The organism is Aeromonas sp. ANP5 (assembly GCF_963870295.1).
Lineage (GTDB): Bacteria > Pseudomonadota > Gammaproteobacteria > Enterobacterales > Aeromonadaceae > Aeromonas > Aeromonas veronii.
In genome coordinates, this window is record NZ_CAWMRY010000016.1 from 1 (window position 1) to 94,655 (window position 94,655).

81 protein-coding genes, 1 tRNA gene and 2 pseudogenes are annotated in these 94,655 nt (G+C 54.8%); 57 read left to right on the forward strand and 27 right to left on the reverse strand.

The window, feature by feature from the left end:
- Nucleotides 1-277: 277 nt before the first annotated feature.
- The 12 genes from tyrA to hinT form a co-directional block, all read right to left on the reverse strand.
- Nucleotides 278-1,405 carry a bifunctional chorismate mutase/prephenate dehydrogenase gene (gene tyrA / locus AACT07_RS10795; RefSeq protein WP_069527771.1) on the reverse strand — a complete coding sequence of 376 codons (1,128 nt, stop codon included), beginning with the start codon at nt 1,403-1,405 and terminating at the stop codon, nt 278-280.
- A gap of 135 nt (nt 1,406-1,540) precedes the next feature.
- On the reverse strand, nt 1,541-2,614 hold the full coding sequence (locus AACT07_RS10800; protein WP_021231016.1) for a 3-deoxy-7-phosphoheptulonate synthase: 1,074 nt from the start codon (nt 2,612-2,614) through the stop codon (nt 1,541-1,543).
- 408 nt (nt 2,615-3,022) lie between these two features.
- Nucleotides 3,023-4,324 (reverse strand): glucose-1-phosphate adenylyltransferase, encoded by a 1,302-nt coding sequence (gene glgC, locus AACT07_RS10805; RefSeq protein WP_005334047.1) that lies wholly within the window; start codon nt 4,322-4,324, stop codon nt 3,023-3,025.
- Nucleotides 4,325-4,614: 290 nt separating this feature from the next.
- Nucleotides 4,615-5,532, reverse strand: coding sequence for a protein translocase subunit SecF (gene secF, locus AACT07_RS10810; protein WP_005334046.1), 918 nt, complete (start codon nt 5,530-5,532; stop codon nt 4,615-4,617).
- A 151-nt stretch (nt 5,533-5,683) separates the two neighbouring features.
- Nucleotides 5,684-7,486, reverse strand: a complete 1,803-nt coding sequence (secD, locus tag AACT07_RS10815; protein ID WP_069527676.1) for a protein translocase subunit SecD — start codon at nt 7,484-7,486, stop codon at nt 5,684-5,686.
- Nucleotides 7,487-7,644: 158 nt separating this feature from the next.
- Nucleotides 7,645-8,079, reverse strand: coding sequence for a hypothetical protein (locus AACT07_RS10820; RefSeq protein WP_005334044.1), 435 nt, complete (start codon nt 8,077-8,079; stop codon nt 7,645-7,647).
- A gap of 96 nt (nt 8,080-8,175) precedes the next feature.
- The gene (locus tag AACT07_RS10825) at nt 8,176-9,033 is read right to left on the reverse strand and encodes a DUF6279 family lipoprotein (protein WP_069527677.1); all 858 of its coding nucleotides are present in this window, start codon (nt 9,031-9,033) and stop codon (nt 8,176-8,178) included.
- 3 nt (nt 9,034-9,036) lie between these two features.
- Nucleotides 9,037-9,861 carry a phosphotransferase gene (locus AACT07_RS10830; protein WP_253182253.1) on the reverse strand — a complete coding sequence of 275 codons (825 nt, stop codon included), beginning with the start codon at nt 9,859-9,861 and terminating at the stop codon, nt 9,037-9,039.
- A 10-nt stretch (nt 9,862-9,871) separates the two neighbouring features.
- Nucleotides 9,872-10,468: a penicillin-binding protein activator LpoB gene (lpoB, locus tag AACT07_RS10835; protein ID WP_005344633.1), complete on the reverse strand. Its 597-nt coding sequence runs from the start codon at nt 10,466-10,468 to the stop codon at nt 9,872-9,874.
- The gene (locus tag AACT07_RS10840; RefSeq protein ID WP_005334038.1) at nt 10,468-10,866 is read right to left on the reverse strand and encodes a YcfL family protein; all 399 of its coding nucleotides are present in this window, start codon (nt 10,864-10,866) and stop codon (nt 10,468-10,470) included. Before AACT07_RS10840 ends, lpoB begins: the two co-directional genes overlap by 1 nt.
- A gap of 82 nt (nt 10,867-10,948) precedes the next feature.
- On the reverse strand, nt 10,949-12,385 hold the full coding sequence (locus AACT07_RS10845; protein WP_069527681.1) for a COG3014 family protein: 1,437 nt from the start codon (nt 12,383-12,385) through the stop codon (nt 10,949-10,951).
- A complete protein-coding gene (gene hinT, locus AACT07_RS10850) occupies nt 12,385-12,735 on the reverse strand; it encodes a purine nucleoside phosphoramidase (RefSeq protein WP_069527683.1) in 351 nt (116 codons plus the stop codon). The genes AACT07_RS10845 and hinT overlap by 1 nt, the downstream gene beginning before the upstream one ends.
- Before the next feature lie 252 nt (nt 12,736-12,987).
- On the opposite strand from hinT, the gene AACT07_RS10855 reads away from it, so the two are divergent.
- Entirely contained in the window at nt 12,988-15,000 is a 2,013-nt protein-coding gene (locus AACT07_RS10855) for a methyl-accepting chemotaxis protein (protein ID WP_069527685.1), read from the forward strand.
- A gap of 71 nt (nt 15,001-15,071) precedes the next feature.
- On the opposite strand, the gene AACT07_RS10860 is transcribed toward AACT07_RS10855, so the two are convergent.
- On the reverse strand, nt 15,072-15,947 hold the full coding sequence (locus AACT07_RS10860) for a 6-pyruvoyl trahydropterin synthase family protein (protein WP_069527687.1): 876 nt from the start codon (nt 15,945-15,947) through the stop codon (nt 15,072-15,074).
- An 80-nt stretch (nt 15,948-16,027) separates the two neighbouring features.
- On the opposite strand from AACT07_RS10860, the gene AACT07_RS10865 reads away from it, so the two are divergent.
- The 5 genes from AACT07_RS10865 (at nt 16,028) to AACT07_RS10885 (ending at nt 21,396) form a co-directional block, all read left to right on the forward strand.
- Entirely contained in the window at nt 16,028-17,371 is a 1,344-nt protein-coding gene (locus AACT07_RS10865) for a dihydroorotase (protein ID WP_069527689.1), read from the forward strand.
- A gap of 112 nt (nt 17,372-17,483) precedes the next feature.
- Nucleotides 17,484-17,560, forward strand: a tRNA-Pro gene (locus tag AACT07_RS10870).
- Nucleotides 17,561-17,776: 216 nt separating this feature from the next.
- On the forward strand, nt 17,777-18,208 hold the full coding sequence (locus tag AACT07_RS10875; RefSeq protein ID WP_041235087.1) for a CC0125/CC1285 family lipoprotein: 432 nt from the start codon (nt 17,777-17,779) through the stop codon (nt 18,206-18,208).
- A gap of 204 nt (nt 18,209-18,412) precedes the next feature.
- A complete protein-coding gene (locus AACT07_RS10880) occupies nt 18,413-19,672 on the forward strand; it encodes a dicarboxylate/amino acid:cation symporter (RefSeq protein WP_005334018.1) in 1,260 nt (419 codons plus the stop codon).
- 104 nt (nt 19,673-19,776) lie between these two features.
- Nucleotides 19,777-21,396 carry a methyl-accepting chemotaxis protein gene (locus AACT07_RS10885; protein ID WP_042083837.1) on the forward strand — a complete coding sequence of 540 codons (1,620 nt, stop codon included), beginning with the start codon at nt 19,777-19,779 and terminating at the stop codon, nt 21,394-21,396.
- A gap of 68 nt (nt 21,397-21,464) precedes the next feature.
- Here AACT07_RS10885 and AACT07_RS10890 read toward each other — a convergent pair whose 3' ends face one another.
- Nucleotides 21,465-22,067 (reverse strand): DUF924 family protein, encoded by a 603-nt coding sequence (locus tag AACT07_RS10890; protein WP_069527690.1) that lies wholly within the window; start codon nt 22,065-22,067, stop codon nt 21,465-21,467.
- A gap of 251 nt (nt 22,068-22,318) precedes the next feature.
- Between AACT07_RS10890 and AACT07_RS10895 the strand changes: the two genes are divergently transcribed.
- Nucleotides 22,319-23,239, forward strand: coding sequence for a DUF808 domain-containing protein (locus AACT07_RS10895; protein WP_069527692.1), 921 nt, complete (start codon nt 22,319-22,321; stop codon nt 23,237-23,239).
- Nucleotides 23,240-23,361: 122 nt separating this feature from the next.
- Nucleotides 23,362-25,158 (forward strand): M3 family oligoendopeptidase, encoded by a 1,797-nt coding sequence (locus AACT07_RS10900; RefSeq protein WP_069527694.1) that lies wholly within the window; start codon nt 23,362-23,364, stop codon nt 25,156-25,158.
- A gap of 63 nt (nt 25,159-25,221) precedes the next feature.
- Here the strand turns inward: AACT07_RS10900 and AACT07_RS10905 are convergent, their stop codons facing one another.
- The gene (locus tag AACT07_RS10905; protein WP_069527695.1) at nt 25,222-26,628 is read right to left on the reverse strand and encodes a nucleobase:cation symporter-2 family protein; all 1,407 of its coding nucleotides are present in this window, start codon (nt 26,626-26,628) and stop codon (nt 25,222-25,224) included.
- 505 nt (nt 26,629-27,133) lie between these two features.
- On the opposite strand from AACT07_RS10905, the gene ycfP reads away from it, so the two are divergent.
- Both ycfP and AACT07_RS10915 read left to right on the forward strand, forming a co-directional pair.
- Nucleotides 27,134-27,673 (forward strand): alpha/beta hydrolase YcfP, encoded by a 540-nt coding sequence (gene ycfP, locus AACT07_RS10910; RefSeq protein ID WP_005334000.1) that lies wholly within the window; start codon nt 27,134-27,136, stop codon nt 27,671-27,673.
- A gap of 74 nt (nt 27,674-27,747) precedes the next feature.
- Complete coding sequence (locus AACT07_RS10915; protein WP_069527697.1) at nt 27,748-29,040, forward strand: NAD(P)/FAD-dependent oxidoreductase; 1,293 nt, start codon at nt 27,748-27,750, stop codon at nt 29,038-29,040.
- 84 nt (nt 29,041-29,124) lie between these two features.
- Here the strand turns inward: AACT07_RS10915 and AACT07_RS10920 are convergent, their stop codons facing one another.
- From AACT07_RS10920 to AACT07_RS10930, 3 genes are all read right to left on the reverse strand, one after another.
- Entirely contained in the window at nt 29,125-29,766 is a 642-nt protein-coding gene (locus AACT07_RS10920; protein WP_069527773.1) for an energy-coupling factor ABC transporter permease, read from the reverse strand.
- An 88-nt stretch (nt 29,767-29,854) separates the two neighbouring features.
- Nucleotides 29,855-30,652, reverse strand: a complete 798-nt coding sequence (gene pflA / locus AACT07_RS10925) for a pyruvate formate lyase 1-activating protein (protein WP_083249958.1) — start codon at nt 30,650-30,652, stop codon at nt 29,855-29,857.
- A 65-nt stretch (nt 30,653-30,717) separates the two neighbouring features.
- A complete protein-coding gene (locus tag AACT07_RS10930; RefSeq protein WP_069527699.1) occupies nt 30,718-33,654 on the reverse strand; it encodes a sensor domain-containing phosphodiesterase in 2,937 nt (978 codons plus the stop codon).
- 135 nt (nt 33,655-33,789) lie between these two features.
- Here AACT07_RS10930 and AACT07_RS10935 point away from each other — a divergent pair, with 135 nt between their 5' ends.
- The 4 genes from AACT07_RS10935 to pbpC all read left to right on the forward strand — a co-directional run bounded on the left by AACT07_RS10935 (nt 33,790) and on the right by pbpC (nt 43,799).
- Entirely contained in the window at nt 33,790-35,478 is a 1,689-nt protein-coding gene (locus tag AACT07_RS10935) for an FAD-dependent oxidoreductase (RefSeq protein WP_069527700.1), read from the forward strand.
- A 214-nt stretch (nt 35,479-35,692) separates the two neighbouring features.
- Entirely contained in the window at nt 35,693-36,352 is a 660-nt protein-coding gene (locus AACT07_RS10940) for a DedA family protein (RefSeq protein WP_069527702.1), read from the forward strand.
- A gap of 165 nt (nt 36,353-36,517) precedes the next feature.
- A complete protein-coding gene (locus tag AACT07_RS10945) occupies nt 36,518-41,401 on the forward strand; it encodes an alpha-2-macroglobulin family protein (RefSeq protein ID WP_069527703.1) in 4,884 nt (1,627 codons plus the stop codon).
- 52 nt (nt 41,402-41,453) lie between these two features.
- Nucleotides 41,454-43,799 carry a penicillin-binding protein 1C gene (gene pbpC, locus AACT07_RS10950; protein WP_253182255.1) on the forward strand — a complete coding sequence of 782 codons (2,346 nt, stop codon included), beginning with the start codon at nt 41,454-41,456 and terminating at the stop codon, nt 43,797-43,799.
- Between the two features lie 426 nt (nt 43,800-44,225).
- On the opposite strand, the gene AACT07_RS10955 is transcribed toward pbpC, so the two are convergent.
- A complete protein-coding gene (locus tag AACT07_RS10955; protein WP_069527707.1) occupies nt 44,226-45,191 on the reverse strand; it encodes a hypothetical protein in 966 nt (321 codons plus the stop codon).
- Nucleotides 45,192-45,368: 177 nt separating this feature from the next.
- Between AACT07_RS10955 and thiI the strand changes: the two genes are divergently transcribed.
- Nucleotides 45,369-46,817 carry a tRNA uracil 4-sulfurtransferase ThiI gene (thiI, locus tag AACT07_RS10960; RefSeq protein WP_069527708.1) on the forward strand — a complete coding sequence of 483 codons (1,449 nt, stop codon included), beginning with the start codon at nt 45,369-45,371 and terminating at the stop codon, nt 46,815-46,817.
- Nucleotides 46,818-46,893: 76 nt separating this feature from the next.
- Here thiI and AACT07_RS10965 read toward each other — a convergent pair whose 3' ends face one another.
- Both AACT07_RS10965 and AACT07_RS10970 read right to left on the reverse strand, forming a co-directional pair.
- A complete protein-coding gene (locus tag AACT07_RS10965; protein ID WP_005333978.1) occupies nt 46,894-47,286 on the reverse strand; it encodes a hypothetical protein in 393 nt (130 codons plus the stop codon).
- Nucleotides 47,287-47,386: 100 nt separating this feature from the next.
- Complete coding sequence (locus tag AACT07_RS10970) at nt 47,387-48,019, reverse strand: trimeric intracellular cation channel family protein (protein WP_005333975.1); 633 nt, start codon at nt 48,017-48,019, stop codon at nt 47,387-47,389.
- A 373-nt stretch (nt 48,020-48,392) separates the two neighbouring features.
- Here AACT07_RS10970 and flaA point away from each other — a divergent pair, with 373 nt between their 5' ends.
- The 12 genes from flaA (at nt 48,393) to AACT07_RS11030 (ending at nt 59,982) form a co-directional block, all read left to right on the forward strand.
- Complete coding sequence (gene flaA / locus AACT07_RS10975) at nt 48,393-49,304, forward strand: flagellin A (RefSeq protein ID WP_069527710.1); 912 nt, start codon at nt 48,393-48,395, stop codon at nt 49,302-49,304.
- A gap of 584 nt (nt 49,305-49,888) precedes the next feature.
- Nucleotides 49,889-50,794: a flagellin B gene (flaB, locus tag AACT07_RS10980; RefSeq protein WP_069527712.1), complete on the forward strand. Its 906-nt coding sequence runs from the start codon at nt 49,889-49,891 to the stop codon at nt 50,792-50,794.
- Between the two features lie 33 nt (nt 50,795-50,827).
- Nucleotides 50,828-51,268: a flagellar protein FlaG gene (locus AACT07_RS10985; protein ID WP_069527714.1), complete on the forward strand. Its 441-nt coding sequence runs from the start codon at nt 50,828-50,830 to the stop codon at nt 51,266-51,268.
- Nucleotides 51,269-51,295: 27 nt separating this feature from the next.
- Entirely contained in the window at nt 51,296-52,705 is a 1,410-nt protein-coding gene (gene fliD, locus AACT07_RS10990) for a flagellar filament capping protein FliD (RefSeq protein WP_069527716.1), read from the forward strand.
- A gap of 25 nt (nt 52,706-52,730) precedes the next feature.
- Nucleotides 52,731-53,153, forward strand: coding sequence for a flagellar export chaperone FliS (gene fliS, locus AACT07_RS10995; protein ID WP_069527717.1), 423 nt, complete (start codon nt 52,731-52,733; stop codon nt 53,151-53,153).
- Complete coding sequence (locus AACT07_RS11000) at nt 53,150-53,449, forward strand: hypothetical protein (protein WP_139123810.1); 300 nt, start codon at nt 53,150-53,152, stop codon at nt 53,447-53,449. Before fliS ends, AACT07_RS11000 begins: the two co-directional genes overlap by 4 nt.
- A 6-nt stretch (nt 53,450-53,455) precedes the next feature.
- A complete protein-coding gene (locus tag AACT07_RS11005; protein WP_069527719.1) occupies nt 53,456-55,540 on the forward strand; it encodes a motility associated factor glycosyltransferase family protein in 2,085 nt (694 codons plus the stop codon).
- A gap of 85 nt (nt 55,541-55,625) precedes the next feature.
- On the forward strand, nt 55,626-57,245 hold the full coding sequence (locus tag AACT07_RS11010) for an HAD-IIIC family phosphatase (protein WP_069527720.1): 1,620 nt from the start codon (nt 55,626-55,628) through the stop codon (nt 57,243-57,245).
- Nucleotides 57,238-57,471 (forward strand): acyl carrier protein, encoded by a 234-nt coding sequence (locus tag AACT07_RS11015; protein ID WP_005346684.1) that lies wholly within the window; start codon nt 57,238-57,240, stop codon nt 57,469-57,471. Before AACT07_RS11010 ends, AACT07_RS11015 begins: the two co-directional genes overlap by 8 nt.
- Nucleotides 57,468-58,223: an AAC(3) family N-acetyltransferase gene (locus AACT07_RS11020; protein ID WP_069527722.1), complete on the forward strand. Its 756-nt coding sequence runs from the start codon at nt 57,468-57,470 to the stop codon at nt 58,221-58,223. The genes AACT07_RS11015 and AACT07_RS11020 overlap by 4 nt, the downstream gene beginning before the upstream one ends.
- Nucleotides 58,220-58,624: a VOC family protein gene (locus AACT07_RS11025; protein ID WP_069527724.1), complete on the forward strand. Its 405-nt coding sequence runs from the start codon at nt 58,220-58,222 to the stop codon at nt 58,622-58,624. The genes AACT07_RS11020 and AACT07_RS11025 overlap by 4 nt, the downstream gene beginning before the upstream one ends.
- A complete protein-coding gene (locus AACT07_RS11030) occupies nt 58,621-59,982 on the forward strand; it encodes a DUF4910 domain-containing protein (RefSeq protein ID WP_069527726.1) in 1,362 nt (453 codons plus the stop codon). The genes AACT07_RS11025 and AACT07_RS11030 overlap by 4 nt, the downstream gene beginning before the upstream one ends.
- Here the strand turns inward: AACT07_RS11030 and AACT07_RS11035 are convergent.
- From AACT07_RS11035 to pseF, 6 genes are read right to left on the reverse strand one after another with little or no spacing between them, the layout of a single operon-like run.
- Entirely contained in the window at nt 59,964-60,710 is a 747-nt protein-coding gene (locus tag AACT07_RS11035; RefSeq protein ID WP_069527727.1) for a class I SAM-dependent methyltransferase, read from the reverse strand. The genes AACT07_RS11030 and AACT07_RS11035 overlap by 19 nt on opposite strands.
- Entirely contained in the window at nt 60,710-60,970 is a 261-nt protein-coding gene (locus tag AACT07_RS11040; RefSeq protein WP_069527728.1) for a hypothetical protein, read from the reverse strand. Before AACT07_RS11040 ends, AACT07_RS11035 begins: the two co-directional genes overlap by 1 nt.
- The gene (locus AACT07_RS11045) at nt 60,967-62,262 is read right to left on the reverse strand and encodes a motility associated factor glycosyltransferase family protein (RefSeq protein ID WP_069527730.1); all 1,296 of its coding nucleotides are present in this window, start codon (nt 62,260-62,262) and stop codon (nt 60,967-60,969) included. Before AACT07_RS11045 ends, AACT07_RS11040 begins: the two co-directional genes overlap by 4 nt.
- Nucleotides 62,255-63,301 (reverse strand): pseudaminic acid synthase, encoded by a 1,047-nt coding sequence (gene pseI / locus AACT07_RS11050; protein WP_069527731.1) that lies wholly within the window; start codon nt 63,299-63,301, stop codon nt 62,255-62,257. The genes AACT07_RS11045 and pseI overlap by 8 nt, the downstream gene beginning before the upstream one ends.
- A 6-nt stretch (nt 63,302-63,307) precedes the next feature.
- The gene (gene pseG / locus AACT07_RS11055; RefSeq protein ID WP_069527733.1) at nt 63,308-64,564 is read right to left on the reverse strand and encodes a UDP-2,4-diacetamido-2,4,6-trideoxy-beta-L-altropyranose hydrolase; all 1,257 of its coding nucleotides are present in this window, start codon (nt 64,562-64,564) and stop codon (nt 63,308-63,310) included.
- Entirely contained in the window at nt 64,554-65,249 is a 696-nt protein-coding gene (gene pseF, locus AACT07_RS11060) for a pseudaminic acid cytidylyltransferase (protein ID WP_069527734.1), read from the reverse strand. Before pseF ends, pseG begins: the two co-directional genes overlap by 11 nt.
- 173 nt (nt 65,250-65,422) lie before the next feature.
- Between pseF and AACT07_RS11065 the strand changes: the two genes are divergently transcribed.
- The 30 genes and pseudogenes from AACT07_RS11065 to AACT07_RS11210 form a co-directional block, all read left to right on the forward strand.
- Nucleotides 65,423-65,959, forward strand: coding sequence for a GNAT family N-acetyltransferase (locus AACT07_RS11065; RefSeq protein WP_069527736.1), 537 nt, complete (start codon nt 65,423-65,425; stop codon nt 65,957-65,959).
- Nucleotides 65,956-66,189, forward strand: a complete 234-nt coding sequence (locus AACT07_RS11070) for an acyl carrier protein (RefSeq protein ID WP_042012685.1) — start codon at nt 65,956-65,958, stop codon at nt 66,187-66,189. Before AACT07_RS11065 ends, AACT07_RS11070 begins: the two co-directional genes overlap by 4 nt.
- Entirely contained in the window at nt 66,189-66,938 is a 750-nt protein-coding gene (locus tag AACT07_RS11075) for an SDR family NAD(P)-dependent oxidoreductase (protein WP_069527737.1), read from the forward strand. The genes AACT07_RS11070 and AACT07_RS11075 overlap by 1 nt, the downstream gene beginning before the upstream one ends.
- Nucleotides 66,935-68,293 carry an AMP-binding protein gene (locus tag AACT07_RS11080; protein WP_083249960.1) on the forward strand — a complete coding sequence of 453 codons (1,359 nt, stop codon included), beginning with the start codon at nt 66,935-66,937 and terminating at the stop codon, nt 68,291-68,293. Before AACT07_RS11075 ends, AACT07_RS11080 begins: the two co-directional genes overlap by 4 nt.
- Nucleotides 68,290-69,345, forward strand: coding sequence for a LuxE/PaaK family acyltransferase (locus AACT07_RS11085; RefSeq protein WP_069527738.1), 1,056 nt, complete (start codon nt 68,290-68,292; stop codon nt 69,343-69,345). Before AACT07_RS11080 ends, AACT07_RS11085 begins: the two co-directional genes overlap by 4 nt.
- Nucleotides 69,324-70,529, forward strand: a complete 1,206-nt coding sequence (locus AACT07_RS11090) for an acyl-CoA reductase (protein ID WP_069527740.1) — start codon at nt 69,324-69,326, stop codon at nt 70,527-70,529. The genes AACT07_RS11085 and AACT07_RS11090 overlap by 22 nt, the downstream gene beginning before the upstream one ends.
- Before the next feature lie 168 nt (nt 70,530-70,697).
- The gene (locus AACT07_RS11095; RefSeq protein ID WP_069527741.1) at nt 70,698-71,642 is read left to right on the forward strand and encodes a glycosyltransferase family 2 protein; all 945 of its coding nucleotides are present in this window, start codon (nt 70,698-70,700) and stop codon (nt 71,640-71,642) included.
- Nucleotides 71,643-71,680: 38 nt separating this feature from the next.
- Entirely contained in the window at nt 71,681-72,790 is a 1,110-nt protein-coding gene (locus AACT07_RS11100) for a glycosyltransferase family 8 protein (protein WP_069527743.1), read from the forward strand.
- Nucleotides 72,791-72,804: 14 nt separating this feature from the next.
- Nucleotides 72,805-73,473 (forward strand): methyltransferase domain-containing protein, encoded by a 669-nt coding sequence (locus AACT07_RS11105; RefSeq protein WP_083249961.1) that lies wholly within the window; start codon nt 72,805-72,807, stop codon nt 73,471-73,473.
- A gap of 28 nt (nt 73,474-73,501) precedes the next feature.
- Complete coding sequence (locus AACT07_RS11110; RefSeq protein ID WP_083249962.1) at nt 73,502-74,809, forward strand: glycosyltransferase family 2 protein; 1,308 nt, start codon at nt 73,502-73,504, stop codon at nt 74,807-74,809.
- 16 nt (nt 74,810-74,825) lie between these two features.
- Entirely contained in the window at nt 74,826-75,818 is a 993-nt protein-coding gene (locus AACT07_RS11115; protein ID WP_069527746.1) for a glycosyltransferase family 2 protein, read from the forward strand.
- Nucleotides 75,819-75,889: 71 nt separating this feature from the next.
- Nucleotides 75,890-76,750, forward strand: a complete 861-nt coding sequence (locus AACT07_RS11120; protein ID WP_069527748.1) for a glycosyltransferase family 2 protein — start codon at nt 75,890-75,892, stop codon at nt 76,748-76,750.
- Nucleotides 76,747-77,520: a glucose-1-phosphate cytidylyltransferase gene (rfbF, locus tag AACT07_RS11125; protein ID WP_069527749.1), complete on the forward strand. Its 774-nt coding sequence runs from the start codon at nt 76,747-76,749 to the stop codon at nt 77,518-77,520. Before AACT07_RS11120 ends, rfbF begins: the two co-directional genes overlap by 4 nt.
- Nucleotides 77,481-78,584 carry a CDP-glucose 4,6-dehydratase gene (gene rfbG, locus AACT07_RS11130; RefSeq protein ID WP_083249963.1) on the forward strand — a complete coding sequence of 368 codons (1,104 nt, stop codon included), beginning with the start codon at nt 77,481-77,483 and terminating at the stop codon, nt 78,582-78,584. Before rfbF ends, rfbG begins: the two co-directional genes overlap by 40 nt.
- The gene (locus AACT07_RS11135) at nt 78,581-79,144 is read left to right on the forward strand and encodes a dTDP-4-dehydrorhamnose 3,5-epimerase family protein (protein WP_069527752.1); all 564 of its coding nucleotides are present in this window, start codon (nt 78,581-78,583) and stop codon (nt 79,142-79,144) included. Before rfbG ends, AACT07_RS11135 begins: the two co-directional genes overlap by 4 nt.
- Nucleotides 79,141-80,364, forward strand: a complete 1,224-nt coding sequence (locus tag AACT07_RS11140) for a methyltransferase C-terminal domain-containing protein (RefSeq protein ID WP_069527754.1) — start codon at nt 79,141-79,143, stop codon at nt 80,362-80,364. The genes AACT07_RS11135 and AACT07_RS11140 overlap by 4 nt, the downstream gene beginning before the upstream one ends.
- A complete protein-coding gene (locus AACT07_RS11145) occupies nt 80,361-81,467 on the forward strand; it encodes a DegT/DnrJ/EryC1/StrS family aminotransferase (RefSeq protein WP_069527755.1) in 1,107 nt (368 codons plus the stop codon). Before AACT07_RS11140 ends, AACT07_RS11145 begins: the two co-directional genes overlap by 4 nt.
- Nucleotides 81,468-81,486: 19 nt before the next feature.
- Complete coding sequence (locus AACT07_RS11150) at nt 81,487-82,266, forward strand: cephalosporin hydroxylase family protein (protein WP_069527757.1); 780 nt, start codon at nt 81,487-81,489, stop codon at nt 82,264-82,266.
- A 110-nt stretch (nt 82,267-82,376) separates the two neighbouring features.
- Nucleotides 82,377-83,456 (forward strand): class I SAM-dependent methyltransferase, encoded by a 1,080-nt coding sequence (locus AACT07_RS11155; protein ID WP_083249964.1) that lies wholly within the window; start codon nt 82,377-82,379, stop codon nt 83,454-83,456.
- A 111-nt stretch (nt 83,457-83,567) separates the two neighbouring features.
- Nucleotides 83,568-85,472: a hypothetical protein gene (locus AACT07_RS11160; RefSeq protein ID WP_069527759.1), complete on the forward strand. Its 1,905-nt coding sequence runs from the start codon at nt 83,568-83,570 to the stop codon at nt 85,470-85,472.
- 92 nt (nt 85,473-85,564) lie between these two features.
- Nucleotides 85,565-86,521, forward strand: coding sequence for a hypothetical protein (locus AACT07_RS11165; RefSeq protein WP_069527760.1), 957 nt, complete (start codon nt 85,565-85,567; stop codon nt 86,519-86,521).
- A 39-nt stretch (nt 86,522-86,560) separates the two neighbouring features.
- Complete coding sequence (locus AACT07_RS11170; protein ID WP_083249965.1) at nt 86,561-87,082, forward strand: adenylyl-sulfate kinase; 522 nt, start codon at nt 86,561-86,563, stop codon at nt 87,080-87,082.
- The gene (locus tag AACT07_RS11175) at nt 87,082-87,657 is read left to right on the forward strand and encodes a hypothetical protein (RefSeq protein ID WP_083249966.1); all 576 of its coding nucleotides are present in this window, start codon (nt 87,082-87,084) and stop codon (nt 87,655-87,657) included. Before AACT07_RS11170 ends, AACT07_RS11175 begins: the two co-directional genes overlap by 1 nt.
- A complete protein-coding gene (locus AACT07_RS11180; RefSeq protein ID WP_069527762.1) occupies nt 87,654-88,376 on the forward strand; it encodes a formyltransferase family protein in 723 nt (240 codons plus the stop codon). Before AACT07_RS11175 ends, AACT07_RS11180 begins: the two co-directional genes overlap by 4 nt.
- Nucleotides 88,373-90,769 carry a PEP-utilizing enzyme gene (locus AACT07_RS11185; RefSeq protein WP_069527764.1) on the forward strand — a complete coding sequence of 799 codons (2,397 nt, stop codon included), beginning with the start codon at nt 88,373-88,375 and terminating at the stop codon, nt 90,767-90,769. Before AACT07_RS11180 ends, AACT07_RS11185 begins: the two co-directional genes overlap by 4 nt.
- Before the next feature lie 5 nt (nt 90,770-90,774).
- Entirely contained in the window at nt 90,775-91,398 is a 624-nt protein-coding gene (locus AACT07_RS11190; protein ID WP_069527766.1) for a gamma-glutamyl-gamma-aminobutyrate hydrolase family protein, read from the forward strand.
- 6 nt (nt 91,399-91,404) lie between these two features.
- Nucleotides 91,405-92,154 carry a phosphocholine cytidylyltransferase family protein gene (locus tag AACT07_RS11195; RefSeq protein WP_069527768.1) on the forward strand — a complete coding sequence of 250 codons (750 nt, stop codon included), beginning with the start codon at nt 91,405-91,407 and terminating at the stop codon, nt 92,152-92,154.
- A 177-nt stretch (nt 92,155-92,331) separates the two neighbouring features.
- Nucleotides 92,332-93,121: pseudogene (locus AACT07_RS11200) on the forward strand (winged helix-turn-helix domain-containing protein).
- A 67-nt stretch (nt 93,122-93,188) separates the two neighbouring features.
- Nucleotides 93,189-94,355 (forward strand): nucleotide sugar dehydrogenase, encoded by a 1,167-nt coding sequence (locus AACT07_RS11205; protein ID WP_069527769.1) that lies wholly within the window; start codon nt 93,189-93,191, stop codon nt 94,353-94,355.
- Between the two features lie 102 nt (nt 94,356-94,457).
- Nucleotides 94,458-94,631: pseudogene (locus tag AACT07_RS11210) on the forward strand (transposase); the annotation flags it as partial.
- Nucleotides 94,632-94,655: the final 24 nt, after the last annotated feature.

Consider the following 94,655-nt stretch of genomic DNA (forward strand, 5'->3'; position numbering starts at 1 on the left):
CAATACAGTCATTGCTCGCAGCAGCTTGGTTTGACAGTGAGAATCTGGCAGCCCTTGCAAGGGGCGGTGCTATTTGCGCGGATTGCGTGGATATTGAGGAGGCATACTTGCTGGATGTGAGGCAGCGCCAGAGGAGGGCATTGAGGCCAGTCAGCGGTAGGGCTCGACGTAGGGCCGAGCGTGACTGACGTCAGTGTTTAAATCGGTAACAAATAAAATGGGAAGATGCCCAGGCATCTTCCCTTTCTGGTGATTTGAGGTAGCGGCTTTTGCAGGATCAGCCGTGTTGGCGGCGGTCGTTGGCCTGGGCGAGCAGCATGCGGCTTTCACGCAGGAACTGGTCGGCATGCTCACCGAAGAAACCGGAAACTTGCGAGAAGGCCTCGATGAAACCGTCCCTGTCCCCCCGCTCCAGCAGCCCCAGCGCTTCGCCGAAGTTTTGGTAGTAGCGACGGATCATCGCCAGATTCTGCGGTGACGACAAAATGATGTCGGCATAGAGGTGGGGATCCTGAGCGAACAGCCGCCCCACCATGGCGAGCTCCAGCCGGTAGATGGGGGAGCTCAAACTCAGCAGGCGATCCAGATTGGCCTGCTCCCGGGAGAGGTGCCAGCCATAGGCAAAGGTGGCGAAGTGACGCAGTGCCTGAATGAGGGTCATCGCCTCATCGTGGGCCTTGGCTTCCACCTGTTGCAAGCGGGCGCCCCAGATGGTCATCTGATCCAGCAGCCATTGGCTGGCGGCGGGGTCACGACCCTGGCAGCAGACGATCACCTGCTTGGCGAGACTCGCCACATCCGGCCCGAACATGGGGTGCAGTCCCAGTACCGGCCCTTGGTGCACCGCCAGCATATGTTCGAGCGGCGCTGCTTTCACGCTGGTGACATCCACCAACAGGCAGTGGGGGGGCAGGTTACCGAGGCGGTCGATGATCTGGCAGGTGATATCGATGGGCACCGCCACCATCACCAGACCGGCGTCGGCGAGGATCTCGTCAGCGCGCGGCCAGTCGGCTTGCTCCAGCGTCTCGACCCGGTAGCCTGAGAGGCTGAACATATGACCGAACAGCCGACCAAGCTGGCCCTGACCGCCGATGATGACCACTTTGCCAAGATCCGGCTTTATGCATTTGAAGCCTGTATCTTTCTCGCTGGCATAAGATTCACGCATCACCCGGCGCAGCACGTCTTCGATAAGATCGCCGGGCACCCCCAACTGCTCGGCCTCGGCGCGACGGCGGGCCAGCATGCTCGCTTCCCGATCCGGTGCATAGATGGGCAGACCGTGGCGGCTCTTTACCTCACCCACTTCTCCCACCAGGGCCAGACGGGCGGCCAGCAGATCGATCAGCTGCTTGTCCACCGCATCTATCTTATCCCTGAGTACATTCAACTCTTCAGCCATATCCAGCCCCTGCTGGCGCCGCAAGCGGCGGCGCCCTGAAAATCAAGATGCAACAAGGTATCACGGCATGAGCTGCCAGATGCCACCTGCGGTGATACCCAGATTGTTCAATAGGTTACGACAAGATACCACGGCTTACCGTGCAGTTCTGCCCTTGAGGGGGTCAGCCAGCTGGTTGTGGCAGCGGGCCAGCAGGGTAGCGGTGGTGTCCCAGTCGATGCAGGCATCGGTGATGGAGACCCCGTAGCGCATCTGCTCCTTGGGCTGCTCGCTGGACTGGTTACCCTCAAACAGGTTGGATTCGAGCATCACCCCGATGATGGAGCGGTTGCCCTCCTGGATCTGGTGGATGACGTTGTCGGCCACCTTGGGCTGCAAACGGTGATCCTTGCTGGAGTTGCCGTGGCTGCAATCCACCACCAGGCTCGGCAGCAGGCCCGCTTTCTCCAGCGCCTCTTCCGCCAGCGACACGTTGACCGAGTCGTAGTTGGGATGTTTGCCGCCGCGCAGGATCACGTGGCCATCCGGGTTGCCCTGGGTCTGCAGCAGCGCAACCTGGCCCTGCTGGTTGATCCCCATAAAGGCGTGAGGGGAGGAGGCCGCTTGCAACGCATTAATGGCAGTCCCCAGGTTGCCGTCGGTGCCGTTCTTGAAGCCGACCGGCATGGAGAGACCGGACGCCATCTCCCTGTGGGTCTGGGATTCGGTGGTGCGGGCGCCGATGGCTGACCAGGAGAAGAGCTCGGCCAGGTATTGCGGGCTGATGGGGTCGAGCGCTTCGGTGGCCAGCGGCAACTCCAGCTCCGCCAGCCAGCAGAGCAGCTCGCGGGCACGGTGCAGCCCCAGCTCCACATCGAAGGTGCCATCCAGATTGGGGTCGTTGATAAAGCCTTTCCAGCCGACCGTGGTGCGCGGCTTCTCAAAGTAGACCCGCATGACAATGTAGAGAGAGTCCTGATAGGCATCATGCAGCGCTTTGAGTCTGGTTGCGTACTCTTTGGCGGCGTCCATATCGTGGATGGAGCAGGGACCACAGATCACCAGCAGGCGGTGATCGCGACGGTGAATGATGTCGGCGATGGTATTGCGGGCCCCTTGCACGAATGCCAGCGCCTTGTCGGAGATAGGTAACTTCTCCTTGAGCTGGGCAGGCGTGATCATCACTTGTTCGGACTGGATATGGATGTTGTTCAGGGGGTCTCTTTGCATGATTTCATTCTCTCTACTGTATTAAGCCAAAAGCGTTTGTACCGATATATTTACGTTGGTACCTGCTTTGTTACGCAACCGCCCTCACCTTACCAAGGAAAAACAAACAATCAAGTGAAACTAGCGGATTTACCGCTAATAAGTTAGATAAAGGCGCTGCTATATAGCGCAAACAGGAATAATACAGAGGGTTTTTCGGAGGGGTAATGGTTGTTTTGTAATTTAATGTTTACGCTTTGAGGCGTAAAGGCTGCATTGTCCAGCTGTTCGACCACATTGAATGTCATCTCTGCAGCACAGCTACGCGATGGCAATGATGGTGTGAGGTGGCTATCTGGTCAGCCATAGAAAGAGGGAGCCATGATGGCTCCCTTTGCGGTAGGAAGGGGGATCCCGTCTGGCTGCGGATCAGCGCTTTTGTTTTCCCTGCAGCTCTTTGTTCAGGCGAGTGAGCATCCCCTGGGTGACCAGCACTATGCCCTGCTCGGAGCGGTGGAAGCGACGTGCATCTTCATCGGCGTTTTCACCTATCACCGTGCCTTCTGGCAGTTTGCACCCCTTGTCGATTACCACCCGGCGCAGTCGGCAACCGGCACCAATCTCCACACCCGGGAAGATAACGGCCTGATCCAGAGTGCAGAAGGAGTCGACCCGCACATTGGTAAAGAGCACCGAACTCAGGATGAAAGAGCCACTGACGATGGTGCCCCCGGCAAACATGGAGTTGATGGTCATGCCGTGCTGGCCGTTTCGGTCCTGCACGAACTTGGCGGGAGGAGTCATGTTCTGACTGGTCCAGATGGGCCAGTCCTGATCGTAGATATCCAGCTCAGGCGTGACGGAAGCGAGATCCATGTTGGCTTCCCAGAAGGAGTCCACGGTGCCCACATCGCGCCAGTAGGGGCGGCGATCCGGACAGCAGCCGACACAGGACATGCCAAACGGGTGAGCGAATGCGGTGCCCTCTTTCACCACGCGGGGGATCACGTCCATGCCGAAATCGTGATGAGACTGCTCGTTGGCAATGTCCTCTTCCAGCAGCTGATAGAGATACTCGGCATCGAAGATATAGACGCCCATGGAGGCCAGCGCGGTGTCGGCCTTGCCCGGCATGGCGGGCGGGTTGGCGGGCTTTTCGACGAAGGCGTTGATCTTGCGATCATCATCCACCGCCATTACCCCGAAGGCGCTTGCTTCACTGCGTGGCACCTCGATGCAGGCAACGGTCACCTTGGCGCCCATATTGACGTGGTCGAGCAGCATGGCGGCGTAATCCATCTTGTAGATGTGATCGCCCGCCAGCACCACTACATATTTGGGGGCGTGATCGCGGATGATATCCAGATTCTGGTAGACCGCATCGGCGGTACCCCGATACCAGTTCACCTCATCCACCCGCTGCTGGGCAGGGAGCAGATCGATAAACTCGTTCATCTGGTAGCGCAGGAAAGACCAGCCGGACTGGAGATGGCGCAACAGGCTGTGGGATTTGTACTGGGTCACGACACCGACCCGACGAATGCCGGAGTTGATGCAGTTGGAGAGCACGAAATCGATGATGCGGAATTTGCCGCCGAAATGAACGGCAGGTTTTGCACGGTTGTCGGTTAACTGTTTGAGGCGACTACCCCGCCCTCCTGCGAGTACCAAAGCCATGGTCTCGTTCAGCAACTGTCTGGATTTTGCTGTATTGGCAGGTTGTAACAACATCTCATATCCCTTTGTAGATAAATCACTACAATGTTGCCTCCTTTGAGCCCTCAAGAAAGTGCTTTCAGTCACACTTTATGGTTTCTGACGTAATAAAATGACCTTTTTGTTATTAAAAATGACGGGTTGATCCGTCATTGCTTTCAATATGGTCAGTTGTCAATTGAGACGAACCGAGCACCAAAAGGGGCGGCGAGAGACCGACAGGAGGAATGGGAAAAAGCCCCTGCCAATGGTTGGCAGGGGCCCGGTTCGCTGAGAACCGGTGAGCCGGGCCTGATTAACAAGATTCAGGCTGCGTTGGCCAGTGGCTCCTCGCTCTTCTTCTGGTAGGCCTGCGGGGTGAGCCCAAGCAGCTCCTGCACGGTCGAGGCGACGGTGATGGAGGAGACGGTGCCCACCAGGATCCCGGCAAACAGGGTGAAGGAGAAGCCGTAGAGGGCGTCACCGCCAAACAGCAACAACGCGCCCACGGTAAACAGGGTGGTGCCCGAAGTGATCATGGTGCGACTGAAGGTCGCCTTGATGGCCACATCGGAGCATTCGTGGATGCCCATCTGGGTACGCGAGCTCAGCAGATCCCGCAGCCTGTCCGAGATGACGATGCTGTCGTTGAGGGAGTAGCCGATCACCGCCATTAAACCGGCGATGATGTTCAGATCGAATTCGATCTGAAAGAGTGACAGCAGCCCCAGCGCCACGATGGCGTCATGGACCACCGAGAGCAGAATGCCGATGGCCTGACGCCACTCGAAGCGAAACGCCAGATAGGCCGACATCGCCAGCGAAGCGACCAGCACCGCCAGCATACCCTGCTGGAACAGTTCGGCACCCACCTGAGGGCCAACGATGGTGGTGCGCAGCAACTCGACCGGCATCCCCAACTGCTGGGTCAGCATGGTGGCGAGATCCGCCGCGGGCCAGGGCAGTTCGTGGGGGGGCAGCTTGATCAGCCACTCGCCGGGAATTCCGGCCGAGCTCAGCTCAACGGCTCCCGCCAGCGGGGAAACCAGCATGGCATTGAGCTCATGGGCCTCTTTTAGGGTCTGGATATGAAACTCCAGCAGGATCCCGCCGGTAAAATCGAGCCCCAATGTCAGGCCGTTCACCAGCAAGATAGCGACGCTGGCCACGGTCAGCAGGATGGAAGCCCACAGGCCGATATAGCGCCAACGGGTCAGCCCCATGGCAACGATCATTCTCAACATAATTCTCTCCTTGGCCAGCCAGCATCAGGCTGTTGGCCCATCACGACGTGTCGCGACACGCCGGGAAAATAGTGTTCTGCTTTGGCCGCTCCGGCCATATCCATAGCCGATGGCGCAGTCAAAGCCGCTCATCAGAGGGACTGCTGTCCCGTTACACCTTCAGCGTGCGCTCGCTGCTGCGTCCCCACAGGGGGTTGATGATGGCGCGCGTCCCCCAGATCCCGGTGATCATGCTGGAGAGCAGACCCAGAATGAGGGTGATGGAGAAGCCCTGCAGCGGCCCGGAGCCGATGGAGTAGAGCACCACGGCGCAGATGAGCGTAGTGATGTTGGCATCGAAAATGGTGTGGAAGGCCGAGCGATAGCCAAAGTCGATGGCGTTGGCCAGTGAGCCCCCTTCTCGCAGACGGTCCCTGATCCGCTCGAAGATCAGCACATGGGTATCCACAGCCATGCCCACCGTCAGCACCAGACCGGCGATCCCCGGCAGGGTCAGCACGGCGCCCGGCAGCACCGCCAGCATGCCGACCTGCATCAACAAGTTGGCGACCAGCGCCGTGATGGCAACCCAGCCGAATTTGCGGTACCAGGCCATCATGAACAGCATCATGCCCGCCATGCCGAAGGCCAGTGCGGTGAAGCCCGCCTCGATATTCTGCATCCCCAGCGTCGGGCCAATACTGCGTTCTTCCAGGATCTTGAGAGGGGCGGTGAGGGCGCCGGCACGCAGCAGCATGGCCAGCTCTTGCGCTTCCGGCAGACTGCCAATGCCGGTGATGCGGAACTGGTTGCCAAGGGCGGTCTGGATGGTGGCGACGTTGATCACCTCGCTCTGGGCGCGCAGTTTGCCTTGGGCGTTGGTTTTGTACTCGGTGAAGACGGTCGCCATCGGCTTGCCCACATGCTGTCGGCTGAACTGGTTCATCTTGCTGCCACCCAGGGTGTCGAGCACGATATTGACCTGGGGTTGCCCCATCTCGCCCATGTTGGCGCGAGCATCGACGATGTGCTCGCCGGTCAGTACCGGCTTGCGCGCCATGCCAACAGCCTGACCGTTGCGATCGGCGATATAGAAGTGGCTGTCGGCTTTGGCCTCGTAGAAGGCCAGCGAGGCGGTGGCGCCGATCACCTCTTTCGCCTGCTTGGGGTTATGTACCCCGGGCAGTTCGATACGGATGCCATCCTGCCCCTGACGCACCACCGAGGCTTCGACGATGCCTAGCTCGTTGATCCGTTTTTTCAGGATCGACAGGTTCTGGGTCACGGCGTTGTTGACCAGCAGGGTACGCTCCGCCTCGCTCAGCACCAGTTTCAGATCATTGCCGGAGCGGGTCAGCTTCCACTGATCCTGACGGGTACCGGCACTCTCTTTGATGATAGAGAGCCAGCTATCCTGTTCGGCCACCTCCGGCAGAGTGACGGCTACGGCGCCCTGTGCCGTGCGCGTGACACTGGCGCCGCGCAGATTGGCTTCACGGAAGCGGGTACGCAGGGTATCCACCAGATTCTTGGTCTGATTGTCGATGACAAAGTCCACGTCCACCCCGATCAGCAGTTGGGAGCCGCCACGCAGGTCGAGCCCCAGCTTGATGGGGTCGGCGCCGAGGCGGGTGATCCAGGCCGGCGCGTTGGAGTGAAACTCCAGGGTCAGGGCGGCACTATCGACCCCTTGCAGCTCCAGCAACTGCTTGGCGCGCTGCTGCTCGCCCTGGCTGGCAAAGACCAGCTCGACTCGCTCAGGTTGCTCAATGACCTTGAGCGGGGTCAGGTGTTTGTCGCTCAGCAACATCTGTTGCTGGGTGGTCAGGCGCTGCTGTCCGTGCAGGCCAAGGGAGGGCTGCTCACCGAAAAAGGTGGGCAGGGAGTAAAAGGTAAAGGTCAACAGCATCAATAGCAGCAGTGCGTACTGCCACTTGCTCATGCGGTTGAGAACGGTGCGATTGCTCTTTCTCATGGCAAACAAGCCTCTGTCAGGAGAATGGTGCCCAGGCCGATAACAACAAGGCTCGGCAAGGCGCAAAAAATGGGATGCATCAGATGCGGATCAGGCAGTTGCCGGATCCGTCAGGAAGAGGAGATGAGCAAACAGTGGATGTGCCAGCCCCTCCGGGGTCAGGCGCTCAGATAGCTCTGGGTGAAGCGATATTGCAGATGTTGGCGCTGTAGATGGCGCCGGTGGATCGCGCCGAAGCGATCGCGAAAACTCTGTTTGTGATAGAGCTCGGGTGCCAGCATCAGCCAGCCGAGCAGCAACAGCAGGATTGCTTGGGCAGACCAGCTCTGGATCAGCTCATAGACCACACTCTTGGGCTGGTTGTCACTGCGCAGGGATTGTTCGAGACGCAGCAGGTGATTCTGATGGCTGCCGACAAACTTGATGATGCCATCATCGCTGTCGCTAAGCTGATTGAACACCTGAGTCTGCTGCTGTTCACTCTGGGGAGATGCGGGTAGCAGCGGGCCTTCCATTCGGGCGATGGAACAAAGCAGGGTGAGGGCGATAACCAGAGTTACCAGCACCAGTTTTACTTTGTCGATAAGGCGCAAAAAGTTAATTCCCGATAAATAGAAAGGGCAAACTACCATAAGCGCCCGGTTTGAACAAGGTAGCCCCGGGCGCATGGCACCATTCGGTGCCGCTCGTCAGCTGCCGCTCATCTGCTTGAAGTCGCGTGCATAACCTTTGAGCAGGGAGTAGAGATGGGCCCGCTGAGAGATATCCAGCGACTGGCTCATGGCGCTCAGCCAGTTGACGGTACGCTGGCGCGACTGTTCGGTATAGCCGGTAAAGCGGCCATCCATCAGCCCATCCCCCTCGGCCAGCAGGTCAGTCAGCTCGCGGGTAAAGTCGGGACTCTGGCGCTGCTTCATCAGCCTGTCCAGCTCCTGGGTCCAGGACTCCTGAAACTCGAGCCAGGGGGGCATCAGCTCGTATTGCCATTCGGCCCACTGGGCCACCAGTGGCGCCTGTGCCGGTTTCACCTCGCCAATCCAGAACTCGAGTCGCTTGTTCATCTTGTCGCGAAACTCCGCCAGCATCTGCTCTTTGGGCTCAGTGGCAAAGTCCTTTTGCCGCTCCTGTTGCCGCTTGACCCGATCGGTCATAAAGCGGGCCACCTGCTCATCGGTCAGGGTGCGCGCCAGCCTGACCGCGCGGGGGATAGTGTTTTCAAGGGTACGGGTCAGACTCTGCTGCACCGCATCGAGATTGGTCGAGATCTGCTCCGGCGTCATGGGGCTGGCCACCGCCTTGGCCAGTGCATCGAGATCCTTGGCGTAGCGAGGCAGCTCGTGCTGGCGGTGCCAGACCATCAGCCCCTTCACTTCGCGGCTGAGCAGATCCTTCTGCGAATAGGAGAGGGCAAAGTAGTCATCCAACTGCCAGATGATGGCGGTATCGAGCCAGTAGTAGATCACCCGGGTGGAGCAGCCGGTCAGCAGCAGGCCGATCAGCAGCAGACCCCAGGTTTTCGGCTTGTGCCAGCGCACCTTGTTTATCATCTGTTACTCCAGTCGTTGCCGGTTGATGGCGATCAGGGTGTCATAGTCGAGTGAGGGCTGTTGCTCTGCCATCAGTAGGGCCCAGAGCAGGCCGATATAGTCGACCCAGGGTAAAAATGCCTCGCTCTGAAAATCGGGCCACTGGTGGCGCGGCACGGCCTGCAGATAGTGCGCTTCCAGCTCGTCGCGCCGCTCGGCGGGCCACTCATGGGTGCGCTGGATGCTGGCGAGCTCAAAGCCGGGGTGACCTGCCGCGCCATACTCCCAGTCGATGACCCAGGGTTTGCTTCCCAACAAGTTAGCCGGATTGAGATCATGGTGGCAAGGGCGCCAGCAATCATTTGGCTCACTGCTGGCGAGCAAGCCCCGCTCCAGGGCGGGCAGCCAGGAGGGAATGTGGGCCAGTCGGGCGCGATAGCCTGCGGCGTGGGCTCGCACCGCCATCACCACCGCAGGCAGCGGCAGGCGATGGAGCTTGCGCAGCACCTCCGCCAGCAGACGGGGCTGATCGGCTGCCGGTGGCGCCGCGTGTACCCAGTTTGGCTCATCGCACCATTCGAGCAGCATCAGACCGCTGGCGGGATCGCCATAGTGGCAAGGCAGCGCTAGTCCTTCGGCTATCGCCCCCTGATAAAGCTGCCACTCGGTGGGACGGTCGATGCCAAGGCGCACCGGGTCGGAGTGGCCCTGACGCAAAAAGTAACTGCGCCCCGAGGGGAGGCGCAGTCGATAGTTGCAGTTGGTCAGGCCTAACCCGAGTGGTTCCAGCTGCCCCTCCCGCCAGGGGGCGGGCAGGCTGGCCAGTAGCGGATCACAGTTGCCTGTCACCAGGAGTCTGTTACCAGCCAAAGGTGGATTTCTTCGCCTGTTTGCGGATCTCTTTCTGATCGGCCCACAGCAGTTCGCCGTTTTGCAGATCCATCAGGTTCATGGTCATCTGGTAGTAGACATCCTTCACCTTGCCATTGTCCTTGACGATGCTGCTGAGGTTGCCATAGACCATGTAGCGGGCACCGGTCTGCTTGCCCAGACGTACCATGGAGGCCGGGTCTACCATGCCGCTGCTCTGCTGGTATTCGAGCTGCTGCTTGACGGCGGCCACCTTGCTCATGTCAACGAAGCGGAATTTGCCGGCCCGCAGCAACTTGGTGCGGATGGTGTCGGTGATGGCTTCGGTATCGATGTGCTCGGAGGTCTTGTTGCGGATAGAGTCCATAAACATCACCGGACGACCGCCAGCGGTGATCTCGCTGGTGGCGGGGGAGGCGAGCATGGAGTCCGCCATCTTGTCGGCGATGGCCTGCAGATCGCTTGAGCCGTAATCGACGGTAACGGTTTCGGTTTCAGTGGGATCGCCATAGCTGACGGTGGTGCTGGAGCAGCCGCCCAAGAGCAATGCAGAGGTCAATATCAGCAGGGCATGATTCATTTTCATCAGTAGGATTCCTCAATCACTTCGCGTACGTAAATCCGGTAACCCTGCGCCGCCGGGCTGGGCGCCAGGGCCGAGAGGGTGCGGGTCTGATAGCCATGCAGCTTGATGGGGGTCCAGCCGCGGCCATCGCTGGCGACCTCCTGACCGGCCTCATCATACCAATAGAAGATATATTGCAGCTTGTTATCGCCGCGCTGGGTGCTGGCGGCGGCCACATTGACCTGCAGCAGGCCATTTTGCTGGCGGCGGCTCAGCTCGGTCAGGGTAACGTTGACGTTTTGATGCTGCTCCAGCGTGGGTGCACCGCCCGCCGGGCCATAGAGCGCCACGCCGGAGGTGTTGGTGGCGCAGCCGGTCAGCAGCAGCGCGAGCCCGAGGGCCAACCCGTATGCTTTCATCTTGCTCTCCTTAATCGGGTGAGTGGGGCCGCGTGTGAGCCTGCCCGGTTAATTGTCTTGCTCATCTATCTTCGCCATCTGCTCAGAGCGGCATCACCCGGGTGGTCAGACCGGCGCCGAGGCGCTGTACCCAGACCAGGGTGGTGCGTCCCTTGTGGATGGTGAGCGGTAATTGCCGCTGGGCTGCCCCCGCGCCCAGGATGAGATTGATGTCACCTGCCGGCACCATTCCCTGCCAGCTCGATGCCTGAGCGGGCAGCGTCAGCCAACTGCGGGTATCGGCCCGCTCCGAGAGGGTGTTGAAGATCCCCACCAGAATATTGCCCACATCCCCTCCCTCTTTGGCGGCGGTGCGGCGCATCTGCTCCTTGGCCACCAGTCGCAGCGCCTGGCGGGTCAGCATGCCGGGCAGCCGCTCCTGCAGATCTTTGGCGGCCAGCGCTTCCAGCCTGACCAGCTCGCTGGTCTGCTCGACCCGCTTGCCGACTTCCACCGTCAGCGGGCCGGTGTCGCTGGCCCGATTATCGTAATAGGGGATGGCGACGGTAAAGGTGCGAAAATCGCCGCGGGAGGTGGAGATGGGCAGCGGCAGGAACAGTTCTCGCCGTGCCGGGATCAAACCATCTTCAAACAGCACCACCAGTTGGCCTTGATCTTTTGCAAGCGGCGGCGCTTTGCGGCCTATCTTTTTCTCGGTCTCGCGGATCTCGTCCGGTGCGCCGCGCAGCCGCGCCAGACGCAGCAAGGCATCTTGCAGGCTGCGGTTGTCCGGCGCTATCTGGTAGCCGCGCTGATAGTCGACCCAGGCATCGTTGAGATCCCCGGCCGCCTCATAGAGCACGGCGGAAAAATAGAAGGTATAGGCGTTCTGAAAACCGTTTTTGACCTTGCCGATCAACCGGTCGAGATCCGGTGCGCCGCGCGACATCAGCTGGCGCATTTCGCCTTCTGCTTCGGCCTCTTCGCTCTCATCCTTCGCCTTGCGCACCTCATCGGCTCGCCGTTTAAGCGCCTGCTCCTGCACCTGATTGGCCCGGCGCACCTCTACCAGGGCGCCATCGGCATCACCCCGTTGCAGATAGTTGAGGGCCAGATAGTGATGCAGCATGGTGCGTTCGTAATCGGGAGTACGATAGGCCATCGACTGATCGTTGGTGAGCAGACTGCCCACCTGATCCAGACCGTGGCTCAGCCGGTATTCGGCCTGATTGTCTTCCCACTGAAGGCGGCTGTCGGCGGCGGTGAACGCCTGCTTGCTGCCCGCATCCTGACCGGCGAGCCAGGCAATGCGCCCCTGTTCGAGCCGATCCAGCACAAAGGTGTCATCCCCAAGGGTGGAGTCGCGCACTTCGGGCAGAGCCTCGGCGGCATGGCCCAGCAGCAGCTGGTTGCGCAGGGGCACCATCTGATCGGAGTAGGAGACGAACATATCCTGCCAGCGGGAGGCACAGCCTCCCAGCAACAGCAGAGCGCCGCAGAGCAACAGGGCGCTGCGGCAGGTTGAGGCGTGGCGATTCATTACTGGCTGAGCAGCGGTCCCAGCGGCTGGCCACCGACCAGATGCATGTGGATGTGGTAGACCTCCTGCCCGCCGTGGCGGTTGCAGTTCATGATGAGGCGGTAACCATCTTCGGCGATGCCCGCCTCGCTTGCCAGCTTGCGGGCCACGGTGAACATCCGGCCAAGGGCCAGTTCATGTTCGGCTTCCACGTCATTGACGGTGGGGATCAGTACATTGGGGATGATCAGAATATGGGTCTTGGCTTTGGGCTGGATATCCCGGAATGCGGTGACCAGATCGTCTTGATAAAGGATGTCGGCGGGGATCTCTTTACGGATGATTTTGCTGAAAATGGTTTCTTGCGCCATGGCTAACTCCCTTATATGAAACAGAAAATTGAACTAGAACCCCAAGCGGCTCCCGAAAGGGGGGCGAGCAGCACGCCAAGTGTGACATAAGCCGACATTTGACACAGCTGATGTCCCATTCCCTTCAGTTATTGTTAAAAATACCGATAGCCAGAGGGACGTCATCTGCAGCGCCTGTTCAGGGTGGTCTGCAGGGTATCAAAAGGACGGGGTACTCAGGCAAGGGACTTTTGCATATACAGCGGGACAATAATGAAACAAACAATGTCGGATCTCTCCATCTTGCAGCGAGTCTACCTTGGCTTCGCGATCCTGGTGGCCGTGATGGTGGCCAGTTCACTGCTCACATTTCGTAGTCAGGAGACCCTGGGGAATGCACTGGAGCAGGTTACCCAGCAGTCTATGCCGCTGGTGATTTCCAGTAGTCAGACCCAGATCACCCTGCTCAGCGCCAACAAGTGGCTGGGGGATGTGCTCACCGAGCAGGATCCCAAACAGCTGCCGGCCGAAGTGGCAGAACTGAAACAGGCCAAGGCTGCGGTGGGCAAGAGCCTTGATGTCTTGCGCCAGCAGGTGGCCCACCATCCCGAACTGCAAGGGGAGATGAGCAGCCTCAGCCTGCAGGTCGACAGCTACCTGCAACTGACCGATACCCTGCCCGGCGAACACGAGGCGCTGCTCACCCGACTGCACAAGGTCAATCTGGCCAAGGGGCAGTTTCAGGTCAGTCTGCCCCAGTTCAAGAAGAGTCTGGGTGACATGATGGTCACCATCGACGACAGCTTTATCAAGATGCTCTCCGAGACCCTGACCACCAAGCTCTCCGCCATCGAACTCTCCACCATGGACGCCCTCAACCAGACCATTCCAGCTCCCATCGAAGGGGCGCTCAAGCGCAACAAGATGCAGATCGAGGGGTTCAACAGCACCATCAAGGATCTGCAGGGGGAGCTGAAAAACTTCGAGAACGACATGGGCCACTATGTTCACGGCTTTGTGCGCGATACCACCGCAAGCGAAGGCGTGCTCTCCCAGTATCTGGCGCTGATGAAGCAGCAGGAACAGATGCGGGAGAAGAGCAAGCAGGCGAGCGCGCTCATCGTCGAGATCCAGAACCGGCTTGAGCGGATCACCGGCCAGAGTCAGCAGCTGATGAGTCAAAGCATTCAGCACGCCAAAGCCACACAGAGCCAGAGCACCCTGACACAGGGAACCAGCATCGTAGTCGCCATCCTGATCGCCATGCTGGTGGCTTATACCCTGGGCAAGGCCATTCGCCGTCCGCTCAGGGAGTTGCTGCGGGTGCTGACCGAAGTAACCCAGGGCGATATGACCCAGCGCATCGGTTTTCAGAGCAAGAACGAATTCGGTCAGCTGGGCAGCCAGATCAACCTGCTGATTGCCCAGATGGGGGAGGTGCTGGCGCAGCTTTCACAAGCGTCGGCCCAGCTTAACGATGCCGCCCACGGCAACCGCCACACCACCGAATCGGTGCGGGCGGATCTGGAGAAACAGCGGCAGGAGACCGCCTCGGTCGCCGCCGCCATGACCCAGATGGAGGCCTCGGTGCGCGAGGTGGCGCAGGCTGCCAACCAGACTCTGGAGCGGGTGCAGGATGTGGAGAAGGCCTCCGAGATGGGGCGCAAGGTGATGGCAGGCAATATCACCACCACTCATCAACTGGCGGGCAAGCTGCAACAGACCGGCAAGGTGATTGGTGATGTGAGCGCCATGAGCAGCCAGATCGGCAATATCCTCGATGTCATTCGCGGCATTGCCGAGCAGACCAACCTGCTGGCCCTCAACGCCGCCATCGAAGCGGCGCGGGCCGGCGAGCAGGGGCGCGGATTTGCGGTTGTGGCGGATGAGGTGCGCAGTCTGGCGGGCCGCACCGCCCAGTCCACCAGCGAAATCCAGACCATGATCGAAAACCTGCAGCAGGGAGTTGCCAAGGCGGTGACCGTGATGCAGGAGTGCTCCCGCGAGATGGACAGCTGCGTGGATCAGAGCTCTCACGCCAACAACGCCATGGAGGAGGTGCAGGGGATTGTGGTGCTGATCAGCGACATGTCGAGCCAGATCGCCTCTGCCGCCGAGCAGCAGCAGGCCACCAGCGCCGATATCGCCACCAACCTCAACCGCATCTCCGATATCTCGGATCTCAACTATCAGGGGATTGAGCGGGTAGCCGAGACCAGCCAGCAGCTGGACTCCCTTGCCGAGCAGCAAGAGAGCCTGGTCAAGCGTTTCCGCCTCAGTGCCTGATGGTCGAGAGTTGAAACAACAAGGCCCCGCAGATGCGGGGCCTTCTCTTTATTGCGGCTGCGTCAAGGGGATCAGGCGTAGGCAATCGCGCCCTTGCCGACCCCTTCATAGGCGACAATCTTGACGAACTTGTCGCCCACCATCTTCTTCACTTCGCGGGCGATGTAGCAGGCCAGCAGCTCAACCGTGGTGTCAGTGTCGATCATCTCCACCTCGGCGCTGGGGATGGCCAGCTGGAACAGCCCTTGCGGCGCCACATATTTGAAGCCGCAGTGATGCGCACCAAGCTGGGCATTGGCACGGGGGCTCAAAGCGAGCTCGGTCAGCGCCACCTTGTCCTCCTCGGTGCCGAGATAGATATCGCCCCAGCGTTCGGCCCAGTTGAGCTCAAGCTCCTGGTCGCGCTCGCCATCGACGTGGATCTCGATGGGAGAGCGGTGGCCGTGGGCGATGCGCTGGCAGTTGCCATCGTGCTTTTTCAGGCCGTGGCTGTAGTGGTAGAAGGCGCCGGTGATCGCCTCCTGACGCAGGGTCAGGGAGAGATCCTTGATATTGCCCGGCAGCCGTTTGGCCAGTACCGCCAGCAGGTAGCGGGTCACCGACTCTTTATCAACTTGCGGGGCCGGGATAAAGGCAAAGCCCTGGGATGGGCAGCGCAGATGGATGGAGCGACCCGGGCGCAGCAGATCCACTGTGCTTTCGTCACCATCCAGTGTCTCGATGTGGATCAGTGGGCACTCGGTCGGCACCAGCAGCTTGTGGTCCACCTCTTCATCGATGATCGACTTGATCAGCTTCTTTACCCGGCCAAAGTCCAGCAGCATGCTCATTTCGTTGAGCTCACCGCTCATTTCGATATCTACCAGCCAGCTCTCGCCCACCATGCCGCGGCGTTCGCACAGGTAGCTGGAGTCGATCACGGTCAAATCTCTTACAAATAACTTCATCAGTCAGGCCTTGCTACAGAGAAAGGGCAGTTTTGCGCTATTATGACCCGCGATTATCGGCAAAGGAACTGGAACCCCCCATGAACAAACTGCTTATCAAGAATGCCACCCTGGTCAACGAAGGCCGCATCTATGCCTCCGATGTGTTGATCGAGGGGGAACGGATTGCCCGCATCGCCCCGGATATCGAGGCGCCCGATGCGCTGGTGATCGATGCCGCAGGTCGCCATCTCATCCCCGGAATGATCGATGATCAGGTCCACTTCCGGGAGCCGGGATTGACCCACAAGGGGACTATCGCCAGCGAATCCCGCGCCGCCGTCGCCGGTGGCACCACCAGTTTCATGGAAATGCCCAACGTCAATCCCCAGACCACCACCCTCGACGCCCTCGAAGCCAAATACCAGATCGCCGCCAACTCCTCCGTCGCCAACTACAGCTTCTATCTCGGCGCCACCAACGACAACCTTGCAGAGATCAAGCGTCTCGACCCCAAGCAGTCCTGCGGGGTCAAGGTGTTTATGGGCTCCTCGACCGGCAACATGCTGGTGGACAATCAGGAGACCCTGGCGGCCATCTTCCGCGAAAGTCCGGTGATGATCGTGACCCACTGCGAAGACACCCCGACCATCGCCAAGGCGGAAGAGGCGGCGCGGGCCAAGTGGGGCGAGAATGTGCCGATGGGCGAGCACGGCCGCATTCGCAGTGACGAGGCGTGCTACAAATCCTCCAGCATGGCGGTGGCGCTGGCGAAAAAATACGGTGCCAAGCTGCATGTGCTGCATCTGACCTCGGCCAAGGAGCTGTCGCTCTTTACCGCCAGCCACGACCTGAGCGAGCTGAAGGACAAGAACATCACCGCCGAGGTGTGCGTTCACCACCTCTTCTTCAATGAAGCCGATTACGAGACCCAAGGCAGCCTGATCAAGTGCAACCCTGCGGTGAAGAGTGCCGCCGACCAGCAGGCACTGCTGGATGCGGTACGCAACGATGTGCTCGACATCATCGCCACCGACCACGCGCCCCACACCTGGGAAGAGAAGCAGAACAGCTACTTCAAGGCGCCGTCTGGCGTGCCGCTGGTGCAGCACTCTCTGCAGGCGCTGCTGGAGCTCTACCATAACGGCGTATTCACCCTGGAGACTATCGTCAAGAAGACCTCCCACGCGGTAGCCGAGCGCTTCCAGGTGCAGGATCGCGGTTATATCCGCGAGGGCTACTTCGCCGATCTGGTGTTACTGGATCTGGGCAAGCCCTATGTGGTCAACGATGACAACATCCTCTATCACTGTGGCTGGTCGCCCTTCAACGGCTACCGCTTCCACAGCACGGTGGAGATGACGCTGGTGAATGGCCAGATCGCCTGGCAAAACGGGCAGGTGACAGACCAGAACCTGGGCAAGCGGCTGACCTTTAACCGCTGATTGTTCGCAAAGCAGGCGAACGCACCGTGGCCGAGGAATTGGCGGCGTTTCCCTGTTGACAGGGCAGGGTCATCTCCATAAACTCTGCCCCCGTCAGCCGAGCTGACTCCGTCGGTGTGTAGCGCAGCCAGGTAGCGCATCTGCATGGGGTGTAGAGGGTCGGAGGTTCGAATCCTCTCACACCGACCAAATTCCCCGGTAAAGGCCTTGTCAAACGACAAGGCCTTTTCTTTTGCCTGCGATTTGCCGCACAGGCGCGAAGCCAGTGGTGATGCATGCTGGTCGCTGCTGGCGTGAGCAGATTGTGCAGCCACCGCGCTATATGGTGTAGTAACAACTCTGTTGCTCATTTGCCTGGCGAGGTTTCTCGTGTCTGCATCCGTATCTAAACCCTGTTGTCTGCTGATGCTCACCCTGCTGCTGGTGGGCTGCGCCACCCCTTACGAGAGTGAAAAGTCATTCTGGAACGGCCAGACCGGTTTTTCCCAGACCCGGCTTGGCCCGGACAAGTGGCAACTGGAGTTTGTCGGCAACGATTTGGTGGACAGGGAGACCGCCCGCAAATATGTGCTCAAGCGGGCAGGGGAGCTGGCACTGGCAGAGGGTTACTCCTGGCTCAAGGTCGATGAGCTGACCATTAACCGCGATGCCGTCAGGGTGACCCCATCACGGCCGATCTTCGGCTTTGACGAAGATGAACCGGATCTCTTTATGGCCCAGATGCAGGTGCAGCATACCATCTCGGCGCTGCTCACTTTTCGCCTGTTGCCACGGGCACTCGATGAGCGAACTCTGAATGCGAAATATCTCGCCGAAATCAAAATAAACAGTGATTAATATTGGTGGTTTGCAAGATCTATATCACATACACCTAATGGCAGGATAAAATTCTGGATAAAGCCTCTAGATTTACCCCCTGCTTTTAGGCATTCTCCCAGCATACCAGCCGCCAGGAATCAACGGCTCGGATCACAAAAACGGACTGTAGTGGCTCCCACGCCACTGTTTACGGCTTGCACCAATCAAAACCGGGACTCCCCCATGAAAATGAATAAACTGACGGTCGCCATCCTCATCTCCATGATGTTTGGCATCCTCACCGGCCAGGGCTATCGGATGTTTGCCGCAGATCAGGCTGCGGATTTCGCCAATAACATCACGATCCTGACCGATATCTTCCTGCGCCTGATCAAGATGATCATCGCTCCCCTGGTCTTCACTACCCTGGTGGTCGGTATCGCCAAGATGGGTGACACCCGCACCGTGGGGCGTATCGGTGCCAAGACCCTCGGCTGGTTCATGCTTGCCTCCCTGATGTCCCTGAGCCTGGGTCTGGTGATGGTGACCCTGATGCAGCCGGGTGTGGGTCTCTCGCTCTCCCTGCCCAATGACACCGCCAGCTCGGGCATTGCTGCCGGTGCTATTACCCTGAAAGATTTTGTGACCCACGCCATCCCCAAGAGCGTGGTCGAGGCGATGGCCACCAACGAGATCCTGCAGATCGTGGTCTTCTCCCTCTTCTTCGGTCTGGCTGCCGCCGCGCTCGGCGATCTGGCCAAGCCGGTAGTGGTGCTGATGGCCAGCGCCGCCGAGATCATGCTGAAAGTGACCGGTTATGTGATGAACTTTGCGCCATTCGCGGTGTTTGGCGCCATCGCCGCCATGGTGGCCAAAGAGGGGCTGGGTATTCTGGTTACCTACGGCAGCTTTATGGCCCAGTTCTACATCGCGCTGGCCTGCCTCTGGCTGCTGCTGATCGCCATGGGCAGCGTCTTCCTGCGTGGCCGTGTCATCAAGCTGCTGGCGATGATCCGCGAACCCATCCTGCTCGCCTTCTCGACCGCCAGCTCCGAAGCGGCCTATCCGAAGACCCTGGATCGTCTGGAGAAGTTCGGTTGTGACAAGCGCATTGCCAGCTTCGTGCTGCCGATGGGGTACTCCTTCAACCTCGACGGCTCCATGATGTACTGTACCTTCGCGGTGATGTTCATTGCCCAGGCGTATGGCATCGAGCTCTCCATGGCCCAGCAGATCACCATGCTGCTGCTGCTGATGGTCACCTCCAAGGGGATGGCCGGGGTACCGCGCGCCTCTCTGGTGGTGATTGCCGCCACCCTGAACCAGTTCCATATTCCGGAAGCGGGCATCCTGCTGCTGCTGGGGATCGATCACTTCCTCGACATGGGCCGCTCTGCCACCAACGTGCTGGGCAACGCCATCGCCGCCAGCGTGGTTGCCAAGACCGAAGACAGTCTGGGTGAAACCGTCGCGCTGGGCGAGAGTGAGCCAGCCAAAGCCTGATCACAACGCCATGAAAAATAAACAACAACGGCCCGCCAATGCGGGCCGTTGTTGTTTATGGCTCGTCTACACTGCTAGATAGTTTTCATCTGGAGTGTACGGTTATGAACATTGCTCGTCGGCTTCAACTGATAGCGCTGCTGGTTATGCTGGCGCTTGTTTTCCTCAGCTGGTTCAGTATCAACCGCCTTGGGGCTGGCAATCGAGACTTGAGCTATGTGACGGACAATACGGTGCCCAGTATTGCGCTGATCAAGGAGGTGCAGGCTGCGTTTTATGAGCTGCACTCCCGGGTTCAAAGCCATATCCTCAACACCGACAATGACAAGATGCAGCAGATAGAAGCGGATATTGCCGAGCATCGCAAACAGATCAATTCGCAACTGGAGAAATATAAAGCAGAGATGCTCTCCAATGACGAAGACCGACGCCTGACCGACGATGATCAGCGCATTATCGCGCAATATTATCAGGAGATAGACAAGGTTCTGCAGCTCTCCAGACAAAACAAGAACGATGAAGCGCGAGACATGTTGGCAGGAGAAGCCACCAGAGTGTTCCAGCAGTTTGCCAAGGCAATCGAGCTTCATGTCAACTTCAATATGGATTTGGGACTGGCGCTCAAGAAGCAGGGCCAGGAGAATTATGACAACAGCCTGCAAACCCTGTTGTTTATCGCCGGTGGTGCCACTGTACTGACGATGGGGCTGTTTGTCTGGTTGTTCAATCAGGTGGCCAATCCCCTTCGCACCGCCATGGATACCCTGACCCGGATCCAGCGCGACCTCAACTTTACCCTGAGAGCAGATGTGAAACAGCAGGATGAGATTGGTCTGACCCTCAATGCGGTCAACCGGCTGCTCGATACGCTGCAACAGACATTTACCGAATTTTCCGTCGGCAGCTTGCAGATCAAGAGCACTGCCGAATCCCTCTCTCAGGCAGCGCAGCACCTGGCCAGCTCGGCTAATCAGGCCAATGATGCCACCAGTCTGATAGCCGCCGGTGTGGAAGAGATGACGGTCAGCATCACAGATATCTCCCAGCGTACTCAGGAGACGAGCCGCATCACCAACGAGTCGGGGCAGCTGGCGACCGAGGGAGGCCGGACCATCGAGCGCACCGTCCATGCCATCAACGAGATCGCCGACTCGATCCGGCAGGCCTCGGCCGAGGTCATTGCGCTGGGTGAGGGCATTTCGCGCATTGGCGGTGTGGTCAACGTGATCCGTGATGTGGCGGGGCAGACCAACTTGCTGGCCTTGAACGCGGCCATTGAAGCGGCGAGGGCCGGGGAGTCAGGCCGTGGTTTTGCGGTAGTAGCGGATGAGGTGCGCAAACTGGCGGAGCGGACGGCGCAATCAACCCAGGAGATCTCCGCCACCGTAGAGGCGATCCAGCAGGAGTCGAACAATACGGTCTCCCGCATGCATCTTGTGGAGGAGAAGGTGAGCCAGGGGGTCACCATGGCGACCGAGAGTGGCGCCATTATTGCCGAAATCCGCAGTGCGTCGCACCGGGTGATGGAGCAGGTGGGCGAGATCACCAATGCCATCCGCGAGCAGAGTTCGGCCGCCGAGTCGATCGCCCATCAGGTAGAGCAGATAGCTCAGGTCGTGCAGCAGACCAGCAGCACAGCGGAGGAGACCTCGGCTGCGGCCGAGGAGCTCAATGTCACCACCGAGAGCATCCACCAGCAGATATCCCGCTATCGCATTCAGTAACGCCGACGGTTGTTATCCATCCGCTATCCCCGCCAGCCAGCTGGCGGGGATTTTTTTATATGGCTTGCTTAGAAGCCTGAGCCCGGTTGCTGCAAAAATGCCGCCTCTTCCGGTGTGCTGTTGCGACCCAGAATGTCGTTGCGGTGGGGGAAGCGGCCAAAGCGTTCGATGATCACCTGATGACGACGGGCAAAGTCGGCAAAGCCCGCGAAGGTTGCCTGCGCCGGTGTGCCAGCCTGCTCGGCAGCGAGTGCCTCGAACAGCGCCACACTTCTGGCCTGTTGTTCGCGGGATTCGGCATGCTCCAGTGGCAGATAGAAGAAGACCAGCTCCAGTGGTGAGAGGGATTTGTCCGCCCCGATGGATAGCCCTTTCAGGCAGAGATCCCTGGCCAGCGGATCCTGGGCAAAGGCCGCAGGCGTGCCGCGATGGATATTGCGCGGCAGCTGGTCGAGCAGCAGGATCAGCGCCAGCCGACCGCTGGGAGCATCGGCCCAGTGGGCGAGGCTGCCCTCGGCTGCGGCCTGTGCCAGCTCGCCAAATTGCTTGGCCAGCAGGGCATCCGTTTCGCTGCTTTTTCCCCACCAGAGGGGGGCTTGCCGTGTGGCCCGCAGGACATCATCGGCTTCGTAGCCAAACCAGAAATCGAGCAGAGGTTGCCAGGGTTGCATGGGAACTCCTTGAGGTGATTCAGAGGGAACCAGGAACAAATGGCTCAGGGGTGCTGCCGAAACGGCGGCTTCTCGTTACACTGTGCCATCTTTTGCCCGCAAGACGTAACCCCCCGATGGCGAGCGCCGGATTTTTGGCTCGGCCGATGATGGCCTGCGATCGCCATGAGGTGGTCCTGTTGACCCTGGTGGTTATCGGGACGTACACCTCTCTCGCGGTGTTGTTCTCACTGATATAAGGAATCTCTGATATGGCCGGAACCAGTTTGTTGGCCCTGCTCGATGATATCGCCAGCGTGCTCGATGACGTGGCGCTGATGACCAAGATGGCGGCGAAGAAGACCGCCGGGGTGTTGGGGGACGATCTGGCCCTCAACGCGGAGCAGGTTTCCGGAGTGCGTGCCGAGCGGGAACTGCCGGTGGTTTGGGCGGTGGCCAAGGGCTCATTTCGCAACAAGCTGATTCTGGTGCCCGCAGCCATCGCCATCAGTGCCCTGGTGCCCTGGCTTATCACGCCACTCTTGATGCTGGGAGGTGCTTACCTCTGCTTTGAGGGGGCCGAGAAGCTGGCCCACAAGTTCCTGCCTCATGAAGTGAGCGAGGGTGAGGCACATACAGCCCCCATTCCTGATGATCTGGTGGCCTTCGAGCAGCAGAAGGTAAAGGGAGCGATCCGCACCGATTTTATTCTCTCTGCCGAGATCATCGTCATCGCCCTTGGCACGGTACAGGGTGCAAGCCTCGCGCTGCAGCTCTCGGTAGTGGCAGGCATCGCCCTGCTGATGACCATCGGGGTCTACGGGTTGGTGGGGCTGATCGTCAAGCTCGATGACATCGGTCTGCATCTGCTGCAAAAGCCCGATGGCAGCGCCCTGCGCCGCGCGGTGGGGAAGGGACTGTTGGTGACGGCTCCTCGTCTGATGCACCTGCTGGCACTGGTCGGCACCATCGCCATGTTTATGGTGGGCGGTGGTATTCTGGTGCATGGCTGGCCTTTTGCCCATCACCTGATTGAAGGCGCAGCCGCTGTTGTCGCCACCCTGCCCACAGTAGGGGCCGTACTGGCGGCGGTGACGCCGACCCTGCTCAACGCCGTGGCCGGTGTGGTGGCGGGTCTGCTGCTGGTTGCCGTGATGACGCTGGTGAGCCGTCTTGCCCCGGCCAAGGGATAAGCGAGCTTGCGGGCCATGTTCTCTTTTTCCTCTCTTCATTTTTTGGCCTTCGGGACGCTCGGTCTCTGACTTGCTGCCCGCAGGTCTGTTGCGCCTCCCGATAAAGGCCTTTGCGAGAAGTTATGTATCAACAACAGTGGAATAACGACCATATCTACCCGGGCCTCGACAGCACCGAGCTTGAAGCGGACATGCGTGCAGCCCGCCACGCGCTGGAAGAGCTGGCCAGCTATATGGCAGGTCTGGACGGGGTGCGCGGCGATGACGCTGCGCTGCAGGATTTTTTGCGGGAAGTGCGGCTGCGCGCCCGTGATATTCGCCATATCGGCTGGAACGTCGCCATTCTGGCCGCGTGCCGCGGCAGTCAGGATGCGCGGGATCCGCAGGCCAAACAGCTGGCGTCCCGTGCCCGCGCCCTCAACGCCGATCTGTTCAAGACCCTGGCGCCGGTGGAAGATCTGATGCTGGCGCTGCCGGAAGATGAATTTGCCGCGCTGATGAGTGATCCGCTGCTCGGCGAGGAGGCGTACCGCTTGGGCCATGAGCGTCGTTTGCAGGATCAGCGCTTGCCGGTGGCGGCGGAGCAGCTGGTGATTGGTCTGGGCACCGATGGTCTGCACGCCTGGGGCAACCTCTATAACGATCTGGTGGGCAAGATCCGGTTAACCATTGATGGCCGCGAGATGGGGCTGGCCGAGGCGAGCAATCTGCTCTCCAGCCCGATACGTGCGCTGCGTTTAGAAGCCTTTGATGCCATCAGCGCCGGTTGGGAAGGGGAGCAGGAGACGGTCGCCGCTATCCTCAATGCCATCAACGGCTGGCGGCTGGAGCTGGCCCGTCAGCGTGGCAACACCCGGTTGCTCGATGCGCTGGATCTCTCCTGCCACCAGAGCCATATCGAGCGCGCCACCCTCGATGCCCTGATGAGCGAAACCTGGCGAGCCCGTGGGTTGGGTCAGCGGGCGCTGGAGCTTATGGCCGAGCGCCTTGGTCTCGACGATCTGGGGCCGGAGGATCTCTTTGCGCCGCCGCCTGCTTCCAGCAGCCGCGACATTCCTTTTGATGAGGCGATCGCGCTGATTGCCGATGCCTTTAGCCGATTCGATCCCGAGATGGGTGCATTTGCCCGCATGATGGCCGAGAAGGGGTGGATTGATGCGGCGCCCACGCCAAATCGCCGCACCGGCGCCTACTGCACCAAGTTTGCCGAACCGGTCGAACCGCGGGTCTTTGTTACCTATGCCGGCACCATGGATAACGTCATTACCCTGGCCCATGAGCTGGGTCACGCCTGGCACAACTGGGTGATCCGCGATCTGCCGATGAGTCAGCGCAGCTACCCCATGACGCTGGCGGAGACCGCCTCCATCTTCGCCGAAACCCTGGTGCGCAGCGCCCTGTTCGAGCAGGCGCAAAGCCCGGAAGAGCAGCTGGCGATCATCTGGGCCGAGGCCGACGGCGCGGCCACCTTCCTGGTCAATATCCCGGCTCGCTTCGATTTCGAGCAGGCCTTGGTGGCCGAGCGGGCGCAGGGTTATGTGTCGGCAGAGCGGCTCAAGGCGTTGACTGACGAGGCGTGGGGACGCTGGTATGAGGGGAGCCTGACCCGCTATCACCCCATGTTCTGGGCGGCCAAGGCGCACTTCTCCATCGCGGGGCTGGGCTTTTACAACTACCCCTATCTGTTCGGTTATCTGTTCAGCCTCGGGGTCTATCAGCAGTTGATGAGCCGCAAGGCGGCGGGGGAAGAGGGTGTGGCCGAGGCGTATCACGCCTTGTTGCGCGATACCGGCCGGATGAGCGCCGAAGATCTGGTAGCCAAGCATCTGGGGCAGGATATCCGTGAGGCCGCCTTCTGGCAGGGGAGTCTGGCACAAGTAGCGCAGGCGATAGAACGCTTCGAGCAATTGCCTGCCTGATTGGATCAGCGGTGATATGAACAACAGGCCCCCGGACAGTCTCGCTGTCCGGGGGCCTGTTTGTTATGCCTGCTTTTGTTGCGGTTTGATGGGACCAACGAATAGAGGACGGGTCTGGTGAGTCAGATCAGGCTGATAGCCGTTGAAGAAGAGGTTGAGCAGCACCGAGCTGATGGTGGCCAGCAGGATACCGCTATGAAAAAGCGGTTGTAGCTGCGCCGGAAGCTGTTGGAAAAAATTCCCGGAGACCGTCGGGATCATGCCAATTCCGAGACTGATGGCGACGATATAGAGGTTGTGACGGTTGCTGTTGTAATCGGTGCGCGCCAAGATGCGGATCCCGGTGGCCAGTACCATGCCGAACATCACGATGCCAGCGCCCCCCAGTACGAAGGGCGGGATGGAGGCGACCAGCACCGACATCTTGGGGATGAGGCCAAAGGCGAGCAGTATCCCCCCCGACATCACGCAGACCCAGCGACTCGATACCCCGGTCACGCTCACCAGACCGATATTCTGGGAGAACGAGGTGTGGGGGAAGCTGTTGAATATCCCACCAATAATGGTGCCGATGCCATCCACCCGCAGCCCGCGTACGATATCACCGCGCCTGGCCGGATGGCCGACGATGTCGCCAAGGGCCAGAAACATCCCCATGGATTCGATAAAGGTGATGAGCATGATCACCGTCAGGGTGGCGATGGAGATGGGATCGAAGGTGGGCCAGCCGAAGGCGAAGGGCACTATGGGGGCAAACCAGGCTGCCTCGCCGAGGCCATCGAGGCTCACTTCGCCCATGGCGATGGCCACCACGAAACCGAAGATGATCCCGAGCAGCACCGAGATATTGCTGAAAAAGCCCTTGGTGAAGCGGGTCACCAGCAGGATAAAGACGAGCACCAGAAAGCTGGTGCCGATATAGCGCAGGCTGCCATATTCCGGATTACCCTTGCCCCCCGCCATCCAGTCGATCCCCACCTGCATGATGCTGATCCCGATGGAGGTGATAACCACCCCGGTCACTACGGTGGGGAAGAGCGGCATCAGCCGACCTATCAGCGGCACCAGCAGGGTCGAGATGATACCGGCGGCGATGGTGGCGCCGAAGATGCCCGTCAGCCCCAGATCCGGGTTGGCTCCGATGGCCAGCATGGGCATCACGGCGGCAAAGGTGACCGACATGATGACCGGCAGCCGGATCCCGGCAAAGCGGCCAATCCCGACACATTGCAGCAGGGTGACGATGCCGCAGCAGAAGAGATCCGAACTGATAAGGTAGGAGATTTGATCCTTGGGCAGCCCCAGACTGCCGCCAATCACCAGCGGCACCGCCACGGCGCCAGCGTACATCACCAGCACATGTTGCAGGCCCAGGGTAAAGAGTTGGCCCATGGGGAGCATGCGCTCCACTTCATCCACCGGGCGCTTGCGCGCACCCGGTCGGGGGGAGGGGGGATTGGTCTCGTTCATGAACAGATCACTCCTTGAAGCCCGCGCAACTGCTACAGGCAAGATAGTGAAAGCCGCAGCTTTCCCGGTCATTGATCTCGTGTATTGACAGAGGAGCCAGATCCCTCGGCAGTAGTGAGAGGGATCCTGTGCAGCACGGGTCAGTGCACAAAACATGCACAACGCCACTCACGAGAGAAAACGTTTGGCGATAACGCCTTGTTTTTGCGGGATGAGTCACATACCGGCCAGATAAGTGTCCAGCTGCTGGCAGGGGAAGGAGGTGAGGGCATCTCAGATTGGTAAGGGGTTTATCATTATTGGTCTGGCGATCTCACTTTGATAGCCAGGCACCAGAGCGTTGCTCGCAATGCGCCCCTCTGCATGTGACGGCGCTCGCGGGCCGCAGGGCGCAATCGGGGGCGGGGGCGTGATCCAAAGCAAGAAAGTTGGATGTTTTGGTGGCGCACGGGGCCGCCGCTGGGGTAGTTTCGATAAAACCGACACAGATCCTGAGGTCTTATCCATGATCATCTATCTGCATGGCTTTGATGCCACCAGCCCAGGCAATCACGAGAAAGTGCTGCAGTTGCAGTTTATTGATGATGATGTGCGTTTCGTGCACTACAGCACGGTTCACCCCCGTCATGATATGAGCCATCTGCTCAAGGAAGTGAAAAAACAGCTCGATATGAGTACCGATCCCAAGCCGCTGATCTGCGGCGTGGGTCTTGGTGGCTACTGGAGCGAGCGGATCGGCTTTCTGTGCGGCATTCGCCAGGTGATCTTCAACCCCAACCTCCATCCGGAAGAGAACATGCAGGGCAAGATCGACCGGCCGGAAGAATATGACGATATCGGTACCAAGTGTGTAACTGAATTTCGTAAGAAAAATTCAGGAAACTGCCTGTGTATCCTTTCCGTTCAGGATGAAGTGCGCGATAATCGGGACACTGAACGTGAATTGAAGAACTATTACGACATCGTGTGGGATGAGCGCGAGACTCATAAGTTCAAAAATATCTCGCATCATCTGCAGCGGATGAAGGCCTTCAAAGAAGCCTGATCCATCACGTCGACCGATTTCGTTTTAGGGAGCCAATGGCTCCCTTTCGTTTTGAGGAACCGAGGAAAATCATCATGATGAATATTGTCGTTGTAGGCGGCGGCGCCGGTGGCCTGGAGCTGGCCACCAGTCTGGGTCGCAAGCTTGGCAAGAAGAACAAGGCCAAGATCACTCTGGTCGATCGCAACCGCACCCACCTGTGGAAACCCCTGCTGCACGAAGTGGCCACCGGCTCCATGGACGCGGGCATCGATGCTCTGAGCTACCAATCTCACGCCAAGAACCACGGTTTCGACTTCCAGCTCGGCACCCTGACCGACATCAAGCGTGACGATAAACGCATCGTGCTGGCCCCGATCCACGACGACAATGGCGACATCGTGGTCAACGAGCGCGAACTGCCCTACGACTATCTGGTGATGGCCATCGGTTCTGTCTCCAACGACTTCAACACCAAGGGCATCAAGGATAACTGTATTTTCCTCGATAGCCCCTCCCAGGCGCACCGTTTCCACAACAGCATGATGAACCGCTTCTTGCAGTTCGCCACCGAATATAAGCCGGGCGACAAGGTGAAGATTGCCATCGTCGGCGGCGGCGCAACCGGCGTCGAGCTCTCTGCCGAGCTCTACAACGCGGTCGAGCAGCTCTACGCCTACGGCTTCAAGAACCTCACCACCGACAGCCTGAAGGTGACCCTGGTGGAAGCGGGTCCGCGCATTCTGCCGGCTCTGCCGGAGCGCATCAGCGGCGCCGCCCATCAGGAGCTGGTCAAGCTGGGTGTGGACGTGCGTACCGCCACCATGATCACCGAAGCGACTGCCGAAGGTCTGCACACCAAGGATGGCGAGCTGATTGAAGCTGACCTGATGGTGTGGGCGGCCGGTATCAAGGCACCTGACTTCATGAAGGATATCGCTGGTCTTGAGACCAACCGCATCAACCAGCTGGTGGTGAAAGAGACCCTGCAGACCACCCGTGACGAGAACATCTTCGTTATCGGTGACTGCGCTGCCTGCCCGCAGCCGGATGGCAAGTTTGTGCCGCCGCGCGCCCAGTCTGCCCACCAGATGGCCAGCCAGGCGTTCAAGAACATCCTGGCCAAGATCAATGGCGGCGAGATGAAGCCCTACCTCTACCACGACCACGGTTCGCTGGTGTCCCTGAGCCGCTTCTCCACCGTGGGCAGCCTGATGGGTAACCTGATGCGTGGATCCATGATGGTCGAGGGCTACATCGCCCGTCTGGTTTACATCTCCCTCTACCGGATGCACCAGATCGCCCTGCACGGCTACGTCAAGACAGGCCTCATCATGCTGGTGGGTCGCATCAACCGGGTATTGCGCCCGACCCTGAAGCTGCACTAAGCCAAGGTTTGACAGAATTCGGAATACCAAAAGGAGAGGCAACGGCCTCTCCTTTTTTATGGACGCAGATCAGGGAAGAGAGAGTTACTGGCCCAGATAGGTGCGGTCGAAGAAGGTATTGACCCAGTGGGGGCGGTAGATGGCCAGCACCGTCATCGCCATGCCGTTGAGTAGCGCTTCGGGGAACAGCAGCAGCGGCCAGATGGAGAGGTAATCCGCCGTGATGGTATGCCAGGGGTAGCTGTCGCTCAGCCCCATCAGCAACGCGCTGGCTACCACCTTGACCGAGATGGTGAGGGCGCCGCCGAGAAAGGCTGCCACGAAGATATAGACAAAGAGATGGCGCGGCAGCCAGGCCCAGCTGGCCAGAAACAGCAGCCAGCTGGTGGCCACCGGCAGGGCGATGCCAACCAGCGCCTGCCAGCCAAAATCGGCCAGATTGGTGACGCCGAAGTAACCAAGCACCAGCAGGGTCAGGCAGGGGGCGAGCAGCGCCAGCCGCCAGCCCAGCAGCAGGGTGAGGGAGGTGAGCCCGAGAAAATGGACCTCCAGCCCTTCATGAAGACCGGCCCTTAGATACCAGAGCGGTACCAGCGCGATGGCACTGCCCAGCAGCAGGTGCTGATAGAGGGGGTTGTCATGGAGGGTTTGCCACAGGGAGCGGCGCAGGCTAAAGGCCAGCAGTACCAGCCAGATCAGGAGGGCGGCGAGTTGTCCTTCACTCATCTTGTCGTCCATTCATGCAGTAGAGTCCGGGCAGCTTTCCCGACCGCCCCATAGCAGAGCAGGCTGACGAGTCAGCCTGCTTTTACCATCAATATTTGACGTTGTCGTGGTACTTGCCGAGGATGCCCTTGACCCGTTCCATGGTCTCCTTGCTGGGGGGCTTGATCCCGCTCAGCTCGTACGGGTCGCCCAGCACATCCCACTTGTGTTTGCCCAGTTCGTGGTAGGGGAGCAGCTCCACCTTCTCCACGCTCTCGCCCAGCTCGGCGATGAACTGGCCCAGCTCTTCGGCGCTCTCGTCGTCGTCGCTCCAGGTCGGCACCACCACGTAGCGGATCCACATGGTCTTGCCTTTGGCCGCCAGATAGCGGGCAAACTCCAGTGTGTATCTGTTGCTGACGTGGGTCAGCGGAATGTGTTTCTCGTCATTGATCTGTTTGATATCGAGCAGTACCAGATCGGTCTGTTCGAGCAGCTTGTCCACCTGTTCGTCGAGATGACGGACGAAGCCGTTGGTGTCGAGACAGGTGTGGATCCCTTTCTCTTTGCAGGCAGTAAAGAGTTCGGTAATGAAAGCCGGTTGCAGCATGGCTTCACCGCCGGACGCTGTCACGCCACCGCCGGAGGCATTCATGAAGTGGCGATAGCTGGTGATGTCACTCATCAACTCCGGTACGGTCACTTCGCGGCCACCTTCGGTATCCCAGGTATCGCGGTTATGGCAGTACTTGCAGCGCATCAGGCAGCCTTGCATGAATACGATAAAGCGTATCCCCGGACCATCGACAGTGCCGCAGGTTTCGACGGAATGGATCCGGCCAATGGTGCCGTGAGATCCGGCTGGCTGGCTGATTTCAACGGCAGGGATCCGATTAATGACAGACATAAACAACTCCAACGATTCGAGCAGGCCGTTATTTTATTACATAAACCCCTATTGATCCTACACCTTTAGTCCGGCGCCCGGCTGCCAAGCAGCTGCTCCAGCCCCTTGACGGTGAGCGGCCGACTGGTGAGAAACCCTTGATAATGCTGGCATCCCAGCGCTTTGAGGATGGCCAGCTGCGCCTCCTCTTCCACCCCTTCGGCGGTGACGGTAAAACGGAAGACCTGGGCCAGATCGAGTATCGCCTTGACGATGGCTCTGTCCTGTTCGCTGTGTACCAGGGTCTGAATGAAGCTTCTGTCCAGTTTCACCTCATCGGCGGGCAGATCCCGCAGATAGGCCAGCGACGAGTAGCCGGTGCCGAAGTCATCGATGGAGATGAGGATGCCGAGCTCCTTGAGCTGGCGCATTCTGGCGATACTCTCCTGCCGATTCTCCAATACTACCGATTCGGTCACCTCCAGCAGCAGGCGGGAGGGGGGCACACCGGTATCGCGCAAGATGTACTCCACCTGTTGTACGAAGCCCTGGGTGTGGAACTGGCGAGCGCTGACGTTGACCGACAGATGGGGGATTTGCAGGCCACGGTTGAGCCAGAAGCTGTATTGGGCGCAGGCGGTCTTCATCACCCAGTAGCCGATCTCGAGGATCAGGCTGGTCTCTTCGGCGATGGGGATAAACTCCCCGGGTGGCACCATGGTGCCGTCGCTGCGCTGCCAGCGCAGCAGCGCCTCGATACCCGACAGCGAGCCATTGTCGACCCGGTATTGCGGTTGATAGTGGAGTTGCAGCTCGTGATGACGCAGGGCATCGCGCAGTTCATTAGTAAGGGTCAGCCGGTTCTTCTCATGCTGGGCCATCGCCTCGGTAAAGAAGACGTAGTGGCCCTGACCGGCGCGCTTGGCCATGTGGGTTGCGGTGTCGGCCTGTTGCATCAGGACCAGATGATCCGTCTCGTTGCCGGAGAAGAGGCTGATCCCCACCGAGGCGCTGCAGTGCAGTTTGTGATCGCCGATGTCGAACGGGGTGCGAAACAGCCCCATCAGCTCGCGGGCGAAGTGCTCTGCCAGAATTTTGGCGGTGACTTCCCCTTGTCCGAGCTGGGTAAAGAGCAGGGCAAACTCATCCCCCGAGATGCGCGCCTGCACCAGATTGTCCTGGGGCAGCTCCTTGAAACGCTGCACCACGGCCTGCAGCAGCAGATCGCCACAGGCGTGACCGAGGGAGTCGTTGATCGACTTGAAGTTGTCGAGATCCACCAGCAGCAGGGCACCCCACTGGCCGTTGGAGGCGCTCAGGGTCTGCTGCAAAATATGGTTGAGGCTGCGGCGGTTGTGCAGACCGCAGAGATCGTCGTAGTAGGCGAGCTGCTCGATATGTCTGGCCGCCTCTTTTTCCTGGGTGATGTCGTAGAAGCTGCAGATAAAGTGGCTGAGCTCCCCCTGCTCATCCTTGACGCCGTTCACCATCAAGCGCACCGGAAAGAGGTGCCCATCCTTGTGCAGACAACGCTCTTCCCCGAGCCAGAACTCCTGCTCGTTGACGGTGCGGCTGACATCTTCTTTGAGATGATCCCCGTAGTAGGTGGGACGCAGCTTGCGAATGGAGTGACCGATCACCTCTACCTCGCCAAATCCGGTGATCCGGCTGAAGGAGTGGTTGACCTTGAGGATGATGCCGTTGTGATCCATCACGATCAGTCCATCGTGGGTATTGAAGGCCACCTCGGCCAGCCGTAGGGCATCGTCGGTGGCGAGGCGCTTGAGTTCGATGGCGGCCCGCTCGTGCTGGCTGCTTAATAAATCCAGCAGCTGTTCGGGCTCCTCAAGGGGGGTATCGAGCAGCAGGGTGATCTGGCCAATGGGGGCGCCGCTCTGGCCATGGAGCGGAATGCCGATGTAGGCGCTGGCATTGAGAGCAAGCAGCCGGGTCGCTTTGGGATAGCGCACGGGCAGATCTTCCACATAGATGGCCTGACCGTGCTGGAACAGCTCCTGAGCGGGGCCGGGGTCGAGCTGGATAGGCTTGAGGGTGGAGCAGATCTCCTCGTTGATGACGCAGCGGGGGATGATCCAGAGATCCTGACCGCGGGGCTGGAACTCGCCGATCCAGCCCACCCGGGCACCGCTGGCGCTCATGGCCCAGCTTACCAGCGTCTTGCAGTAGTCGATGCCGGTCTGCTGGTGCAGTTCGGGCGGGAGGGCCAGCTCGGCGCGGTGCTCTTCCGGTTGCGGTTGCCAGTGGCCGAGCAGCTGGGCGCTGCTGCGCACCAGCTGCAACATCTCCTCGCTAAGCGGGGTGGAATCGAGATACTCCAGACTCAGCACCCCGAACAGCTTGTCCTGCTCCAGCAAGGCACTATCTAGGCGTGAGCGCACACCGGCACTGGTCAGATAGAGGTGATTGCTCAGCATCGGTTGGTGGGCCGCTTCCGAGAAGCTCAACGCTTTGCGGGTACGCAGGGCGCGGATATAGCGGCTGTCACCGCGAATGGGGTAGAGCGCCTCGACCCCCAGGGTGAACACAGGGGTGAGTTGCTCGCTGCCGAGATCGCCATTGGCCTGATAGTGCCAGAGGATGAGCCGATCGGCCCCCAAGCTCTCTTTAAGGGCCTCGAGCAGGGGCGCATACTGTTGCTGGCTCGCCATCTGGCTGAGGCGCGGCAGTTGCAATGCCAGATCGGCGATGGGCTCCTGGCGAAGGTTCTGCAGACAGATGAGCCAGAAGCCATCCTGCTCGTGAGCGAGGGCGATGTGCCAGAGCTGGCTGGCAAAGCGCACGGTGATCTTGCCGCCATGGCCGTTGGCCAGCAGTTGTTCGATGGGCAGGCGCAGGGCATCGGGCAGCTGGGCAGGCCAGGGGGCACGCGGCTCGTCGAGCCAGTAGAGCGGGGTTTGCATCACGTCGGTCAGGGCGACCAGCCGTTGACTGCGCAGATCCAGACGGAAAAAGAGTGGCGTCTGGAGGGCAGGAGGAAGATGACTGAGTGCGGTAGACGACATGAACAAACAACATCCTGTTAAGCAACCGTCGGGGTTGCAAGAATACTGCAAAATGGTGTGAAACAAAATTTCATTGAATTCTAAATTAGAAAAGTCTAATTTATTGCCCATTATCATGTATGAGGAGTCTTGCAGATGAAACGGATCCTGATTATCGGTGGTGTCGCGGGGGGCGCATCGGCGGCGGCTCGCGCTCGTCGTTTGAGTGAAGAGGCAGAGATCGTGATGTTCGAGCGGGGCGAGTTTGTCAGCTTCGCCAACTGCGGTTTGCCCTATCACATCGGGGGCGATATCCCCGACCGGGATGCCTTGCTGCTGCAGACTCCCCAGAGTTTCAAGCGCCGTTTCAACGTCGATGTGCGGGTCTTCCACGATGTGATTGAGATCGACAAGGCGGGCAAGACCTTGCTGGTGCGCAACCTGCAAACCGGTGAAGAGCAGCGCGAGCATTACGATGTGCTGCTGCTGAGCCCGGGGGCGGCGCCGATCCGTCCTCCCTTCCCCGGTATCGACAGCCCCCATGTTTATACCCTGCGCAACATCCCGGACATGGATCGCATTCTGGCGGCCCTGCATCACGATCAGCCGCGCCACGTCACTGTGGTGGGCGGCGGTTTTATTGGACTTGAGATGATGGAGGCGCTGCATCAGCGCAAGCTGGATGTCACCCTGCTGGAGTTGGCCGATCAGGTGATGGCACCGGTGGACAAGGAGATGGCCAACATGCTCCATGCCCGCATCCGGGAAGAGGGGATCGACCTGCGCCTGCGCACCGGCCTCACCGCCATCGAGAGTCTGGATCTGCCTGCCGAGAAGACCTCCGCCGTACCGACCGCCAAAAGCGGTGGCCTGCGCCTGACCCTCAATGACGGTTCCCATCTTGAGACCGGCCTGCTGATCCTCGCCATCGGCGTCAAGCCGGAAACCCTGCTCGCCGCCAAAGCGGGGCTGGAGCTGGGTCCACGGGGCGGCATCAAGGTCGATGCCGGGATGCGTACCTCGGATCCCTTTATCTACGCGGTGGGGGATGCGGTGGAAGAGATAGATTTCGTCACCGGCGAATCAGTGCTGATCCCGCTGGCGGGCCCGGCCAACCGGCAGGGGCGCATCGCCGCCGACAATATGCTGGGCCGAAGCGAAACCTACAAGAAGACCCAAGGCACCGCCATCTGCAAGCTGTTCGATCTGGCGGTGGCCAGCACCGGGCTCAACGAGAAGCGACTGGTGCAACTGGGATTGCCGTTCGAGAAGGTCTATGTCCATCCGGGCAGCCACGCCGGTTACTACCCGGGTGCCCATCCGGTCAGCCTCAAGCTGCTGTTTGCCCCGGATGGCAAGATTTACGGTGCCCAGGCCATCGGCAAGGATGGCATCGACAAGCGCATCGACGTGCTGGCGGTGGCCCAGCGCGCCGGTCTCACCGTGTTTGACCTGCAGGATCTGGAGCTTACCTATGCGCCGCCCTTTGGATCGGCCAAGGATGTGATCAACATGGCGGGCTTTGTGGCAAGCAACCATCTGAAAGGGGACACCCTGCTCTGCCACGTGGCCGAGGTGCAGGCTCGTAACCCCCATCAGCTGGTGGTGGATGTGCGCAATGGCCCGGAGCTCGACAAGCTGGGGCGGATTCCGGGGGCGCTGCATATCCCCCTCGACGAGTTGCGTGGTCGCCTCCATGAGTTGCCCAAAGAGAAAGAGCTGCTGATCAGCTGTCAGGTCGGGCTGCGCGGCCATGTCGCCTGTCGCCTGCTGAGCCAACACGGCTTTAAAGTGAAGAATCTCTCCGGCGGCTTCAAAACCTGGCAGATGGCCATCGCCGAGTAACCGTTTTATTTCTGTGCCTGTTTGCCCCTCTCCCTTGTGCGTGCAAGATGAGGGGCTTTTTGTTTCTGCTTTTCGCCCTCCTTGCATTCCCTAATTGCAGCAATATTTCGACACACTTTATTTCCTGTGCCGGACAAAATTAACGTTTTGTTCAGGGGATGGGTGCTATAACCCCTGCCTCGTTCATGATGAACCGTGTAGTAGGGAGAGTGACATGCTGGATATGCTGATGGCCATTTGGCATCAGGATTTTGACGCCCTGGTTCAGATGCAGGCGGTACCCCTGCTGATCAGTTGCCTGATGCTGGTACTGCTGCTGGAGTCCGCATTCGTCTTCCTGCCCCTGCCGGGGGACAGCCTGGTACTGCTGGCCGGTGGGTTGGTGGGCATGGGGGTGTTTGGCCCCGAAGTGACTCTTGTCTATCTGCCGTTGGCTGCTGGCATAGGTTCCGTGCTCGCCTACTGGCAGGGACGGGCACTGCAGCGCACCCGCTTTATGGATCATATCGAACGGATGTTGCCTCCCGACAGCCTGCCCAAGGCGACCCGGCTGCTGAAAAAGTACGGTTTTCTGGCGATGTTCTCCTCCCGTTTTATCCCGTTCGTGCGGGTGCTGACCCCCATGCTGATGGGGATTGGCCGCCTGAGCGTGCTGCGCATGTGCGTGGCCAACTTTGCCAGTGCCTTTATGTGGGCGCTCTGCCTCAGTTTGGTGGGCAAGCTGGCGATGAATACCCCCTTCTTTCTCCACCACAGCGAACTGTTGACCCGGGCCCTGCTGATTACCTCGCTGGTGCTGTTTCTGGCGGCCGTCATGGCCATCCTGTTTCGCTGGTTCAAAGGCGGAGCGAAAAATGAGACCAGCCATGACTAGATGACAACCCTTGCCGCACTGGATCAGTGGGCAAGGGGGTTCTCGTGCTGCAGGGGGGCGGAATTGTGCCCATTCGGGTAATGAGCTTTGTGTCGGGTGAGCAGGATGCCTTATCCTGTTTCCAGCCACGCTGCGTTTGCAGCGCTCCAACTCGGGATGGAACCTATGCGCCTCTTCGACTCTCCCTCTGCTTCTCACCGCTCTACCGCTGAAACCGGCGCTCTGCGCCGCCGCTGGTCAACCCTGCTGCTTTGCGGGGTGGTCGGTTTGCTGTCTGGCTGCGGCCCTGCCAAGCCCACCAGCCAAATATCGACCACAGAATCCACAGCCCAGCAGGAGGCCGGGGCGCCAACTTCTGTAGTGCAGGCCAATGCCCGCCAATATCGGGATGCCCCGGCGCTGGCGCTGGTCTTCTCCGGCCCCCTGGCGCCGAAGGCAAACTGGCAGAGCTGGCTCGGGGTCAGTGAGGGGGGCAAGCAGGTGCAGGGGGAGTGGATCCTCGCCGACGATGGTCGCACCCTCTATTTCCCGAACGTTCAGCCCGATAAAAGCTATGAAGTGAGCCTCAAGGCGGGGTTGGGCCCATCCCCCCAGAGCTGGACCCTCAAGACCCGGCCGCTGGAGGCGGGGGCTTCGTTTACTGCCAGCGGCATGGTATTGCCGCTGCGCGACGAGCTACGTCTGCCCATCAGCGCGGTCAACGTGGACGAGGTCAATATCGACTTCTTTCGGGTCGATGCCGAGTATCTGCCCCGTTTTCTGGCGGAGTATCGCCCCGGTGCCGGCATGGGGAACTGGGAGCTTGAACAGATCACCCTGCGCGCCAAGCGGGTGTTCAGCGGACGTTACGCGCTGGAGCTCGATGCCAACCGGCGCGAGACCCGCCTTATTAACGTGAAGGAGCCGCAGCTGGCGGAGGCTGGCGTCTACTTTGCGGTGATGTCGCCCCTTGGCAACTACGACTGGCGCAAGGAGACCACCTATTTCGCGGTGAGCGACATGGGGGTCAGTGCCCGCCGTTACCGCGATCAACTGGAGGTGTTCGTGAGCTCCCTGGCCAGCGCCGACCCGCTCAAGGATGTGCAGCTCTCCCTGCTCGACGAGAAAGGCAACCGGCTGCAGGTGCAAACCACTGATCCGCAGGGCCATCGCCGCTTTGATCAGGTGCAGGGGGCTCGCTTGCTGCTGGCCGAACAGGGCAACCATCTGGCGGTGCTGCGCCTCGATGGGGCTGCGCTCGATCTCTCCACCTTCGATCTCGGCACCCAGCCCTGGCAGGCCCAGCAGTTGTATCTCTTTAGCGGGCGCGACCTCTATCGCCCCGGCGAGCGGCTCGACAGCGAGATCCTGCTCAAGGGACAGGATGGCCAGCTGTTGCCGGGCATGGTGGTGGAGCTGGAGGTGAAACAGCCGGACGGCCAGCTGCTCGAGCAGAAACGGCTGCTGCCGGACAATTTGGGCGCGGCCCACTACGGTCTGCGCCTGCCGGACGATGCGCCGCTCGGGCGCTGGACCATTAACCTCAAGACCGCCGCTGGCAGTCGTTTCGAGTGGCCCTTTTTGGTGGAGGAGTTTTTGCCGGAACGGCTGAAACTGCAGCTTGGCAAGGGGCCGGATGGGGAAGTGACGAGTCTGGACGCAGCCCTGACGCTGCCGCTGCAAGGGGATTATCTCTATGGCGCGCCGGCGAGCGCCACCAAGGCCAAGGCAGAGGTGAAGATCAGCCGCGCCACCATGCCCTTTACCCAGTGGCAGGAGTTCACGCTGGGTGACGTGCTGCTCGCCGAGCAGGCCAAGGATCTCGAGGCGCGCAGTCTCACCCTCAATGAGCAGGGGCAGGGGACTTTTTCGCTTGCTGATGAGCTCGATGGGGTGCGAGCCCTCGGGCCGCTGGAGGTGGCCTATCGGGTGTCGCTCTCCGAGCCCGGTGGCCGCGCCGTCAATCGCAGCCGCACCCAGTATGGCTGGCCTGCGGGCAGCCAGTGGCCGGCACTCAAGGCCGATTTCGTGGCGGATCGGGTGGAAGGGGGCAAGCCGCTCCCCTTCCAGATCCTCAACCTCGATGAGCAAGGTCAACCGGTGGCGGGGGCGGTGAAGGTGCGCCTTATCAACGAGTACCGCGACTACTACTGGCACTACGCCGATGGCGAGGGGTGGAAGTACGAGTTCAACAGCCAGCCTTATCTGGAGCAGGAGCAGACCCTGCAGCTGGATGGCAAGGGGCCGACCCCCCTAAGCTTGCAACTCGCCGCGGGCTGGTATCGATTGGAGGTGGAGAACAGTCAGGGCCATCAATCCAGCCTGCGGGTTGAGATCGGCAGTTACGCCTGGGGCGGCGGTGGCGAGCAGGCACGGCCCGACAAGATTGCCATCACCCTCGACAAGCGCGCTTATCAGGCGGGCGACAAGGCCAAAGTGACGCTGGTAGCCCCGCGCCCCGGCAAGGGGTTGCTTATGGTGGAAGATGGCGACGGTCTGCGCTGGTGGCAGCGCATCGAGCTCAAGGGGGCCGCTGGCGATGCCAAGGATGCCCGCGGCGAGTTCGAGATCCCGGTCAGTCCTGAGTGGCAGCGCCATGACTTGCATATCTCGGCCCAGATCGCCGCGCTAGACAGCGCCTCCAAACCGGTCAGCAAGCAGCAGGGGCAGAGCTTGCGCTCGGTCGGACTGGTGCCGCTCACCCTCGATCGGGAAGCGCGCCGTCTGCCGCTCACCCTGAGCGCGCCTGATAAAGCGGTGCCGCTCACCCGACTGGAGGTGACCGCCACCTCCACCCCCAATAGCCAAGGCCGTGTGGTGCTGGCAGCGGTGGATCGAGGCGTGCTCAATATCAGCGACTACCAGCCCCTCGACCCGTTCGAGATCTTCTTTGGTCGCAAGCGCTTCTCCCAAGATTTGTTCGACAACTACGGGCAAGTGATCCCGCCGCAGGATGGCAAGCTGGCCCGCCTCAACTACGGCGGCGATCGGGCGCCGCTGAAAAAGGGTGGCGCGCTGGAGAGCCGGGTCGAAGTAGCCGCGCTGTGGAGCGGCGAGGTGAATTTTGACCAGCAGGGTAAAGCGGTGATCCCGCTCGATCTGCCCAACTTCAACGGCGAGCTGGCGCTGATGGCGCTGGCCTGGAACGAACAGCAAGTCGGCGAGGCCGAGCGCGCCGTCAAGGTGGTGGCGCCCTTGGTGGCCGAGATTGGCTGGCCGCGCTTTGGCGCCAGAGGCGATGAGACCCGGGCGCTGGTGCAACTGCGCAACATGAGTGGCGAGGATCAGACCCTCTCCCTTGCCTGGACCCTCAACGGTGGGCTGAAAGCAAACGGTGAGCTGCCCGGCACTCTTATCCTTAAAAACGGCGAGGAGCAGTGGTTGACCCTGCCGCTCACCGTGACCGGGGCGAGCGGCGTGGCGAGCCTGCAGTTGGCGGCCAGCGGCAAGGATTTTGCCATCAGCCGCGACTGGACTTTGCCGCTGCGCTCCCCCTGGCCGGCCGAGACTCGCCAGCGCTACCAGATGCTGGCCCCCGGCCAGCAGATGAGCTTTGCGCCAGCTGAGCTGGTCGGGCTGGATCGCGCCAACCTCCAGGGGCTGCTCAGCCTCTCCGGCACTCCCCCCTGGGATCCGGCAGCCCAGTGGCAGGCGCTGGCCGACTACCCCTACGCCTGTCTGGAGCAGACCTTGTCGCGGGCCTGGCCTTACTTGCTGACCACGGCCGATGAGCGGGCCGCCTGGAGCAAACCCGCAGAGGGCAAGAAAGCGGCGAGTGAGGCGGATGTGCAGCGCGCCCTGCTGCAACGGCTGCAGCGGTTGCAACTGCCAAGCGGTGGCTTTGGCCTGTGGGATGGTCGCTCCGACGAGGAGCAGTGGCTCACCGCTTATGCCGCCGACTACCTGCTGGCGCGCAAGGAGGCGGGCGACGCAGTGCCGGAGGCAATGCTCAATCAGGCGCTGAACCGGCTGCAAAGCTATCTCACCGACAGCCAGTATGGCGAGCGCTGGAGCAGTGCCCCCGAGCACAGCCGACTTGCCTATCAGGCTTACAGTGCCTATGTGTTGGCCCGGGTGGGCAAGGCGCCGCTCGCTACCCTGCGCCTTATCTGGGAGCAGCAGGCTGATCACGCTCGCTCCGGTTTGCCGCTCTTGCACCTCTCGCTGGCGCTCTCGACCATGGGGGATGAGCAGAATGCCGCCAAGGCCCTCAGCCGGGCATTGGTGACCGAGCGTGGTGACGACTATCTCGGGGATTACGGTTCGCAGTTACGCGATGGAGCCCTCGAGCTCTCCTTGCTACGCCAGCACAAGCTGGCTGCGGAGCGCTGGCCTGATCTCAGCGCCAAGGTGGCCGACACCCTGGCTCACCGTCAGTGGCTCAGCACTCAGGAGCGGCTCGCCCTGTTGCGACTCGCCCGCTTCGATCCGGCCGTCGACTGGCAGGCCAAGGTAACTTCCTCTCTTGGCAGTGGATCCCTGATCGGTTCGGCTCCGCTACAGCAGGGCACCCCCGAGGCGCTGGCGGCGAGCGCCGTCACTAACGAGGGCAAGGGCTCGCTCTATGTGCAGCGCACTCTGGTCGGTTACCCCGAACAGGCACCGGCACGGATCAGCAAGGGGATGAGCGTGACCCGCAGCTGGTTCAACAGCGATGGTCAACCGTTCGATCCCGCCAAGGTGAAGGTGGGCGATCTGGTGGTGGTGCGGCTCAATGTCAGCAGTGAATCGGCGGTGCCCGATGCCCTGCTGGTGGAGATGGTGCCCGCCGGCTTCGAGCTGGAGAACCCGGCCCTTGGCAACAGCATCAAGCTGGAAGAGCTCTCCATCGAGGGGAAACCGGCGTGGCAGAGCGAGTGGAACGATTATCTCAAGCATCAGGAGTTTCGCGATGACCGCTACACGGCAGCGCTGGATCTGAGCGAGGGGAGCAACCAGCAACTGGTCTACCTGATGCGGGCGGTGACGCCGGGTCGCTATCAGGTGCCGCCGACCCAGGTGGAGGATATGTACCGCCCCGAACTGCGTGCCGTGGGTGAGGATATCCATGAGGTGATCATCTCTGAGTAACATTCCCTCCCTTGAGCGGGTTCGCCCGCTCACTTTCTGGCAGCGTGGCTGGCTGAAATTAGTTCGCACTGGCCACGCTTGCTGGCGCTGGCTTGGTCGCCTGCCACGCTGGCTGCTCTTCTCGGTGCTGGGAGTTGTAGCACTGCTCCTGTCATTGCTGGCGCTGGATAGACTCTTCCCGCCGCCACCGCTCGACCCTGCCTACGCACGGGTGGTGCTCGACATGAAGGGACGACCGCTGCGTGCCTTTGCCGATACCAGCGGCGTGTGGCGTTACCCCGTGACCCTGGAGCAGATCTCCCCCCGCTATATCGAGGCGCTGCTGGGCTACGAGGATCGCTACTTCTGGCGTCATCCCGGGGTCAATCCGGTGGCCATGGTGCGCGGGGTCTGGCAGTGGCTGCGCTATGGGCGGGCTGTATCGGGCGGCTCGACCCTTACCATGCAGGTGGCGCGTCTTATCGAGCCCTACCACCGGAGCGTGCCCGGCAAGCTGCGCCAGATGGCCCGCGCGCTGCAACTGGAGTGGCACTACGACAAGCGCACCCTGCTCACCGTCTACCTCAACTGGGCGCCGTTTGGCGGCAATCTGGAGGGGGTGCAGGCGGCAAGTTTTGCCTATCTCGGCAAGAGTGCGGCCAAGCTGACCTACGCCGAGGCGGCGTTGTTGGCGGTGTTGCCACAGGCTCCCAGCCGCAACCGGCCGGACCGCCATCCCGAGCGGGCCCGCACCGCCCGTGACAAGGTGATGCAGCGGCTGGTAGCGCAAGGCGTCTGGCCCGAACAGGTGTGGCTGGAGGGGCGTATCGAGCCGGTGCTGGCCCGCGGTCACTTCACGCCGATGGAGGCGCCGCTCTTTGCCCGTCTCGCCGCCGACCATCAGGCCGGGGCGCTGGTGCACACCACCATCGACGGGGATCTACAGCGCTGGCTGGAGGGACGGGTGGCGAGCTACATTCGCCGCTTCCCCGAGCAGACCTCAGCGGCGTTGCTCCTGGTAGACAACAAAACCATGGCGGTGCGCGCCTATGTGGGTAGCGCCGAGTATGGCAATTTGCGCCGCCACGGTTATCTCGACATGGTGCAGGCAATCCGCTCTCCCGGCTCCACCCTCAAGCCCTTTATCTACGGTCTGGCCATGGATGAAGGGTTGGTGCACTCGGCCTCTCTGCTCTCCGATGCGCCAAGGCTGGGCTCGGAATATCGCCCCGCCAACTTTTCCGGCGCCTTTCAGGGGCCGGTGACCCTCGCTCAGGCGCTGCAGCAATCCCTCAACGTGCCAGCGGTGCAGGTGCTGGAGGCGCTCGGGCCCGACAAGCTGGTCAGCCGTCTCGACAATGCCGGAGTGCGGCTGGCGCTCTCCGACAAACCCAATCCTGCCATCGCGCTGGGGGCAGCGGGCATTCGGCTTGAGCAGCTGGTGGCGCTCTACAGTGCGCTGACCCGGCAGGGGCAGGTGGCGATGCCGGTCTGGCTGGCGGGGCAGCAGGCGGTGTCACGCCCCTTGCTGAGCCCGGGATCGGCCTGGATCATCTGGCAGATCCTGAGCGCGCAGGGACGGGCTGATCAGCCCTTTGCCAGCGAGGCGACCGGCCGGGTCAACAGGCTGGCCTGGAAGACCGGTACCAGCTACGGCTATCGCGACAGCTGGGCGATGGGGGTCTCCGGTCGCTGGACCATCGGCGTCTGGCTTGGGCGCCCCGACGGGACCCCCATGCCCGGTTTTTACGGCCAGAGCGCGGCGGTGCCGCTGCTGCTCTCGGTCTACTCGCGGCTGGCCGACAACAGCCCCCTGCCGGCACAACCCAACACGGTGAGCGAAGCCGAAGTGTGCTGGCCGCTGGGGCGCAAGGCGAGCGCAACCCTGCCTGAAACCTGTTTGCAGCGACAGAGCGCCTGGTTGCTGGAAGATCGCGATCCACCCACCTTGCCGGATCCCATGGATTGGCCCTCGCCGCTGCGACAGGTGGCACTCACTGCCGAAGGCAAGCCGACCTTGGCCCGCTGCCAGGATGCGGCGCAATCCGGTTTTCGGGCGCTCTGGCCATTGTCGCTGGAGCCGTGGCGGTCCCCCGGCGAGCGACGTCAGTCGCTGCTCGCCAGCAGTTGTGCAGGGGAGGGGCAGAGCGCCGAGCTGCAGGCCCCCATTCGCATCGTGGCGCTGGGGGAGGGCAACCTTATCCGCAGCCAGCGCTATCGGTTGCAGCCCAAGGTGCTGGGCGGTGTCGGCAAGTCGGCTTGGTTTCTCAACGGCCAGCGACTGCGCTGGGACGGGGATCAGGTGCTGAGTGTGGCGGGTCGTTATCAGCTGGTGGTGGTGGATGAAGCGGGCAACAGCGATCGTATCGAGTTTCGCGTGGTGCATCCTGACAGTGATGCCGGCACCATCACCCGTTGATCGTTTTGCCGACAGCCATTGAGGTGAATGTAATTAACTATTTGAAATGCATCAATATTTGATTGGATGAATTAATTTGTGAATAATTACGAGTTCATTCAAATCCAATCGGGAGTTCTCTTTTGCTGCGTGTTCTGTGTCCCTTGCTGGTGCTGATGAGTTCGGGTTGTGCCACAACCAATCATGGTGATCACCATGTTTCTCCTGAACGTACCGGGTTCTATTCACCTTTCGAACCAGCTTCCGAGAGTTTTGCGCGTTGCTATCAGAAACAGTTTGCCTGTACCCCTGCCAATATCCGCCGTGACAGGGCGATGGAGGCGCGCAGGAAGGCGCAAGAGCGGGCCAATCATCGTGGTGATGATTGGTAGGCCGCAGAAAAGGAGAGGGGTTGGCAGATGCCAACCCCTTTTTCATTCCGCCAATTCAGCCCTGTTGGCGCAGATGACCGAGCCGGGTGAAGAAGTGCTGGCTTTTGCGCTGGTGAAAGTGGCTCTTCTTGATGGGATGGAAGATGAGGTTGCTTTCGGGATGGCTCGCTTTTAACTGGTGGAGCATGGCTACGGCGGGCAGGCTGGTGCTGACCAGGGTGGTGAGTGGCATGCTGAGGGTCTCGGGCCCGAGCAGTTGATTGAGCCCTTGCTGAGCCTGCTCAAAGCGGGTCAGGGCCGCCGGGTCGGCATAGCCGCTACCCAGCATGGTGAGCAGGTTGTCGAGGGCCAGATGAAATTCGGCCAACTGCTGGCGAAAGCCGCTGCGCCCGCGCAGGGCAATCAGCTCTGCAAACGGAATGTCGGCCAGGTGAGTGGGCACTTGCAACGGGATCTCGAGGAGGAAGCAATCCTGACCACCGCGATTGTGGTAGCGGGATTCGAGCAGATGGAGCAGGCGGTCGAGATAGTCGTGATCGGTAATAAGCGCCCCGTCATTGGCGAGTGCCCACTCACGGGCAAGGCGCATGGAGATCAGGTTGGCAAAGCGCCGCGCCATTCTGATCCCACCCTCATCCCGGGTCGCAAAGCCGTGAGTCAGGCAAAAGCCGTGCAGTCGCTCCAGTCCCGCCTGATCCGGGCAAAAGCAGTCGTGGTTGGCCTCCTGACGCCAGCGACCAATCAGCTCCTTGTTGCCAAACACCTTGTGGCGGACGAAATCGGGGGCCACCAGGCCGCTTATCTGGCTCTCCAGTTGCGGGGTAATGGCGGCAAAGAAGGCGGCATCGGGCCGCTCGGCCAGCAGATCGGTCTGCTGTTGAAGGGTATCGAGCAGGGCGGTGAGGCCGCTCTTTTCGCTGACGGTGAAGACAAAGGCGAGCCGCTCCAGATAGAGCAGGGCAAATTTGAGCCAGAGCTCGTCGCGTACCTCCATGCCGGGGTAGTAGATATAGGTCTTCATCGGATCAGTCTGTTGTCAAAAATCTGGCGAGGCGCAGGGTCGGGAATATACGCAAGATTGGCGCTGCACGGCAAACACTGCGTGGGGTAATGTGAGCAAACGCTCATCCAGTAGGCGCTGGCCACAAAGTTCTGATATAATTCGCGCCCTTAAATCAAGGTCACCCGAGTCATTACCATGAAGTTCATTATCAAGCTGTTCCCGGAAATCACCATCAAGAGCAAGTCGGTTCGCCAGCGCTTTATCAAGATCCTGCAGGGCAATATCCGCAATGTCCTGCGCCGCTTCGACGACGATGCCCGCGTACGGATGGATTGGGACAAGCTGATTGTGAGCTCCCGCAATGACCAGTTCCGCGAGCAGGCAATCGAAGCCCTGGCCTGCATTCCCGGCATTCAGGCCTTCCTCGAGGTACAAGCCAGCAAGTTTACCGATCTGCACGACATCTTCGAGCAGGTGAAAGCCGTTTGGGGCGACCAGCTCAAGGGCAAAACCTTCTGCGTGCGCGCCAAGCGCCACGGCAAGCATGAGTTCTCCTCCCTCGAGGTTGAGCGCTATGTGGGGGGCGGTCTGAACCAGCACTGCGAAAGCAATGGTGTGCGCCTCAAGAACCCGGATGTGAAGATCAACCTCGAGATCGACGGCGAGGAGCTCTTCATCGTCAGTGCTATTCATCAGGGTCTGAGCGGTATGCCTATCGCGACCCAGGAAGATGTGCTGAGTCTGCTCTCCGGCGGTTTTGACTCCGGTGTGGCTTCGTTCCAGTTCATCAAGCGCGGCTGCCGGGTGCACTACTGCTTCTTCAATCTGGGCGGTGCGGCCCACGAGATCGGCGTCAAGCAGGTGGCTTATCACCTGTGGAACCGCTTCGGTTCATCCCACCGGGTACGTTTCACTGCTGTGGACTTCGAGCCGGTGGTCGCCGAGATCCTCGAGAAGATCGACAACGGTCAGATGGGCGTGGTGCTCAAGCGGATGATGATGCGTGCTGCCGCCAAGGTGGCCGATGAATTCCAGATCCCGGCGCTGGTGACCGGTGAGTGTGTGGGTCAGGTCTCCAGCCAGACTCTCACCAACCTGAACGTGATCGACCGGGTGACCGACAAGGTGATCCTGCGCCCGCTTATCACTTGGGACAAGCCGGATATCATCAGTGAAGCCCGCCGCATCGGCACTTTGGAGTTTGCCGAGACCATGCCGGAGTATTGTGGGGTCATCTCCAAAAAGCCGACCGTGAAGGCCGAGCTCTCCCGCATTGAAGAGGAAGAGGCCAATTTTGACTTCTCCATTCTGGACAAGGTGGTGGCCGAGGCCCGTTACCTCGATATCCGCCGTATCGGTGAAGAGACTGCCGCTGAAGTGCAAGAGGTGGAAACGACTCAGGTACTGGGCGCTGACGAGGTGATCCTGGATATCCGCTCTGCCGATGAACACGACGAGAAGCCGCTGGTGGTGGAAGGGCGTGAAGTACTGCATATCCCCTTCTTCAAGCTGGCCACCGCCTTTGGCGATCTGCCCAAGGAGAAGACCTACCTGCTCTACTGCGATCGCGGTGTGATGAGCAAGCTGCAGGCGCTCTATCTGAAAGAGAAGGGCTTTGACAACGTCAAGGTGTACCGCCCATAAGCGTGTTTTTTACCTTCAATAAAAAAATCCGGCCAATGTGCCGGATTTTTTTATTTCACAGAGTGAGCCATGACTATCAGGGACAGGGAACCGGAGTGAAGGAGTCTTGCCCCTGACAACGCCAGCCCATTTCCGCCTCCCGCATCTGCCACAGGTTGTTGCTGCGATAGAGGGTCAGGATGTAGATCATGTCGCTCTTGCTACCGTCGAGGGCGACCGAAAGCACCAGATCATTGTCCAGCTGCTGGGCATGGATGCGGCTGGGCGTGTCACCATGACCGACGAATCGCAGAGCTACCTCACGGTAGTCATTGACCCAGTTTTGCTGTTGATGGCTTGCCTGGCGTATCTGTTGGTTGAACTGCTGCACCGGCGCCGAGGCCAGTCGTCCAAATACCACTTGTGCTTCGGCGTGGGCTGCCGTCACGTTCGCCAGGAGGAGGGTGGTAAGCATACCGATTTTGCGCATGAGAAGTTCCGGCTAACAACGACTGCTTCTATGACAACAGAAAAGCCTATTTGGTTCAACGCGTGGCACACAGCGACATGATGACGCTGTGGGCCTGCTCTCAATTGCGTTGCAGCGAGAAGGTGGGCAGCGACAGATGCCAGTAGATAGCCGCGACCCGCAGGCCAAACACGGCCGTCATGCAGATGAGCATGGCCGTTACCCTGTCCATGTTTGCCTCCAGCGCCAGGGTATAGAGAATGCCGCCAAGGATACAGGCGGTGGCATAGATCTCTTTTTGCAGCACCATGGGGACCTCCCGCGCCAGTACATCGCGGATCATGCCACCAGCTACCCCGGTCATGGTGCCCATGATCACGGCAATCAGCCCCGGGGTGCCGAAGTTGAGGGCCTTCTGGGCACCGATCACGGTAAAGAGGGCCAGCCCGAAGGCATCCGCCACCGGCAGTACATACCAGGGCATCCTGCGGGGCAGCTTGACCATCCACATACCGATCAGCGCCGTCGCAATGACGACCCAGATATAGAGGGGATCGCGTACCCAGAACACGGGGGTGGCTCCCAGGATCATGTCACGGATGGTGCCGCCGCCGATGGCAGTGACCGCCGCCAAAACCATGACGCCAAACCCGTCCATTCTGAGTCGGCCAGCCACCAATACCCCTGAAAACGCGAATACCGCAGTACCAAACATGTCGCTGATGTAAACAATCTGCTCAACCAGTGTCTGCATGGAGAACAACTCACGCCAAATTGTTGATGGGGCCGCGATTTTAGGGGCTGGTGAGCCCAATCGCCAACAGTGCTCGACAAAATTGAGAGTCGGGACGGATTTTTTCTCGCAGCACGAACGGTAGTGTCTCGTTTGCTCCCTGCCGTTGGCGAGCTTCAGAAGGTTGAGTCTGTCACTGGTTTTGGCCCGATTTTTTCCTTAAGTATCCCCCCGACCTGCCGATATATAAGGTAAGCGGCGTTAATGCGATGAAGCGTTGAAAAAAATGCTAAAGACATCCAAAAACGAGCCGTTAAATAAGACGCATCGGGCACAGAAAATAATAAAGCCAGAGCAAATAGAAGAGTAAATTTAATAGCTTAGGAGAATAGTCATGGGCCTTTATATCAACACTAACGTTTCATCACTCAACGCTCAGCGTAACCTGATGAATACGACCAAATCACTGGATACTTCCTACACTCGACTGGCATCTGGCTTGCGTATCAACAGTGCCAAAGATGATGCCGCGGGTCTGCAAATCTCCAACCGTTTGACCTCTCAAATCAGCGGGTTGGATCAGGGTAACCGTAACGCCAACGATGGTATCTCTGTAGCTCAGACTGCTGAAGGTGCGATGGATGAAGTCACCTCCATGCTGCAGCGTATGCGTACTCTGGCTCAGCAATCAGCCAACGGCTCCAATAACACTGATGACCGTACTGCGTTGCAGCAAGAGTACACTCAACTGATGACTGAAATTGACCGTGTTGCTAAAGATACCACGTTCGGTGGTCAAACCTTGCTCAATGGTGGGTACGTAGGTTCTTTCCAGGTGGGGGCAGATGCAGGCCAAACAATTACGTTTAAAATGACATCGGCTTTTACTATCAAAGGGATGGCTTCGGCTACGAAGGGGAATGCTACAGTCGCGACAACTACAACAGGCGAGCCTTACACTGTGACTAAAAGCAACACAGGTAATGTCACAACTACAAGCATCAGCACTATTACTACAGCCAAAGATGCTCAAACAGCTATGGCAAACTTGGATTACATGATTAAAGTTGTTGATAGTAAACGTGCTGAGCTAGGTGCTGTTCAGAACCGTTTTGATTCTACCATTCGTAACCAAGCTAACGTATCTGAAAATGTCAGTGCTGCCCGCTCACGTATCCGTGATGCTGACTTTGCAACTGAAACCGCCAACCTGACCAAGCAGAACATTCTGCAGCAAGCAGCGTCGACCATTCTGTCTCAGGCAAATCAGCGTCCGCAGTCTGCACTGTCACTGCTGCAAGGCTAACAAAAGAAAACAGGGCGGTTGTTCAGGCCGCCCTGATCAAGAGATGGAACAAAGGGGTGTTCGGGTCGCACTCTGTTCTATCGGGAGAGATATAAATCTCTACTAGTGATGCCAAGTGTTGTCCAGTTGTTCAGTTCTGTCACGCTTGGTCATATTCTCCTGAGCATATGCTCATCTTTAGGCCGGTTTACCGGCCTCTTTTTATTGTGCCGCCAAATTGACGTCACTCTATCAGCAATTAGCATGAACCGTGCCAACATCCTTCTTCCTGTAAACTGGGTCATCATCAGCTGTGAGTTGTATGGTTATGCTGCTTAATTCATATCCTGTTGCCGCTTCCCGGAGAAAACTTGCCGCTTTAGGCAACAATTTTCCTAAAGCTTGCCTCTGTGCTGCCGTTAAATAAAGTGAAGCAATCGAGGGGTGTTCGGAATCCAACGTTTGCACTACTGCGGGTGACCTGTTCGTTCAAACAGACACCCGCCTGAAGAGACAGGAATGTTCAACCTCCTCTTCAAACGGTGGGCCGTCGTTTTGTTTGGACGACGCAACCTGCAGTTGCATGTTCTTCGGGAGAATATTTTATGGCTATGTACATTAACACCAACGTTTCATCACTGAACGCCCAGCGTAACTTGATGAATACCAACAAATCGCTGGATACCTCCTATACCAGGTTGGCATCCGGTCTTCGTATCAACACAGCCAAGGATGATGCTGCTGGTTTACAGATTTCCAACCGTTTGACTTCACAGGTTAACGGTTTGGACCAAGGTAATCGTAACGCTAACGATGGTATTTCTGTGGCACAAACTGCTGAAGGTGCGATGGATGAAGTGACCTCTATGTTGCAACGGATGCGCACTTTGGCTCAGCAATCAGCGAACGGTTCCAACAACACGGATGATCGTGTCGCTTTGCAGCAGGAATATGACCAACTGACGACAGAGATAAATCGTATTTCTGGCGATACCACTTTTGGTGGTCAAAAGCTGCTTGATGGTACTTATAAAGGATCCTTCCAGGTCGGTGCAGATGCAGGGCAAACAATTACCTTCAAGATGACATCTGCTTTCACGATCAAGGGTATTGCATCTGCGACAAAAGGGAGTGCAACAGTAACTACCAGTACCACTGGTGAGCCTTATACTGTTGCTAAAGCAACTACAGCGGTTACTACAACTAGTGTTAGCAGTATTAAAACCGCTAAAGATGCTCAGACAGCCATGGCCAACCTTGATTTCATGATAAAGGCCGTGGATAGCAAACGGGCAGAGTTGGGTGCGGTGCAGAACCGGTTTGACTCGACCATTCGCAACCAGTCCAATGTGTCCGAGAACCTGAGTGCTGCACGTTCGCGTATCCGTGATGCAGACTTTGCGACAGAAACAGCCAACCTGACCAAGCAGAATATCCTGCAGCAGGCGGCATCAAGTATCCTGGCGCAAGCCAACCAAAGACCGCAATCTGCTCTGTCCCTGTTGGGTTAACGGGCAGTGATGAGATAGAAAAGGAGCGACGATATGGCCAATGACATTGGAATTCCCTCATCGGTCACTCCTTCTTCTCTTCAGTCAAGTAGCAAGAGCGGCCAATCGGCCGCTCAAGTGCTATCTGGCATGGCGGAAGAGCAGCGGGTGATGACACAGGATGTGGAAAAGCAACAAGAGGAGCGAGCTAAAGAAAAGGTTCGCAAGTCTGATGTCTCTGATAAGGATATTGAAAAAGAGGTACAAAACTTGCAAGAGTTCAGCAAGTTACAGGGATGGACCGTCAACTTCAGCGTCGAAAAGGATCTCGAGCAAGTTGTTATCAAGGTGATGGACGCCAATACCAAGTCAATGATCCGTCAGATCCCAAGTGAAGAGTTGCTGGCTATCAGCAAGCGTCTCAAGGAGCTGCGTGAAGGTGATGTTATAGGTGGTGGCTCAAGAGTCGGATTATTGCTTGATAAAGAGATTTAATACGCAAGTTTTACGAGGAGAGTGAGAATGGCCACAATTACGTCTGCCGGTGCCGGCTCCGGACTCGATCTGGAGTCAGTGATTAGCGCCAGTGTCAATGCCAAAAAGGCACAGCTGATGCAGCCCATCACCACCAAGAAGACCAATGCTCAGATCACTCTCTCAGGGGTTGGGCAGTTGAAATCGGCCATCGCCTCTTTTGTGACGACACTCCAAGCCATGTCCAAGGATGATGCGTTCAACAAACGCTCGATTAATATTACCCAGGATAAAGATAATCCGGTGCTTAAGGTGGAGAGCAAAACGGGTTCCTCTAACGGGCAATACGATATAACTGTCGAAAAGTTGGCGAAAACTAGCAAATTTGAAGGCAGTTTTGACTCTTCGACAACTCCAATGATCACTCAAGATGGAACTTTGACGTTTAAGGCCGGTGATAAAACCTTTGATGTTGATGTGAAAGTGGGGGACTCGTTACAGTCCATCCGTAAACGCATCAATAATGATGGTGATAATTTTGGTCTTAATGTCAACATCATGAACACATCTGATGGTAAATCTAAACTCGTTATTGACTCTGGGGTGAGTGGGAGTGGCAAGGATCTGGAGATCACCGGAAGCACCACTGAGTTGGCAGATAACTTCACTTCTAAATTGTCAAAAACTCAATCCGCGCAAGATGCTCAAATCAAGGTAGATGGAAGTACGCTGACCAGTGCTACCAACACATTTGATGGCACTATAGTTGGCCTCAAACTGACAGTTTTGAGGGAATCAGATAGTACGAGTACGACTGCAAGCGATGGTTCGGTGACCAAGACTTACAAGTCCAACAAAGTTGACGTGACCACCGACAAAGCTGGCATCAAGGACATGGTCAAAAGCTTTGTTGACGGTTACAACGCACTGGTTAAAAAGAGTAATGATCTTGGCAAGCGCAACTCGATAGTGGCAGGGAAGAGCCAGAATGATGGCGGTGCTCTGGCGGGGGATGCAACGACGCGTGCCGTGGTCAATATGATGAATGGCATTATCACCGAGCCCTCACAAAAGTCCTCTACTTACTCAACGATTTTCCAGATGGGTATAAAGATGGATAACAAGGGGGTATTGTCTATCGACGATACCAAGTTCAACGAGGCTATAGACAAGAATTTCGATCAGGTCGTGGCAGTTTTTGGCGGCAAGGATGGGGTCGCAGGTCAGTTGGCCAGCCAGCTGGAAACCTATTCCAAGACCGGTGGTTTGCTAGCTAAGCGAGAAGATTCTCTGAATTCAGATCTGCGTGAAGTGAGCCGCAAAGAGTCAGATGTTGCCACTCAGCTGACCAAGTATCAAGAGACCTTGCGTGCCCGTTACGGAAGCCTGGATGCCATGCTGGCCAAGATGAACAAGTCGGCTTCATATTTGAATCTGCTAAATACCCAAAATAGTTAATTTGAAGTGATGAGTGGTGTCTCATATGTATCGTAAAAATATAAAAGCCTATACCACCCAGAATCTGCAATCCGAATTGGCAGTAGCTGATCCTTACCGCGTGATTCAACTTTTGATGCAAGGGGGCCTGGAGCGTCTGGCTCAGGCTCGCGGTGCCATCGAACGTCGAGATTTTGAGCAAAAATCCCAATCTATCTCCAAAGCCATGGCTATCATCAACGGGCTTCAAGATTCGCTTGATCTCTCTTATGGTAAGGTTCCCGAAGATCTTTTTGCCCTTTATGACTATATGAAATTTCGGATGATGGATGCTAGCCGTGATATGGATATTACAGCTATCGATGAGGTGATGAATCTGATGCTGACCGTGAAAAGCGGTTGGGATGCCATTCCTGTCGAGGAGCGTGACAAGGCCTTGGCTCAACAAAAGATAGGCCGAGCCGAATGAGTAATAACCGTTTGCCAGAATTAATCGCAGCAGGTCAAGAGTTACTGACCCTGTTCGACCAGGAGGATGTGCAAACGGCTGAACAGTTGATCGATCATTATCTCATTCTCCTTGATGCTGTTTTCCAGCATATCCAGCCACATGTAGTTATTGATATGGAGCACCAGCAAGCATTGGTGCAGTTTCAAACCTTACATGAGCGGATAGAACATGCAAAGAATCAGACAGAAACAGCTTTGTGGAAACTTTCAAAAGCAGGTCGAGCATCTGATATGTACAAGCTGAACGCGGGTTAGTACTACATGGATATTCATAAAAAAATTACAGATATAGAAAATGAGTTGGCCCGACTCGCGCAGCAAAAGCAGCAAGAAACTGCAATGCAGGAGGTGCTTCCGCTGCGCTATGAACTCAACATGGCTGCGTTTGCCAAGTACATGCCCGCCATTCATGACTTTTTCAAAGCATACCAGCCTGCCAGGCCTTTTCGTTTCTTCTGTAATGAAAATGGCGTTCCCAATATTCTGTGGCTTGACGAGGGCGTCTCGCTTTATGGGGACGATCCATTTAGCGAGGTTCAGTCGCAGATTGCCGAGGTCATTGAACAAAGCGTTTTGCAGTGCATCGATTTTGTGCCTCAGTGGTATATCGACGGCCAAATCCATATCAAATACAACAATGAAATCTCCAAATTAAAAGAGAAGTCAGCGCTGGAAGGATTGCGTCTCAACGCGGCATTACATTCTGATATTCCTCTGGCACTGATGTATGGCATTGGTTTGGGCTACCAGCTCGGTTGCTTGTATGAACAGTGCAAGATCAAGAATCTGTTTGCTTTTGAGCCTGATCTTGACATGTTTTATGCCTCGCTTTTCTGCTTTGACTGGCATCAGCTGCTCGCCTACATGGATGAGGAGTCGATCAGCCTTCATCTCTTTATCGGTGTTGACGAGCAATTACTGGTCGCTGACATGATGGAGGCGCTGCATCGCAAGGGCGCATTCTGGTCGGCAAGCTATTTCTCCTTTTGCCATTACCACTCTCCCAAGCTAGACGCCTTGATAACACAGGTAGAAAGGGAGTTTTATCTGCTCAAGACGGGGTGGGGGTTCTTTGATGACAACATCTATGCACTTGCCCATAGCCACACCCATCTGCAAGATGGCACCCCCTTTTTGAAACGCTGGAGGGATAGCCGTCCCTTCGAACAGGTCCCGGTCTTTGTGGTTGGCAATGGTCCCTCACTGGATCAGAGCATCGAGTTCATCCGGCAGCATCAGCAGCAGGCCATCATCATCGCATGTGGTACGGCGGTCAGTGCGCTGTATAAAGCTGGCGTCAAACCGGATATCTACGTTGCAGTGGAGCGAACTAAAAGCTCTGCGGATTTTCTGAATATTCTCAATGCCGATGACTTTATCAAGGATACGGTGTTTCTGAGCGTTGATGTCATCCATCCTGAATGCAAGCGCTTTTTTCGCAAAACAGGATTGGCATTCAAGCCCAATGAGCCGATGTTCTCCATGCTGATTAGCGCGTTTGGTCAGGCATTCGAGTACGATAATATCGAATTTTCCAATCCGTTCGTTGGTAATACCGGCCTCAATTATGCGGCCTTGCTTGGCTTCAAGCAGGTGTATTTGTTTGGTATCGACAATGGCTATAAAACAGCCGGACAGCATCACTCCAGCCTGAGTCTCTATTACAACGACAAGCAAGAGGCTAAATACCAGGAAAACTTAAAGAATACTTTCCCGGCACCGGGTAACTTTGGCAACGAAGTGCGTATCAACCATCTATTTGGACTGGCCATTCATAATATGGCCCGTGTATTGCGTGATTATCCCGAGATGCAGTGCGTCAACAGTAGTGACGGCGCTTATATCGAAGGGGCGATCCCTCGCCGTGTTGAATCGTTGCAACCAGAATGGCCGGTACTTGACAAGATCGCACTCATGGATGAAGTGATGGCGACTTGTTTCCAGCCTTTTGACATGGCCAGTTTTGATTTTGCCGCTGCGTTGCAGGTGCCGCTGTTCGTTGAGCTTGTGGACAAGTTCCGTGATGACTGGCGCCAGGTAGCCTGTGAGCACAACGCGGTGCTGGCTATGATGCAACGCCATCACGACTATCTGCTTTATCTGTTGATGAGCCGCGAATCCCATCTCTATCGGGTCTTGATCGGTTCAATGAACTATTTCTACGCCAATATCATCAGCCTGATGATGTCGCAGGTGACAGCAGAACCCGAGGTACTGGCGGTCAAGATAAAAGAGGCGCAGGCAATCCTGGAGTTATTTTTCGAGGACAGCAAAGTGATGTATGCCGATGCGTTCGATGGCCATGATACCACCTACTTTACCGGCCTGGATGTGTTCAAGCGCTAGTCCTTGAATCGGATGGGGATGACTCTGTTCATCTCCATTTCCTAACAGTATGATATAGAAGTATTTAATCCTTTCAGGTGCATATATGGCCACCCTTTCCCTGGCATCCACCGCATTTCTCATGCCCGGTAATGTGGCATGGGCTCCTTTGGCCCGACATGCACAGTTGCAATTTTGTCCTCAAGGTCAATGGCAGCCGATGGCCGCTTGTGACGGACATCTGGTGCTCTGGTTTTGGGAGCAACTGCTGACCGACAGCGAATGCCAGCATTGGTACACCTTGGCTGAACCCGCATTGTCCGAGACCATCGACACCTGGTTGGAAGCATTGCTCTCGCCACTGCGGGGGCTCCCTCATCTTTATCTCGGTGCCTGTTCACTGCAAGGCGGCGGTGTGAGTAGCGCTCTTCATCCCTGGATGATGCAGCTGGATGTCTGCTTTACCCGAGCGCTTGCACGTCACCACATTAGGGATTTGGGGCTGGGTCGCTGGCTCTCTGAGCAGGGGCGAGCCCATTGTGTGGACGAGCGTAATCGTTACCTTCTTTCTTGTCCTCTCTCGATGCACGGCTTGACCAGCCTTGCCGACTGGATTGCCGCGCGTTGGATGCTTGATCAGGCGCCAATACGCAAGGTGCTGGTGCTCGATTGTGACAATACCCTGTGGGGGGGGGTAGTGGGTGAAGAGGGGTTGACTGGCCTTTACCTTGGTCAGGACGGTCTCGGCAAACTCTATCAGTCGTTTCAGGATGCGGCGCTTTACTGGTATCAGCGCGGCGTGTTGTTGGCATTGTGCTCTAAAAACGAGCCTGCAGATGTTTGGCTGGTGTTTGAGCAGCATGGCGCCATGAGACTCAAAAGGCGAAATATTGCAGCATCTGCCATTGGTTGGGGCTCTAAATCTCAAGGTTTGCGACATATTGCTGCCAGCCTCAATCTGGGGCTTGAGGCCTTGGTCTTCTGGGATGATTCCCCCCTGGAAAGGGCTGAAGTTCGCCATGCTCTGCCACAAGTCGATGTCATTGAACCACCAGCAGATATTTGGGCATGGCCTACAACCTTGCTCACTTATGGGGGGTTCTCGCGCACCTTCAGTGGTGATGACGCTCTTCGTCAGGCCTCCTACCTGGCATTGGCAGACGCCGCCCAGTTACGTAACGAGGTTGGCAGTGAACAACATTTTCTCGCCTCCTTGTCGTTGCGTGCAGCGATACAGCCGTTGGCGGTGGATAACCTTGCTCGTGCCGAGCAGATCATCCATAAAACCAACCAGTTTAATCTCTCCTGTCAGCGATATGAGGCGAGCGAGCTCAAACGGCTGGCGCAGTCTGGCTGGTGCTGGCTAGTGTCGTTGCAGGATCGCTTTGCTGATCATGGTTTGGTTGGCTTGGTGCTGATCATAAACATCACGCCCAAACTGGCATTGCTTGACACGCTGGCTCTGAGTTGCAGAGTGTTGTCCAGAGGACTCGAATATTGGTTACTGGATGCAGTCTCGGCTGCATTGCGCGAGGCAGGGATCGAGCGTCTGGTTATTGGCTCGAAACGTTGTGAACGTAATGAACCTGCGCTGACATGGTTGGCATCCCTGTCGTTGACCCCCTGTGATAATCCGGATCCCGCCCGTTTTTCCCATGAGCATTACCATAGTCTGGCGCTCGAACAGCTGAATTTGCCTTTTTTGGAGTTTTATCACCATGACTGATCTCTTCACTCTGTTGGAACAGCAGTTTCCTTCTGCAACCGTCACGCGAGGCGACTATCAGTTGGGACTTGGGGCCTTTCCGGAATGGGATTCGCTCGGTCATTTCAATTTTCTGTTGCTGGTTGAGCAGACGTTCTCGGTACGCTTCGAGCCTGAAGAGCTGGCGACGATGAAACAGCTTCAGGACATTCGTGATGCGCTGTTGCGTCGTGGTCTTGTGCTGTGATTGAAGCTCTCTCTCATGTTCTTGGCTCCCTCGGGATCGCTCGAGGGAGCGCTATCATGGTTCACTCTGACGCCATGGCTGTGTCCCAGTTTCCAGGACGGGGCAATGAAGCCGGCATACATGCTTTTTGGTTTGGGATGCAGGAGTGGCTTGGAAACGAGGGTACTCTGCTGGTGCCAACATTCACGTATAGCCTGACTCGCCAGAGCTGTTTCGACAGGGCGACATCCCCCAGTGAGGTCGGGTTGATGACGGAGCAGTTTCGTACTCTGCCAGGGGTTGCGCGGACTCGCGATCCTATCTTCAGCGTTGCGGTATGGGGAGCGGGGCGTGATCAGGTGGTTGCAGCAGGGGGTCATGACTGCTTTGGTGAAGAGAGCCCCTTCGCTTGGTTGGCGGCCCACGATGGCTGGATTGCCGGTTTTGCCTGTCATCCCGATCGCATTACCTTCACCCACTATGTCGAGCAGCAACTAGGTGTCGATTATCGCTTTATGAAACGCTTTGAGGGTGATGTCCGCGAGCAGGGAATTGTGCGCCCCTGGCATTGTGACTACTTTGTGCGAAGACTCGATCTGGCCAGCGAGATAGATCTTTCCCGTCTGGTTGAAGCCCTTAAAAATGAGGGCAGATGGCACCAGGGGTTATTTGGCCGGTTACCAGTCTGGGCCGTTCGCTGCGCCGACTTTGCCGCGGTGGCAAAAGAGCTGATCGCTGCCCATCCCCATGCGCTTATCAGGGAGGGGAGATGAAACTGCACCATATTGGACTGGTGGTGGCCGAACTGGAGCTTGGCGTACGCTATTGCTGCGAGACCCTCGGGCTTTCCCGCTTTAGCGAGCCGGTGCTCGATCCTTTGCAGCGGGTGCATATCTGTTTTGCCTATGATAATGCGGGGATTTGCTATGAACTGATTGCTCCTGCCAGTGATGATAGCCCCGTCAGTCAGGCGTTACGTACCCGTCATAACCTGCTCAATCATCTGGCTTATGAGGTGGCAGACCTGGCAATGGCTGCCGAAAAACTGCGGGCCCAGCGTCATCTTCCCCTCGGGCCCAGCCAGCCGGCCATCGCGTTTGGCGGCGCCCACGTCCAGTTTTTCCTGAGCCCCCTTGGCCACATTGTCGAATTGATCGAGGCACCCACCCCATGAGTTTTCTACCCAAGAGCGGCTATCTGCCCACCGACTGGGACGACCAGGCACAGGTCGGTGAACAGCTGCATCGACTGCTCACCCTGCTGTTTCCGCTCAACCGCAGCCTGACCGGGGACGGGGTTCGACAGTCGTTGGCCCTGTGGCGCGAGCACTGCCTGCCCGAGCTGCAGATCCATGAAGTGGCCAGCGGCACCGAGTGTTTCGACTGGACAGTGCCTGACGAGTGGAACGTGCGGGAGGCTTACATAGTGGGGCCGGATGGACGCAGGGTGGTGGACTTCCAGGATCACAACCTGCATCTGGTCGGTTACTCGGAGCCGGTGCGCTGCACCCTCTCGCTGGCCGAGCTGCAGCCCCATCTTCACTCTCTGCCCGAGCAGCCAGACGCCATTCCCTATGTGACCTCCTACTACAAGCGTCGCTGGGGCTTCTGTCTACCCCATCGGCTGCGAGAGGCGCTGCCGGAGGGGCAATATCAGGTGGTGATCGATGCCACCCTGGCTCCTGGCTCGCTCACCTATGGTGACTGGGTGCTGCCGGGGGAGAGCGAGCAGGAGATCCTGCTGTCGAGCTACACCTGCCACCCCTCCATGGCCAACAACGAGCTCTCCGGCCCCTGCGTCGGCGTCTTCCTGATGGCCTGGCTGGCGTCACTGCCAACACGCCGCTACAGCTACCGGCTGATGCTGGTGCCTGAAACCCTGGGGGCCATCGTCTATCTCTCCCGCCATCTGGATCAGCTCAAGCAGCGCACTCTGGCCGGCTTCAATCTGACCTGCCTTGGTGATGACCGCAGCTACTCCTTCCTGCCCTCACGCCAGGGCAACACGCTGGCGGATCGCATCGGTCGCCATGTGCTCGGCCATCTGGCTCCGGGTTACCATGCCTACAGCTTCCTGGAGCGGGGCTCCAACGAGCGGCAGCTGTGCGCACCCGGCATCGATCTGCCGGTCACCTCGGTGATGCGCAGCAGATACGGTTGTTATGCCGAGTACCACACCTCGCTTGATGACCTCTCGCTGGTGACGCCGGCCGGTCTGGCGGGCGGCTTCATGGCGCTGCGCCGGGCCATCGAGTGTCTGGAGCTGGACGAGCGCTGCGAGGTCACCGTGCTGGGCGAGCCCCAACTCGGCAAGCGGGGGCTCTATCCGGATTTGTCGACCCGCTACTCGGGCTGGCAGGTGAGGGAGATGATGAATCTGCTGGCCTACAGCGACGGCAAGCTGACCCTGTTCGAGATTGCCGAGACCATAGGGGCGCCGTTCTGGCGGGTGGAGCCGCTGGCGCGGATGCTACTGGATGCCGGGCTGCTGCGTCGCCTCAGCCCGCAACCGGACTACTCGATCACCAGATAGGCTGGTCCCGGGTTGTGCGGGGTGCGACGGATGGCGTAGCGATCCAGCCCCAGCACCTCCTTGAGGGCCAGGGTCTCTCCCGGAAAGGCGGGCCAGTTGAGCTCATCAAATGCCAGCACCGATCCTTTGGTCAGGTGCGGTTTGATGAGCTCGAGGCATCGGCGGGTCGGCTCGTAGAGATCAAAGTCAAAATAGGCCAGCGCAACCATGGTCTCCGGCTGACGAGCCAGATAGGCCGGCAGCGTCTCGGTCACATCCCCCTTCACCAGCTCGTGCTTGACGATATGATCCAGCGGGCTTTCCGCCTCATGGGCGGCGAGCAGCTGCGCTAGATGTTGTTCATAGTTGGGTGTGACGCCGTAGGCTCCGGGCTGGATGGCCGCATCCGATCCATCCTGCGGAGCGTGGGAAGGGAAGCCGCTGAAGGTATCGAATCCCACCAGCTTGCGGTTGTAGTTGTAAGGCTCATACATGCCGCGAAACGAGGAGAAAAGCGCCAGGTTCTGACCCCAGCGGGTACCGAAATCCATGATGACACCGTGGACTGGCACGATCTTCTGATACAGCTCGTGCATGAACAGGATGCGGGAGAGCGACTGGCGCTTGAGGTAGAGGCCCAGGTTGTTCTGCAGCTCGGCCGCAGGCAGCGGGCTGGCGTGCAGCAACTCGCTGAAGGTCTGGCGACGTGACAGCTCCTGCTCGGAGGCGTTGGAAATGGCCTTTATCATCAATGGTCTCCTGTGGTGGTTTCGCCGGCCGGGGTCGACAGGCAGTGCACCACTTCATATTCGAGGTAGTCGGCCAGTCCCAGCCAGTCCTGGCGCTCCTGGCACTGCAGCAGGGCAGCTACCAGTCCGGGTGGCAGGTTGCCCTGCTCGGTGAGCACCTCTTGCAGCAGTTCCGGCAATGCCTGACTCGCGGCGACCGACTGCCCCAGCCGAAACTGGTGTGCCAGGGCGGTGAGGCGGGTGATCTGGCCGTTTTTCATTGCACGTACTCCGGGTGATAGCGGCAGCCGGCGATCTCCGCCCCTTCCCGGCTGCAGTTCCAGAACTGCACCTCGGGGTGGCGCGCTATGTAGCGCTCTAGCTCGGTGCGGTAGGCGGAAAAGTTTGGATTGGTCTTGACCCGCCGGCCATGGCCGTCGAGGGCCCAGCTGAGGGCCAGCGCGGCGCTGGGCCCGAGGGCACCATCGGCCCAGCCCGAGTGGGTGAGTTCGCCGGGAAAGGCGAAGTCGGTGCCCAGCAGGATGACCTGGTGGCAACCCATCTGCACGGCGAGATCCACGGCGGGATGAATGACGCTGCCGCCCGAGTGCAGCACGCCCTTGGGGAGCGTCTGTCGCAGCTGCTGATACATGGGGCTGCGGGAGTAGGCGGTCATGCGTGGCCCCTGCCAGGCCAGCAGGGCTGCCGTGGGAACCGTGGGGTAATAGACCAGGGTGGTCTGGGCCGACTGGGCGGCGGGCAGCCGGTTGCCGTGGATGGCGTCATCGATGGTGACGACGATGTCGGGCCGGATGCCGTGGCTGAGCAAAAACGCCAGCGCGGTATCGACGCTGATCAGCAGGTACTCCTGCCGGCGGCGCTGCAACTGGGCCTGCAGGGTGGCCAGGTTGTGCTGCAGGGTTGGGCCACTCGCCACGATCAGCGCCTGCTTGCCCTGAGCCAGACCGAACAGGGAGGCCACATCGCCGTCGCCGGCCAGCAGATCGCGGTTTTCCGCCAGCCGCCGGGTGACATCGGGGTGTTCGGCGTCGAACCTGGCCCGGGCGAACGGCAAGTCGATTTCACTCACCAGCCGATCGCGGATGCGGGCGGCGGCATCTTCCACCAGCAGCAGCTCGGGCGGCAGGGCGAAGAAGGGCAGGCGCACCTCCCCCTCGTCGCCGGCCATCATCAGCTCGACCCTGGGGTCCGTCAGCCAGTCCTGCTGATCCAGCAGCCGCAGTATCAGGGCAAACAGGGCACCATTCATGATCTTCACTTCCAGCCGCTTGAGGCTGCTGCGCCCCAGCAGGGCGCGCGGCAGATCGCCAAGCCCTGTGCCGTAGAGGTGCAGCACCGGTTGCTCGGGCAGGCTGGTGGCCTGCAGCTCGGCCTCCTTCACCCGATCGTGCCGGCTGGTGAGCTGGATGCCGTGGAGGCTGAGGGTGGAGCCGAGCCCTTCGGTCAGCTCGGCAGGCAGGCTTTCTACATCCTGTGCCAACAGGCGGTGCCAGAGGGCGGGCCAGCGCTGGCTGATGAGTCTGCCGTGCTGGTTGAAGAGATCATCACTCATCGTTGTCTATCCACTCCCAGCTCAGCGGTTGGTTGGCGCTCAGGCTGCGGTTGACCCGCTTGCCGACGAGCCGATCGTAATCGGCTGGGGGCAGGCCGAGGGCGGGGCGCACCGACATGATGTGCTCTGCGGTGAGCACCTCGCCAGCAGCAATGTCCCTGACCAGATAGAGGGAGCGGCGAAACGCACGGTTACCCTGTTCACTGGCGGTGAGCTGGTAATCGGCCACCCCGAGGGCGGCATGAGCGGTATTGACCGAGGCAATCAGCTCGGCGAGCTCGGCCGGCTCCATGGAGAAGGCGCAATCCGGCCCGCCGTCGGCGCGGGCCAGGGTGAAGTGCTTCTCGATGAGGGTTGCCCTGAGCGCAGTGGCGGCGATGGCCGTGGCCGATCCCAGAGTGTGATCAGAGAGCCCAACCTCGACCCCGAAGCGCTGGCGCAACATAGGGATGGTACGCAGGTTGTATTCGGCGGCTGGGGCCGGGTAACCGCTGACACAGTGCAACAGTGCCAGCTGGCCGTTGCCATGCTTGAGCGCCATCTCGACTGCCGCAGTGATCTCGGCCTCGTTCGCCATGCCGGTGGAAATTATGAGCGGCTTGCCGGTCTGGGCTGCGTAGCGAATGAGGGGAAGGTCCACCAGCTCGAAGGAGGCGATCTTGTAGGCCGGGCAGTCAAGTGATTCCAGCAGGTCCACCGCACTGAAGTCGAATGGGCTGCTAAAGACCGTCAGCCCCAGCTCGCGCCCTTTGGCAAACAGCGCCTGGTGCCACTCCCACGGGGTGTGCGCCCACTCATAAAGATCGTAGAGGCTGTGGCCATCCCACAAACCGCCGTGGATCTGAAATTCCGGTCGATCACTTTTGAGGGTGATGGTATCCGGGCGGTAGGTTTGCAGCTTGACGGCGCTGGCACCCGCTGTTTTGGCGGCGGTCATGATGGCCAGGGCGCGGTCCAGATTGCCATTGTGGTTGGCCGACAGTTCGGCAATCACATAGGGAGCCTGTTCCTGGTTGATGGGGCGATGATCGATCTGCATCTGTGTTCAGATTCCTATGCCAAGTTGCCAGCCTTGCGGCGCCGGCTGCCAGGGGGCAGGGGGCGCTATCTGCGGTGGCTCGGCAAGATAGAGGGGAAATTGGGAGAAAATTGTTTGCAAGCGATGTGCCAGCTCTTGCCACTCAGTTGGTTGAAGTGGCCGGGCTGCCTGCCATGTCAGATGCTGACCGTCCAGAGTTAGGGTGAGCAGCAGTTTGTCATCATGGCGTAGTTGCCACTGTTGGCCATCTGGCAACAGTTGATAACCCGATTGTGGCAGCAACCAGGCGGTGAGCCGATCCAGTCCCAGCCCATCCACCTGTTGCTGGCCACGGCGGCGGTAGTCGTCTGACTGTTGTTCAAGTCGTTGCAGGGCTGGCAGCAGCCGCTCAGGCTCGGCCAGCTCGCTCAGGGTCAGCCGCTCGGCCAACTGGGAGCTGGCGATCACTTCATCGTTGAACTGCTGATTGTCGACGATGGGCACCGCCAGGGTCGGCAGGCCGAGACAGGCCCGCTCCCAGGTCATGCCCCCCGCAGCGCCGATGGCGAAGTCGTGCTGGCTCATCAGGTCGGCCATCTGGTCGCTCTGGCGCAGCAGCACCAAATCAAGGTCGGCCAGTTCAGCCACTCTCTGTTCCAGTTCGGGCCAGAAGGGATTGGCGCCGCCCGCCACCAGGGTCCACTGGATGGTGCGGGCCCAAGGCAGTCGAACCAGGCTGTTGAGGGTCGTGAGACAGGCTCCGGCCGGATCGGCACCGCCAAAGCAGATGAGGCCACGTTGCCACCGCCTGACCTTTTGGCGTGCAAGCTGGCGATAGGCAGGGCGTAACAGAGCATAGTCGGTGCCCAGCAGCAGCCGACAGTCGGCAGGAGCGAGTGACTGGTAATCGGCGGCGCTGCGTAGTGGCCCCTGATCCAGCAGTAACTGACCATGATGAGGGCGATCGGCCAGATCGTCGATCACCAGCAACTGACCACAGTGGATTGCCAGTGTCTGCTCGATCTGCCGATCAATCTGGTAGTGATCACACACCAGCCACGCTGGGCGCAAGATGGGCAAGGGGCCTGCATCGTCCAGAGCGCAAAGGGGGTGATGCTGGTGGGATTGCAGCAGTGGCAGCAGGTGAGTCGGTAGTTGATAGCAGAGAAAGTGGCACTCGGCGCCAGCCGTTTTCAGCCGATCGGCGATGGCCAGACAGCGCATCAGATGACCCAGCCCAATCTCGGCGCCGGCATCGAGCCGGAAGGCAACCTTAAACGCCATCTTGGGCCAGCACTTGATAGAGCAGTTCGGCCAGATGCCAATCTTCCGGCGTATCGATATCGACCACTCTGTGTCTTGGCAGAATATGGCCGATCCCCGCTCCACCGATGGGGCTGATCCCGCCCAACCAGGCAGCCCGCGTCCCCCAATAGAACTGACCTGCATCCTGATAGGCCGGCTCGAGATCCTGAGAGCGTTTCGCCATCTGTTCTGGCCAGAAGGGGGTGACCCGGTCCTGCTCATCCATGCGCACGGCGCGCTGGATAGGGAAGCCGAATTCAGCCACCGTGTAGACGAAGGGGGCCTTGCTGGCGATCAGTCGCTGATGGGCGGCCTTCAAGTCATCGGCTTGAATAAGCGGGACAGTGGCATAGATGCAGCAGTAGTGCTCTGCCTGGATGCCGAGCTGGTCGAGTCGCTGGATGGTGTCGATCACCACAGGGGTGGTACCTGTGTGATCATCGGCGAGGTTGGCTGGCCGCAGAAATGGCACTTCCGCGCCCAGTTGACGAGCGACCTTGGCAATCTCCTCATCATCGGTGGAGACTACCACCTTGCTGAAACAGCCAGATTGTTGCGCCGCCTGGATGGCATAGGCGAGCATGGGCTGGCCACAGAAGGGGCGGATATTCTTGCGTGGAATGCGTTTGCTGCCACCCCGGGCCGGGATAATGGCGATGGCCATGATGGGCTCTCTCTGCTGGATTAATGACTGGCCAACGCCAGGATAATCGATGACAACTCTTTGATTATTTTTGATATTATACTGGTTTTTCTGCTTGTATTATCGATTTTTGCTACGCAATGGCAGCCGTGTGGTCGATAAGAGAGACAGGTCATGGAAGTCATGGAAACTTTATGGCGTTGAAGATGAGCTATGGCGTTGAGTTACGCCCGATAGAGCCGTGGGATCTTCCTGCCTTGCGACGTTGGCGCAATCAGGATGAGGTGCGAATGCAGATGGTATCTCAGACGCGTATTTCGCCGCAGCAACAGCGCCAATGGTTCACCGCTACACGTGAGCGGCGGGATCAGCAGCACTGGGTGCTCTGGTGCAAGGGCGTGCGAGCGGGTTACGTCAATCTGAAAGGTGAGTGCCAGGGCAAGCTGCAGGGGCAGGCGATTGCCGATGCGGGGCTCTATCTGGGTAAGTCAACCGTGCGGCATCCCATGTTGGCCGTTGCTGCTGCCTTATCCCAGCTTGATCAGGGTTTTGATGAGTTGCACATCGGTTGTATCCGCACCCTGGTTCGGGAGAACAATCGCTCTGCCCTGCGCTTGAATGAACAACTGGGTTATAGCCAGATAGGACAAGAGAACGGATTTTTTGCATTGGAACTGCTGCCGGCGAATTACTATGCCGCCCGTGAGCGGCTACGGAGATTTTTCAGATGACAATCGCATTGGAACAGGTTTTTGCCGAGGCTTTGGGTATTGATATCGGCAGCGTCAGCGATGGGCTGGCCTACAACAGCATCCCGCAGTGGGATTCCGTCGCCCACATGGGGCTGATTGCCCAGTTGGAGGATAACTACGGCGTGCTGCTCGATACCGATGACATTATCGACATGAGTTCGGTCGGCAAGGCGCGGGAGATCCTGGCCAAATACGGGGTCGCTTTCTGATGCAGGGACTGTTGCAGGGCAAGCGGGTGTTGATCACCGGTGCCGGGCGTGGCATCGGGCTTGCCATCGCCCGCCTGTTTGCCTCTCAGGGGGCTGAACTGTGGCTGGGAGGCCGTGATGAGGTGGCAATGAGCCAACTGGCGACCGAGCTTGGTTCAGAGTTTGTCGTGCCCTGCCAGCCCCTCTGTTTTGATGTGGCTGATCCGTTGGCGGTCAAGCAGGCCTTTCAGCAGTTGTTTGCTCAGACTCGCCAGCTGGACGTGCTGATCAACAATGCTGGCATGCTGGAAGAGGCGTTATTGGGGATGGCGAACCAGACCCATCTGCAAAAGACATTCAGCAACAATACCTTTAGCGTGATCTACTGCAGCCAGTATGCCGCCCGCCTGATGCAGCGCTGCGGTGGCGGCAGCATCATCAATCTCGCCTCCCTGATGGGGCAGGTGGGGGCGGCGGGGCTCAGCAGCTATGCCGGCAGCAAGGCGGCGGTGATTGGCATTACCCAGTCACTTGCCAAGGAGCTGGCCGTCAGCCAGATCCGGGTCAATGCCATTGCTCCCGGTTTTATCGATACCGATATGGCGCATGCCATCCCGCAAGATAAGTTTGCCGAGCGGGTGGCCAGCATCGCCATGGGGCGGATTGGTACGCCAGATGAAGTGGCCAAGGTGGCCCTGTTTCTCGCATCCGACTTGTCGAGCTATGTGACCGGGCAGGTGATTGGGGTCGATGGGGGGATGGTGATTTGAGCCAGCCTGATTTGTTGACGCATCTGGTTGAGGGCAACAGCGAGCTCGCTTGGCGAGATCCGCAAGAGGGGTGGCTCAGTTATGGTGAACTGGCCCAGCGTGTGGCGCAGTTGGCCACCATCTACCCTGCCGGTCGCCATTTGGTCTACCTGCCATTTGTGACATCCACCCTGCATCTGCTTCACTACTTGCTGGCCCTGCGTGATGGCCACGCCATTATGCTGGCCGATCCTGCACAGGATGCCCAGTTGCACCATGAGCAGTGCCAGCGCTTTAGTGTCAGTCTGCGGGTATTGGAGGATGGGGCAGTTGCGCATCTTGGCGATGCGCCCTCGCTTCACCCTGAGCTGGCCATGCTGCTGCCGACATCGGGCAGTACCGGCTCCTGCAAATGGGTGCGATTGTCGCGAACCAATCTTGATGCCAATGCCGCGGCCATCGCCGAATATCTGGTGCTGAACGGGGGTGAGCGAGCCATCACCTCATTGCCACTTTTTTACTCCTTCGGTATGTCGGTGCTCAACAGCCATCTTTTGGCTGGCGCCTCTCTGGTTTCATGCACTGCCAGCCCCCTTGAGCGCCAATTCTGGGATGAGGTCAATCGTCATCAGGTCACCAGCGTGGCGGGGGTACCGTTTACCTTTCAGATGCTAAACCGCTTGCGTTTTGACTGGGCGCGTTATCCCAGTCTGATGACACTGACCCAGGCCGGAGGACGGCTTGAGCCGGCGCTGGCAAAGCAATTTGCCGAGCAGGCAGTTGCGTTGGGACGCCGTTTTTTCGTGATGTATGGCCAGACTGAAGCTGCACCGCGCATCGCCTGGTTGGCGCACGAGGAAGTGATGATTGCCCCGGATGCCATCGGCCGTGCCGTACCGGGCGGGCGTCTCTCTCTGCGTCATGAGTCCGGATTTCCCGACGGGGAGGGGGAGCTGGTCTATGAAGGGCCAAACGTGATGCTTGGCTATGCCGATTGCACTGAAGATCTGGCGCGTGGGCGTGATATGGATGCGCTCTTTACCGGCGATCTGGCTCGTTGTGATGAGGCGGGCCGCTTCTATCTGACTGGGCGACTCAACCGTTTCCTGAAGCTGTTTGGCAAACGGGTGAGCTTGGCTGAAGTGGAAACCTGGTTGCAGGGGAGGGGCTATTCCTGCGCCGCGACCGGCCGCGATGATTGCCTGCTGGTGGCCATCGAGGCTGAGGCGTGCCCCAGTGATGCACTACAGCTGGAGCTGGCCCGCTGGCTGATGGTGCCACCATCAAGCGTGCGTATCTACCAACACCATTTGCCACGATGCAGCAATATGAAGATTGATTATCCGGCCCTATTAACAGAGCTGGAGCAGCTATGAACAGGCTGTTTGATGCACCGGTTTTCGGGCTGTCCCAACAGGAAAAAAGTGGGCTGCTCCTTGCTCGCCTGAATGAATTGACGCAGCGCCATGCACAGGGTTGCCCTACCTTTGCCAATATTCTGTCGGCGTTTGGTTGGGGGCAGGCCTCGACCTATCAAGAGCTTCCCTATCTGGCCGCCCGCCTGTTCAAATTGGACCAATGGCAGAGCGTGCCGCAAGACGAGGTGTTCAAGGTGCTCACCTCCTCTGGCACTACCGGAACGCCGTCACGAATTGTGCTGGATCGGGATACAGCCGCGTTGCAGAGCAAGGTGCTGGTGAAGATCTTGCAAGAATTTGTCGGCAAGCAACGGTTGCCCATGCTGCTGGTGGAGCAACCTGCCCTTATTCAAAACCGCAGCGGTTTTTCCGCCCGCGGTGCCGGTGCGCTGGGTCTCTCCTTCCTTGGCCGTGACCATACCTATGCCCTCGATGAGCAGATGCGGCCCAACTGGCCGGTCATCGAGGCATTTTGTGACAAATATGCAGGCCAGCCGGTCCTGTTGTTCGGCTTTACCTTCATGGTGTGGCAATGTCTGCTGGAGCCGCTGCGTGAGCGCGGTCTGCAACTGCCGCTGACGCAGGGCACGCTTTTTCACAGTGGTGGCTGGAAGAAGCTGCAACACCTCGCGGTGGATAATCCTGCCTTCAAGCAGCGTTGCCATGAACAGCTGGGGCTGAGTCGGGTGCACAACTTCTATGGCATGGTGGAGCAGGTGGGGTCGGTGTTTGTCGAGTGCGAACATGGCCATCTGCATGCGCCTCTCTTTGCCGATCTGCTGGTGCGGGATCCGTTGACTCACCAGCCGCTCGGGATCGGCCAGCCCGGTCTGTTGCAGGTGATCTCTGCCATTCCTCAAAGTTATCCCGGTCACAGTTTGCTCAGCGAGGATCTTGGTGTGCTGCTGGGGGAGGATGATTGCCCCTGCGGCCGTCGTGGCCGTTATTTTCATGTATCAGGACGTCAGCAAGGCGCCGAGGTGAGGGGATGCAGCGACACTTTCCAGTGATCCGGTCAGATGCAGAAGATGCCATCTGGCAAGCGGGGCCAGAGGTCGCTTTCGCGGCTCCCGTCAGCGGCTGGCAAGGTTTTGTTACTCGCCCGCTGCCAAGCTTTGCGCCCGTCATAGGTGACTTTGTGGCTGAGCTCTCTGCACGTCTGCAGCAGGAGGGGCGAGAGAACCCGGATTTGGCCGCCTTTGGTTTTTGGTTGCGGCCACGCCAGATTGAGGTACAGCGTAAACGCATGGCAGGACGCGCTCCGCTGGGGATGGTTTTTCATCTGGTCCCCTCCAACGTGCCGACCGTCGCGTTCTACTCCTGGATCATGGCGCTACTGATGGGCAATGGTTCCGTGGTTCGCCTCTCATCGCGCATCGACCCGGTGCAAGAGGCCATGCTGACCATCCTGAACGAGCTTTTCTCTCTACACGAGTGGCAAGAGATTGCCTCCCGTACCCGTTTTATCCGCTATGACCACGACGAGGGCATCACCGCCTGGCTGTCGGCCCGGTGTCGCCTTCGCATTATCTGGGGAGGTGATGAAACCATCAGCCGGGTACGGGCTATTCCGCTCTCATCCCGCGCTCAGGAAATCGTGTTTCCGGATCGCCGCTCCATGGCGGTATTTGATAGCCAATGGCTCGCCAGCCTGGATGCTGCCGCGTGGCGGCAATTGGTTGCGGCTTTGCAACAAGACTTTACTCGCTTCAATCAGCAAGCCTGCGCCTCACCCACCACCATTTGCTGGTTGGGCTCTCCCGATAGTGCGTTGCACCGTCGTCTGCTCGAAGGGATCTTCGCCCCATTTGCAGATAATCCCTCCCTGATGATGGAACGCCTCATCAATAGTCAACAAAATGCCGCCCATGATGGCCAGATGCAGCTGGACACCTTTTCTGGCGTCACCTTATTGACTCCGGCACTCAATTTGCGACTTGCACACATCGGAGGAGGTACAGTTGCCGAATTTGTTGCCGATACCCTTGATGAGTTTCTGTTACAACCGTGGGATATGCAGACCTGTGTCTGGGTTGGGCCAGATAAAATGCGGCTTGAGTGTGCGCTACAGCTGTCGCCTCGCTGTCGTATCGATAGGGTGGCAAGTCCGGGACAGGCGCTGGCATTCGAATGGCTCTGGGACGGCATTGACATGCTGGTGGCCTGCAGCCGTCAGCTTGACCGTATTGAATAGTGGATGCTAGGTCACATAAATCAAGTCATATCAATGAATTAGCTTGGTCAGGCACGGCTCTTGCAGTAAAAATTGCCATGAAGGGCAGGAAGGGTTGACAGAGACCGTGCGGTAGCCTTGTCAATTTTCTCCAATTCGCTTCTTTTTTACTCTACTTCTGGATTCTCTATGAAAGTCAGCGTACTGGTGCCGGTGTATAACCTCGGGCGCTTTATCGAACCCTGTCTGCTTAGTCTGCTGGAACAGCAAACCAATTTCGATTTTGAGGTCATTGCCATTGATGACGGATCGAGCGATGACTCCTGGGCAATTATGCAGCGGCTGGCATTACAGTGGCCCACACTGCGGGCATTGCAAAACAAAAAAAACATAGGGGTGTGCCTGACCATTCGTGTCTTGTTGGAAGAAGCTCTGGGTTCGTACTTGGTTTATGTCGATGGCGATGATTTGGCTCTACCCGGCAAGCTGCAAGCGTTGAATGATCATCTAGATAAGCATCCAGATTGTGGATTTGTTTATCACGAAGCGGAAGTATTTGATAGCGATTCAAATCGGACCACCTCGCTATTCAGCAAGGATTATTACAACGCCAAATATATCCCTGAGCGAGCGGGTCCGGAGCACCTGGTGCAATACGGACTCTTTTTTAATACCAGTTCCTGTGCTTTTCGCCGGCACGAAAGAATGCTGGATGCGGTAAATCTGGATTGCCACTTAGTGAATGACTACTCATGGCACATTCTTAATTCATCTTATCTGGGTGGAAATATAGACCGTATTCCACAAGTATATGGGCGTTATCGGGTTCACGGTAGTAGCATTTGTGGAGCTATTCGTTCCTCAGAAGATCGTCGCAAACTTGCTTTGCAAGATATGCTGGCAGCATGTGATTTGGCGCTTCATGCAGGAATGGATGAGTTGTTAGTAAGAAAAGGGAAAAGTCATCTGTGGTTTTCCACAGCATTGTATTTCTTGCGTGCCAGAAATTGGGCTCTTTTTGATGTTTTTATCACTTGCTCCGTTCAGTATGAGTGGTTTTTTGATGAGCGTCATGAATTTGCATGGCAAAATAAACATGAGCCAGAGCGGGTGCGTGAAAAAATTTTTGGCTGACCGTTCGTGTATTTTCATTCATCTGACTAGGTAATCACATGAAAAAAACAATCCATGTTGCCTTTTGTATTGATAATGCCTTTGCCATTCATTTGGCAGCTCTGATACATAGTCTGGGTAAGCATCTGAGTCAGAACTTCCAGCTGAAATGTCATATTTTGGGTCTTCTTAATGAAGAACAAATATTCAAGCTGTCTTCATTGGTCACACAAAATATAAAAATTCGGTTTTACAATGACTTTCCTGATTATAAAGAAATCCCAATCAGTAACCTCTATAATAATAGGCTGAACGAAGTTACTTATTATCGATTTGCCATACCTGAAGTCTTGCATAATATTGATAAGGTCTTATTCATCGATGCGGACATGATAGCTATGGGAGATATCAGCCTGCTTTGGTCGATAGATATGATGGATTCTATTGTCGCCGTAGTATCCGATCATATCTTGGGATGCGATACAGAGAAGCAGCAGGTGCGTGGGATATCATCTGGAAGGTATTTCAATGCAGGTTTCATGTTGATGGATCTTGGCAAATGGCGGGAAAATAATATCAGTCAGCAGGCATTGAAACTGCTTGTCGATAATAATGGTTTTGAGCACAATGATCAGGATGCCTTAAACATTGTTTTGCAGAATAAGGTTCTTTATCTCGATGAGAAGTGGAATGCTCAACCCAATCACCTTGCGCAAAAGGATATGCTCGTACCTATTCTGGTGCATTTCTGTGGTCAGGAAAAACCTTGGCATGTATATTGTGCTCATCCTTTCAAAGATAGTTATCTGGTAAGCCGTGCTGAGACTGCGTATGCATGTGAGCCACTGCAGACATATCTTGATCAAGATGATATGGATATCTTGTCACGCCTTAAAAGAAAATTTCCTTTTGGCGCTCGTATTGTTGTCTGGGGGGCTGGTCAGAGAGGGCGGCGACTGTGCTATGAAATAATAAAAAATATGAATGAATACTCAATTACATATATTATTGACAAAAATGTTTGTGATAAGTTTATGGGGATGGAGATAAAGCGACATCTTGTAAATGTGGAGGGTATTGATGCAGTAATAATTGCGTCAATACCTTATAGAGATGAAATAATAGTGGAAATAAATTCTGTGACAAATTATAAATCAATAATTATTTAGTTAATGGTGCTAAAATGCAAAAAAAAGAGTGGATGGCTGGTTTTTTTTCTGAAGTGCAATTTTGGTCTACATGGGTAAGAGAACGTGGGGGCTTGTGGCCACGTGATTTTCTTGACCGACTAGACCCTGATCTTCCTCTGCGTGGGAGGCTACATGATCTTGTCAGTTCTTGTTGTGGGACTGATATTACTATCCTAGATTGTGGTGCTGGGCCACTTACTATCTTAGGAAAGAAGCATTCTAGTAAAAGAATAAAAATTACAGCAATAGATGCGTTAGCAGACGAATATCATAAATTTAATTATCCATCCCCACCTCCGATAATAACAGAGCTGTGTGAGACAGAGCATATACTAGATAGCTTTACTAAGAATTCGTTTGATATTACATATGCTCGAAATACCCTAGATCATAGCTATGACCCGATCAGATGCATCATGAATATGATAGAAGTTACTCGACCAAATGGCTATATATATATTCAGCATTCGGCCAATGAGGCCGAGCATGAGAAGTATCATGGAATGCATCAATGGAATTTTTGTATAGAAAATGGAAGTCTATATGTCTGGAATAAAAAAGAAAGAGTGAATATATTTGATTTAATAAGAGGGCTTGTGTGTGTAGAAGAGATTTCAGAAAATGGTTCGATGCATGTTGATGTGATTTTTAGAAAGTTGTAGTAAATGATCATTGGGTAGGGGTTCAAGTATGCGCGTATCAATAATAATTCCATGCTATCAGCAAGAAGAGTATTTAAATCGGGCACTTGAATCTATTGATAGGCAGGATTATCAAGATATAGAAATCATCGTGGTTGATGATGGCTCTGCACAACCGGTACAGATTGCTCAGGAAAAATATTCTTGTCTTATTAAATTAATTCGACAGCCAAACAAAGGCCTGTCATCTGCAAGAAATACAGGATTAGTTCATAGTAATGGAACACTGATAAAGTTCCTCGATGCTGATGATACATTATTACCAGGATGCATCACTGCTCAGGTTGCTAATTTTAATAATAACATAGAAGTTATTAGTGTCATTGGTTTTGTTGAGCATGATGAAGATACTAATGCCACGGCAAAGATCATACCTGCTTTCGGTGATCCTTTATCCGCTTTGATGATGGATAATCTTGCTCCAATTCACAGTTATATGTTTCTCAAATCTTCTCTGGAAAAAATAGGTGGATTTTCAACTGATAGCCGTGTTGCTAATGGTTGTGAGGATTATGACCTTGTATTTAGATTGGCTATGGCTGGTAGTCAATTTTATTCTTCACATCAGTGTGGCGTTGTCTATTTTAGACGTATTGGATCTATGTCAAAAAATAAATATGGTATGCAACACTCGCGTGTTGCAGTCTGGTTGCACAATGTATCATTTTTATTGAAATGCAAACCGGAACTTGCCGTTGGTTATATAATTCCAATGCTTGCAGGCTTGGCAAAAATACATCGATGGTTACAGGATTTTCATCTGTTGGTGGCTCAAGATATTATTGCAATGCTCCATGACGAGCTGGTCAAGCATTGGGAGAATATTCCTAAGGCTGAACTATCGTTTGTAAAGAAAAACTTGGCATCTATTGCGCTGTTTTCTCCAGTTGTTGAACTTTTGAACCGTGTGTTGGATAGTAGTTCGAGTGTAAAGATTCATATAAATACAATAGAAAACAATGATTATAAACAGTTTTTGAATGGAATGAAGAACAAAATTGAAGATGAATGGGTAATTAAGATACTTTCACATGCTAAAATATATAGTGGTCGAATCGGGATATACGGGGCTGGTGAATATGGTGCTCGGGTTCATGAAATATGTAAAGCTGCCGGTTATGAGATCAAATGTTATTTTGATAAATCACTCTTCAACAGTGTATCCGATAGCGGCATACCGATATATCATCCTGATGATATTGTTACTAGAAATGTTGAGTTGGTTATTATTGCATCCGTTGCGTTTTATGATGAAATCTATGAATGTCTTAAAGAGTTGCCCTGCATTGTAATATAATAAGGTCAGTGTTAATATGAATAAACTAACTGTTCTTATGCCAGTTTTTAATGCAGATAAATATATATCTGCAGCGATTTGCTCCATATTGTCTCAGACATATGGTGAATTTGATTTCATCATCCTTAATGATGCTTCAACAGATAGTTCCTTGTCTATTATTGAAGCATTCGCCGCTCTTGATAAGAGAATAATTGTTAAGTCTAATATCAACAATCAGGGGATCGCGAAATGTCGTGATACACTGTTGTCGTATGTGGATACTGAGTATTTTGCATGGATGGATGCTGATGATATCTCACTTCCACATCGTTTCAAATCTCAGATTGATTATCTTGATTTCCATCCTGATGTTGGGGCAGTTAGCGCAGGATACATCGACTTCGATTCACTGGGGAAATATATTCCTGAATCAGATCCAGATATGATTGCAGTTAATATGCTTACGGGTAATGTGATTATAAATCCTGTTGCGATGGCAAGAACTGCAGTCGCCAAAAAAGCAGATTTTTCTTTTGAACGTTGTGGTGTGGTTAGTGCTACCGATTATGCATTTTGGGTGGCGATGAGAGATGTGTCCAAACTAAAGGTGTTGCCTGAGTGCTTGCTGATATATCGAACACATGCACAGCAAGAATCAAGTGCTAATGTCAGAAGGCAGCAGTATTCAGCAAAAATAATTGTGGCAAAGCAGTTTGCTTCGTTTGGACTTTTTATTGACGACCGCACGTTGGAGGATTTGGTTCTATTCCCATTGGATAAGCCATTGAAATCTAGCCTAATCGAAATTGGACGTCTATATTCCAGTCTAATAAAAATAAACGCAAGCGGTGAAATGTTTATTCAGCGATTATTGGTGTCAAGTTTGTCATCAAAATATATGTCTTATTGTAAATTTTATGGTCTACAAGGAATATTTTACTATTTAAAATTTATGGGTGTAAAAAGTTTGCTGGATAAGCGAAATTTTGGAATAAACTTTTTTATTCGATGTCTGACTTTTCCTTGAAAAGTTATTGTCTGGTTTCGCACAAGTAATTGTATACTATATGATAGTTATTTTGGGGAGAATGGCATTATATGGAGCGTTATAGTAAGTTATATGTCGGCATTCCAGTTTATAATGAGCTGCCATATTTGAGGTTGATGCTTGATTCCCTTAAAGCTCAAACTATCAAGGATGTAACATTCTTCATATCTGACAATAATTCATCAGATGGAAGTTGGGAGTTCATAACTGATTATTGTAAGGATGATGCACGGTTTGTTTTTTTTAGACATGAAAAGAATATTGGTGCTACGCCAAACTTTGAATTCATTTTCAATGAGTCTAATTGCCATTATTTTATTTGGATTGGAGCACATGACCATATATCCCCCGGCTTTTTGCAGGCCGCGGTAGAGTTTCTTGATAAAAACAATGATATATCCATAGTATCTGGACAACCATTGAAATTTATTGGGGATAGCGATCCCGTGCTTATGGAGGATGCAATTTATAATTTTACAGTCAAACGCATAGGGCGATACCTACAATCAGTTCGAATCCTTGATAATTGCACTATCGTATATTCTGTTTTTAGAAAGGCAGCATTAAGTGGTTTTGAGTTCAGAAAAACTATCTCAAATGATCATATTATGCTTAGTCGTTTGCTGTGGATGGGGCGGCTACATTATCTGGAAGATGAATTCTATTATAGGCGTTATTTTGAATCGATAAGAGAACAGACGCAGTCGCAGAGGATCACTGGCTCTGAGTGCTACTTGAGTCGTCACGATATGATTCTGTATTATCTCGATGATCTTGCTTGCTTGTTCGATGGTGACCCTCGGATTATGCGTTACCTAGAGAATGAAGTCATAAGTGCTTTACAGCACCGGTTTGGTATTCAGACATTATCTGTTAATGACGAGATTGCTTTTGGCAGGGAGGATCTATGAAAGCAATTATTCTCGCTGGTGGCTTAGGAACACGTATCAGTGAAGAGTCACATCTTCGCCCAAAACCCATGATTGAAATTGGCGGAAAACCGCTCCTTTGGCATATTATGAAAATATACTCACACTATGGTGTTAATGATTTCATTATATGCCTTGGCTACAAAGGGTATGTTATTAAGGAATATTTTGCCAATTACTTCTTGCATATGTCAGATGTCACCTTTGATATGCAGAATAATCGCATGGAGGTGCACCACAACCATGTAGAACCATGGCGCGTGACTCTAGTCGATACAGGTGAAGAGACTCTTACTGGTGGACGGTTGCGACGTGTGGCTGAATACGTAAAAGATGAATCGGCTTTTTGTTTTACCTATGGTGATGGGCTTAGTGATGTTGATATCGGTCAACTAATCAATTTTCACGAATGTCACGGAAAGATCGCGACCGTGACAGCCGTTTCCCCTCCAGGACGTTATGGTGCCCTGACTCGAGCTGGTGACCTGGTGACAGGTTTTTCTGAAAAACCGCGTGGTGATGGAGGCATGATTAACGGTGGTTTTTTTGTGCTTTCCCCAGAGATATTTCAGTTATTGGATGGTGATGAGTGCAGTTGGGAAGGACAACCACTGGTGACCTTGGCCAATATGGGACAGTTGATGGCATTTGAACATCAAGGCTTTTGGCAACCCATGGATACGTTACGAGAAAAGAATCAACTGGAGGAGCTATGGGCCAGTCACAAAGCCGCCTGGAAGGTTTGGGCATGACACGGGGTGTTGATGTGTCCTTTTGGAAGGGTAAGCGGGTGCTTGTCACCGGTCATACCGGATTCAAAGGTAGTTGGCTGACTATATGGTTACATCGTCTTGGGGCTGAAGTTACGGGAATTAGCTTGGCACCCAATTCAAAACCAAATCTATTTGACGCTGCCGAGGTTGCGAAGATCTGTCGGCACCATATCTGTGATGTCTGTACCCCGGAGTATCTCGGGCCTCTGATCTTAGAGTCACAACCCGAAGTGGTATTCCATTTGGCTGCTCAATCTTTGGTACGCGAAGGATATTCTGAGCCTGCTCGAACATTCGAAACCAATCTAATGGGCTCCGTGTATCTGTTAGACACGCTTCGGTCGTCAGATACGGTCAAGAGTGTTGTCATGGTGACCACGGATAAAGTCTATTCCAACCTAGAATCTATCTGGCCTTATCGTGAGACCGATCGTCTGGGAGGGCATGATCCTTACAGTGCGAGTAAGGCTGCCAGCGAGTTGGTAATCACCAGTTATCGTGATGCGTTCTTGGCGGCCCGAGGCGTTGCTGTTGCAACCGCTAGGGCTGGTAATGTCATCGGTGGGGGCGATTGGTCCGCAGATCGCTTGATCCCTGACGCAGTTCGGGCTTGGCAAGCCGGCCAGACGTTAGCTATCCGACGCCCAGAGGCGGTTCGTCCATGGCAGCATGTCTTAGAGCCTGTTGCGGCCTATATGGTCTTAGCACAACGTCTATTTAACGAGCCACAGTTGGCCGGAGCTTATAACTTTGGTCCAGACAGCCGGGATGCAGCGAGTGTGGAGCAGGTGGTTAATTTGGCTGCGCTCAGTTTTGGTCTATGCCAGGGGGCTTGGCGCTTGGTGGGTGATCCCGGACCTCATGAGACTGGTTGGTTAGCTCTGGAAACTGCCAAAGCACGTCATGCACTGAATATTTTACCCCGCTGGTCATTGCCGCAAGCCATTGAGCAGACTATGTGTTGGTATCGTGATTGGTATCAGGGAGCGGACGCTCGAGATTTGTGTGAGCAACAAATTAGAGCCTATGAGGCTCAGCTATGAGCCGTTTTACCCTATTGTCCGAACCTTTGCCTGGCGCCATATTGTTGCAGCGTGAAGTGCTTGGTGACTCACGCGGTACCTTGAGCCGACTGTTCTGTGCCGAAGAGCTGGCAATGTTGGGGTGGGAGTCATATATTGCTCAGGTTAATCTGACATGTACGTCGCGCTGTGGCACGATTCGTGGACTGCATTATCAATATCCGCCGTATGCCGAGAAAAAGCTGGTGACTTGTATTCAGGGGCGGGTCTGGGATGTGATCGTCGACATTCGAGCTGGTTCTTCGACCTTTCTGCAGTGGTACGCTGAGGAGCTCTCTGATGATAACCACCGCTCTTTGTTGATTCCAGAAGGATTTGCTCACGGCTTTCAGACGCTGAGTGACGAAGTTGAAATCCTCTATTGTCATTCGGCGCTTCATGTTCCTGCCGCGGAAGGTGGACTATGTCCGCTGGATCCACTACTTCAGATCTCATGGCCGTTACCGATAACGGAGATATCCGCACGTGATCACCAGCATCCTGCGTTAAACGACAGTTTTCAGGGAATAGTAATTCAATGAAATGCCGACACTGTGATACACAGTTGGTTCATAGTTTTCTCGATCTGGGTTTTGCTCCGCCCTCTAATGCGTATTTGTCTTCTGATGATCTCTCTCGACCTGAGGTGGCGTTTCCATTACGCTTGCGAGTGTGTGACCAGTGTTGGTTGGTACAAACTGAGGATTTTGCCTCGGCAGATCAGCTTTTTCGTGCCGATTACGCATATTTTTCAAGTACCTCAAGCAGCTGGCTCGCTCATGCCGCTCAGTATTGCACACGTATGCTCGACGAGTTATCTCTGACGCCCAAGAGTCATGTTGTTGAGATTGCTGCCAACGATGGTTATTTGCTTAAGAACTTTGTAGTTGCAGGCATACCTTGCCTCGGGGTTGAGCCGACCGCTTGTACTGCTACCGTCGCTGAATCGCTGGGTATCCCGATCATCCAGGAGTTTTTCTCTGTCGAATTAGCCGAACAGATGTGCAAGCATGGTCAAGGTGCAGATCTGCTGATCGGCAACAACGTCCTAGCCCATGTTCCCAATATCAATGACTTCTGCCGTGGTTTAAAGCGACTGCTAAATTCTGGTGGAACATTGACGCTGGAGTTTCCGCATTTGCTGCAACTATTGTTGCAGGCGCAGTTTGATACGGTGTATCACGAGCATTTTTCGTATCTGTCATTGCGAACAGTGCAGCAGATTTTGGCTTCGGTTGGCTTGCTCGTGTTCCATGTTGAGTTTTTAGCGACCCATGGAGGAAGCTTACGCATTTTCGCCTGTCATTCTGATGAACCACGAGCCATTACTACTGCTGTGGCCGAGTGCTTGCGGCAAGAGGCTGTGGCTGGGTTACATCAGTTGGACATCTATCAGACATTCCAAACTCGGGCGGACGGCATTAAAAACGCTCTGCTTTCTTTTTTATTGGCGCAGCAACAGTCTGGAAAAACTGTGGTTGCCTACGGTGCAGCCGCTAAAGGTAATACCTTGTTGAACTATGCGGGTGTTCGTCCAGATCTACTGCCTTATGTTTGTGATGCTGCTAGCTCGAAACAAGGGCGTTTCTTGCCTGGGAGTCATATTCCAATCATGTCTCCGGATGTGCTGATGGCTAATCCACCAGATTTTGTCCTGATTTTGCCTTGGAATTTGGCGGATGAAATTGGCCGCCAGCTGGCGCCACTTCGTTCTGCAGGTACTCGTTTTGTCGTTGCGGTCCCGAGTTTGGAGATTCTATGAGTGAGCGAATTTTATATACCAAGCCTTCTATCACCTCGCTGGAAATCGGCTATGCCACCGATGCGGCGACCAACGGTTGGGGGGGACGCTGTTACGAGTATATTGACCGTTTTGAACGGCTGTTCCGTGAATATCTGGGGGTTAAATATGCTATCGCTACGTCAAGTTGTACAGGGGCCTTGCATATGGGGATGGCCGCGTTGGGTATCGGTGCTGGTGATGAGGTGATATTGGCGGATAGTAACTGGATTGCCAGTGTCGCTCCAGTGGTTCATCTGGGAGCGACACCTGTTTTTGTCGACATATTGCCTGATTCTTGGTGTCTTGATCCTGAATTAGTGGTAGCGGCGATCACTCCACGTACCAAAGCCATCCTTGCTGTGCATCTATATGGCAATCTCTGCCACATGAGGCAATTGTTAGCCATTGGCGAGCGCTATGGCATTCCGGTGATTGAAGATGCCGCGGAGGCGATAGGTTCTGTGTACCATGGGCTGCGCGCTGGTTCCATGGGGCGTTTCGGTGCTTTCTCGTTTCATGGGACAAAAACCCTGACAACGGGTGAGGGCGGGATGTTCGTCACAAACGATGCTGAACTTTACGAACGTGTACTGACTCTCAGTAATCATGGCCGAGTTCGTGGACAGACTCGTCAGTTCTGGCCTGAGACGGTGGGTTATAAATACAAAATGTCGAACATTCAAGCCGCGATCGGTTGCGGTCAGATGGAAAGAATTGAAGAGTTGGTTGCTCGTAAGCGACAAATATTGAATTATTATCGGGATGCTTTGTTGCCTTATTCTGATCTAAGCATGAATCCGGAACCAGATGACGGAGTTAATGGTGCTTGGATGCCAACGGTGGTATTTGGCTTATGTGCCAATACTAAAAGAGTTGATATTGAATATTTATTTCAATCGGCAGGTATCGATGCCAGACCATTTTTTTCACCGTTGAGTTCAACTCCTCCATTTGTATCAATAAATCCCACACCTAGATCATATTGCATTTCGACACGCGCAATTAATTTGCCGTCATATCATGATATGAGTGAACAATGCATTGATACAGTAGTTGGTATAGTAAAAAAAATTATGAGTTGAGATTGTGGAGCAATAATATATGAGACAAGACAGAGTATTCGAAGAACAATGTGTAGATGAAATACGCCAAATGGCAGAATCCACATCTCTTTGTGAGCTAACATCACGATGGATGTCTTTATCTTGTGAGAAAAAATATTCATATCATTTTCGTTGGGCTGGTCGACCAATTATTCAATATCCACAAGATATTGTCGCTATGCAGGAAATAATTTTTAATGTTAAACCAGATTTAATAATTGAAACTGGTATCGCACATGGCGGGTCACTAATATTTAGTGCAGCCATGCTTGCTCAGCTGGACTTGTTTGAAGCGATAGAATCCGGCTCTATGATTGATCCACGCCATAGCAAAAGGAAAGTTATTGGTATTGATATTGATATACGTGAGCATAATCGAGTGCAGATAGAGAGTCATCCTCTTTCATCAAGAATAAAAATGCTACAAGGTTCTAGTGTCGACGCTGGAATTATTAAAAAGGTTCATGAAATAGCGGCTGGATATAAAAAAATCCTACTTTGTTTAGATAGTAACCATACACATGATCATGTGTTGGCTGAATTAGAGGCGTATGCAGACCTTGTCAGCGTAGGGAGTTATTGTGTTGTGTTTGATACGATAGTTGAGGACCTACCAGAATCATTATCCAGTGATCGTCCTTGGGGGCCTGGGAATAATCCTAAAACAGCTGTTCACTCATTTTTAGCTAAAGATAATAGATTTGTAGTGGACGAGTTTATCGAAAATAAACTAATGATAACAGTTGCACCCGATGGGTACTTGAAACGAATAAAATAATGTGGAGTTATAAATGTTTCTGGCTGCCGTATTTTAAGGTTAAATTTTAATAAATGGTCTAATTATAAATATGAAGTCTAGTCGCCGAAATATCCAATCGTAGGTGTTTTATGGAATATATGTGCCCACATTGTAGCTCTAATGTTGAATTGTATTTTCATTTGGATAATTCACCTATTCTTCAAAATGTTTTATATGATTCAGAAAGTGAAGCAATAACATGCAATAGAATTGCCGTGGATTTTTATTATTGCAAATCTTGTTGTTATTTATTTAATCCATCGTTTCGTGCGGATGATATTGTTTATGATGCCCGATATAATAATGATCAAATGTCTTCGTCATATTACAGGGACTATTTATCTGAGCTGGCCGACAAGTTGATATCTGAGTGCTCTCTGGGTGAGTCATCTAGCGTTCTAGAGATTGGTTGTGGGAATGGATATTTTTTAAAATTATTAATTGAAAAAGCAAAGGTCACACATATTTGTGGTTTCGATCCAGCTTATGATGGACAATATGGATTGTCTAGTATTATCCATAAGGAATATTTTTCAAAAAAAGAGATAAAATACGATGTTATTATTTTGAGGCATTGCTTTGATTCATTTATAAACAGCCCTAATCTGATTAATGATATAAGAGATTCGCTTGCAGATAATGGTGTTATTTATATTGAATATCCATCTCTCGAATATATAATAGATGCTGGAGATTTTACCATGCTTTATCACGAGTGTCATAGTTATTACTCTCTCTTGTCTATTACTGGTTTATTAAAAAAATTTAATTTGAAAGTGGATAGTGTATTCCACCTTTTCAATGGCCAATATTCTGGAGTTATCTGCAGCAAACTAAACACTGGAGTATTTGATTGCTCGGAAATATTGAAAATAATAAATCATTATAAAAATATATTGATTTGGGGGGTGTCTGGCAGAGCTGTGACCTTAATGAATCATTTATGCCTAAATAAGGATATAGTAAAGTACGGTGTCGACATAAATATCAATAAACAGGGTAAGTATATCCCAGGAACTGGACAGAGGATAATATCTCCAGCTGATGCGGTTTTATCATCACCCGAATTGGTGATCGTATCAAACTCTAATTATTTAAATGAAATTATGTCAAATTTTGACTCAAAAGTTCATTTTGTTACGTTCGATGGTCAGTTGCATATTAAATGATTTTAATTGTCATCCATCTTGGCCACACGTTCTTGTCTTTTATGTTAAGAATACTGCGTAATATTGCTGGCGAGTGGCATTTCATATGTGTAAATTTTATACGGTAACTATATGATGGGACTGCCAGTAATTCGCTCAGTGACCGAGCAGCTTGAAATTTGGAGTCATTTAAAGGGAAGTGAATACATTGTTGGCTGCAATTTGTTTTTCAATGCCATTGCGAATCAACTGATACAGTTTTTGCGCGAGCTTAATACCTACAAAACTATTGATTGTGTTGCTATTGTTGATGAGTTGGATTTTAAGGAAAACTATGATTGGTATATGAAAGAGTGCTGTGATATTACTCTTGTTATATATAAAGACACCGAGTGTGAAAGGTTATCACTGTTAGATATTATTATTCTTGGTGAATCAAATTATGATCTCTTCGCTCGGTTTCCCAGTTCAGTAGTAAAAGTTGGGTGCCAACATGGCATTGACGTTGATATCAAGAAAACAATCGATGTCTATGGCGGTGGTTTCTGCTTTGATTATATTCTTGGAATGCGGTGTCATATTGGTGCTCCCAACCACTCTTATATCAACAAGTTCCCAGAGTGCATGCGATTTCACATGCATCCATTTGTGTGTGAAATACCTTTCGGTCTTCCAAAACTGGATGCGTTTTTTAATTCAGTGACAAACTGCAAAAAGCAAGATGCGATAATTTATCATCTTTCATACCTAGCGATAGAAAAATCATGGGTAGTTGACTCTGTTTTCCCAACATTAAAAAAATTACTTAACAACTTTCCTGGCTATACGATTGTATTCAGACCATATCATCTAGATCGTGGGCATGAAGCTATTCTCAAATGTATTGAATTTGGTTCTGAATTTGATAATTTTTTATATAGTGATTCAGATAATTATATTAGCGACTACTCTCGCGGAGTCCTAATGTTAACTCATAGGGAATATTCAATCCATTTGTTCGAATTAGCAACTGGAAGACCAACTGTTCTGCATTTACCTGAATCTGAATGTAGTGATATAAACGATAAAGAACGACACTACACATGTCATGATAATAATTTAATACCCATCATTAATGAATTGCTATTAAATAAAAAATTGCAGTCTGTAGAAAAAAGAAAGGAGATCTGCCAATCAGCTGGCGTGTATAACGCTGGCAACTCAGTAGAGTATTTTGTCGAAAATATTGAATATATTGTCACGGGGAAGCCACATCCTAGCTGGAAGTATTATGATATAACATTTTCAGATAAAATAGACTTGAGGGTGTTCATTGGCTTGCATGTTTTATCATGTCGTTCTGCAAATATATTTTTTATTGCTCTGTTATCTTGTGATATAAGTTATAAGCAAGCGCTTTTGTTCGCGGCTGATTCATTTTCTCGAGTCAATCAGTTAAAGTTCTATTATTATAGACATGCGCTAAAGTTTTTTTATCAGTTTGTTATAAATGAATGTTTGAGTCTTGAGCTTTCAGATAAGGCTATCGATTGGTGGTTGTCCAAAGGCCGGGGTGTGCTAGAGTTTATTGAAAATGAAATGATAGATAATCATGCTTCACTTAATAATAGTGAGTTGTGGCTAAAAAATATCTATGACAAAAATGTCACTATTCACAAGTCAAATATAAAAAATAATTTAAATACTTTTCAATTGGTTAACGTTACCACATTAAATCCTATATGTTCAAGTCGTAATGTTATTCTATTCGGTGCTGGGCAGTTTGCTGTAGACTTTATTGAGTGGAATTTAAAAGAAAAACAAGTAGTTATAACTGGCATTGTCGATTCCGACCCCAACAAACAAGGCTCGTTTTTTTTAGGGTGGAAAGTTGGGGCGCCTCATTTTCTAAATAATGCTTCGGTTGATGTGCTAATTTGTTCTCAGGCATACTTGCCAGAAATTTATTGTGACTTGGTTGATAAATATAACTTTAAAAATGATATATTTACTTTTTCAGGTGATATGTTTGCATTGTCATTTATTGATGTTTTGTGATAAGTGATATTTTTATACACTAATGCTTAATATATTATTGCGTCTTTGGTGTGTGGGCTGGCAATAGTTGATTTTAGTTATAAAGGACTATCATGAATACTGACTATTTAAAGTCAAAAAGCATTGCATTTAGTTATCTTGAGTTTGGAGCTATTGATCCACATCTTGGGAAAAAGACTGTATATGATTTCCGTACTAATGCTAAAGCATATGATTGGCTAATGCATGCACGCTACTCGAATGATTTATTTTCGTATCACCGGATGAGCCAGCTTTTATGTGACAACGAATACAACGACATTGCCGATATATATACCGATGAAATTCATCATAATGATGACTTTGTTTTTAATTTGAATAAAGTGATGGCGTTGGAATTGGTTGGCTCCTCTTTCTTTGAACTTGGCCAGACTCTATTTGGGTGTATCGATGGGATGGAGTTCATTAGGAAATTACAACTAACTCTGGAATTGCCATCTATACAGGTTGATTTATCTCATGTTAATTGGTTTGGATATGATATCTCACCATTTTTTAATTTAATGGCAAGGTTGATGCACGAAAAATACAAGGTTATTACAACGGACACCCCCTCTGGAATACCCGCTAGTTATGATGTCTTTTTTGCTAAAGGCATTACTTTGCTTTATGCAATTCGGACTGGTTCCGAGCTGTTTGATTATATAAAACACTCGAAAATTACTGTTTTTGACTATTCATTTAGTCTTTGCGCTGCAAAAGACATTTATATTGGGACTGGAAAGTGCATTCGTTATTTAAGTAAAGATGAATTTGATGAGGTTTATCAACAAATACTGAAAAGTGGAAAAGATATATGGGTTAGAGGTAATTCAAAGGCTGATCTTGATAGAGGGCTATTTTACATGGAAGGAATTGTCGCTTGTGATGATTTGGCCTCACAGTTTATCCTCCGACAGGAAAAATGGATGGCATCATTCAGTGCTAACAATCACGACTTGTATTCCAGTTTGATTCACAATAAAAATGAAGAATATTGGCGCTGGGTGCGGTTGAGTAGCTTGTTGTAAGATTTCTGTTTGTATTTATAGTTGATGTTGAGAGGTGTTATGGTTATTTGGATTGTCGGATTGTCTGGTGCAGGTAAAACAACAATTGGCCGTGCTTTATATAAAGAGCTAAAAGTAAACCAGAAAAACTTAGTGCTTGTTGATGGTGATGAAATACGGACTCTATTCTGTCACAATCAGATTGCCGATGATTATTCTATCGCTGGGCGACGAATTAATGCAGAACGTATTCAATCACTTTGTCGTTGGTTAGATAGTCAGGGAATCGATATAGTCTGCTGTAATCTAGCGATGTTTTCTGATATAAGAAATAATAACCGACATATTTTCTCTGACTACCGAGAAATTTTTGTGGATGTTCCTCTATCTGCGTTGATACAGCGTGATGACAAGGGGCTCTATCAAGCTGCTCTTTGTGGGCTGCAGCACAATGTCGTTGGGGTTGATATTGAATATTGTCCTCCTGTTGCTCCTGATCTAGTGATACATAATATTTTTGATGCGTCGTTGTTGCCTGAATATATTAGCCGCATTCGGCAGGTCTGTGGGCGAGGTATCTGATGCGTTATCCCTACTCAGAAGGCAATCTATTACAAACACCACAGCGTTATCACTATACCCCATTCATGGGGGATGAATTTATACACGCGTGGCGAGCATCTCGAGAGTTGGCCCTTCAGCGTTTACCTGCCCCTATATTGCCTCCGGTGACCTCATGTATCTCAGCAAGTGCTGAGGACACCCTGTCGTTGCTGCAGGTGATGTGTCGCGTCTTACGGGGAGCTGTCGTGGAAGCTGATGATCAGGAGGTTGTTGATTACTGGTTGCTCCGGTTATTAAAAAAATTTGAAGTTAGTAAACATCTGTATGTTGGCTATCAGACTCAGCCCCCGCATCCACCACTGGCTGGAAGCGGTTATCTCGCTATAGAACCTTACTTGTGGCTGTCAGAGTGCCTATCTCGTGCTTGGCAGCGTCAATCAGTCGGTTATTTTCTGAGTGGATTGCTCAAGTTAAATGACACTCTCGTTTCACAAATTCAGCATCTTGATGTAGAACAGGGAGCTTATTTGGCTTGGCTCTTGAATATGGAACAGCAACTATTGAGTGAGTTGAGTTCGGAGATGGGTGTATGAGTGCACAACGTCTAGTACTGCTTTGTGGTCGTACAGTTCGCTCCTCCGTCTATGTACAGACGTTAGCAAACTCGAACATAGTTCCAGATGCTATTTTGGTATATGGCGATGGAGGGGGGAGGGTTCAGTCTACTCGGCAGGTACAGGGCGTAATGGTCAACGATCTATTCACTCCAGATCCATGTCGGGAGCTTGTAGATTGTCTCGATGAGCTGGGTTGGCCCTATCAGGTGTGTTCGACGCAGTCCCTCTCGGATCCGGTATTGCTTGTGATGCTTGAAGCTCTGAGTCCTGAATTGGTGGTCTACTCAGGCTACGCGGGACAATTGGTTCCGGCGGAACTATTACATTGTTATTCGGTGTTACATGTTCACTCTGGCTGGCTTCCGGATTATCGGGGAAGCACAACCCTGTATTACCAGATCATTGAGCAGGGAGGCTGTGCTGCAAGTGCCTTGCTACTGGATGAGCATATCGATACTGGCCCGATTTTGGCGCGGAAGCACTATCCGCTGCCGCCTCCGGGAGCGGATGTTGATTACCTTTATGACAATATGATTCGTGCCGATCTGTTGGTTACTGTGCTGGCTCAGTGGCGGTCAGGGTTGCAGTGGGATCGGTTGTCTCAGCAAATGGACTCTCCGCCTTATTTCATCATTCATCCTCTACTCAAACATATGGCCCTGCTCGCCATCGATAGGCAGGAGAGGTTCTCATGAGTTTCTCTACTCCCGATTTTAATTTTGGAACTAAATCTGAAACTCTGGCCCGCTTACAAACGAGGGTTGGCCGTTCGAAAATTCTCCCTCTTTATTACTTTACTGCCACTCAGTGGCTATATCAAAAAACTGAAATTCTTGCAGCCATCACCGGTATGGATCATGGTGGCTGCGTAATCATCCGTAGTAGTGCTCAAAATGAAGACAGCCAATGTGATTCCATGGCTGGAGCTTTTACCAGCTGTTTAAATGTGCCTGTCGATAGTCAGTCTGAACTGGAGCAGGCGATCGAACGTGTGATTACCTCATTCGGGCAGCATCAACATGGAGAGAATCAGATATTGGTGCAACCCATGCTCAGAGATATTCAGATGAGCGGGGTCGTGATGACCCACGATCTGGAGCATGGCGCCCCCTACTATGTAATTAATTATGATGATGAAAGTGGTCTGACAGATACAATTACGGGTGGGGTCGGAATCCAGAAGACAGTATTGATCTACCGTGATACTGATCATAGTCTCGTGCGTTCAACACGTATTCAGGGATTGTTGGCGGCATGTCGAGAGCTGGAGGCACTTTGTGGACGGGTGCCTTTGGACATCGAATTCGCTATCGATCGCCAAGAGTGTGTTTACATTCTGCAAGTTCGTCGCATCACTCTTTGTAATACCTGGCATCCGGTCACTGAACGGCGAGTTGCTCGGCAACTGGCCCATATTCGGCATTACCTTGAGCAAACCCTGCCTCCTCAGTGTGATTTATTTGGTGGTAACTCACTACTGGGGGTGATGCCGGATTGGAATCCTGCCGAGATCATCGGAACTATGCCACGCCCACTGGCTTCATCTCTCTATCGCTTGCTGGTAACCGATTCGGCATGGCGGGAGGCTCGAGCCAGGATGGGGTATTACCATCCCCGTCATCAAGTGCTGATGGTGATGCTGGGGCATCATCCCTATATCGATGTACGCAGCAGCTTCAACTCCTTTTTGCCAGCAGGTCTTGATGATGCGACGAGCGAGCGTTTGGTCACAGCTTGGCTGGAACGTTTACGCGAGCACCCGGAATGGCATGACAAGGTTGAGTTTGAGGTTGTGCAAACCTGTCTGGATTTTACCTTCGAAGCCGATTTTGAGGTTCGTTATGCCGGATGCCTGACTTCCGATGCGTTTCAAACCTATAGACAGGAGCTGGGTGCATTGACGTACCGCGCCATTGTCGGCGAGGGCGAGGGCTCTCTAGCGGCCGCGCTGGTGGGTATCCATGCGTGTGCAGTCGATCAAGAGCGAAGGGGGCCGATTAAGAGCTGGCGAGCCGATCTGGTATCCGTCAAACGTCTTTTGCTGGCGTGCCGTGAGTTCGGTACCGTTAACTTTGCGATCCTTGCCCGCCATGCCTTCATTGCCGAAGAGTTGTTGCGTTCTGCATGCCGTCGCGGAGCAATTTCTATGGAACGAGTGCAGCTTTGGAAACAGTCCTTACATACGGTGACAACCGATCTTACCACGGATTACGCGGCTGTTTTTGCGGGGACACAATCAGCGGACCATTTTCTTTCCCGATTTGGTCATCTGCGTCCAGGAACCTATGACATTACGTCGCTGCGTTATGATGAGCGTCACGACCTTTTTGCGACCACATCTGGGTCGAATGGGCTGGAGTCGGTCCATGTGACAAGAGGTTTTGAGCTACAACCCGACGAGGAACAGGCGTTGCAGCGATTGTTGGATGAACGAAGCTGGCCCGTTACTGCCGCTGGATTGCTGACCTACGCTGGCCAGGCCGTCCAAGCGCGAGAGTACGCCAAACTGATCTTCACTCGAGACTTATCGGATGCATTGGCTTTGCTCAACCGTTGGGGAGGAGAGGTTGGTCTGGCGCGGGAGGATCTCTCCTACCTGGATATATTCCAACTGCTGGATACACTGGCTTCCCCACTGCTGGATGATATCGATCGCGTTGTGCTGAATTGGGTAGACAAAGCCCGACATGAGTATCAGCAGGCCATTTCTTTGAAACTTGGCCATTTGATTTCGGGAGCGGATGATGTGTTCGTGGTACCAATACATCGCAGCTTGCCTAATTTTATTACGCAAAAGCGAGTGGAAGCTGAGGGAATATTACTGCAGCAAGACACACCGGTCACCACGGTATTGCAGGGACGGATTGTCTGCATAGAAAACGCAGACCCTGGCTATGACTGGGTTTTTACGCGGAATATAGCTGGTCTGGTTACGCAATATGGCGGAGCCAATTCCCACATGGCCATTCGTTGCGCTGAATTTGGTATCCCGGCGGCTATTGGTTGTGGTGAGCAGTTGTTCAGCCGCCTGTTGCGTTGCCGGGGTATCGTCCTGAACTGTCAGGATAAGACAATTAATTTGGTGTGACACACATGAAGCGGATAGGCATTACGTTACGAACATGTCAGGCGGTGGGTTATCAAGAGGCCCGTGATGGGCTCGCTCGGGATTGGTATCGTTTTTTGCTGCAATTAGATTGGGGGTGGGAGTGGGTGTTGTTACCCAATCTTGGTTCACAGAGCGTGGCTTACGCCCAGGCTCAGGGGGTCGAGGGGATCATCTTAACTGGCGGTGAGGATCTCAGTCTGGATCCCCTACGGGATGAGAGTGAGTTTGCTCTGCTGGAACATGCCGTGAACCACCAGTGGCCGGTGTTGGGCATCTGCCGGGGGATGCAGTTGATTCAACGCTTCTTTGATGGCGAGCTGGTAATTGCGGGTGGTGAGCATCATGTGGCAACTCGACATTCAGTCTCAAAGCGACGGGCATTGCCATGGGGAGGTATGAATGAGACATTTGAGGTCAACTCCTATCACTCCAACCGGATACCCTTACCGCTACCGGCCAGTTTGCAAACTCTGGTCGTCGATGCTGAGGGTTATTGCGAAGCTTTTAGCCATCAGCGCATGAAGCTGGCTGGAGTCATGTGGCATCCTGAGCGTGAATTATTCTGCCATGAATTTGATCGGCAACTATGCCGGTGGCTTTTTGAATGAGGTGATATGCAAGCCATAATTTTAGCGGCCGGGCGAGGTTCCCGGCTTGGTACCATGACCGAGAACCAACCTAAACCGCTGGCAAAATTGGCTGGTAAGCCGTTGATTGAATGGCAGTTGGCATCGCTAGCTGCGGCTGGTGTCGATAGTGTTCATGTGGTTTGCGGATATTGCAGTGAAGCCCTGCTGGGCTACGGTGACAGCCGAATCATGAACGCCAACTGGGCTAGTTCTAATATGGTTCGTAGCCTGATGTGTGCTGATGCTGTGCTATCGGCGGCGCCGACTCTTGTCTGTTACGGGGATATTGTCTATCGCCCTGGGATCATCAGAACCTTGATGTCATCTGATGCACCACTAGCCACCAGCTATGACAAGGAGTGGTGGTCACTCTGGTCTGCTCGGTTTGAGGATCCTTTATTGGATGCTGAGAGCTTCCGGCAGCAGGGGGGTCAATTGTTCGCCATCGGTGAACGGGTTCATGCTCGAGAGGAGATCGAAGGGCAATATATGGGGTTGTTGAGGTTCACCCCTGAGGGCTGGCAACGAGTGTCTGCGGTGTTAGCAGGACTCAGCGCCGAAAAAATCAACAAGCTGGATATGACTAGCTTGTTGCGCTTATTGTTGTCTCAAGGCGTTCCTATTGCGACAGTTGCGATATCCGGTGGTTGGGTTGAAGTGGATAATCAATCAGACATCAGCTTGTACGAACAAATGATAGCTGAGCCAGGTTGGAGTCATGATTGGCGATCTTAATCGCGATATCACTATTGTCCATTGACAGCAGCATCGCCTTATTAAATAGCTGTTCCAAATAGTAAATCACAGGGGTAAGGGAGCTCGTTCCTGTTTATTTGATCTCATGAGTCACCAAACAAAACAAACCCAAAGGTTGAGTTGACGCCTATCCTGCCACGACCTCAACGGTACCGCATGCACAAAATCATCCATGCAACGCGTGATAAAGGCATGCTTGTCGCCTGATGGCTATCTTGCTACACGGCCTCAGATGTTCAACACCTTACCGTCTAGGCGCGCCCAGTCGTACCTGTCGCCAAGATTGTCACCTTACTGATGCTGCTCATGTAGTTTTCTCCGCAAGATCTTGGTTATCAACGCAGCCGCTGGGTACCAAACTATTGGCCATCCAAATCAATCGGTTAACGGGCCTCAATATGGCAGCTTCTACGCTCCGTCGATGGTTACCTCGAATGGGCATTGTCTGAAGCAAGCCTGTGCCAACCTTGCGGATAAAAGACCCAGTCTATCAAGAAAAAATGACGAATATCGACGCTGTGCTGGCCCGCTGTGATGCCGATAATCCGGCGCTTTGTGAGGATGAAGTCGATATAGACCTCCATCCCAAATTAGTGGCCGACAGGATGTTCAGAACGCGGCAAAAGCGGGTTGTTACAGCGGGAGAGAACGAATTACCTGGCAGGCGTTCTCCATGTCGGCAACGGAGAGTACTTTACGTCAGTGGCATAAAGAAAACTCATCTCTGTTTATCACCATGCTGGAAACACGGCGTCATCACTACCGACGAGCCAAAACTATCACGCGTAATCATCAACACAGGGGAATTACTTGCTTGCTGATTCGAGTGAAACACTTCATTGATACCGTGTATCTTTTTCCTGGGAATGGCTATGGAACGGTGAATGCATGGCACTATCAGGAGCAGTTATTTAGGCACATCACACCTAAAAAATTCATTTTTTGATGAAAACTTATTGCGAAATGCATAATTTAATGCTGAAGCTACTTACTTATATTGCTAAGGGGGAATGATGAAGGTCGCTGTTGTTGGTATAGGTTATGTTGGTTTATCTAACGCAATATTACTAGCTCAAAAAAGCAATGTGATATTGTTGGATGTTAGTTGTGAAAAAGTATCAAAAATAAATTCCAGAGAGTCCCCTATTGTTGACCCTGAAGTAGAGTTGTTTTTAAAGGAATGTAAGCTGAATCTGACTGCAACTTTGAGTAAAACAGAGGCTTATGAGAATGCAGACTATATTATAATTGCAACGCCTACTAACTATAATCCTAGTACGGATTGTTTCGACACTTCTTCAGTGGAGTCAGTCATTAGTGATATCATGGAGGTGACATCCAACCCAGTAATAGTCATAAAATCTACCGTTCCTGTTGGATTTTCTTCAAAATTACAGCGTAAATATAACAGTGAAAATATTTTTTTTTCCCCTGAATTTTTACGGGAAGGCCGAGCGCTATACGATAATCTTTATCCATCGCGGATTGTCATTGGTGCAAGGAATATAATGGCAAAGTCATTTGCTGCATTAATGATTGAGGGGGCAAAAAAAAAGGATGTGCCAGTCGTTTTTACGGAAAGTACGGAGGCTGAAGCCATAAAGCTTTTTTCAAATACGTATCTGGCAATGCGAATTGCCTTTTTTAATGAGCTAGACTCATTCGCTCAAAAAAACAATTTGGCAACAAGAGATATTATCGATGGCGTTTGCCTTGACCCTCGTATTGGTCACTATTACAACAATCCATCTTTTGGCTATGGAGGGTATTGCTTGCCAAAAGATACTAAGCAACTTTTAGCAAATTTCAACCAAGTTCCCAGCAACTTAATTAAAGCGATTGTTGATGCCAATAAAACGAGAAAGGATTTTATAGCCGATACGGTGATTGTTGAAAACCCTAAGCGAGTTGGTATTTACCGACTAGCTATGAAGACTGGTTCAGATAATTTTAGGGTGTCAGCAATACAAGGTGTCATGAAAAGGATAAAGGCAAAGGGCATAGAGGTGGTTGTTTATGAACCATCTATCAGAGAGTCGGTTTTTTATAAGTCAGAAGTCATCACTGACCTATCAGAGTTTAAAAGTATTTGTGATGTTATATTAGCTAATAGAATGCACCCTGAATTAGTTGATGTAATTGATAAGGTCTATACACGTGACGTTTTTGGCTACGACTAAAGCAGACTCAGGCTGTACAGATCTAAATGGTAGCTCAAAATGAGGTGTTCTGATTTTCACAGACAGTTCCGATTGTTACGATGAAACAATCGGGGGTATTCAATAAAATCAAGAGAACACTATTCACCAGCGTTTCGCGCAGAGGCGGTTCGGATGGTGTTGGAGCAAGAGCTCAGTCTGGCGGAAGCAGCCAGAAGACTCGGCATTGCCAAAGGCACATTGGCCAACTGTGTTGTTGTCGCCAAAGGGGGACAGGAAAAACCGGCCCTAGGAGGACGTCCTGTGTAGTGGTCAACTAAA

What these genes read in the sequence shown, in the direction of transcription:
- tyrA (WP_069527771.1), bottom strand. Translation starts at nt 1,405, where the DNA reads ATGGCTGAAGAGTTGAATGTACTCAGGGATAAGATAGATGCGGTGGAC.
- AACT07_RS10800 (WP_021231016.1), bottom strand. Translation starts at nt 2,614, where the DNA reads ATGCAAAGAGACCCCCTGAACAACATCCATATCCAGTCCGAACAAGTG.
- glgC (WP_005334047.1), bottom strand. Translation starts at nt 4,324, where the DNA reads ATGTTGTTACAACCTGCCAATACAGCAAAATCCAGACAGTTGCTGAAC.
- secF (WP_005334046.1), bottom strand. Translation starts at nt 5,532, where the DNA reads ATGTTGAGAATGATCGTTGCCATGGGGCTGACCCGTTGGCGCTATATC.
- secD (WP_069527676.1), bottom strand. Translation starts at nt 7,486, where the DNA reads ATGAGAAAGAGCAATCGCACCGTTCTCAACCGCATGAGCAAGTGGCAG.
- AACT07_RS10825 (WP_069527677.1), bottom strand. Translation starts at nt 9,033, where the DNA reads ATGATAAACAAGGTGCGCTGGCACAAGCCGAAAACCTGGGGTCTGCTG.
- lpoB (WP_005344633.1), bottom strand. Translation starts at nt 10,468, where the DNA reads ATGAAAATGAATCATGCCCTGCTGATATTGACCTCTGCATTGCTCTTG.
- AACT07_RS10840 (WP_005334038.1), bottom strand. Translation starts at nt 10,866, where the DNA reads ATGAAAGCATACGGGTTGGCCCTCGGGCTCGCGCTGCTGCTGACCGGC.
- AACT07_RS10845 (WP_069527681.1), bottom strand. Translation starts at nt 12,385, where the DNA reads ATGAATCGCCACGCCTCAACCTGCCGCAGCGCCCTGTTGCTCTGCGGC.
- hinT (WP_069527683.1), bottom strand. Translation starts at nt 12,735, where the DNA reads ATGGCGCAAGAAACCATTTTCAGCAAAATCATCCGTAAAGAGATCCCC.
- AACT07_RS10855 (WP_069527685.1), top strand. Translation starts at nt 12,988, where the DNA reads ATGAAACAAACAATGTCGGATCTCTCCATCTTGCAGCGAGTCTACCTT.
- AACT07_RS10860 (WP_069527687.1), bottom strand. Translation starts at nt 15,947, where the DNA reads ATGAAGTTATTTGTAAGAGATTTGACCGTGATCGACTCCAGCTACCTG.
- AACT07_RS10865 (WP_069527689.1), top strand. Translation starts at nt 16,028, where the DNA reads ATGAACAAACTGCTTATCAAGAATGCCACCCTGGTCAACGAAGGCCGC.
- AACT07_RS10875 (WP_041235087.1), top strand. Translation starts at nt 17,777, where the DNA reads ATGCTCACCCTGCTGCTGGTGGGCTGCGCCACCCCTTACGAGAGTGAA.
- AACT07_RS10880 (WP_005334018.1), top strand. Translation starts at nt 18,413, where the DNA reads ATGAAAATGAATAAACTGACGGTCGCCATCCTCATCTCCATGATGTTT.
- AACT07_RS10885 (WP_042083837.1), top strand. Translation starts at nt 19,777, where the DNA reads ATGAACATTGCTCGTCGGCTTCAACTGATAGCGCTGCTGGTTATGCTG.
- AACT07_RS10890 (WP_069527690.1), bottom strand. Translation starts at nt 22,067, where the DNA reads ATGCAACCCTGGCAACCTCTGCTCGATTTCTGGTTTGGCTACGAAGCC.
- AACT07_RS10895 (WP_069527692.1), top strand. Translation starts at nt 22,319, where the DNA reads ATGGCCGGAACCAGTTTGTTGGCCCTGCTCGATGATATCGCCAGCGTG.
- AACT07_RS10900 (WP_069527694.1), top strand. Translation starts at nt 23,362, where the DNA reads ATGTATCAACAACAGTGGAATAACGACCATATCTACCCGGGCCTCGAC.
- AACT07_RS10905 (WP_069527695.1), bottom strand. Translation starts at nt 26,628, where the DNA reads ATGAACGAGACCAATCCCCCCTCCCCCCGACCGGGTGCGCGCAAGCGC.
- ycfP (WP_005334000.1), top strand. Translation starts at nt 27,134, where the DNA reads ATGATCATCTATCTGCATGGCTTTGATGCCACCAGCCCAGGCAATCAC.
- AACT07_RS10915 (WP_069527697.1), top strand. Translation starts at nt 27,748, where the DNA reads ATGATGAATATTGTCGTTGTAGGCGGCGGCGCCGGTGGCCTGGAGCTG.
- AACT07_RS10920 (WP_069527773.1), bottom strand. Translation starts at nt 29,766, where the DNA reads ATGAGTGAAGGACAACTCGCCGCCCTCCTGATCTGGCTGGTACTGCTG.
- pflA (WP_083249958.1), bottom strand. Translation starts at nt 30,652, where the DNA reads ATGTCTGTCATTAATCGGATCCCTGCCGTTGAAATCAGCCAGCCAGCC.
- AACT07_RS10930 (WP_069527699.1), bottom strand. Translation starts at nt 33,654, where the DNA reads ATGTCGTCTACCGCACTCAGTCATCTTCCTCCTGCCCTCCAGACGCCA.
- AACT07_RS10935 (WP_069527700.1), top strand. Translation starts at nt 33,790, where the DNA reads ATGAAACGGATCCTGATTATCGGTGGTGTCGCGGGGGGCGCATCGGCG.
- AACT07_RS10940 (WP_069527702.1), top strand. Translation starts at nt 35,693, where the DNA reads ATGCTGGATATGCTGATGGCCATTTGGCATCAGGATTTTGACGCCCTG.
- AACT07_RS10945 (WP_069527703.1), top strand. Translation starts at nt 36,518, where the DNA reads ATGCGCCTCTTCGACTCTCCCTCTGCTTCTCACCGCTCTACCGCTGAA.
- AACT07_RS10955 (WP_069527707.1), bottom strand. Translation starts at nt 45,191, where the DNA reads ATGAAGACCTATATCTACTACCCCGGCATGGAGGTACGCGACGAGCTC.
- thiI (WP_069527708.1), top strand. Translation starts at nt 45,369, where the DNA reads ATGAAGTTCATTATCAAGCTGTTCCCGGAAATCACCATCAAGAGCAAG.
- AACT07_RS10965 (WP_005333978.1), bottom strand. Translation starts at nt 47,286, where the DNA reads ATGCGCAAAATCGGTATGCTTACCACCCTCCTCCTGGCGAACGTGACG.
- AACT07_RS10970 (WP_005333975.1), bottom strand. Translation starts at nt 48,019, where the DNA reads ATGCAGACACTGGTTGAGCAGATTGTTTACATCAGCGACATGTTTGGT.
- flaA (WP_069527710.1), top strand. Translation starts at nt 48,393, where the DNA reads ATGGGCCTTTATATCAACACTAACGTTTCATCACTCAACGCTCAGCGT.
- flaB (WP_069527712.1), top strand. Translation starts at nt 49,889, where the DNA reads ATGGCTATGTACATTAACACCAACGTTTCATCACTGAACGCCCAGCGT.
- AACT07_RS10985 (WP_069527714.1), top strand. Translation starts at nt 50,828, where the DNA reads ATGGCCAATGACATTGGAATTCCCTCATCGGTCACTCCTTCTTCTCTT.
- fliD (WP_069527716.1), top strand. Translation starts at nt 51,296, where the DNA reads ATGGCCACAATTACGTCTGCCGGTGCCGGCTCCGGACTCGATCTGGAG.
- fliS (WP_069527717.1), top strand. Translation starts at nt 52,731, where the DNA reads ATGTATCGTAAAAATATAAAAGCCTATACCACCCAGAATCTGCAATCC.
- AACT07_RS11000 (WP_139123810.1), top strand. Translation starts at nt 53,150, where the DNA reads ATGAGTAATAACCGTTTGCCAGAATTAATCGCAGCAGGTCAAGAGTTA.
- AACT07_RS11005 (WP_069527719.1), top strand. Translation starts at nt 53,456, where the DNA reads ATGGATATTCATAAAAAAATTACAGATATAGAAAATGAGTTGGCCCGA.
- AACT07_RS11010 (WP_069527720.1), top strand. Translation starts at nt 55,626, where the DNA reads ATGGCCACCCTTTCCCTGGCATCCACCGCATTTCTCATGCCCGGTAAT.
- AACT07_RS11015 (WP_005346684.1), top strand. Translation starts at nt 57,238, where the DNA reads ATGACTGATCTCTTCACTCTGTTGGAACAGCAGTTTCCTTCTGCAACC.
- AACT07_RS11025 (WP_069527724.1), top strand. Translation starts at nt 58,220, where the DNA reads ATGAAACTGCACCATATTGGACTGGTGGTGGCCGAACTGGAGCTTGGC.
- AACT07_RS11030 (WP_069527726.1), top strand. Translation starts at nt 58,621, where the DNA reads ATGAGTTTTCTACCCAAGAGCGGCTATCTGCCCACCGACTGGGACGAC.
- AACT07_RS11035 (WP_069527727.1), bottom strand. Translation starts at nt 60,710, where the DNA reads ATGATAAAGGCCATTTCCAACGCCTCCGAGCAGGAGCTGTCACGTCGC.
- AACT07_RS11040 (WP_069527728.1), bottom strand. Translation starts at nt 60,970, where the DNA reads ATGAAAAACGGCCAGATCACCCGCCTCACCGCCCTGGCACACCAGTTT.
- AACT07_RS11045 (WP_069527730.1), bottom strand. Translation starts at nt 62,262, where the DNA reads ATGAGTGATGATCTCTTCAACCAGCACGGCAGACTCATCAGCCAGCGC.
- pseI (WP_069527731.1), bottom strand. Translation starts at nt 63,301, where the DNA reads ATGCAGATCGATCATCGCCCCATCAACCAGGAACAGGCTCCCTATGTG.
- pseG (WP_069527733.1), bottom strand. Translation starts at nt 64,564, where the DNA reads ATGGCGTTTAAGGTTGCCTTCCGGCTCGATGCCGGCGCCGAGATTGGG.
- pseF (WP_069527734.1), bottom strand. Translation starts at nt 65,249, where the DNA reads ATGGCCATCGCCATTATCCCGGCCCGGGGTGGCAGCAAACGCATTCCA.
- AACT07_RS11065 (WP_069527736.1), top strand. Translation starts at nt 65,423, where the DNA reads ATGGCGTTGAAGATGAGCTATGGCGTTGAGTTACGCCCGATAGAGCCG.
- AACT07_RS11070 (WP_042012685.1), top strand. Translation starts at nt 65,956, where the DNA reads ATGACAATCGCATTGGAACAGGTTTTTGCCGAGGCTTTGGGTATTGAT.
- AACT07_RS11075 (WP_069527737.1), top strand. Translation starts at nt 66,189, where the DNA reads ATGCAGGGACTGTTGCAGGGCAAGCGGGTGTTGATCACCGGTGCCGGG.
- AACT07_RS11085 (WP_069527738.1), top strand. Translation starts at nt 68,290, where the DNA reads ATGAACAGGCTGTTTGATGCACCGGTTTTCGGGCTGTCCCAACAGGAA.
- AACT07_RS11090 (WP_069527740.1), top strand. Translation starts at nt 69,324, where the DNA reads ATGCAGCGACACTTTCCAGTGATCCGGTCAGATGCAGAAGATGCCATC.
- AACT07_RS11095 (WP_069527741.1), top strand. Translation starts at nt 70,698, where the DNA reads ATGAAAGTCAGCGTACTGGTGCCGGTGTATAACCTCGGGCGCTTTATC.
- AACT07_RS11100 (WP_069527743.1), top strand. Translation starts at nt 71,681, where the DNA reads ATGAAAAAAACAATCCATGTTGCCTTTTGTATTGATAATGCCTTTGCC.
- AACT07_RS11105 (WP_083249961.1), top strand. Translation starts at nt 72,805, where the DNA reads ATGCAAAAAAAAGAGTGGATGGCTGGTTTTTTTTCTGAAGTGCAATTT.
- AACT07_RS11110 (WP_083249962.1), top strand. Translation starts at nt 73,502, where the DNA reads ATGCGCGTATCAATAATAATTCCATGCTATCAGCAAGAAGAGTATTTA.
- AACT07_RS11115 (WP_069527746.1), top strand. Translation starts at nt 74,826, where the DNA reads ATGAATAAACTAACTGTTCTTATGCCAGTTTTTAATGCAGATAAATAT.
- AACT07_RS11120 (WP_069527748.1), top strand. Translation starts at nt 75,890, where the DNA reads ATGGAGCGTTATAGTAAGTTATATGTCGGCATTCCAGTTTATAATGAG.
- rfbF (WP_069527749.1), top strand. Translation starts at nt 76,747, where the DNA reads ATGAAAGCAATTATTCTCGCTGGTGGCTTAGGAACACGTATCAGTGAA.
- rfbG (WP_083249963.1), top strand. Translation starts at nt 77,481, where the DNA reads ATGGGCCAGTCACAAAGCCGCCTGGAAGGTTTGGGCATGACACGGGGT.
- AACT07_RS11135 (WP_069527752.1), top strand. Translation starts at nt 78,581, where the DNA reads ATGAGCCGTTTTACCCTATTGTCCGAACCTTTGCCTGGCGCCATATTG.
- AACT07_RS11140 (WP_069527754.1), top strand. Translation starts at nt 79,141, where the DNA reads ATGAAATGCCGACACTGTGATACACAGTTGGTTCATAGTTTTCTCGAT.
- AACT07_RS11145 (WP_069527755.1), top strand. Translation starts at nt 80,361, where the DNA reads ATGAGTGAGCGAATTTTATATACCAAGCCTTCTATCACCTCGCTGGAA.
- AACT07_RS11150 (WP_069527757.1), top strand. Translation starts at nt 81,487, where the DNA reads ATGAGACAAGACAGAGTATTCGAAGAACAATGTGTAGATGAAATACGC.
- AACT07_RS11155 (WP_083249964.1), top strand. Translation starts at nt 82,377, where the DNA reads ATGGAATATATGTGCCCACATTGTAGCTCTAATGTTGAATTGTATTTT.
- AACT07_RS11160 (WP_069527759.1), top strand. Translation starts at nt 83,568, where the DNA reads ATGATGGGACTGCCAGTAATTCGCTCAGTGACCGAGCAGCTTGAAATT.
- AACT07_RS11165 (WP_069527760.1), top strand. Translation starts at nt 85,565, where the DNA reads ATGAATACTGACTATTTAAAGTCAAAAAGCATTGCATTTAGTTATCTT.
- AACT07_RS11170 (WP_083249965.1), top strand. Translation starts at nt 86,561, where the DNA reads ATGGTTATTTGGATTGTCGGATTGTCTGGTGCAGGTAAAACAACAATT.
- AACT07_RS11175 (WP_083249966.1), top strand. Translation starts at nt 87,082, where the DNA reads ATGCGTTATCCCTACTCAGAAGGCAATCTATTACAAACACCACAGCGT.
- AACT07_RS11180 (WP_069527762.1), top strand. Translation starts at nt 87,654, where the DNA reads ATGAGTGCACAACGTCTAGTACTGCTTTGTGGTCGTACAGTTCGCTCC.
- AACT07_RS11185 (WP_069527764.1), top strand. Translation starts at nt 88,373, where the DNA reads ATGAGTTTCTCTACTCCCGATTTTAATTTTGGAACTAAATCTGAAACT.
- AACT07_RS11190 (WP_069527766.1), top strand. Translation starts at nt 90,775, where the DNA reads ATGAAGCGGATAGGCATTACGTTACGAACATGTCAGGCGGTGGGTTAT.
- AACT07_RS11195 (WP_069527768.1), top strand. Translation starts at nt 91,405, where the DNA reads ATGCAAGCCATAATTTTAGCGGCCGGGCGAGGTTCCCGGCTTGGTACC.
- AACT07_RS11205 (WP_069527769.1), top strand. Translation starts at nt 93,189, where the DNA reads ATGAAGGTCGCTGTTGTTGGTATAGGTTATGTTGGTTTATCTAACGCA.